Origin of the sequence: Micromonospora sp. NPDC093243, from assembly GCF_044753725.1 — a bacterium.
Classification (GTDB): domain Bacteria; phylum Actinomycetota; class Actinomycetes; order Mycobacteriales; family Micromonosporaceae; genus Micromonospora.
This window is the reverse complement of sequence record NZ_JBIVNT010000001.1, coordinates 56335-167685: the sequence shown is the minus strand read 5'-3', so window position 1 is coordinate 167685 and position 111351 is coordinate 56335. Positions and strand designations below refer to the sequence as shown.

The 111351-nt window shown below is 72.2% G+C and carries 109 protein-coding genes and 2 pseudogenes (2 of these 111 cut by a window edge); 68 read left to right on the top strand and 43 right to left on the bottom strand.

Features of this window, described 5'->3' with window-relative positions; translation table 11 throughout:
* Nucleotides 1-285 carry the 5' portion of an NUDIX hydrolase gene (locus ACIP9D_RS00845; RefSeq protein WP_350876624.1) on the bottom strand. Its footprint begins 216 nt before the window's first position, so only the first 285 of its 501 coding nucleotides appear in the window; it begins with the start codon at nucleotides 283-285; its stop codon lies off the left edge, out of view.
* Nucleotides 286-326: 41 nt separating this feature from the next.
* A complete protein-coding gene (locus ACIP9D_RS00840) occupies nucleotides 327-1685 on the bottom strand; it encodes a hypothetical protein (RefSeq protein WP_350876622.1) in 1359 nt (452 codons plus the stop codon).
* Between the two features lie 221 nt (nucleotides 1686-1906).
* Here ACIP9D_RS00840 and ACIP9D_RS00835 point away from each other — a divergent pair, with 221 nt between their 5' ends.
* Nucleotides 1907-2065, top strand: coding sequence for a hypothetical protein (locus tag ACIP9D_RS00835; RefSeq protein ID WP_350876620.1), 159 nt, complete (start codon nucleotides 1907-1909; stop codon nucleotides 2063-2065).
* Nucleotides 2055-3209, top strand: coding sequence for a helix-turn-helix domain-containing protein (locus ACIP9D_RS00830; RefSeq protein ID WP_350876618.1), 1155 nt, complete (start codon nucleotides 2055-2057; stop codon nucleotides 3207-3209). Before ACIP9D_RS00835 ends, ACIP9D_RS00830 begins: the two co-directional genes overlap by 11 nt.
* A 55-nt stretch (nucleotides 3210-3264) precedes the next feature.
* On the opposite strand, the gene ACIP9D_RS00825 is transcribed toward ACIP9D_RS00830, so the two are convergent.
* Together ACIP9D_RS00825 and ACIP9D_RS00820 are read right to left on the bottom strand one after the other, a co-directional pair.
* The gene (locus ACIP9D_RS00825) at nucleotides 3265-5313 is read right to left on the bottom strand and encodes a glycogen debranching N-terminal domain-containing protein (RefSeq protein ID WP_350876724.1); all 2049 of its coding nucleotides are present in this window, start codon (nucleotides 5311-5313) and stop codon (nucleotides 3265-3267) included.
* A 12-nt stretch (nucleotides 5314-5325) separates the two neighbouring features.
* The gene (locus ACIP9D_RS00820; protein ID WP_350876616.1) at nucleotides 5326-5679 is read right to left on the bottom strand and encodes an SCP2 sterol-binding domain-containing protein; all 354 of its coding nucleotides are present in this window, start codon (nucleotides 5677-5679) and stop codon (nucleotides 5326-5328) included.
* A gap of 131 nt (nucleotides 5680-5810) precedes the next feature.
* On the opposite strand from ACIP9D_RS00820, the gene ACIP9D_RS00815 reads away from it, so the two are divergent.
* On the top strand, nucleotides 5811-6524 hold the full coding sequence (locus ACIP9D_RS00815) for a PH domain-containing protein (protein WP_350876614.1): 714 nt from the start codon (nucleotides 5811-5813) through the stop codon (nucleotides 6522-6524).
* A gap of 92 nt (nucleotides 6525-6616) precedes the next feature.
* Here ACIP9D_RS00815 and ACIP9D_RS00810 read toward each other — a convergent pair whose 3' ends face one another.
* Both ACIP9D_RS00810 and ACIP9D_RS00805 read right to left on the bottom strand, forming a co-directional pair.
* Nucleotides 6617-7837: a sialidase family protein gene (locus tag ACIP9D_RS00810; protein ID WP_350876613.1), complete on the bottom strand. Its 1221-nt coding sequence runs from the start codon at nucleotides 7835-7837 to the stop codon at nucleotides 6617-6619.
* Nucleotides 7824-8345, bottom strand: coding sequence for an RNA polymerase sigma factor (locus ACIP9D_RS00805; RefSeq protein ID WP_400449106.1), 522 nt, complete (start codon nucleotides 8343-8345; stop codon nucleotides 7824-7826). The genes ACIP9D_RS00810 and ACIP9D_RS00805 overlap by 14 nt, the downstream gene beginning before the upstream one ends.
* A gap of 113 nt (nucleotides 8346-8458) precedes the next feature.
* Between ACIP9D_RS00805 and ACIP9D_RS00800 the strand changes: the two genes are divergently transcribed.
* Complete coding sequence (locus tag ACIP9D_RS00800) at nucleotides 8459-9763, top strand: alpha/beta fold hydrolase (RefSeq protein WP_350876609.1); 1305 nt, start codon at nucleotides 8459-8461, stop codon at nucleotides 9761-9763.
* A gap of 15 nt (nucleotides 9764-9778) precedes the next feature.
* On the opposite strand, the gene ACIP9D_RS00795 is transcribed toward ACIP9D_RS00800, so the two are convergent.
* Entirely contained in the window at nucleotides 9779-10576 is a 798-nt protein-coding gene (locus ACIP9D_RS00795) for a hypothetical protein (protein WP_350876607.1), read from the bottom strand.
* Nucleotides 10577-10951: 375 nt separating this feature from the next.
* Here ACIP9D_RS00795 and ACIP9D_RS00790 point away from each other — a divergent pair, with 375 nt between their 5' ends.
* On the top strand, nucleotides 10952-11908 hold the full coding sequence (locus tag ACIP9D_RS00790) for an SRPBCC family protein (RefSeq protein ID WP_350876605.1): 957 nt from the start codon (nucleotides 10952-10954) through the stop codon (nucleotides 11906-11908).
* A gap of 25 nt (nucleotides 11909-11933) precedes the next feature.
* Entirely contained in the window at nucleotides 11934-13106 is a 1173-nt protein-coding gene (locus ACIP9D_RS00785) for a zinc-dependent alcohol dehydrogenase (protein WP_350876604.1), read from the top strand.
* Between the two features lie 94 nt (nucleotides 13107-13200).
* On the opposite strand, the gene ACIP9D_RS00780 is transcribed toward ACIP9D_RS00785, so the two are convergent.
* Complete coding sequence (locus ACIP9D_RS00780; protein WP_350876602.1) at nucleotides 13201-14679, bottom strand: glutamate--cysteine ligase; 1479 nt, start codon at nucleotides 14677-14679, stop codon at nucleotides 13201-13203.
* A 182-nt stretch (nucleotides 14680-14861) separates the two neighbouring features.
* Between ACIP9D_RS00780 and ACIP9D_RS00775 the strand changes: the two genes are divergently transcribed.
* A complete protein-coding gene (locus ACIP9D_RS00775) occupies nucleotides 14862-15203 on the top strand; it encodes a DUF3817 domain-containing protein (RefSeq protein ID WP_350876600.1) in 342 nt (113 codons plus the stop codon).
* A gap of 89 nt (nucleotides 15204-15292) precedes the next feature.
* On the opposite strand, the gene eda is transcribed toward ACIP9D_RS00775, so the two are convergent.
* Together eda and ACIP9D_RS00765 are read right to left on the bottom strand one after the other, a co-directional pair.
* A complete protein-coding gene (gene eda / locus ACIP9D_RS00770; protein ID WP_350876598.1) occupies nucleotides 15293-16000 on the bottom strand; it encodes a bifunctional 4-hydroxy-2-oxoglutarate aldolase/2-dehydro-3-deoxy-phosphogluconate aldolase in 708 nt (235 codons plus the stop codon).
* Between the two features lie 47 nt (nucleotides 16001-16047).
* Nucleotides 16048-16596: a hypothetical protein gene (locus tag ACIP9D_RS00765; RefSeq protein ID WP_350876722.1), complete on the bottom strand. Its 549-nt coding sequence runs from the start codon at nucleotides 16594-16596 to the stop codon at nucleotides 16048-16050.
* A gap of 143 nt (nucleotides 16597-16739) precedes the next feature.
* Here ACIP9D_RS00765 and ACIP9D_RS00760 point away from each other — a divergent pair, with 143 nt between their 5' ends.
* The 4 genes from ACIP9D_RS00760 to ACIP9D_RS00745 all read left to right on the top strand — a co-directional run bounded on the left by ACIP9D_RS00760 (nucleotide 16740) and on the right by ACIP9D_RS00745 (nucleotide 22839).
* Nucleotides 16740-17864, top strand: a complete 1125-nt coding sequence (locus ACIP9D_RS00760) for a Vms1/Ankzf1 family peptidyl-tRNA hydrolase (RefSeq protein WP_350876596.1) — start codon at nucleotides 16740-16742, stop codon at nucleotides 17862-17864.
* On the top strand, nucleotides 17857-19617 hold the full coding sequence (locus ACIP9D_RS00755; protein WP_350876594.1) for a thiamine pyrophosphate-binding protein: 1761 nt from the start codon (nucleotides 17857-17859) through the stop codon (nucleotides 19615-19617). The genes ACIP9D_RS00760 and ACIP9D_RS00755 overlap by 8 nt, the downstream gene beginning before the upstream one ends.
* Before the next feature lie 458 nt (nucleotides 19618-20075).
* On the top strand, nucleotides 20076-21479 hold the full coding sequence (locus ACIP9D_RS00750; protein WP_400449320.1) for a hypothetical protein: 1404 nt from the start codon (nucleotides 20076-20078) through the stop codon (nucleotides 21477-21479).
* Between the two features lie 223 nt (nucleotides 21480-21702).
* Nucleotides 21703-22839 (top strand): SigB/SigF/SigG family RNA polymerase sigma factor, encoded by a 1137-nt coding sequence (locus ACIP9D_RS00745; RefSeq protein ID WP_350876589.1) that lies wholly within the window; start codon nucleotides 21703-21705, stop codon nucleotides 22837-22839.
* 186 nt (nucleotides 22840-23025) lie between these two features.
* Here the strand turns inward: ACIP9D_RS00745 and ctaD are convergent, their stop codons facing one another.
* From ctaD to ACIP9D_RS00720, 5 genes are all read right to left on the bottom strand, one after another.
* Nucleotides 23026-25029 carry a cytochrome c oxidase subunit I gene (gene ctaD, locus ACIP9D_RS00740; protein WP_350876587.1) on the bottom strand — a complete coding sequence of 668 codons (2004 nt, stop codon included), beginning with the start codon at nucleotides 25027-25029 and terminating at the stop codon, nucleotides 23026-23028.
* 105 nt (nucleotides 25030-25134) lie between these two features.
* Nucleotides 25135-25863 carry an STAS domain-containing protein gene (locus tag ACIP9D_RS00735; protein WP_350876585.1) on the bottom strand — a complete coding sequence of 243 codons (729 nt, stop codon included), beginning with the start codon at nucleotides 25861-25863 and terminating at the stop codon, nucleotides 25135-25137.
* A 91-nt stretch (nucleotides 25864-25954) separates the two neighbouring features.
* Complete coding sequence (locus ACIP9D_RS00730; protein WP_400449101.1) at nucleotides 25955-26407, bottom strand: DUF4383 domain-containing protein; 453 nt, start codon at nucleotides 26405-26407, stop codon at nucleotides 25955-25957.
* Nucleotides 26408-26546: 139 nt separating this feature from the next.
* A complete protein-coding gene (locus ACIP9D_RS00725; RefSeq protein ID WP_350876581.1) occupies nucleotides 26547-27704 on the bottom strand; it encodes a glycosyltransferase in 1158 nt (385 codons plus the stop codon).
* A gap of 142 nt (nucleotides 27705-27846) precedes the next feature.
* Nucleotides 27847-28830 (bottom strand): glucosyl-3-phosphoglycerate synthase, encoded by a 984-nt coding sequence (locus ACIP9D_RS00720; RefSeq protein ID WP_350876719.1) that lies wholly within the window; start codon nucleotides 28828-28830, stop codon nucleotides 27847-27849.
* 230 nt (nucleotides 28831-29060) lie between these two features.
* Here ACIP9D_RS00720 and ACIP9D_RS00715 point away from each other — a divergent pair, with 230 nt between their 5' ends.
* The 6 genes from ACIP9D_RS00715 (at nucleotide 29061) to ACIP9D_RS00690 (ending at nucleotide 36001) form a co-directional block, all read left to right on the top strand.
* Nucleotides 29061-30071 (top strand): Gfo/Idh/MocA family oxidoreductase, encoded by a 1011-nt coding sequence (locus tag ACIP9D_RS00715; RefSeq protein WP_350876579.1) that lies wholly within the window; start codon nucleotides 29061-29063, stop codon nucleotides 30069-30071.
* A complete protein-coding gene (locus tag ACIP9D_RS00710) occupies nucleotides 30064-31152 on the top strand; it encodes a zinc-binding alcohol dehydrogenase (RefSeq protein ID WP_350876576.1) in 1089 nt (362 codons plus the stop codon). The genes ACIP9D_RS00715 and ACIP9D_RS00710 overlap by 8 nt, the downstream gene beginning before the upstream one ends.
* Before the next feature lie 90 nt (nucleotides 31153-31242).
* Nucleotides 31243-33534 carry an accessory Sec system translocase SecA2 gene (gene secA2 / locus ACIP9D_RS00705; protein WP_350876574.1) on the top strand — a complete coding sequence of 764 codons (2292 nt, stop codon included), beginning with the start codon at nucleotides 31243-31245 and terminating at the stop codon, nucleotides 33532-33534.
* Nucleotides 33535-33714: 180 nt separating this feature from the next.
* The gene (locus ACIP9D_RS00700; protein ID WP_350876572.1) at nucleotides 33715-34455 is read left to right on the top strand and encodes a GAF and ANTAR domain-containing protein; all 741 of its coding nucleotides are present in this window, start codon (nucleotides 33715-33717) and stop codon (nucleotides 34453-34455) included.
* 97 nt (nucleotides 34456-34552) lie between these two features.
* Complete coding sequence (locus tag ACIP9D_RS00695) at nucleotides 34553-35053, top strand: DUF2231 domain-containing protein (RefSeq protein WP_350876570.1); 501 nt, start codon at nucleotides 34553-34555, stop codon at nucleotides 35051-35053.
* A 189-nt stretch (nucleotides 35054-35242) separates the two neighbouring features.
* Nucleotides 35243-36001 (top strand): class I SAM-dependent methyltransferase, encoded by a 759-nt coding sequence (locus tag ACIP9D_RS00690; RefSeq protein WP_350876568.1) that lies wholly within the window; start codon nucleotides 35243-35245, stop codon nucleotides 35999-36001.
* Nucleotides 36002-36007: 6 nt separating this feature from the next.
* On the opposite strand, the gene ACIP9D_RS00685 is transcribed toward ACIP9D_RS00690, so the two are convergent.
* A complete protein-coding gene (locus tag ACIP9D_RS00685; protein WP_350876566.1) occupies nucleotides 36008-36961 on the bottom strand; it encodes a DUF3500 domain-containing protein in 954 nt (317 codons plus the stop codon).
* A 40-nt stretch (nucleotides 36962-37001) separates the two neighbouring features.
* The gene (locus ACIP9D_RS00680) at nucleotides 37002-37394 is read right to left on the bottom strand and encodes an ankyrin repeat domain-containing protein (protein WP_350876565.1); all 393 of its coding nucleotides are present in this window, start codon (nucleotides 37392-37394) and stop codon (nucleotides 37002-37004) included.
* Nucleotides 37395-37454: 60 nt separating this feature from the next.
* On the opposite strand from ACIP9D_RS00680, the gene ACIP9D_RS00675 reads away from it, so the two are divergent.
* From ACIP9D_RS00675 to ACIP9D_RS00635, 9 genes are all read left to right on the top strand, one after another.
* Nucleotides 37455-37832 carry a signal peptidase I gene (locus ACIP9D_RS00675; protein WP_350876563.1) on the top strand — a complete coding sequence of 126 codons (378 nt, stop codon included), beginning with the start codon at nucleotides 37455-37457 and terminating at the stop codon, nucleotides 37830-37832.
* A gap of 107 nt (nucleotides 37833-37939) precedes the next feature.
* Entirely contained in the window at nucleotides 37940-38398 is a 459-nt protein-coding gene (locus ACIP9D_RS00670) for a cysteine dioxygenase family protein (protein WP_350876561.1), read from the top strand.
* A 98-nt stretch (nucleotides 38399-38496) separates the two neighbouring features.
* Nucleotides 38497-38985, top strand: a complete 489-nt coding sequence (locus ACIP9D_RS00665; protein WP_350876559.1) for a rhodanese-like domain-containing protein — start codon at nucleotides 38497-38499, stop codon at nucleotides 38983-38985.
* Nucleotides 38986-39036: 51 nt separating this feature from the next.
* Nucleotides 39037-39585: a winged helix-turn-helix domain-containing protein gene (locus ACIP9D_RS00660; protein WP_350876557.1), complete on the top strand. Its 549-nt coding sequence runs from the start codon at nucleotides 39037-39039 to the stop codon at nucleotides 39583-39585.
* Between the two features lie 391 nt (nucleotides 39586-39976).
* A complete protein-coding gene (locus tag ACIP9D_RS00655; protein ID WP_350876555.1) occupies nucleotides 39977-40582 on the top strand; it encodes a winged helix-turn-helix domain-containing protein in 606 nt (201 codons plus the stop codon).
* Nucleotides 40583-40642: 60 nt separating this feature from the next.
* On the top strand, nucleotides 40643-41320 hold the full coding sequence (locus tag ACIP9D_RS00650) for a uridine kinase (RefSeq protein ID WP_350876553.1): 678 nt from the start codon (nucleotides 40643-40645) through the stop codon (nucleotides 41318-41320).
* Between the two features lie 153 nt (nucleotides 41321-41473).
* Entirely contained in the window at nucleotides 41474-41872 is a 399-nt protein-coding gene (locus tag ACIP9D_RS00645) for a TraR/DksA C4-type zinc finger protein (RefSeq protein ID WP_350876551.1), read from the top strand.
* A gap of 48 nt (nucleotides 41873-41920) precedes the next feature.
* Entirely contained in the window at nucleotides 41921-42793 is an 873-nt protein-coding gene (locus ACIP9D_RS00640; RefSeq protein WP_350876549.1) for a DUF72 domain-containing protein, read from the top strand.
* 326 nt (nucleotides 42794-43119) lie between these two features.
* Nucleotides 43120-43548: a DUF2267 domain-containing protein gene (locus ACIP9D_RS00635; protein WP_350876547.1), complete on the top strand. Its 429-nt coding sequence runs from the start codon at nucleotides 43120-43122 to the stop codon at nucleotides 43546-43548.
* Nucleotides 43549-43588: 40 nt separating this feature from the next.
* On the opposite strand, the gene ACIP9D_RS00630 is transcribed toward ACIP9D_RS00635, so the two are convergent.
* Nucleotides 43589-44341, bottom strand: a complete 753-nt coding sequence (locus ACIP9D_RS00630; RefSeq protein ID WP_350876545.1) for a DUF72 domain-containing protein — start codon at nucleotides 44339-44341, stop codon at nucleotides 43589-43591.
* Between the two features lie 191 nt (nucleotides 44342-44532).
* On the opposite strand from ACIP9D_RS00630, the gene ACIP9D_RS00625 reads away from it, so the two are divergent.
* Nucleotides 44533-44823: a hypothetical protein gene (locus ACIP9D_RS00625; protein WP_350876543.1), complete on the top strand. Its 291-nt coding sequence runs from the start codon at nucleotides 44533-44535 to the stop codon at nucleotides 44821-44823.
* Nucleotides 44824-44831: 8 nt separating this feature from the next.
* A complete protein-coding gene (locus tag ACIP9D_RS00620) occupies nucleotides 44832-46106 on the top strand; it encodes a JmjC domain-containing protein (RefSeq protein WP_350876541.1) in 1275 nt (424 codons plus the stop codon).
* Nucleotides 46107-46256: 150 nt separating this feature from the next.
* Here ACIP9D_RS00620 and ACIP9D_RS00615 read toward each other — a convergent pair whose 3' ends face one another.
* The 5 genes from ACIP9D_RS00615 to ACIP9D_RS00595 form a co-directional block, all read right to left on the bottom strand.
* Nucleotides 46257-46922: a hypothetical protein gene (locus tag ACIP9D_RS00615; RefSeq protein WP_350876539.1), complete on the bottom strand. Its 666-nt coding sequence runs from the start codon at nucleotides 46920-46922 to the stop codon at nucleotides 46257-46259.
* Nucleotides 46919-49588, bottom strand: a complete 2670-nt coding sequence (locus tag ACIP9D_RS00610; protein WP_350876537.1) for an FtsK/SpoIIIE domain-containing protein — start codon at nucleotides 49586-49588, stop codon at nucleotides 46919-46921. Before ACIP9D_RS00610 ends, ACIP9D_RS00615 begins: the two co-directional genes overlap by 4 nt.
* Complete coding sequence (locus tag ACIP9D_RS00605) at nucleotides 49581-50702, bottom strand: hypothetical protein (RefSeq protein ID WP_350876535.1); 1122 nt, start codon at nucleotides 50700-50702, stop codon at nucleotides 49581-49583. Before ACIP9D_RS00605 ends, ACIP9D_RS00610 begins: the two co-directional genes overlap by 8 nt.
* Nucleotides 50703-50710: 8 nt before the next feature.
* Nucleotides 50711-50971, bottom strand: coding sequence for a hypothetical protein (locus ACIP9D_RS00600; protein WP_350876533.1), 261 nt, complete (start codon nucleotides 50969-50971; stop codon nucleotides 50711-50713).
* A 150-nt stretch (nucleotides 50972-51121) separates the two neighbouring features.
* Nucleotides 51122-51535 (bottom strand): hypothetical protein, encoded by a 414-nt coding sequence (locus ACIP9D_RS00595; RefSeq protein WP_350876531.1) that lies wholly within the window; start codon nucleotides 51533-51535, stop codon nucleotides 51122-51124.
* A 175-nt stretch (nucleotides 51536-51710) separates the two neighbouring features.
* On the opposite strand from ACIP9D_RS00595, the gene ACIP9D_RS00590 reads away from it, so the two are divergent.
* From ACIP9D_RS00590 to ACIP9D_RS00580, 3 genes are read left to right on the top strand one after another with little or no spacing between them, the layout of a single operon-like run.
* Nucleotides 51711-54266, top strand: coding sequence for an ATP-dependent Clp protease ATP-binding subunit (locus tag ACIP9D_RS00590; protein WP_350876529.1), 2556 nt, complete (start codon nucleotides 51711-51713; stop codon nucleotides 54264-54266).
* A complete protein-coding gene (locus ACIP9D_RS00585) occupies nucleotides 54263-54463 on the top strand; it encodes a hypothetical protein (protein WP_350876527.1) in 201 nt (66 codons plus the stop codon). Before ACIP9D_RS00590 ends, ACIP9D_RS00585 begins: the two co-directional genes overlap by 4 nt.
* Nucleotides 54463-54813: a DUF3140 domain-containing protein gene (locus tag ACIP9D_RS00580; protein ID WP_350876525.1), complete on the top strand. Its 351-nt coding sequence runs from the start codon at nucleotides 54463-54465 to the stop codon at nucleotides 54811-54813. Before ACIP9D_RS00585 ends, ACIP9D_RS00580 begins: the two co-directional genes overlap by 1 nt.
* Nucleotides 54814-54940: 127 nt before the next feature.
* Here ACIP9D_RS00580 and ACIP9D_RS00575 read toward each other — a convergent pair whose 3' ends face one another.
* From ACIP9D_RS00575 to ACIP9D_RS00565, 3 genes are all read right to left on the bottom strand, one after another.
* A complete protein-coding gene (locus ACIP9D_RS00575) occupies nucleotides 54941-55186 on the bottom strand; it encodes a hypothetical protein (RefSeq protein WP_350876523.1) in 246 nt (81 codons plus the stop codon).
* A 19-nt stretch (nucleotides 55187-55205) separates the two neighbouring features.
* Nucleotides 55206-56213 carry a LysR family transcriptional regulator gene (locus ACIP9D_RS00570; protein WP_350876522.1) on the bottom strand — a complete coding sequence of 336 codons (1008 nt, stop codon included), beginning with the start codon at nucleotides 56211-56213 and terminating at the stop codon, nucleotides 55206-55208.
* A 109-nt stretch (nucleotides 56214-56322) separates the two neighbouring features.
* A complete protein-coding gene (locus ACIP9D_RS00565; RefSeq protein WP_350876520.1) occupies nucleotides 56323-56922 on the bottom strand; it encodes a hemerythrin domain-containing protein in 600 nt (199 codons plus the stop codon).
* Between the two features lie 139 nt (nucleotides 56923-57061).
* Here ACIP9D_RS00565 and ACIP9D_RS00560 point away from each other — a divergent pair, with 139 nt between their 5' ends.
* The gene (locus ACIP9D_RS00560; protein ID WP_350876517.1) at nucleotides 57062-58390 is read left to right on the top strand and encodes a M20/M25/M40 family metallo-hydrolase; all 1329 of its coding nucleotides are present in this window, start codon (nucleotides 57062-57064) and stop codon (nucleotides 58388-58390) included.
* A gap of 58 nt (nucleotides 58391-58448) precedes the next feature.
* Nucleotides 58449-59102, top strand: coding sequence for a hypothetical protein (locus ACIP9D_RS00555; protein WP_350876515.1), 654 nt, complete (start codon nucleotides 58449-58451; stop codon nucleotides 59100-59102).
* Nucleotides 59103-59189: 87 nt separating this feature from the next.
* On the opposite strand, the gene ACIP9D_RS00550 is transcribed toward ACIP9D_RS00555, so the two are convergent.
* The 3 genes from ACIP9D_RS00550 to ACIP9D_RS00540 form a co-directional block, all read right to left on the bottom strand.
* Nucleotides 59190-59381, bottom strand: a complete 192-nt coding sequence (locus ACIP9D_RS00550) for a DUF5703 family protein (RefSeq protein WP_053655860.1) — start codon at nucleotides 59379-59381, stop codon at nucleotides 59190-59192.
* A gap of 98 nt (nucleotides 59382-59479) precedes the next feature.
* The gene (locus tag ACIP9D_RS00545) at nucleotides 59480-60364 is read right to left on the bottom strand and encodes an SseB family protein (protein WP_350876513.1); all 885 of its coding nucleotides are present in this window, start codon (nucleotides 60362-60364) and stop codon (nucleotides 59480-59482) included.
* A complete protein-coding gene (locus tag ACIP9D_RS00540) occupies nucleotides 60361-60780 on the bottom strand; it encodes a YbaB/EbfC family nucleoid-associated protein (RefSeq protein WP_350876510.1) in 420 nt (139 codons plus the stop codon). The genes ACIP9D_RS00545 and ACIP9D_RS00540 overlap by 4 nt, the downstream gene beginning before the upstream one ends.
* 92 nt (nucleotides 60781-60872) lie before the next feature.
* Between ACIP9D_RS00540 and ACIP9D_RS00535 the strand changes: the two genes are divergently transcribed.
* Genes ACIP9D_RS00535 through ACIP9D_RS00525 form a run of 3 tightly spaced genes read left to right on the top strand, consistent with a single transcriptional unit; the run spans nucleotide 60873 to nucleotide 63192 of the window.
* Complete coding sequence (locus ACIP9D_RS00535; RefSeq protein ID WP_350876508.1) at nucleotides 60873-61205, top strand: hypothetical protein; 333 nt, start codon at nucleotides 60873-60875, stop codon at nucleotides 61203-61205.
* A complete protein-coding gene (locus tag ACIP9D_RS00530; RefSeq protein ID WP_350876506.1) occupies nucleotides 61202-62263 on the top strand; it encodes a WXG100 family type VII secretion target in 1062 nt (353 codons plus the stop codon). The genes ACIP9D_RS00535 and ACIP9D_RS00530 overlap by 4 nt, the downstream gene beginning before the upstream one ends.
* Before the next feature lie 20 nt (nucleotides 62264-62283).
* Nucleotides 62284-63192 carry a hypothetical protein gene (locus ACIP9D_RS00525; RefSeq protein WP_350876504.1) on the top strand — a complete coding sequence of 303 codons (909 nt, stop codon included), beginning with the start codon at nucleotides 62284-62286 and terminating at the stop codon, nucleotides 63190-63192.
* A gap of 32 nt (nucleotides 63193-63224) precedes the next feature.
* Here the strand turns inward: ACIP9D_RS00525 and ACIP9D_RS00520 are convergent, their stop codons facing one another.
* Nucleotides 63225-64196 carry an aldo/keto reductase gene (locus ACIP9D_RS00520; RefSeq protein WP_350876502.1) on the bottom strand — a complete coding sequence of 324 codons (972 nt, stop codon included), beginning with the start codon at nucleotides 64194-64196 and terminating at the stop codon, nucleotides 63225-63227.
* 190 nt (nucleotides 64197-64386) lie between these two features.
* On the opposite strand from ACIP9D_RS00520, the gene ACIP9D_RS00515 reads away from it, so the two are divergent.
* Together ACIP9D_RS00515 and ACIP9D_RS00510 are read left to right on the top strand one after the other, a co-directional pair.
* A complete protein-coding gene (locus ACIP9D_RS00515; RefSeq protein ID WP_350876500.1) occupies nucleotides 64387-65439 on the top strand; it encodes an LLM class F420-dependent oxidoreductase in 1053 nt (350 codons plus the stop codon).
* Nucleotides 65436-66272 (top strand): undecaprenyl-diphosphate phosphatase, encoded by an 837-nt coding sequence (locus ACIP9D_RS00510; protein ID WP_350876498.1) that lies wholly within the window; start codon nucleotides 65436-65438, stop codon nucleotides 66270-66272. The genes ACIP9D_RS00515 and ACIP9D_RS00510 overlap by 4 nt, the downstream gene beginning before the upstream one ends.
* Before the next feature lie 67 nt (nucleotides 66273-66339).
* Here the strand turns inward: ACIP9D_RS00510 and ACIP9D_RS00505 are convergent, their stop codons facing one another.
* Nucleotides 66340-66939: a hypothetical protein gene (locus ACIP9D_RS00505; RefSeq protein WP_400449089.1), complete on the bottom strand. Its 600-nt coding sequence runs from the start codon at nucleotides 66937-66939 to the stop codon at nucleotides 66340-66342.
* 857 nt (nucleotides 66940-67796) lie between these two features.
* Between ACIP9D_RS00505 and ACIP9D_RS00500 the strand changes: the two genes are divergently transcribed.
* From ACIP9D_RS00500 to mshC, 4 genes are all read left to right on the top strand, one after another.
* The gene (locus ACIP9D_RS00500) at nucleotides 67797-68510 is read left to right on the top strand and encodes a histidine phosphatase family protein (RefSeq protein ID WP_350876995.1); all 714 of its coding nucleotides are present in this window, start codon (nucleotides 67797-67799) and stop codon (nucleotides 68508-68510) included.
* Between the two features lie 147 nt (nucleotides 68511-68657).
* Entirely contained in the window at nucleotides 68658-69242 is a 585-nt protein-coding gene (locus tag ACIP9D_RS00495; RefSeq protein WP_350876993.1) for a DUF3090 domain-containing protein, read from the top strand.
* Nucleotides 69239-70057, top strand: coding sequence for an SCO1664 family protein (locus ACIP9D_RS00490; protein ID WP_350876991.1), 819 nt, complete (start codon nucleotides 69239-69241; stop codon nucleotides 70055-70057). The genes ACIP9D_RS00495 and ACIP9D_RS00490 overlap by 4 nt, the downstream gene beginning before the upstream one ends.
* An 88-nt stretch (nucleotides 70058-70145) precedes the next feature.
* Nucleotides 70146-71384: a cysteine--1-D-myo-inosityl 2-amino-2-deoxy-alpha-D-glucopyranoside ligase gene (gene mshC, locus ACIP9D_RS00485; RefSeq protein WP_350876989.1), complete on the top strand. Its 1239-nt coding sequence runs from the start codon at nucleotides 70146-70148 to the stop codon at nucleotides 71382-71384.
* 142 nt (nucleotides 71385-71526) lie between these two features.
* Here mshC and ACIP9D_RS00480 read toward each other — a convergent pair whose 3' ends face one another.
* Both ACIP9D_RS00480 and ACIP9D_RS00475 read right to left on the bottom strand, forming a co-directional pair.
* Entirely contained in the window at nucleotides 71527-72318 is a 792-nt protein-coding gene (locus ACIP9D_RS00480; protein WP_350876987.1) for a GntR family transcriptional regulator, read from the bottom strand.
* 128 nt (nucleotides 72319-72446) lie between these two features.
* Complete coding sequence (locus tag ACIP9D_RS00475) at nucleotides 72447-73316, bottom strand: PAC2 family protein (RefSeq protein WP_350876985.1); 870 nt, start codon at nucleotides 73314-73316, stop codon at nucleotides 72447-72449.
* Between the two features lie 262 nt (nucleotides 73317-73578).
* On the opposite strand from ACIP9D_RS00475, the gene metH reads away from it, so the two are divergent.
* Nucleotides 73579-77094, top strand: coding sequence for a methionine synthase (gene metH, locus ACIP9D_RS00470; RefSeq protein ID WP_350876983.1), 3516 nt, complete (start codon nucleotides 73579-73581; stop codon nucleotides 77092-77094).
* Between the two features lie 139 nt (nucleotides 77095-77233).
* Entirely contained in the window at nucleotides 77234-78154 is a 921-nt protein-coding gene (locus ACIP9D_RS00465) for a hypothetical protein (RefSeq protein ID WP_350876981.1), read from the top strand.
* 41 nt (nucleotides 78155-78195) lie between these two features.
* Here ACIP9D_RS00465 and ACIP9D_RS00460 read toward each other — a convergent pair whose 3' ends face one another.
* A complete protein-coding gene (locus ACIP9D_RS00460; RefSeq protein ID WP_350876979.1) occupies nucleotides 78196-78909 on the bottom strand; it encodes a VOC family protein in 714 nt (237 codons plus the stop codon).
* An 898-nt stretch (nucleotides 78910-79807) separates the two neighbouring features.
* On the opposite strand from ACIP9D_RS00460, the pseudogene ACIP9D_RS00455 reads away from it, so the two are divergent.
* From ACIP9D_RS00455 to ACIP9D_RS00410, 10 genes and pseudogenes are all read left to right on the top strand, one after another.
* A pseudogene (locus ACIP9D_RS00455) lies at nucleotides 79808-80152 on the top strand (aminopeptidase P N-terminal domain-containing protein); the annotation flags it as partial.
* A 116-nt stretch (nucleotides 80153-80268) separates the two neighbouring features.
* Nucleotides 80269-81081 carry a M24 family metallopeptidase gene (locus ACIP9D_RS00450; RefSeq protein WP_350876977.1) on the top strand — a complete coding sequence of 271 codons (813 nt, stop codon included), beginning with the start codon at nucleotides 80269-80271 and terminating at the stop codon, nucleotides 81079-81081.
* Between the two features lie 32 nt (nucleotides 81082-81113).
* Complete coding sequence (locus ACIP9D_RS00445) at nucleotides 81114-82019, top strand: dihydrodipicolinate synthase family protein (RefSeq protein WP_350876975.1); 906 nt, start codon at nucleotides 81114-81116, stop codon at nucleotides 82017-82019.
* Nucleotides 82016-83017, top strand: coding sequence for a proline racemase family protein (locus ACIP9D_RS00440; RefSeq protein WP_350876973.1), 1002 nt, complete (start codon nucleotides 82016-82018; stop codon nucleotides 83015-83017). The genes ACIP9D_RS00445 and ACIP9D_RS00440 overlap by 4 nt, the downstream gene beginning before the upstream one ends.
* A complete protein-coding gene (locus ACIP9D_RS00435) occupies nucleotides 83014-83706 on the top strand; it encodes a GntR family transcriptional regulator (RefSeq protein WP_350876971.1) in 693 nt (230 codons plus the stop codon). Before ACIP9D_RS00440 ends, ACIP9D_RS00435 begins: the two co-directional genes overlap by 4 nt.
* A complete protein-coding gene (locus ACIP9D_RS00430) occupies nucleotides 83703-84860 on the top strand; it encodes an FAD-binding oxidoreductase (protein ID WP_350876969.1) in 1158 nt (385 codons plus the stop codon). Before ACIP9D_RS00435 ends, ACIP9D_RS00430 begins: the two co-directional genes overlap by 4 nt.
* Nucleotides 84857-85150, top strand: coding sequence for a (2Fe-2S)-binding protein (locus tag ACIP9D_RS00425; protein WP_350876967.1), 294 nt, complete (start codon nucleotides 84857-84859; stop codon nucleotides 85148-85150). Before ACIP9D_RS00430 ends, ACIP9D_RS00425 begins: the two co-directional genes overlap by 4 nt.
* Nucleotides 85143-86633, top strand: coding sequence for an NAD(P)/FAD-dependent oxidoreductase (locus ACIP9D_RS00420; protein WP_350876965.1), 1491 nt, complete (start codon nucleotides 85143-85145; stop codon nucleotides 86631-86633). The genes ACIP9D_RS00425 and ACIP9D_RS00420 overlap by 8 nt, the downstream gene beginning before the upstream one ends.
* On the top strand, nucleotides 86626-88155 hold the full coding sequence (locus ACIP9D_RS00415; RefSeq protein WP_350876963.1) for an aldehyde dehydrogenase (NADP(+)): 1530 nt from the start codon (nucleotides 86626-86628) through the stop codon (nucleotides 88153-88155). The genes ACIP9D_RS00420 and ACIP9D_RS00415 overlap by 8 nt, the downstream gene beginning before the upstream one ends.
* A gap of 294 nt (nucleotides 88156-88449) precedes the next feature.
* Complete coding sequence (locus ACIP9D_RS00410) at nucleotides 88450-89406, top strand: sulfotransferase (RefSeq protein ID WP_350876962.1); 957 nt, start codon at nucleotides 88450-88452, stop codon at nucleotides 89404-89406.
* 90 nt (nucleotides 89407-89496) lie between these two features.
* On the opposite strand, the gene ACIP9D_RS00405 is transcribed toward ACIP9D_RS00410, so the two are convergent.
* A complete protein-coding gene (locus ACIP9D_RS00405) occupies nucleotides 89497-90216 on the bottom strand; it encodes a VOC family protein (RefSeq protein ID WP_350876961.1) in 720 nt (239 codons plus the stop codon).
* Nucleotides 90217-90533: 317 nt separating this feature from the next.
* A complete protein-coding gene (locus ACIP9D_RS00400; protein WP_350876959.1) occupies nucleotides 90534-90968 on the bottom strand; it encodes a methyltransferase domain-containing protein in 435 nt (144 codons plus the stop codon).
* Between the two features lie 280 nt (nucleotides 90969-91248).
* Here ACIP9D_RS00400 and ACIP9D_RS00395 point away from each other — a divergent pair, with 280 nt between their 5' ends.
* Nucleotides 91249-92142 (top strand): DUF1963 domain-containing protein, encoded by an 894-nt coding sequence (locus tag ACIP9D_RS00395; RefSeq protein ID WP_350876958.1) that lies wholly within the window; start codon nucleotides 91249-91251, stop codon nucleotides 92140-92142.
* Nucleotides 92143-92445: 303 nt separating this feature from the next.
* Here the strand turns inward: ACIP9D_RS00395 and ACIP9D_RS00390 are convergent, their stop codons facing one another.
* Complete coding sequence (locus ACIP9D_RS00390; protein WP_350876957.1) at nucleotides 92446-92823, bottom strand: VOC family protein; 378 nt, start codon at nucleotides 92821-92823, stop codon at nucleotides 92446-92448.
* 1003 nt (nucleotides 92824-93826) lie between these two features.
* Here ACIP9D_RS00390 and ACIP9D_RS00385 point away from each other — a divergent pair.
* Together ACIP9D_RS00385 and ACIP9D_RS00380 are read left to right on the top strand one after the other, a co-directional pair.
* A complete protein-coding gene (locus ACIP9D_RS00385) occupies nucleotides 93827-94549 on the top strand; it encodes an alpha/beta hydrolase (RefSeq protein WP_350876955.1) in 723 nt (240 codons plus the stop codon).
* Between the two features lie 669 nt (nucleotides 94550-95218).
* On the top strand, nucleotides 95219-95941 hold the full coding sequence (locus ACIP9D_RS00380; RefSeq protein ID WP_350876953.1) for a methyltransferase domain-containing protein: 723 nt from the start codon (nucleotides 95219-95221) through the stop codon (nucleotides 95939-95941).
* A 21-nt stretch (nucleotides 95942-95962) separates the two neighbouring features.
* On the opposite strand, the gene ACIP9D_RS00375 is transcribed toward ACIP9D_RS00380, so the two are convergent.
* A complete protein-coding gene (locus ACIP9D_RS00375) occupies nucleotides 95963-96151 on the bottom strand; it encodes a hypothetical protein (protein ID WP_350876951.1) in 189 nt (62 codons plus the stop codon).
* 268 nt (nucleotides 96152-96419) lie between these two features.
* Here ACIP9D_RS00375 and ACIP9D_RS00370 point away from each other — a divergent pair, with 268 nt between their 5' ends.
* Complete coding sequence (locus ACIP9D_RS00370; RefSeq protein WP_350876949.1) at nucleotides 96420-99605, top strand: penicillin acylase family protein; 3186 nt, start codon at nucleotides 96420-96422, stop codon at nucleotides 99603-99605.
* A 124-nt stretch (nucleotides 99606-99729) separates the two neighbouring features.
* On the opposite strand, the gene ACIP9D_RS00365 is transcribed toward ACIP9D_RS00370, so the two are convergent.
* The gene (locus ACIP9D_RS00365; RefSeq protein WP_350876947.1) at nucleotides 99730-100116 is read right to left on the bottom strand and encodes a malectin domain-containing carbohydrate-binding protein; all 387 of its coding nucleotides are present in this window, start codon (nucleotides 100114-100116) and stop codon (nucleotides 99730-99732) included.
* Between ACIP9D_RS00365 and ACIP9D_RS00360 the strand changes: the two are divergent.
* A pseudogene (locus tag ACIP9D_RS00360) lies at nucleotides 100079-100264 on the top strand (IS5/IS1182 family transposase); the annotation flags it as partial. The gene ACIP9D_RS00365 and the pseudogene ACIP9D_RS00360 overlap by 38 nt on opposite strands.
* A 49-nt stretch (nucleotides 100265-100313) precedes the next feature.
* Here ACIP9D_RS00360 and ACIP9D_RS00355 read toward each other — a convergent pair.
* Nucleotides 100314-101198, bottom strand: a complete 885-nt coding sequence (locus ACIP9D_RS00355; protein ID WP_350876946.1) for an aminoglycoside phosphotransferase family protein — start codon at nucleotides 101196-101198, stop codon at nucleotides 100314-100316.
* 703 nt (nucleotides 101199-101901) lie between these two features.
* Here ACIP9D_RS00355 and mraY point away from each other — a divergent pair.
* Nucleotides 101902-103005, top strand: a complete 1104-nt coding sequence (gene mraY, locus ACIP9D_RS00350) for a phospho-N-acetylmuramoyl-pentapeptide-transferase (protein WP_350876944.1) — start codon at nucleotides 101902-101904, stop codon at nucleotides 103003-103005.
* Here the strand turns inward: mraY and ACIP9D_RS00345 are convergent.
* The gene (locus ACIP9D_RS00345; protein WP_400449079.1) at nucleotides 102975-103412 is read right to left on the bottom strand and encodes a hypothetical protein; all 438 of its coding nucleotides are present in this window, start codon (nucleotides 103410-103412) and stop codon (nucleotides 102975-102977) included. The genes mraY and ACIP9D_RS00345 overlap by 31 nt on opposite strands.
* A 145-nt stretch (nucleotides 103413-103557) precedes the next feature.
* Nucleotides 103558-104550 (bottom strand): helix-turn-helix domain-containing protein, encoded by a 993-nt coding sequence (locus tag ACIP9D_RS00340; RefSeq protein WP_350876940.1) that lies wholly within the window; start codon nucleotides 104548-104550, stop codon nucleotides 103558-103560.
* 52 nt (nucleotides 104551-104602) lie between these two features.
* Between ACIP9D_RS00340 and ACIP9D_RS00335 the strand changes: the two genes are divergently transcribed.
* Nucleotides 104603-104998, top strand: coding sequence for a cupin domain-containing protein (locus ACIP9D_RS00335; RefSeq protein ID WP_350876939.1), 396 nt, complete (start codon nucleotides 104603-104605; stop codon nucleotides 104996-104998).
* 250 nt (nucleotides 104999-105248) lie between these two features.
* Complete coding sequence (locus ACIP9D_RS00330) at nucleotides 105249-106460, top strand: hypothetical protein (RefSeq protein ID WP_350876937.1); 1212 nt, start codon at nucleotides 105249-105251, stop codon at nucleotides 106458-106460.
* A gap of 853 nt (nucleotides 106461-107313) precedes the next feature.
* Here ACIP9D_RS00330 and ACIP9D_RS00325 read toward each other — a convergent pair.
* The gene (locus ACIP9D_RS00325; protein WP_350876935.1) at nucleotides 107314-107439 is read right to left on the bottom strand and encodes a hypothetical protein; all 126 of its coding nucleotides are present in this window, start codon (nucleotides 107437-107439) and stop codon (nucleotides 107314-107316) included.
* A gap of 813 nt (nucleotides 107440-108252) precedes the next feature.
* On the opposite strand from ACIP9D_RS00325, the gene ACIP9D_RS00320 reads away from it, so the two are divergent.
* From ACIP9D_RS00320 to ACIP9D_RS00295, 6 genes are all read left to right on the top strand, one after another.
* Entirely contained in the window at nucleotides 108253-108579 is a 327-nt protein-coding gene (locus ACIP9D_RS00320) for a PadR family transcriptional regulator (protein WP_350876933.1), read from the top strand.
* Nucleotides 108576-108932, top strand: coding sequence for a DUF1048 domain-containing protein (locus tag ACIP9D_RS00315; protein ID WP_350876931.1), 357 nt, complete (start codon nucleotides 108576-108578; stop codon nucleotides 108930-108932). The genes ACIP9D_RS00320 and ACIP9D_RS00315 overlap by 4 nt, the downstream gene beginning before the upstream one ends.
* Nucleotide 108933: 1 nt before the next feature.
* A complete protein-coding gene (locus ACIP9D_RS00310) occupies nucleotides 108934-109260 on the top strand; it encodes a DUF1048 domain-containing protein (RefSeq protein WP_350876930.1) in 327 nt (108 codons plus the stop codon).
* 57 nt (nucleotides 109261-109317) lie between these two features.
* A complete protein-coding gene (locus ACIP9D_RS00305) occupies nucleotides 109318-109848 on the top strand; it encodes an EXLDI protein (RefSeq protein WP_350876928.1) in 531 nt (176 codons plus the stop codon).
* Nucleotides 109849-109973: 125 nt separating this feature from the next.
* A complete protein-coding gene (locus tag ACIP9D_RS00300; protein ID WP_350876926.1) occupies nucleotides 109974-110732 on the top strand; it encodes an ATP-binding cassette domain-containing protein in 759 nt (252 codons plus the stop codon).
* Nucleotides 110729-111351 carry the 5' portion of an ABC transporter permease gene (locus ACIP9D_RS00295; RefSeq protein WP_350876924.1) on the top strand. Its footprint extends 124 nt past the window's final position, so only the first 623 of its 747 coding nucleotides appear in the window; its start codon is at nucleotides 110729-110731; its stop codon lies off the right edge, out of view. Before ACIP9D_RS00300 ends, ACIP9D_RS00295 begins: the two co-directional genes overlap by 4 nt.

Below are 111351 nucleotides of genomic sequence, written 5' to 3'. Positions count from 1 at the left end.
GAAGCTGATGATCGCGCGTGGTCGTTGCCCGGCGGGCGGCGCCCAGTCCACGACTAGGAGGTCACCCACCACGACATCGACCCCCAACTCCTCTCGGACCTCGCGGGCGCAGGCATCATGCGGGTATTCGCCCTCGTCCACGTAGCCGCCGGGGAAAGCCCAGTGGTCGCGGTACGTGGGCTTGACGAGCAGCACGTTGCCGGCTGGGTCAGTGATGAACGCCGCGGCGGCGGCGTAGAAGGAAGCCAGGTTGGCGTACCAGATGGCGGGCTCCGTCCAGGTCACCTTGGTGACGCTAGCGGATGTGTCTCGATGCGCTTTCGCGGCTACGCGGCCGCTGGCACGGCCCTAAGGATATGCAGAACTTCGTTGACCTGGGGTAGTGCCTGCTGCGGCCTGAGGGTGGTGGTGAGTTCACGGACGCGGTGTTCGACCCGTGCGGAACGAACGTTTGCGGTGTGCTTCGCCAGCCTCCGGCCCCAGTCGCAGGCGGCATCGGCGTCCCCGGCGCGGGCATGGGTCATGGCGACGAGCGCGGTGTGCAGGGCACGTGTCCGGCTGTTCTGGTTCGCGAGATCGAGCGCGTCGGGTGCGTGCCGCAGAGCTTGCTTGTAGAGGTGCAGATCGCCCAGGCACCTCAGTGCCGCCCCGGCAAGGTGGGCCGAGGTGAAGTAGTTGATCCAACGCGGGGCAGCCCCGGGGTCCATCCGGTCGAGAGCACGTTCCGCCTGCACAAGCGCGATTTGGCAGGCGCGTCGTTCGCCAGCCTGCCCATAGGCCGTGGCGGCGGTGGCGTGCAGCCGAGCTAACACGGCAGCGGGTGCCCGCCCTGCTCCGTCTATGGCTGCTTCGGCAAGCCGCGCCGCATCCCGGGCGTGCCCCAGGTACACCGCCTGAGTGGCGAGGTTGGCCAACAGATGAGCGCCGTACAGGCGGTCGTCGGCGGCCTTCGCGAGCCGCAATGCGACGGTGGCGTGGTGTTGGGCGGTGGCGTGGTCGCCCGCGTCGTACGACATGAAGGCGAGCTGCCCGCTGAGCGTCGCGGCCGCCCGCATGAGATCACGCCCCACTTCATCCGTGTAGGTACCCCGCAGCATGAGGGCGACCTGACGTACAAGGAAGTCGGCCATGAGCGCTCGGGTGCGTGCAGACCCGCTGCCGTGGCGTCGGTCCAGATCGGTGAAGTGGTCCGCCAATGCGTACAGCGATTGAACGTCGGTCGGTGTGACTGGCTGGCGGCCGGTTCGGCTGACCGTCTTATCGGGCAGGTCATACCGCCACCCGAGCGCGGCCTGTAGGGCTTTGCCGCTGTCGAACGTCCCGCCGACCTGCGGGGTCAGATGCTTGGCCAGCCTCGTCCAAAGCTGCTCGGCGGTGTCGATCGCCCTACCGACGGACGCGGGATAGACGGATGCTCCGAGGCTGTCCGTTGTCCCGAATCCCAGCTCCGAGACGGCGACGGAGCGACCGAGTTTCCGGGCGAGTGTCTCGGCCATGGCGGCTTGAACGTGCTCGCCGGGTCGGCGTCCGCGTAGCCACCAGTAGACGCTGGCCGCGTCGTAGCGCCAGGTGCCCTGGCTGCGGCCGGCGTGATTGAGCTGGCGGGCAAAGGCGGCGTGCGCATTGCGGTAGCCCGCGGAGTGCAGCAGCGCTTCGAATGCTGCGTTCGTGACCGGCCGCGCCATGGCTGTGCCTCCAGGCATCAGACAACTACCAACAGTGACGAGCCTATTCGTTGCTTCAGTCCTATGGGGATCCGCGCAACCCCGCGCAAACCACGTCCTGAACAGCGCAATGGAGCGCATCGCATGCCATCTGGTCCGTCGGCAGACAGCCGGCTTCGCTGGTCTCGGAAGTCCCTAGGCGGCGGTGGATACCACCGTTGCACCGGTTGGCGGAGGTGGCGATGCGAGACGGCGATTCGGGAAGCCGGGGCGAACAATCTCAGGCGGCCGAGCGGGAGGCCGCCAAGCAGCGCCTGCTCGCGCAGGCCGAGGCGGAGCGCGTACCGGTGGAGGAGACCACCCGCGCGGTCCCGGACCGGCGGTGGCGGCGTGACCGGTGACGAGCTGCCGATCGGTCGCCGGGTGGCGCGCTGGCGGGTGCGGCGGCGGATGACCCAGCAGATGCTCGCCGACCGGCTGCGCAGGTCGAAGAGCTGGGTGGACAAGGTCGAGCGGGGCGTCCGCCCCCTGGACCGTTACTCGGTGATCCAGGAGCTGGCCCAGGTCCTGCGGATCGACCCGGCGGTGCTGCTCGGCCAGCATCAGACGACACGGGCCGGTTCGCTGGACGGGGTGGACGACCTCCGGGCCGCTCTGGCCCGCTACGACGGCGGGTCAGACCCGAAGCCCCCGGCCGAAGAGCTGAGAAGGCAGGTCGGGCATGCCTGGCTGACCTACCAGCACGCGCACTACCCGCAGCTGGTGCGGTTGCTGCCGGGTCTGCTCGACGCCGCCCAGGGCGCGCCGTCGGCGGAGCTGTTGGTGCAGGCGTACCGGATCACCTCGGCGGTGTTGGTGAAGCTCGGTGAGGCCGACCTCGGGTGGCTGGCTGCTGACCGGGCGATGGCCGTGGCGGGCGGCGATGCGGTGCTGGCGGTGACGGCGGCCGTGTCGGTCGGGCAGTCGCTGCGCGCGTCGGGCCGGGACCGGCTGGCGCTTGCCGCGACGACCGCCGCCGCGAGCCGCGTCGCGCCCGGGCCGCGGCGGCCGGCGGGGGAGTGGGCGGTCTGCGGGACGCTGCTGCTCCAGGCCGCCCTGGCTGCCGCCGGCTGCGGCGACCCCCGCCGCGCCGAGGAGCTGACCGACCAGGCCGCCGGCCTCGCGGCCCAGCTTCGGGGGTACGACGACGCGCACCGGACCAGCTTCGGACCGATCGCCGTCGACCTGGCCCGGGTGGTGACGGCCGCCGAGCGGGGTGATGCCGGGGAGGCGGTCCAGCGGCACGCGGCCGTGATCCGGCGGGAGGCGTGGCGGCGGCTGCCGGCCGAGTATCGGGGCGCGTACCTGGTGGACGCCGCGCGGGCGTACCTCCAGCTCGGTGACCTGCGTGGCGCGGCGCGGGCGCTGGTCGACGCGGACAGCATCGCGCCGGCCGAGGTCCGGTGCCGCCCGTCGGCGCGTACGGTGATCGCCGAGGTCGCCCGGGGCCACCCGGCGCCGGCCGGCGTGGCGCGCCTGGCGACGCTGGTCGGCCTGACCCGATGACCGGCCGGCCGCCCTGTGCGGCGGGAGATCGTGATCCCGCCGCAGGGAACGCGGATCAGCCGTGTGGCTGGTCGGGGCGGCGGCGGCCGAAGGCGTCGGCCTTGCCCCAGCGGCCGGGGATGTCCAGCAGCGCGATCCGCTCGAAGGCGGCCGGCAGCGCGGGGGCCACGGCGAGATGGTCCTCGTGCGGGTCGATGCCGAGCATGGTCCGCAGGAGCAGCATCGACGCGCCGCTGGACCACGCCTGCGGGCTGCCGGCCGTCGGGTAGCGGACCGGGTAGCGGGTGGTGTGGCGGTCGAACCCACCGAAGGCCTCCGGCAGCCGCCCCTGGAAGTAGGTGGCCGCGTAGAGGATGCCCTCGGCGATGCGGCCCGCCTCGCTGGTGAACCCGTAGCGGCGCAGGCCCCATGCGATGAACGAGTTGTCGAACGGCCACACCGTGCCGTTGTGGTAGCCGAGTGGGTTGTAGCGGGCCTGCCCCTCGGCGAGGGTGCGCACTCCCCAGCCGGAGAAGAGCGCCGGACCCATCAGGTGCTCGACGACCCGCGGCGCCCGCTCGGGCGGCACGATGCCGCTCCACAGCAGATGTCCGATGTTCGAGGAGAGGCTGTCGACGGGCGTGCCGTCGCGGTCGAGCGCGAGCGCGTAGTAGCCACGATCCTCCAGCCAGAAGTCCCGGTTGAAGCGGTCGTAGAGGGCCGCCGCCTCGCGTTCCAGCCGGTCGGCGTAGTCGGGGTCGCCCCAGACGGTACGGGCCAGCCGGGCTGCCCGGACCTTGGCGTCGTAGGCGTACCCCTGGGTCTCGCACGTGGCCCTTGGGAAGGCCGGCAGCCTGCCGTCGGCGTAGGAGATGCTGTCCCACGAGTCCTTCCAGCACTGGTTCTCCAGGCCGGTGGCGCGGTTGCGCCGCTCGTACCAGATGTAGCCGGTGGACCTCAGGTCCGCGTACTGGTCGATCCACGTCAGGGCCGCGCGGGCCTCCTGCTCCAGCTCCATCACCAGCGCCGTGTCGCCGCTCCACCGCTCGTACTCGTCGAGCAGCACCACGAACAGCGGTGAGGCGTCGACGGTGCCGTAGTAGGGGGAGTGTGGCTGCTCCTCGAACGCGGCGGACTCGCCGTAGCGCAGCTCGTGCAGGATCCGCCCGGGATCCTCCTCCAGCACGTTGTCGGTGCGGGCGCCCTGGAGCGACGCGAGGATCCGCAGTGTGGGCGGGGTCAGCGACGGGGTGACGGGCAGGGTCTGCAGGCAGGTCAACAGGCTGTCCCGCCCGAACAGGGTCATGAACCAGGGCAGTCCGGCCGCCGGTACGCTCGCGCCGCTGAGCGAGAGCGGAGCGAAGCGCAGCGCCGCCAGGTCCACCAGGCTGCGGCGGTAGACCTGCTGCAACGCGGTGTTCTCCGTGTCCAGGGTCGGGGCCGCCGCCACCCACGCCTGCACGCTCGCCGGCAGGGTCGACTCGTCCGGCCGCAGCGCCCGCAGGGCGGAGCGGAAATCGACACCGTCCGGGCGCAGCGCGCGCATGACCACCTGAACCTCGGTGGACCACTGCTCTCCGGGCCGCAGTCGGGCGGCGAACCGGAGCCCCTGCGCGTCGAACGTGGCCGGCTCAGTGGCCGTCAGGGAGACCTCGCGCCGATAGGTGGCGCGCTCGTAGCCCAGCCGCAGTTCGTTCGCGCCGACGTGGGTGTAGTGACTGCCGGCCTTGTCGTGGAGGTCGAACTTGATCTCGAAGATGTCGGCGAAGTCGGCCGCCACGTCGAGCCGCACGTCCAGCTCGACGTCCTGCTGACCGTAGTTGAAGATCGTCAACGACTCGGTGAGGTCCGGGCCGAGCCGACGGCGCCGGATCGCCGAGACGTCGGCCTGCACGTAGTCGACCGCCCCGCCCGGCACCAGGAAGAACGTGACCTCGTAGTACAGCATGTCGTCCACCGACAGCGCGTTCAACCGTTCGCCGTTGATGGTGAGCACCCAGTGGGACAGGTATCGCGTGTCGGCGGCGAAGAGCCCGACCGGGGTACTGCTCGACGACTCCACGTCACCACTGGCGTCCGACACGATGAAGGTGTTGCCGTCGAGGCACGACACGGTGCCGGGGATGTCCCTCATCGGCTACTTCCCGCCATAAGGAGCGGTCTGATCCGGCGTTCGCGGGAACAGCCGGCCGATCCGCAGCGCCAGGCCGAGGTCGCCGTCGACCAGGATCTCGCCCCGGATGATCGCGGCCAGACCGTTCACCTCACCCCGCGCCATCGCCTCCGCGACCTGGGCGGACACCCGGATGACGGTCCGGGCGTGGCCGCCGTCCCGCGTCACCCGCATGCGGCCATGATCAATATCCAGGTGCCACTGCTCCACGCGGTTGCCGTCCCGGATGTCGAACCGCACGCTCCCGGACACGTTGCTGAGCCGTTGATCCTGGCCAGCAACCGCCAACCGCTCGAAGAAGGCACTGGTCGTCGTCATCCGACCTCTCCAGGCGCTGGTAGGGGCGCCTGCCGGCTACCCGCTGGACGAAGCGGCTAACTCCGTGCCGGCGGCTGCCGGCCGAGTACCGGGGCACCTACCTGGTGGACGCCGCCGCTCACCATGGCGACATGCGTGGATGGCACCGCCCTTACTCAGTCGACCTGGCGACCGGCTCCGCGATGCTGGGGCTGGTCGGGGTGGCCGGGTTCGGCGCGTTCCTCGGGATCCTCTACGTGCGCGGGCACCTGTCGGCCCCGATGGCGGTCCTCTGCGGGGTGTGGCTGGCCGCCGCCCTCGCCGTCACGGCACGGCGGGCGGTGCTCGGCGTCTATGTCAGCGATGGTGGCCTCCGGACCCGGTCCCTTCTGCGCACGACCACGCTGCCGTGGGAGTCGGTGGCGGCGATCCGCAGCGGCACTGCCTCCATCGGGGGCCTGGACATGGGCCGTACCGCCATCGTCATCGAACGAGCCGACGGGGTCCTGATCCAGACCCCGCTGCAACGCGGGGACCTCTTCCGGCCGTTCACGTTCCGGCCGGAACTGGGGCGGCTGGCCACCTGGCCCGAGCACTACGACGAGATCCTGGCGACACTGCGGGCCCATCACCGCGACGCGCAGCGCCGCCGGCAGACGGCATCCACCACGCGGCTTCCGCTACCGGCCTCTGAGACTGGGTCGACGAGCCCGTCCGCCGGAGTCACCCGGGCCCCCGTGGCCCGCGATGGCGTCTCCGCTGACCAGCGGCGCGACATCCACACGCTGACCCGGCAACACCAGCGTGGTGCGCTCACCGACGCCGAGTTCGGCGCGGAACTGGCGAAGATCCGCGGCACCGGCTAGGTCGGGCCCGCCAGGACGCCGGGAGGCTCCCGTGGGTGTTCCCCAGCCGACGGGCCGCCGCTCGGCACCTCGCCGTCCGGCGGCGCGGCTGCTCAGGGCGCGAGCGTGAAGCGGCTCCAGCTCTTCGCGTCCGTGGTCATCAGGAAGTGGTCCGGCTCGCCGGTCGACCCGTCGTCCCGTCCGAACAGCCAGGCATAGCCGGGCGCGACGCTGACCGAGCCGACGAGCCGGCCGTACTCCCGGGCGACCGTGAACTGCCGCCCGTCGTCGCGGCTGATCAGTAGCCGCGCGGGGCCGGTGGAGTCCGTACCGCCGTTGGTGATCGCCAGCAAGGATCCGTCTGTCCCGATGGTGAGATCCCAGTGCGCCTGTGCCGGCAGGTCGGCGCCGGTGTCGGCCCAGCTCTTCCCGCCGTCGGTGGTCCGGAGCAGCCGGGGGGAGCCGTTCGTGCTCGATCCTTCGGTCAGCAGGTATCCCTCCTGGGCGTCGCGCCCGACGACCGCCAGCACCCGTACGTCGGCTTCCGTCTCCCAGGTGGTCCAGGTAGCGCCCCGGTCGATGCTGCGCGCGAGCGTCGCTCCCGGGTTGGCGGGCATCTGGTACATGGCCCAGAGCGTGCCGTCCGGGCTCGGGTAGAGGCTGCGGAGCGGACGCCACGACGGCGCCGTCCCGGTGAGCCGGTAGACGGTTCCGGCCGACGGGTCCACGGCGAGGGGCTCCTGCATCGCCCCGCAGTCGTACCCGCAGAAGACCGGCCGGGCCGTCGTGGGGAAGGCGGGGACGGCCACAGTCGCCCCAGTCGCCTCCCGCCAGTTGCGGCCGTAGTCGGTGGAGAGGCGCAGCAGGCCCGCGTCGTCGACCAGGTAGGACCGGTCGCTGAGCACAGAGAACTTGAGCAGGCTGTCGGGCGTCCCGGTGGCGCTGGCCTCGCACCTGATGCCGTGGAAGAGCGCCGAGTCCTCGTCCGACCAGCTCCGGCCGCGGTCAGCGGTCAACAAGAAGCGCAGGTCGCATCGGTCCCGCCGTACGTCGACACCGGAGTCGGGGCCGGTCAGCGTGAAGTCGCCGGAGTGTTCGGGGCGGGGCGACGGCTCTGCCGGCCCTGCCGGCCCTGCCGGCTCGGCCCGGTCCGCCCCCGCCACCAGCGGTACGACGGTCACGCCGGCCAGCACGACCAGGGCGGCCGCCACCACCACAACGACCGACCGGTGCCGGCGGGACCGGGCCGTGGAGCGCAGCTCGTCGAGGGGTGGCTGCCGGACGGCCTCGGCGAGGCGGGCGGCGTCGAATCCGGGGAACTCACGGTCGGGCATGGATCCTCCCGGTCTCCTGAGGATCGGTGACGTCGGAGTCGGCGAGCAGCGCTGCCAGGGCATGCCGGCCCCGGGAGAGCCGGGACTTCACCGTTCCGGCCGAGACACCCAACGTCGCGGCGATCTCGTCCACCGACAGGTCGACGAGGTAGTGCAGGGCCAGGGCTTGCCGCTGCCCCTCGGGCAGCCTGCGCAGCGCGGCGAGCAGGGTGAGGTGCTCAGGCGAGTGGTCGGCGACCACCGGTGGCGGGCCGATCCGACGCAGCAGCCCTTCGAACACCCGGCGCCGCCGGTACCGGCTGCGAGCCACATTCACCGCGACGCGGCGCAGCCACGCCTCCGGGTTGTCCAGCCCGGCGAAGCGCTGGGGCGCCACCAGCGCCCGGGTGAACGCCTCCTGGACCGCCTCCTGAGCCTCGCTCAGGTCGCCCGTTACCGCGTACAGCTGGACCACCAGGCGGCGGAAACAGCCGGCGTAGAGCTCGGCGATCAGATCACCGTGAGACACCGTCACCACCCTTCTCCACCACTCCCACCAACGGGCTGCGGAGAAGGTTCCGGTGGTCGGTCAGAATTCTCGTAGCCGCTCGCGCGTCGAGACATCTTCCGGGAAGGGAACCCGTGCCGACCTACCGCCATCCAGGCACCGTCATCACCGACCACACCTTCCGGGTACCGCTGGACCACGCGGATCCGGCCGGCGAGCGGATCGAGGTGTACGCCCGCGAGGTCGTGGCCGCCGGCCGGGAGCGCGAGTCGCTGCCCTGGCTGCTCTTCCTCCAGGGCGGCCCCGGCGGGCGATCGCCGCGCCCGGTGGGCCGGGACGGCTGGCTGAACCGGGCGCTGGACGACTACCGGGTGCTGTTGCTGGACCAGCGCGGCACCGGCCGTTCCACCCCCGCCGACCGACACACGCTGCCGCTGCGGGGGGACGCCGCCGCGCAGGCCGACTACCTGGCGCACTTTCGGGCCGACTCGATCGTCCGCGACTGCGAGCTGATCCGCAGGGAACTGATCGGCGAGGACGGACGGTGGAGCCTGCTCGGCCAGAGCTACGGCGGCTTCTGCACCCTGACCTACCTGTCGTACGCGCCGGAGGGCGTCCGCGAGGCCTTCGTGACCGGCGGCCTGCCCGGGCTGCGCAGCACGGCGCAGGAGGTCTACCGGGCCGCCTACCCACGGGTGCAGCGCAAGGTCGAGGCGCACTACGCCCGCTACCCGGAGGACGTCGAAGCCGTCCACGCCGTTGTGAGGCACCTGCGTGAGCGGGAGGTGTGGCTGCCCGGCGGCGGGCTGCTGACCGCCGAGGCGTTCCAGGCGCTCGGCATCACGCTGGGCACCGGCAGCGGCTCACCCGCGCTGCACTACCTGCTCGAGGACGCCTTCCTGCCCGGGATGCCCGAGCGCCGGCTCGCCGACTCGTTCCTCGCCGAGGTCCAGGGCCATCTCTCGTACGCGGGCCGCCCGCTCTACGCGCTGCTGCACGAGTCGATCTACGGCCAGCGCTCGGTGTCGCCGCGCGCCATCGGATGGGCGGCCGAGACGGTACGCGCCGAGTTCCCGCAGTTCGACGCCGACCGGGCGGAAGACCTGCCGGTGCTGCTGACCGGCGAGATGATCTATCCCTGGATGTTCGGCACCGATCCGGCGCTGGCCCCGCTGCGCGAGGTGGCGGAGCTGCTGGCGGCCCGCGAGGAGTGGCCCGACCTGTACGACCCGCGGCAACTGGCCCGCAACGAGGTGCCGGTGGCCGCCGCCGTCTACCACGACGACATGTACGTCGACACCGACGACTCGCTGGCCACCGCGCGCGCGGTGCGCGGCCTGCGCCCCTGGATCACCAATGAGTACGAGCACGACGGCCTACGGGTGAGCGAGGGTCGGGTCCTGGACCGGTTGATCAGGGTGGTCCGCGACGAGACCTGAGCACGGGCGTCGAGGTCACAGCGGTGGCGGGCACCGGTCGGGGAGCGTGACCTGCCCCGGCTGATGGGTGAAGGTCCTCATCGTGAACCACTCGTCCAGCGCGGGATCGAAGAGGTTCTGGAAGCCGAACTGCAGCACCTGCCACCACTGGCTCGGGTTCCGTTGGTCGACGTAGACATCGCCCAGGGCGATCGGGAACCGGAAGACCTCGCCCGGCTGGGTGGAGCCGCCGACGACGCCGACCCGCCAGTGGTCGACGCGGCGATCGGGCTTCCCCTGCAGGATCTCCGGTCCGACGAACCGCGCGGTCTTCAGCAGGTCGTTGAACATCTGCCGGTTGAAGAACCCCACTCGATCGCACGGGCGCGGCGGGTCCAGCGGGATGTTCGGCCACTTGTAGGTGAGCGTGTAGAGCGTGTTGCGGTAGATCAGGTTCGTGAACCAGATCGGATGCTGCGGACCCCCGGCGATCATCTGGCTGTCACCATTGCGGCCCTCCCAGGTGAAGGGCACGTCGATGCCGAGGTCGCGCACGATGTACCGGCCGGCGCCCCGGAAGTCCGTGGGCAGCAGCGGCGGGCGCGGCTCCTCCGGGCCGTGCGGCTTGCCGTGCGCCGTGCCGCCCGGCTCCTCGGAGTCGAGCGGCCCGCCGGCCGTGGTGCCGCGCGACCCGTCCGGGCCGAGCGGCCTGCTGGGCGCGGTGCCGGCGGCCGAGGTCTCGCTCGGCGGCGCGGCGGACGCGCCGGGCGCGATCAGGGCGAGGGCGACCACGCCGCTGGCGATCAGCGTGCGAAGTGCGCGGACCGGTGCCATCTGCCCTCCGTGCTCAAAGTGGCTAACGCTCGGACAATCCGGGCGTCTGGGGCGAATGTTAGGGCTCGGGTGGCAGCCCATTCGGCGCCAACTCCGCCGTCGTCACCCGGAAGCGCCGAACAATCCTCGCCTGCGCCTGCCGCCTGCGTCTCCCGCCGAACTCTCGGGAGCGCAAACGGCCGCCGCGAAGATCGCGCTGACCAGGCGGGCGGGCCCGGTCGGGCGGATGCTCGGAGCTGGCGCAGCGAAGACGGCTGGACATTCTCGGCTGAATCGGGCATGTCGTCACGCCGTACCGCATAGCGTCACGGTGGCGGCGTCCACCGCCGCGCCGCCGGTCCGCCGGCGGCCCCGCGCTGCGCGGAGGTTACCGACGTGAACCGCATCGACGGAGTGCTCCTGCCCGAACTGGATTCCCCCCTCCGGGAGCCGCTCCTGGCCCGGGCCGTGGGCTGGCTGAGCCTCGTGCTCGGGGTCGGCGCCCTCGCCGCGCCCGGTCGGCTGGCCGAACTGGCCGGCGTGGACGACTCGCCCACCGCCCGCGCCATCATCCCGGCCGTCGGCGCCCGCGAACTGGGCCACGCCGCCGGGCTGATCACCGGCCGCCGCACGGCCGGCTGGGCCTGGAGCCGGGTGGCCGGCGACGCCATGGACCTCACCCTGCTCGCCCGGGCCCTCGCGGACCGCGGCGGTGACCGGCGGAAACGCGTCGCCGCCACCACCGCCGTGATCGCCGGCATCACCGCCGTAGACGTGCTCGCCGCGCTCGCCGCCTCCCGCGCCCGCCGATCCCGGGACCGGATGATCCGCATCGACGTCGGGGTGACGGTGAACCGGTCACCGGCCGAGGCCTACCGGTTCTGGCGAGACGTGGAGAACCTTCCCCGCTTCATGTCGCACCTGGAGTCGGTGCGCGCCGAGGACCTACGCCGGTCGCACTGGACCGCCCGCGGGCCGGCCGGCCGGCTCATCGAGTGGAACGCGGAGATCCTGGACGACCAGCCGAACCGGTCGATCGCCTGGCGGTCGATGCCCGGCGCGCGGGTGCCGAACGCCGGCCGGGTCCGCTTTCAACCCGCCCCCGGCGACCGGGGCACCGAGGTCCGGGTGCAGCTCGGCTACGCGCCGCCGGCCGGCTCGCTCGGCCGGGCCGTGGCGAAGCTCTTCGGCGAGGCGCCAGAGCAGCAGGTACGCGACGACCTGCGCCGGTTCAAGCAGGTGCTGGAGACCGGGGAAGTGGTCCGCTCCGAAGGCAGCCCGGACGGGATCTCGGCGCGGCAGCAGGTCATGCAGCGCCCCGCCCAGCCGCTGCCCAACGGCCACCGGCGTTGAGCGCCGCACGGGAGGAAGGAAGACGATGAGGGCCACCGCCTGGATGGGCAAGGAGAACGTCAAGGTCGTCGACGTGCCGGACCCCAAGATCATGAACGCCCGGGACGCGATCGTACGGATCACCACGACCGCCATCTGCGGTTCCGACCTGCACCTCTACCACGGTTACATCCCCGCCATGCGCAAGGGCGACATCCTCGGCCACGAGTTCATGGGCGAGGTGGTCGAGGTCGGCCCGCAGGTGCGCAACCTGCGGGTCGGTGACCGGGTGGTGGTGCCGTTCCCGATCGCCTGCGGGCACTGCACCTCCTGCCAGCGCGGCCTCTACTCGGTCTGCGAGAACTCCAACCCGAACGCCGGCATCGCCGAGAAGATCATGGGTCACTCGCCGGCCGGCATCTTCGGCTACTCCCACCTGCTCGGGGGCTACGCCGGCGGCCAGGCCGAGTACGCCCGGGTGCCGTTCGCCGACATCGGGCCGATCAAGGTGCCCGACGAGGTGCCCGACGACCAGGCGGTGATGCTCGCCGACGTGTTCCCGACCGCCTACATGGGCGCCGAGATGTGCGACATCAGACCGGGCGACGTGATCGCGATCTGGGGCGCCGGCCCGGTCGGGCTGCTCGCCGCGGCCAGCGCCCGGATGCTCGGCGCCGAGCGGGTGATCATCATCGACCGGTACCCGTACCGGCTGGCGCTGGCCCGGGAGCACACCGGCGCGGAGACGATCAACTACGAGGACACCGACGTGCTGGACGCGCTCAACGAGCTGACCGCCGGGCGGGGCCCGGACGGGTGCATCGACGCCGTCGGCATGGAGGGGCACCACGGCAACGCGGCGATCTACGCGTACGACCGGGCCAAGCAGGCGGTCCACGCGGAGACCGAGCGGCCCTTCGCGCTGCGCCAGGCGATCCTGGCCTGCCGCAGTGGCGGGGTGGTCTCGGTGGTCGGCGCGTACGGGGGCCTGATCGACAAGTTCCCGATCGGGGCGTTCATGAACCGGTCGCTGACCATGCGCACCGGGCAGTGCCACGTGCAGCGCTACACCCGGCCGCTGCTGGAACGGATCCAGCGCGGCGACATCGACCCGAGCTTCATCGTCAGCCACCGGATGCCGCTCAAGGACGCCCCCAAGGGCTACAAGATCTTCCAGAAGAAGCAGGACGAGTGCACCAAGGTCCTGCTCACGGTGTGACGCCGGCTGCGCCCGGCCGGAGCGGCGGCGTGGTGGGTGAGCGGCCAGCCTGTCCAGGGTGGCGGGTGCCGTCGGGGGGCCTGACCCGCACCCGTCAGGGCAGCGGCCACTCGTGCACCGGGCGGTTGCTGTGCATCAGGTCCACGTAGTGCCGGACCACCTCGCTCAGCGCCGCCGGCCGGTCCAGGTGGTCGGCTGACTCCAGCCGGTGCAGCGTCTCCACCTGCCAGGTCGCGCCGTTGCGCCCGGTCAGGCAGCGCTGCTCGATGATGCCGAGCAGCCGGTCGCGCTCATGCGGGTCGAGCCCCCAGCGGTCCAGCCCGTGGTGGGCCATCGGCAGCAGCCGGCGCAGCACCAACTCGGTGACCGGCAGATAGCCGAGGCCCGGCCAGAACACCTGCGCGTCGATGCCATAGCGGGCACAGGCGTTGAAGTTCTCCTCGGCCGCACTGAACGACATCTGCGACCACAGTGGCCGGTCGGACTCGGCCAGCGCCCGGACCACCCCGAAGTAGAAGGCGCCGTTGGCGATGGTGTCCAGCACGGTCGGGCCGGCGGGCAGCACCCGGTTCTCGACCCGCAGGTGCGGACGGCCCCGCAGCACGTCGTAGACCGGCCGGTTCCACCGGTAGACGGTGCCGTTGTGCAGCCGCAGCTCGGCGAGCTTCGGCACCTCGCCGGCCGCGAGCGTCTCGGCCGGGTCCTCCGGGTCGCAGACCGGCAGCAGCGCCGGAAAATAGCGGACGTTCTCCTCGAACAGGTCGAAGACGTTGGTGATCCAGCGTTCGCCGAACCAGACCCGCGGCCGTACGCCCTGCGCCTTGATCTCCTCCGAGCGGGTGTCGGTGGCCTGCTGGAACAGCGGGATCCGGGTCTCCCGCCACAGCTCCCGGCCGAAGAAGAGCGGCGAGTTCGCGCCCAGCGCGACCTGGATGCCGGCGACGACCTGGGCCGCGTTCCAGTAGTCGGCGAACTGGGCCGGGCTCACCTGGAGGTGGAACTGGGTGCTGGTGCAGGCTGCCTCCGGCGTGATCGTGTCGGCGGTGACCGCCAGCCGCTCCACCCCGTTGATGGCGATCCGCAGATCCTCCCCGCGGGCGGCGAAGATCTGCTCGTTGAGCAGCTCGTAGCGGGGGTTGGTGGAGAGCGTGTGCGCGGTGAGGTGCTCCGGCCGCAGGGTCGGCAGGATGCCGATCATCACCATGTGCGCGCCGATCTTGCGGGCCTTCTCCTCCGCCGCGTTCAGGCTGGCCCGCACGTGCTCCTCGAACTCCGCCGTGCCGGTGCCGGTCAGCCGCCGCGGCGCGACGTTGATCTCGACGTTGAACTGGCCCAGCTCGGTCTGGAAGCTCGGGTCGGCGACGGCGGCGAGCACGTCGGCGTTGCGCATGGTCGGCTGTGACTGCTCGTCGACCAGGTTGAGCTCGATCTCCAGGCCGGTCATCGGGCGGTCCACGTCGAAGCGCGACTCACGCAGCATCTCGGCGAAGACGTCCAGGCAGCGGCGCACCTTGTCCCGGTAGCGGGCCCGATCCTCCCGGCTGAAGGTTCGCGCGCCGACTTCCTCGCCCATGGTCACCACCCCGTCACCGCTGGTCTTCCTAACCTCGCACGCCACCGTTGGCGGGGGAAGACCCGTCTGTTCCTTTCTCTACCCAGCCCGGGCCCCGGTGATCCCCGTCGCCTCCGGCGGGTCCGCGCCGGTCGGCCGACCCGATCCCGCTAGCATGGCGGCCCGAGAGGGTGGTGGTGGGGATGCGCGACAAGCTGACCGGGCTGTTCGTCGTGGCGGCGATCGCCGAGGCCTGTTCCTGGTTCGGCCTGCTCGTCGGCATGCTCGTGAAGTACGGTCCGCCCGGCAACGAGCTGGGCGTGAAGATCTTCGGCCCGATCCACGGCGGCCTCTTCGTGGCGTACCTGGTGCTGGTCCTCGCCGTCGCCCGCCGGCAGCGGTGGAGCCTGTTGGCGACCGGGGTGGCCCTGGCCTGCGCGGTGCCGCCGTTCGCCACCCTGGCCTACGAGCGGTGGGCCCGCCGCCGGGGGATGCTCGGCGCGGCACCGGCCCCGACCCGGCGCGACCCGGCCCCGGTGGGCTGACCCCGAGCGACCCGGCCGGGCGCGGGCCCGGCCCTGGTCGGCTGGGTCGGCAGTGAATGGCGCCGCCAGGGGCGGGCGTCGTGGGCCGGTCAGTCAGTCGTCGGGTCGGCGGGGCGTAGCGCCGCCGCCTCGCGGGCGAGCGCCGTCACGGTCGCCTCGTCCCGGGCCCGGACAGCGGCGGCCGGCGTGAGCCACGAACCGCCCACGCACGCGACGTTGGGCAGGGCCAGCCACTCGCCCGCGCTCGCCGCGGAGATGCCGCCGGTCGGGCAGAACGTGACGTGCGGCAGCGGTTGAGCCAGCGCCGCGAGGTAGGCGGGGCCGCCACTCGCCGCCGCCGGAAAGAACTTGACCGTGGTCAGGCCGAGCTCGGCCAGGGCCAGCATCTCGCTGACCGTGCCGGCGCCGGGCAGGAAGGGCAGTCCCGAGTCCAGGGCGGCACGGGCGAGCCGGGGAGTCGCGCCAGGGCTGACCAGGAACCGGGCCCCCGCCGCACCGGCGTCGGCGACCTGCTCCGGGGTGAGCACGGTGCCCGCGCCCACCACCATCTCCGGCACCTCGGCCGCCACCTTCCGCAGGGCGGGGAGCGCGGCGGTGGTGCGCAGGGTGATCTCCATGGTCCGGACGCCGCCGCGCAGCAGCGCCCGCGCCAGCGGAACGGCGTCGTCGGCGTGCTCCACCACCACGACCGGGATGACGGGACCGAGCCGGACCAATTCCGCGGCGGTGAGCGGGGCCGAGGGCGGCCGGCCGCCGGCCGTGGACGCCTCCGACGGGTCGACGTGGGGGATGGGCATCGCACTCCTCGGCACCGTGAACCCGAAGCGTACGACGGCGATCCCGGTCAGCGCAGCGCGGACCAGGCGGCGATGCCGAGCAGCAGCAGCGCCCCGAGCATCGCCTGGAGCAGCAGCGGCGGGCCGAGGTGCGTCCAGAGCGTCGCGGTACGCGGGGTGAGCAGCTGCCCCGTGGTGAGGTTGACGATCCGCTCGATGCGCGGCGGCAGCTCCGGATCCCGCTGCGGGCGCAGGGCGATCTGCACGTGGTCGGCCGGATGCAGCGCGCTCTGCGGCAGGTGACCGTGCAGCTCGACCTCGCACAACCGGCTCGTCGTGTCGCGCAGCCGCAACGGCGTGACCAGGTACTCCGGCCCCTTGCGCAGCTCCTTCCAGCGCCGCCGGGCACCGCCTCCGCCGCCGGGCAGCACCGAGCGCACCAGCAGCATCAGCAGCCCCGCCACGCCCGCCGCGGCGAGTACCGCGACCAGCACGGGCTGACCGACGGACACCTCCCGGGAGTAGCCGTCGAGCAACCGGACCACCCGGCCGGTGACGATGCGTTCCGTCGGATGCGCGATCCGTCGGGTATCGAGTCCGCTGTCCATGTCCACCACCGAGAGTCCTGATCCGTTCACTGATGGTATCGGCGACACGGGTTGAACGGCGTGAATGAAACCTGGTCACGCGCTCACGATCGGTCAGGTGACATCCGGGACGGCACGGGTAAGCGGGGGGCCGAGCTGGAAAGGGGTCGAGCATGCAGCTGTCCTTCCTGCGCCCGCTCTACGACCGACCCGGGCCGTGGTGCTCGGTATATCTGGACGCGTCGGCCGACACGCACGACGCCCATCCGGCGCTCGACCTGCGCTGGCGGGCACTGGAGAGTCAACTGACCGAACAGGGCGCCGACGAACCCACGCGCGCCGCGCTGGACCGGGTGATCCGTGGCCACGACCCGATCGCGGGCGACTACGGGCTCGCCGTCTTCGCCACCCGCGGACAGGTGGTGCTCACGGAGTACCTCTCCGCCCCGCCGATGCGCGATCTCGCCTCGTACGCGCAGCTGCCGCACGTGATGCCGTTGCTCGCCCAGCGCGGCGAGCAAGTGGCGTGGGTGCGGGTGCTGGCCGACCGCACCGGCGCCGACGCGATGGCGGTGAGCGCCGGCGGGGTTCCGCGCCGGGCGCACATCGTCGGGCGGGAGGAGTACCAGCTGCGTCGGGTGCAACCCGGCGGCTGGTCGCAGTCCCGCTACCAGCGGGCGGCGATGGAGGCGTGGCACCACAACGCCGGCGACGTGACCGCCGCGACGGTGGAGTTGGCCGAGAAGGTCGGCGCCGACGTGGTGGTGGTGGCCGGCGACGTACGGGCCACCGGCATGATCGCCGCGCAGATGCCGGAGCGCTGGCAGGACCTGGTGGTACGTACCGACGCTGGTTCCCGGGCCGGCGGCGCTGACCAGACGCTGCTGGACGACCTGACCGTGCAGACCATCGCCGAGGTGGCCGACCAGCGGATCAACGCCGCCCTGGACAAGTTCGGCATGCAGGAGGACGTCGGCGCGGGCTTGGACGCCGTGGTCGCCGCGCTGCAACGCAACCAGGTCGACACCATGCTGATCGTGGACGACCCGTCCGCCAACGGCGAGTTGTGGATCGGCCCGCAGCCCACCGAGATCGCCGTCGACCCGGGGCAGCTCGCCGCGATGTCGATCACCGACCCGCAGCGGGTACGGGCCGACGCGGCCTTGGTGCGGGCGCTGGTCGGCACCAACGCCGAACTGACCGTGCTCGGTGCCGACGAGGCGCCGGAGCTGGTCGACGGCGTCGGCGCGGTGCTGCGGTACGCGGACGCCAGCACCCCCGGGCGCGAAAATGGCTGAGCGCACGGTGGCCGACCTGGTGGTCGACCGGCTGCGGGCCTGGCGGGTGCCGCGGGCGTTCGGCTATCCGGGTGAGGCGATCGCCCCGGTGATCGCCGCGCTGGACCGCTCCGGCGGCGACCCGGCCTTCATCCCGGCCCGGCACGAGGAGACCGCCTCCTTCATGGCCACCGGGCACGCCAAGTTCACCGGCGGCATCGGCGTCTGCCTCGCCACCCAGGGGCCGAGCGCGGTGCAGCTGCTCAACGGCCTCTACGACGCCAAGCTGGACAGCAAGCCGGTGGTGGCGATCGTCGGCGAGGACGTCTCCGGCCCGCTCGGCGGCGCCCACCAGGAGATCGGGCTCAGCCGGCTCTTCGGCGACGTGTGCAACCAGTTCGTCCGCTACGCGCGCAGTCCGGGCCAGGTGCCGACCCTGCTCGACCAGGCGTTCCGCACCGCCGCGGCGACCCGCAGCCCGGTCTGCGTGGTGCTGCCCCGGCAGGTGCTGGATTTCGCCGTGCCCGACCTGCAACCGCACGCCGCCGGCGTCTTCACCGCCACGCCCGGCGAGCCGCTGGCCCGGGTGCTGCCGCACGAGGTGGACCTGGCCGCCGCCGCGCAGCTGCTCGGCAGCGGCCAGCGCACCGCGATCCTGGTCGGGCAGGGCGGCCGTGGCGCCGAGGACGAGATCATCGCGCTGGCCGACCGGCTCGGCGCCGGGGTGGCCACCTCGCTGCTCGGCAAGCCGGTGCTCGACGAGCGGCTGCCGTTCCACGCCGGTGTGCTCGGTGAGGTGGGCACGCCCGCCGCCGCCGAGCTGATGGGCGGCTGCGACGCGCTGCTGCTGATCGGCACCAACGACCCGTGGACCGACTACTTCCCTATGCCGGGGCAGGTCCGCACGGTGCAGATTGACATCGACGGCCGGCGGATCGGCACCCGCTACCCGGTCGACGTGCCGCTGGTCGGCGACGCCGCCGAGACCGTACGCGCGCTGCTCGACCGAGTGCCGGATCGGCCCAACCCGCAGTGGCGGGCCACCGTGGAGAACTCGGTGGACCGGTGGCGGCGGGAGGCCACCGAGCGGGCCGCCGCGCCGGCCGAGCCGGTGAACCCGCAGTTGGTGCTGCAGGAGCTGTCCGCGCGGCTGCCCCGTACCGGCGCCGTCGCGGTGGACGTCGGGTCGGTCATCTACTGGTACGCCCGCCATCTGGAGCTGCCGCCCGGGGTGAACGCGCAGCTCTGCGGCACGCTCGGCTCGATGGGCTGCGCCCTGCCGTACGCGGTCGCCGCCAAGCTCGCCGCGCCGGACCAGCCGGTCGTCGCGCTGATGGGTGACGGCGCGATGCAGCTCAACGGCCTCGCCGAGCTGATCACCGTGTCGCACCACTGGTCCGGGTGGCCCGATCCACGGCTGGTGGTGCTGGTGCTCAACAACCGGGACCACTCCGGCCTGGGCGGTGGGCGTCAGCCGGTGAGCGATCCCGCGCGGCGGCGGCCCGACGTGCCGTACGCCGGCTGGGCGCGGCTGCTCGGCCTGCACGGCGTGCGGGTGGACCGGCCCGAACTGGTCGGCGCGGCCTGGGACGAGGCGCTGGCCGCGGACCGGCCGTGCGTCCTGGAAGCGGTGGTGGACGCGGCGGTGCCGCTGTCGCCGCCGGAGCCGGCCTTCGCCGACCTGCGCGACCTCTTCGCCGACGGCGACGCCGCCCGCCGGGTACGGGAGCAGTCGGAGCGTCGGCTGACCCTGGCGGCGGAGGAGATCGTCTAGGACCGCTCGGAACTCGCCCCGGGGCACCGGGCTCCGCCTCGCCTCGCCGCGTGTGGCGGGGCGAGGCCCGCAGCCTTTGCTCTGCTTCAGTCCCGGCAACACCCGACGTCCGGTATCCGGACATCGGGTGTTCCTCGGGTGAAGCAGAGCAAAGGTGGCGGTGGGAGTTCGGGACCGTTCCCGAGTGATCACCGCCCGCGAGCCGGGTCAGATCCGGTCAACTCACCCCGTGAGCGACGGCACGACCGACGGCACGACCGGGCGGAACGGACGGGAAGTCGTCGGAGGCACGGCCGGGCCGAGCCGGGCCGGACGCCACCAACCGCCCGAGACCGGCGAAGCGCCGCCGACCTGCGGATTGGTCCCGCCGGGTGGGGGAGGGCCCGTTTGAACCGCATCGGGACGGGAAGCCGGGCCGCGTGGTGAGCGAACGAGGCAAGGTGGGGCCGGTGCACAAGGTGCACAAGGGGCTCACGGCTGACGGCGCCGGTCTGGCCGGCGACCGGGTCGTGACGGCCGGCAGCACGGCACGGGTCCTGGTCGCCGCCACGGCCCGCGCGCTGCGCGGCACCGACTGCGCCGATCTGGGGCACCCCGGGCCGGTCTCCCGGTTCCCCGGGGCCCCGGAACCGGTCCGCCGGGCGGCGGTCACCCGCGCCGCCGGGCGGGTGGCGCTCACCGTGGGGCAGACCGCCGAGGTCGACGCCGAGCGGGTGGCCCGCTGGTTCGTCGACCAGTACCCGCGCCGCGCGTACCCGGGGGCGGTGCTCGGCTCGCCACACGGCGCCGCGGCGCATCTGGCGGTCGCGCTCGGGGTGCCCTGGCTGCCCGCCGGCTTCGAGATGAGCGTGCACTGGGCCCAGGGGGCGGTGGACCGTCCCGGCGCCGCCTTGGACCACGGAGCCGCGCTCGCCGCCCGGCTGCTCGCCGGGAACGACGATCTGCACGTACGCCAGGTGCACTGCCCGGCGAGCCGGGGCGCGCTGGCCGGGGTCACGGTCGCCCTGGCGGCCCGCTGGCGGACCCTGCCGGCGGTGTACCGGCGGTTCCTGGCCGACCGGCTCGCGCCCGGCGCGCCGGTGCTGCTGCTGCGCGACGCGCGCACCTGGCCGGTGCTCGACTCCGGGCAGGGGCACAGCTTCCAGGTCGGTTGCCCGGGCAGCGGACTGGACCCGGTGGACTTCCACCCGGACAGCCACGCGCTGCGTCAGGTGCTCCGCTCCGCCGGCGGCGACGCGTCCTGCTGGGAGCCGCCGCAGGTCTCCTCGCCGTCCGGCTACGCCGAGCACGGCGTGGAGTCCGGTTTCGAACTCTCCGCCCGGGACTGGGCGGCCCGAGGCGGGCATCCGCTGCACCGGGTGCTCTTCCCCCGCCCGGAGGCGCTGAGCGCCGCCACGGCCGACCTCTACCGCCGGTGGCTGCGCTCGGCCGGTAAGACCGGCAACCGGCTGGTGGTGGAGTGCGGGCGGCTGCTCGACCCGTGGCAGGTGGTGCGCGCGGGGCTGGTGCCGTACTGGTGCGAGAACGCGACGCGGCGCAGCGTCGAAGGCGTCGAGTGGTGGCTCGCCGGTAGCGAACCGTTCAGCTCGGTGGACGTGCTGCCCGAGCCGCCGGGGGTCCGCTCGCCGGCGCTCGCCGGGCTGCCGCAGTGGCTGGCGGTGGCCGGGTTCGGCCGCCGGCGTCGGGCGCTGGACCGCACGTCGGCGCGGGGCTACCCGGTGACGTCGGTACCCACCCGCCGGGCCACCGAGGTGCTCCGGGCCCAGCCGTACGACCTGCCGACACCGCCGCCGCTGGCCGTCGCCGAGGCGCTCGCCGTGCTCCGCGACAGCGGCACCCACCAGGGGTTGCTTGTCTCTTGAGGTGAGCCCACCGAAACATCCTCGCGAACCCGGGATCCCGTGATTGAGTACCTACGGAGCGGGAACATCGCTGGCTGCGACGGCCTGACAACGCTGCGCAGTGTGGTGTCGTCGCCCGCTGGCATCCCAGTCACGTAACCCATTTCCGGCCCGGTGCGTGGCCTGACCACGCGCACGACCGGTTTCCCAATCCGGGCGGGGGACCTTCCTGAGGGAGGCGCGGATGTTCGGACAGACCACCACAAGCACGCCACCACCCACCGAACGAGGGCTTGAGGATCTCGACGCGGCCGCTCTGGCGTACGCGGCACGGATCGCCGGGCTACCGCCCGAACGGCGGCAGGAGGCCCGGGACGACCTGGTCCGCTTCGCGCTGCCGTTCGCCGGCCGGCTGGCCCGCCGGTACCGGGGGCGGGGGGAGCCGCTGGAGGATCTGGAGCAGGTGGCGCGACTGGGGCTGGTCAACGCCGTCGACCGGTACGACCCCGAACGGGGCTCGTTCACCGCGTACGCGGCGATCACCATCGTCGGGGAGATCAAGCGGCACTTCCGGGACCGCACCTGGGGGGTGCACGTGCCCCGTCGGCTGCGGGATCTGATCCTCGAGGTCGGCCAGGCCACCGCGGCGCTGACCAGTGAGCTGTCCCGGGCGCCCACGGTCGCCGAGCTGGCCAAACGGTTGGAGACGCCGGAGGAGGAGATCCTCGCCGCGCTGGAGTCGGCCGCCGGTTACAGCCCGGCCTCGCTCAACGCGCCGGTGGGCGGGGAGAGCTCGGCCGAGTTCGGCGACCTGGTCGGCGAGTCGGACAACGCGCTCGAATCCGTCGACGACCGGGTCACCGTCAGCGGTCTGCTGCACCGGCTGCCGTGGCGCGAGCGGCGGATCCTGGCCATGCGCTTCTACGGCAACCAGACCCAGGCGGAGATCGCCGCCCGGTTCGGCATCTCCCAGATGCACGTCTCGCGGCTGCTCTCCCGCGCGCTGACCTGGCTGCGCCAGGCGATGCTCGCCGACGCCCCACCACCGTGGCAGAACGGCGCCGCCGAGTCCGAGCCCGCGAAGACCCGCATCTCGGTCCGGCAGAACGGTGACCGGGTGGTGGTCGAGGTCGGTGGGGAGATCGACCGGGACGGCGCCGACCAGCTACGCCGGGCGATGCTGGAGGCGGTCACCGGCCAGCCGAGCGAGGTCGTGGTCGACCTGGTCGGCGCGGGCGGTTTCGACGCCGGCGGCATCGCCGCGCTGATGGCCGGACGGGACGCCGCGGCCCGCACCGGTGTGCCGCTGCGGCTGACCCGGGTACAGCCCGCGGTACGCCGCTCGCTCACCGCCGCCGGCCTCGCGCCGGCCCACGACTGAGCAGCACCTGCGCCACCGACCAGCGGCGGGCGGTCCAGTCCAGGCGGGACGGTCAGTCAGCCCCAGCCGCCATCGGCCCGTCCGCCCGGAGCCGAGCGACAGCGGCAGGGCCGGAACGGTCCACGGGAGCGGCAGGGCCGGCACCCAGCGGGTGCCGGCCCTGATCGCGTTCCGTGCCGGTGCTCGTCAGCTGTCCGGCCGGTCCTCACGGCTGTGCGGGTGGCGCCACCGCTGCCTCTCCGGCGGCTCGCGCCCCGCGTCGGGTGGGGTCTCCTCCGGGGCGTCGCTCTCGTCGAAGCTGGGCCGGCGGACCTCGGTCGGCTCCGGCACCTCCACCGGCCGGGCACCGGACTGCGCCGCCGGCTGGAAGTCGGCGGCCTCGCGCGGGCCGTGCGCCCCCTCGGCGGCGGGCGACTCCGGCACCTGGGTGACGTGCCGCAGCTCCTCGCGGAAATCCTGCGGCGGTTTGGTGGTGCGCTGCGGCAGGTCCCGGCCGAGGTCGGCGACGAGCGGGCCGTACTTGGCGTCGAACGCCGGGCGCTCGGAGCGGATCCGGGGCATCCGGTCGAAGTTGCGCAGCGGCGGCGGGCAGGTCGTCGCCCACTCCAGTGAGTTGCCGAACCCCCACGGGTCGTCCACGGTCACCATCGCGCCGTAGCGCCAGGACTTCCAGGCGTTGTAGATGAAGAACAGGGTGGAGATGCCGAGTACGAACGCGGCGATGGTGGAGATGGTGTTCAACGTGGTGAAGCCGTCGGTCGGCAGGTAGTCGGCGTAGCGCCGGGGCATGCCCTCGTTGCCCAACCAGTGGTGCACCAGGAAGGTGCCGTGGAAGCCGAGGAACATGGTCCAGAAGTGCACCTTGCCCAGCCGCTCGTCGAGCATCCGCCCGGTCATCTTCGGGAACCAGAAGTAGAAGCCACCGAAGAGTGCGAACACCACGGTGCCGAACACGACGTAGTGGAAGTGCGCGACGACGAAGTAGGTGTCGTGGGTGTGGAAGTCCGCCGGCGGGCTGGCGAGCAGCACCCCGGTGAGCCCACCGAGCAGGAAGGTCACCAGAAAGCCGATCGCGAACAGCATCGGCGTCTCGAAGGTGAGCTGCCCCTTCCACATCGTGCCGATCCAGTTGAAGAACTTCACCCCGGTGGGCACCGCGATGAGGTAGCTCAGGATGCTGAAGAACGGCAGCAGCACCTGACCGGTGGCGAACATGTGGTGCGCCCACACGGTCATCGACAGCACGGTGATCCCGATGGTGGCCAGCACGATCCCGGTGTAGCCGAAGATCGGCTTGCGGGCGAAGACCGGAATGATCTCGGTGATGATGCCGAAGAACGGCAGCGCGATGATGTAGACCTCGGGATGGCCGAAGAACCAGAACAGGTGCTGCCAGATCATCGGCCCGCCGGTAGCCGCGTCGTAGACGTGCGCGTTGAGCAGCCGGTCGGCCGCCAGGGCCAGCAGCGCCGCGGCGAGCAGCGGGAAGACCAGGATCACCAGCACGCTGGTGAAGAGCATGTTCCAGGTGAAGATCGGCATCCGGAACATGGTCATGCCGGGCGCGCGCAGGGTGAGGATCGTGGTGATCAGGTTGACCGCGCCCAGGATGGTGCCGAGGCCGGAGATCACCAGGCCGATCACCCACATGTTGGCGCCGACGCCGGGGGAGTGCTCGACGTCGCTGAGAGGCGCGTACGCCGTCCAGCCGAAGTCCGCCGTGCCCCCGGGCACCGCGAGCCCACCGATCACCATCAGCCCGCCGAACAGGTAGAGCCAGTAGGCGAGCGCGTTGAGCCGGGGGAAGGAGACGTCCGGCGCGCCGATCTGGATCGGCACGATGAAGTTGCCGAAGCCGAACGCCGCCGGCGTGGCGAAGAGCAGCAGCATCACCGCGCCGTGTGAGGTGAAGAGCTGGTTGTACTGCTCCGAGGAGAGGAACTGCAATCCCGGGCGGCCCAGCTCGGCGCGCATCACCATCGCTTCCAGGCCCGCCACGACGAAGAAGCCGAACGAGGTCAGCAGGTAGAGGATGCCGATCTGCTTGTGGTCGGTGGTGGCCAGGAACTTGATCAGCGAATTGCCCGGGATCGGCGTGCGCAGGGGCCCGGGGAAGCCGCCGAATCGGGCCGGCGCCAGGATCGCCGCACCCCGGTCGTGGCCAGGCTCCGTGCTAACCCGCTTGGGCATCGCTGTTCACCCCGTCCTGACGAGAAAAGGACGGGCGTGCCTACCCGACCCGGTCTCCATGTAACCAGGCCGAAGCGGAAAATTCGGTCAGTTCGGTGGTGGCGGTCAATTCGCCGGCAGCATCGCCCAGACCGCCTTGCCCTTCCCGGCCGGGACGCTGCCCCAGCGCTGGGCCAGCTCGCGCACCAGCAGTAGCCCTCGGCCGCCCTCGGCGGTCACCTCCGGGGTGGCCGCCCGGGCCGCCAGCTGGCTGCCGTCCACCACCGCCAGGTGCAGGTACGGGCGGCGCAGGGTCAGCGTGACCTCCATCGGGGTGCCGGCGTGCCGGACCACGTTGCCGACCAGCTCGCTGAGCACCACCGACGCGGGGCCGAGCGCCTCGGGCAGGTTCCACCGGGTACAGGCGTCGCCGACCAGCTCCCGGGCCCGCCGGCACGCCTCGGCGACCGGCTCCAGCCGGGCGCGCAGCCGCGGTGCGGCGGCCTCCCCGGCTTCCCGCGTCGCCTCCGCGCAGTCCCGTCGTACCGGCAGCACCCGGCACGCCGTGGTCTCGGCCAGCCAGCGGGCGGCGTCCGGTGGCGGGGCGCAGAGCACCACCGGCACGGCCGGCCACTCCTCGGCCCGACGGGCCGTGGCGGCGAAGACGGAGAGCGCCAGCTGGTCGCGGACGGTGACCCCGCCCAGGTCGACCACGAGCGCGTCGGGCTGCGCGGCCAGACAGTCGTCGAGCGTCCGGTGCACGGATCGCATCGTGCCCAGGTCCAGCGTGCCCGTGAGGTGGACGACGGTGACCGGGGATCCGTCGTGTACCTCGCAGCTGATCCGGCTCGCCATCAGGGGCGCCTCTCGCGTCTCGTCGGTGGGACTCACGAACTACCCCCGACGCCGGTCGGTCAAACGGCGGCGGCCCACCGTGGGAGGCACCTCACCCACCCCGCCGCACCCGGCTGGTCAGCAGCCCCAGGGTGATCATGCCGAGCCCGAGGCCCAGGTGCAGCCAGTTGTCGCCGTTGTTGAGCGGGAGGAAGTTCGCCCCGCTGCCGCGGTCGACGACCAGCCCGTAGAGCCAGAGCACCAGGTAGATCGCGCCGCCGCCGACCAGGTACGTCCGGGCGTTGGTGACGGTCCGGGCCATCGCCAGGCCGACCACCCCGAAGAGCAGGTGGACGAGGTTGTGGAGCACCGAGACCTGGAACGCGCCGAACAGCATGGCGCCGGAGTGGTGGCCGGCGAACCGCAGATCGCCGTAGCCGCTGGTCACCCCCGGTAGGAAGCCGAGCAGGCCGATCAGCAGGAAGAGCACGGCCACCGCGCCGGCGGCCCGGCGGACCGGCGCCTTGCCGTCGGCCGGGTTCGCCCGGGCGCGGGAGTGTGCCATCGGTCCGGCCACCACCGTCACCTCCCACCGCGGGCCCGCTCGGTCCGCCGCGGGCCGCTCGGTGGTGCGCGGCTACCCGCCATCGGCCCGGGCAAACCGCCCGGCGGGCCGGCCCCGGTGCGGGCGGCCCGCCGGCGGTTCAGGCGACCTGCAGGCGTCCGGTGGCGGCGAGCTGCCGTACCCGCTCGTAGAGCCCCACGTAGCGCTCGGCCATCACCGCCGGGGTGAACCGTTCGGCAGCCTCCCGGCGGCACTCGTCCGCATCGAGCAGACCCGCCGCCAGCACCAGGTCGCCCAACTCCTCCTCGTCGGTGGTGAGCAGGCCGGTGCGGCCGTGCTCGATCAACTCGGGCAGGCAGCCCCGGGCGATCGCCACCACCGGGGTGCCCAGGGCCAGCGACTCGACCACGGCGGTGCCGCCGGGCTCCTCCCAGCGCAGCGGGAACAGCGACGCGCGGGCTCCGGCGAGCAGGTCGTCCCGCTCCTGCCCGGCGACGGTGCCCACCCAACGGACCAGGTCCCCGTCCACGTACGGCGCCACCTCGTCGTAGAAGAAGCGCACGTCCGGGTTCTGTCGCGCCTCGTCACCGGCGGCGGCGAGGTCCTCCGGGCGGTGGTAGGGGCCGACCGGGCCGGCCAGCACCAGGGGGAAGCCCACCTGCCGCGCCAACCGCGCGCCGAGGTCCTGCCCCTTGCCGGGATTGATCCGGCCCAGCACCAGCAGGTAGTCGCCCTTCTCCGCACGGGGGCGCCGGTCGGCGTCGACGGCGAGCGGAGTGGAGAGGTGCACGTGACCGACCGAGTGGTCGCGCAGCGCCTGTGGCGCGCGGGCCAACTGGGAGGCCGAGACGCCGTTGACCCGGACCCGGTCGCCGCCGTCGAGATTGCCGTACAGCGCGGGGTGCTTGGCGAGGTCCCAGTGCAGGGTGTGCAGCACCGGCGGAGCGTCCGGACCCATCGCGGCGAGGGTGGCCAGCCCGACCGCCTCGACGTGGTCGTGCACGAGGTCGATGTCGTCGCGGGTCTGCAGTTGCCGGACCACCCCGCCCAGGTGCGCCTGGGAGATGCCGCAGACCTGGTTGTAGGGACGTTGCAGTGCGGCGAACTGGCCGTCGGGGAAGACCGTCACCAGCTCGTCGGCCGGCAGCGTGCTGCTGCCCACCGAGGCGAGCACCACCCGGACGCCGAGGCGGCGCAGCTCCGGCACCAGCGTCGCGATCACGTTCTCGATGCCGCCGTAGCCGGGCGGCGGCACGGAGAGCCACGGGCCGGCGTTCATCAGGACGGTGAGGCTCATCGGCTCAGGCCCTTCACTGTGGCGGCTTCGCCGGCCAGTGGTGGGAGAAGCCCGCAGCGGCGCGGCCCCCCGCTCGTGCCGCCACTGCGCCTCGCTCCGTGGCGACGCGAGGCGCCACGCTGCTGTGTCATGCTCCGCTCGCTCACGCCGCGGCCATCCGCCGGCGCGGCACCTGGTGCCGCAGCTCCGCCAGGGGCGGGCGCTCCTCGATGGACACGTCGCTGACCACGATCTCCCGCTCCAGGTTGGGCAGAGCCTCGGAACCGCCGCGGCGGAACTGGGTCAACAAAGAGGTCGGGACGGTGCCGGGAGCCGCCCACCCGCGCCGCTGCAACCGCGACCAGGCGGTGAGCATGATCTGCGCGGACATCCGGCCGAGCGCCGCGGTGTCCTGGTGGCGGTGCTTGCGCTCGCCGAGGTCCACCTGGGCCAGCGCGTCGAGCCCCACCAGCTCCAGCAGGTCGATGAGCATCGCCGTCTCCACCCCGTACCCGGAGACGAAGGGCACCCGGGCCAGCACCTCCCGGCGGCCGGCGTACTCGCCGGCGAGGGGCTGGACGAAGCCGGCCAGCTCCGGCCAGAACAGGTTGAGCAGCGGACGGGCCATCAGCTCGGTGACCCGGCCCCCGCCGTCCTGCTCCACGCCGGCCGTGCCGACCAGCGGTCGGTGATAGAAGCCCTTGACGAAGTCGACTGACGGGTCGGTCAGCAGCGGGCCGAGCAACCCGGTCACGAAGTGCGGACGGAACTCGCGCAGGTCGGCGTCGACGAAGGCCACCACGTCGCCCTCGGCGGCGGCCAGCCCCGCCCAGAGCGCGTCGCCCTTGCCGGTCAGCCGGGGCAGCCCGCGGGTCATCGCGTCCTGGCTGACCACCTCGGCTCCGGCGGCCCGGGCCACCCGTGCGGTCCGGTCGGTGGACCGCGAGTCCACCACGATCAGCTCATCGACCAGGGCGACCCGGTCCATCAGGTGCTCGCGGATCGTCGACACGATCGCGCCGACCGTCGCCTCTTCGTTGTGCGCCGGAAGCACCACGCTGACCCGGCTCTCGCCCTTGGCCCGGACCAGCCGCCGAGGCGTCCAATCCGCGGCGGAGGTCGTCCGATATGTCGCCCACGCCTCCACCACCGGTGAGACGGTCGATTCTGTATCCCGCACGGGCACACCCCCAGATCGTGGCGGAAAACGCGAACTCGGATTTCCCACTGCCGACCTCGCGCTAACCGGATCATGCCTAACAGCTGGATCACGACGGTCCCACCACCGCGTTCCCGGCCCGTGAACGTTTGGTTGCGCCGCTGTGGGGGGAGTGCTTGCGTCGAAACGTGAAGCCGGGGGCGGAGAGGGCTGGTCGGATGCGCAAGTGCCGAGTGGGACTGGTAGGGGCCGGCGGGGTGGCGCAACGCCACGCCCGCGTGCTGGCCGGCTTCGACGACACCGAACTGGTCGGGGTGACCGACGTCCGGCCCGAGGCGGCCGCCGCGCTGGCCGCCGCGCACGACACCCGGACGTTCACCGACGTCGACGAGCTGCTCACGGCCGCGCCGGACGCCGTCTACGTCTGCGTGCCGCCGTTCGCGCACGGCCCGGTGGAGGAGACCGTCGTCGCCGCAGGCGTGCCGATGTTCGTGGAGAAGCCGGTCGCGGTGGACCTGGTCACCGCCGAACGCATCGCCGACCTGGTCGCCCGGCGCGGGCTGCTCACCGCGGTCGGCCACCACTGGCGGTACCTGCCGGTGGTGGAGCAGGCCCGCGAGCTGCTGGCCGGGCGTCCGATCCGGATGGTCAGCGGCGCCTGGCTGGACAAGGTGCCGCCGGTCGATTGGTGGTCACGGCGGGAGCGCTCCGGCGGCCCGGTGGTGGAGCAGGCCGCCCACGTGCTGGACCTGATCCGGGTGCTGGCGGGCGAGGCGACCGAGGTGACCGCGTACGGCGACGGCACCCCGCCCCCGGTCGACGGGGCCGACATCGACTCGGTCACCGCCGCCACCGTGCGCTTCGCCGGCGGCGCGGTCGGCACGCTGAGCGCGGCCTGCGTACTGGGCTGGAAGCACCGGGCCGGGCTGGAGATCCTGGCCGACGGGCTGGCTCTCACCCTGACCGAGGACGGCCTGCTGGTCTGCGACGCCGAGGGGGAGCGCCGGCTTCCGGCCGACCCGGAGGCGGCCCGGGTGGCGGTGGACCGGGCGTTCGTCGACGCGGTACGCGGCGTCGGCGACGACATCCGGGTGCCGTACGCCGAGGCGCTGGCCACCCACCGGTTCGCCCTCGCGGTGGCCGACTCGGCCCGCACCGGCCGGACCGTACGGCTCGGCGCACCGCGCGAGGCGGCGGTCGGCGTCACCGGGGTGACCGTCGATGCGTGACCGGGTGGTGGTGGTCGACGGGCCGGGCCGGGTGGCGCTGGTCGAGCAGGACGCCGCACCGGTGCGCCCGGGCACCTTCCGGGTGCAGACGCTGTTCAGCGGGGTCTCCGCCGGCACCGAGCTGAGCTATGTCAAGGGCACCAACCCCTACCTCAACGTCACCTGGGACGCCGACCTCGGCCTGTTCCGGCCCGGCGCGGCGAGTACCCCCTACCCTGTGACCCGGCTCGGCTACATGCAGGTGGGGCGGGTGGTGGAGAGCGCCACCCCGGCGGTCGCGGAGGGCACCGTGGGCGCGATGACCTACGGCCACCGCACCGGCTGGGTGGCCGACCCGGTCGCCGAGCGGTTCGTCCCGCTCCCGGACGACCTGGACCCGCTGCTCGGGGTCTACGTCGCGCACATGGGGCCGATCTGCGCCAACGGGCTGCTGCACGCAGCCGCCGACCTGCACGGCACCGACGTCCGGTCGCTCGGCGACGGGGTGCGCGGGCGCCGGGTCGCGGTGGTCGGCAGCGGGGTGGTGGCGCTGCTCACCGCGCTCTTCGCCCGGCGCCACGGTGCGGCCTCGGTGGTGGTGCTCGACCCCACCCCGCAGCGCCGCCAGGTCGCCGAGGCGCTCGGCCTGGAGACCCTCGACCCGGACGCGGACGACCCGGCGGTGGTGCTCAAGACCCGGTGGGCGCACCTGGCCGGCGACCGGGGCGCGGACGTGGTGTTCCAGTGCCGCGGGCAGGCCTGGGCGCTGCGGCTGGCGCTGCGGCTGCTCCGGCCGCAGGGCACGGTGATCGACCTCGCCTTCTACCAGGCGGGCGCCGACGAGGTCCGGTTCGGCGAGGAGTTCCACCACAACGGGCTCTCGCTGCGCTGCGCCCAGATCGGCCGGGTGCCGCGTGGGCTCGCTCCCACCTGGGACCGCGAGCGGCTCTCGGCCGAGACGATCGACCTGCTGCGGGCGTACGGGGATGTGATCCGCAAGCACCTGGTCTCGGCGGTGGTGCCCTTCGCGGAGGCGCCGGCCCTGCTCACCGACCTCGCCGAGCGGCGCCGGCAGGAACTGCAGGTCGTCCTGACCGTCTGAGCAGCCGATCATGGCCGCCGACCCGCCCGGGCCGACATGCCGCCCGGGCGGGACGCGGAACGCGGCCAAGTTCGCGTACCGTTGCCGCTCATGGGTGTGTCGCAACGGATGAAGAGCAGGTTCCGGCGGTTCCTCCAGCGCCCGGGGACGACGGTGGACCTCGCCCCACTGGAGAAGCTGCTGCCGGCGATCGAGGCGCGCGAGGACGAGCTCGCCGCGCTCGACGACGTCGAGCTCACCGAGGCCGCGGGCAAGGCTGAAGGCTACGAGGAGATCTGCGCCCTCGGCCGGGAGGCCGCCCGGCGCGGGCTCGACCAGCGGCCGTACGACGTGCAGCTGCTCGGCGCGATGGCGCTGCTCTCCGGCAAGGTCGCCGAGATGGCCACCGGTGAGGGCAAGACGCTCACCGCCGCCGTCGCCGCCTACGGGCACGTCCGGTTGGGCAACGGTCCGGTGCACGTGCTCACCGTCAACGACTACCTGGCCCGCCGCGACGCCCAGTGGATGGAGCCGGTCTACACCCTGCTCGGCCTCAGCGTCGGCTGGGTCAACGAGGCGTCCACCCCGCAGGAGCGCCGCGACGCCTACGCCTGTGACGTCACCTACGTCTCGGTCAGCGAGGCCGGCTTCGACTTCCTCCGCGACCAGCTGGTCACGGAGATCGAGGACCGGGTGCAGCCGCCGCTGCGCACGGCGATCGTCGACGAGGCCGACTCGATCCTGATCGACGAGGCCCGGGTGCCGATGGTGCTGGCCGGGGCGGTGCCCGGCGAGCAGGACCCGGTGCACGCCGCCGCCGCCCAGGTGCGCGGGCTGCGCCGGGGCAAGCACTACACGGTGGCCGAGGACGGCCGCAGCGTGGCCTTCACCTCGGCCGGCCTGGCCGCCGTCGAGGCCAAGCTCGGCATCGACCTCTACGACGAGGAGCACGTCGAGCAGCTCTCCGCGGTCAACGTGGCACTGCACGCGCACGCCCTGCTGCACCGTGACGTGGACTACATCGTCCGGGACGGGTCGGTCGAGTTGATCGACGAGATGCGCGGCCGGGTGGCCCAGCGCCGCCGCTGGCCCGACGGGCTCCAGGCCGCGGTCGAGGCCAAGGAGGGCCTGGACGCCACCGCCGAGGGCGAGGTGCTGGGCACCGTCGCCGTGCAGGCGTACATCGGGCTCTACCCCAAGCTCTGCGGGATGACCGCGACCGCGGTGCTCGTCGGCGACCAGCTGCGCGAGTTCTTCGGCCTCGAGGTGGCGGTGATCCCGCCGAACACCCCGTGCGTCCGCGAGGACGAGCCCGACCGGATCTACGCCACCCGGGCGGAGAAGGAGGAGGCGCTGATCGACGAGATCAAGCGCTGCCACTCCGCCGGGCGGCCGGTGCTGGTCGGCACCCTGGACGTCAAGGAGTCCGAGGGGCTGGCCGCCGGCCTGCACGCGGCCGGGGTGCCGTGCGCGGTGCTCAACGCCAAGAACGACGACGAGGAAGCCGCGATCATCGCCGAGGCCGGCGCGTACGGCGCGGTGACCGTCTCGACCCAGATGGCGGGCCGGGGCGTCGACATCCGGCTCGGCGGCAGCGACCAGGCCGATCGGGATCGGGTGGCCGAGCTGGGCGGGCTCTACGTGATCGGCAGCGGCCGGCACGACAGCCGTCGGGTCGACGACCAGCTGCGCGGCCGGGCCGGCCGGCAGGGCGACCCGGGTGGCTCGGTCTTCTTCGTCAGCCTGGAGGACGACCTGGTCGTCCGGCACGCCGCCGACGCGGTGCCGCCGTCGCCGCGGATGAACGCCGACGGCCTGGTGACCGACGAGCAGGTCGACTACGCCGTGGAGCACGCCCAGCGGGTCGCCGAGGGCGTCAACCACGAGATCCACCGCAACACCTGGCGCTACAGCGTGGTGATCGAGCAGCAGCGCAAGGCGCTCGCCGAGCGGCGGGAGCGGCTGCTCACCAGCGACGTGGCCGCGCTGATGCTGCTCGACAAGGAGCCGGAGAAGGCCGGCGAGATGGACGAGGATCTGCTCGCCCGGGTCGCCCGCTCGATCGCGCTCTTCCACCTCGACCGGCTGTGGGCCGCGCACCTGGCCGAGCTGTCGGAGGTACGGGAGGGCGTGCACCTGCGCGCGTTGGGCCGGCTGGACCCGCTGGACGAGTTCCACCGGGCCGCGGTGCCGGCCTTCAACGAGCTGGTCCCGGAGATCGAGGCGCGGACCATCGCAACCTTCAACGAGACCGAATTTGACGAGGACTGGGAGCCGGACGAGGCGAAGCTGGTACGGCCCACCGCGACCTGGACCTACCTGGTGCACGACAACCCGTTCGGCTCCGAGCTCGACCGGCTGATCGCCTCGGTCGGGCGGCGGCTCACCGGCGCCTCCCGCTGACGCGTACGGGTGCCCTTCCGGGTCGCTCCACCGGAAGGGCCCCCGTTTACGCCCGTTTCGACCCATGTTCCCGGGGGTAGTAGGGCGGGTCCGAAGACTCGGGAGAGAGCAGACGATGACACAGGTGATGGCATCGGTGGGGCGTGCCGTGGCACGCGTGGGGGCCGGGACCGTGCGCCGGTGAACCTGGACACGCAACAGCCGACGGTGCCGACCGTCGGTGTGCTGGAGACCGCCGCGCTGCTGCGGGAGCTGACCGCCGGGCTGATCGCCGTGACCGATTTCGATGAGGCGCTGACCGCGCTGGTCCGGATCAGCCGGGACGCGGTGGCGGGGGTGAGCTGGTGCGGTTTCACCGTCCTGCGGGCCGGTCAGCCGGCCGGCGGGGCGGCCTCCGACCATCGGCTGGCCGGCCTGGACGACCCGCAGCACGGTCCCGACTCGCCGGCGATGGACGCCATCCGCCGGCGCGAGATGGTGCTGTCGGAGAACCTCGGCCGGGAACGGCGCTGGCCCGACTGGACCTCCCGCGCGACCGACCTCGGGGTGCACGGGGTGATCTCCGCCCCGCTCGACGTCGACGACCACGTGATCGGGGCGATCAACCTGTACGCGGGCACCGCCGACGTGCTCACCACCCAGCACCAACTCACCGCGATGCTCCTCGCCGAGCACGCCGGCCTGCTGCTCGCCGCCGTGCGGGGCCGCGCCCGCCAGTTGGAGGTGGCCGGCGAGTGGGACGCCGCGCTGCTGCACGACGGGGTGGTCGGGCAGGCCGTCGGGGTGATCATGACGCAACGCGGCTGTCCGGCCGAGGAGGCACTGGAGGTGCTGCGCAGCGCCGCGTCGTCGCTCGACATCCCGCTGCGCGAGGTGGCCCAGCGGCTGGTCCGGACGGTCTCCCGCGCCCGGGAGAGCTGACCGGGTCGGTCGGTTTCCGCCTCGCGTGTCGTTTCGTCCCGGGTGTGCCCGGGTAGCACTCTGGACTCAGACGCTGAGCTGACCAGGGGAGGGAACGATGCAGAGCCGGCTGCGGGTCCAGGGGCACCCCATCCAACCGATGCTGGTGACGTTCCCGTACGGGCTCTTCGTCAGCGCGGTCGTCTTCGATCTCACCGACGTGCTGGGCGGGCCGGCGTTCCTCGGCGAGGTCGGCTACTGGACGGCGGTGGCCGCCCTGATCGCGGCGGGACTCACCGCGATGGCCGGGATGATCGACCTGTGGGACGTGCCCGGCGACAGAACCCGGCGCACCGCGATCGCCTTCAACCTGGTGAACCTGGCGATGGCCGGGCTGTTCCTGGTCGCCTGCCTGATCCGGGCCGACGCACCGCAGCGCGGCGCGTCGATCGTCCTGCTCCTCACCGAACTGGTCGCGCTGGCCGTCGGTGGGGTGGGCGTACGGCTCGGCGCGCGGCTGATGCGCCGGTTCGACAAGGGCCGCAGCGAGGCGACCACCTTCGACGCCCTGGGCGGCGTCACCGCCTCGACGGCGGAGATCGTTCCGCCCCGCCCCTGACCGCAGCCTCCGGCCGGCCGTCCCGCAGCCGCCGACCGGCCGCCCGGGGGTGAAGATCGACACCGGATCCGCGACATGGCGGCCTCCCCGCGCCCGGGACACCGCCATGTCGCCGACCTGGAGTTGATCGAGTTCCGGTCGGGCAATTTCGTTTGCCGGTAGGGGAAGACGGCCGGCAGGCTCACCCGGGTGCACACCGATCCGGAGTTCGAGAAACTGATCGCCGAGGGGGCCGCGGCCCCGGTCGAGGGCTGGGCCTTCGACTGGCTCGCCGGCCGGGCCACCGAGGAGCGCCCGGCCTGGGGGTACGCCCGGATGGTCGCGGCCCGGATGGCGGAAGCCGACGCGGCCCTCGACGTGGACACCGGCGGCGGCGAGGTGCTCGCCGAGGTGCCCCGGGCGCCGCGGCTGCTGGTGGCCACCGAGGGCTGGCCGCCGAACGTGCCGGTCGCCCGGCAGACGCTGGGTCCGCTCGGCGCGACCGTGGTCGCGGTCGCCCCGGACGCCGAGCTGCCGTTCCGGGACGCGTCCTTCGACCTGGTGGTCAGCCGGCACCCGGTCCGCACCGACTGGGTGCAGACCGCGCGGGTGCTCCGGCCCGGCGGCGCCTTCCTCTCCCAGCAGATCGGGGCCGGCACCGTACGGGAGCTGAGCGAGGCGATCCTCGGCCCGCTGCCCCCGCCCACCTCGCGGCACACCGCGCAGGCGGTGGCCGCCGCCCGGGCCGCCGGGCTGACCGTGATCGACGTGCGGGAGGCGACGCTGCGCACCGTCTTCCACGACGTCGCCGCCGTGGTGTGGTTCCTGCGCAAGGTGGTCTGGACGGTCCCCGGCTTCACCGTCGAGCGGTACCGCCCCCAGTTGCTCGCCCTGCACCGGCGGATCCGGTCCGAGGGCCCCTTCGTCGCCCACGCCCGCCGCTTCCTGATCGAAGCCCGCCGCCCCTGACCGGGGTCAGGGGTGGGGAGTGATGGTGTGGTGGGCGGCGAGGACGTCCTGGCCGAAGTCGCTGGCCGGGCGGCGCAGCACCGTGTGCGCGTGGTTGCCGTCGTCGGCGGTGTTGTCGTACTCGATCAGCAGGTCGTCGCCCTGGATCCGGTAGTAGTGCCGCTGCCCGGGACTCATCGGGCCGGCCCAGGCGAAGTGCAGCTCGCGGCTGTCCAGCCGCTTCGCCTCGCGGATCGCCAGCTCCGGCGGGAGCCGGTCCAGATAGAGCGCGACCACCTGGTCGAGCAGCGCCCGCCCGGTGGGGCCGAGTCGGTCCGCCGGAACGCCGAGCGGCTCCAGCGGCCCGTCCACCCGCGGTCGGGTGGCGCTGATGATGTCGCCGGGCGCCTCGTCGTCGATGATCGCGGCTGCCCGCCCGATCGGCCCGATCGCGTCCAGCAGCGCCCGGCCCAGGTCCTCCTCGATGCCGAGCGGGCGGGAGACCGGCCGGCCACCGTGCCGGACCGCGGCCGGGTTGGCGCCGAAGAAGATCGGCGCGGGGGAGACCTGGTCGTCCACCACCGTCATGCTGACCGACAGGTGATGCCCCTCCAGCCGCCACGCCCAACGGTCGTCACGCTCCGGATCGCCGAAGACCGCCACCCAGTAGTCGCCGCTGTGCCGGCCCTGGCGCCACCCCTCGGCCCGGTCCAGCACCTCCTCCAGGGCGACGATCGCCATCGCCTGGGCGTACGCCGCCGGGCTCAGCGCGGTCGCCAGCAGCCGGTGCGCGGCCTTGCGCCCGACCACGTCCAGGTCGGCGAGGCAGACACCGGGCCGGGGCCGCGGCCGGTACTCCAGCCAACGGCGGGCCGCCTCGTCGTCGAAGCGGTACGCGGCGCGGGCGCGCGCCGGCTCGTCGAGCGCGGCCAGCAGCGCGCCGCCGGCCGTACGCATCTGCTCAGGTAGCGGATCTTCCACCGCCCCTGTATACCGTGCCCGGCAGCAGGCCCGTCGGAGGTCACCCGGCGCGCAGCAGCTCCACCATCGGCGGCAGGTCGAAGAAGCGGGCGGTGTCCATCGCCGACGGAGCGCCGTGATTTGGGTCGGCGCCGGCGGCGAGCAGTGCCCGTACCGCCTCGGAGCTGCTGCGGAAGACCGCCGCGGCCAGCGCGGTCTGCCCCCGGTCGTTGATCCGGCTGTGGTCGGCGCCCCGGTCCAGCAACGCGGCCACGGTCTCCGGGTGCGCGTGGTAGGCGGCCAGGATCAGCAGCGTGTCGCCCTTGTCGTTGGTCAGGTTCACCGGAAGCCCGGCGTCCAGGTGCCCGGACAGCTCCTCGGTGGACCCGGCCCGGGCCAGGTCGAACATCCGGTGCGCGAAGGCCAGGGTCTCGGCGTCGAGTTCGTCGCTCACCGGTCCAGGTTAGGTCTCCCGCCGACTGGTACGGTCCTCGGCCGGCGGATGGGGAGGGCGATGAGCGAGACGGTGTACGTGGGCAACGCGGGCGTCGACGGCGCGGCGGACGCGGGCTGGCTGCTCGGGCACTTCGTCCCGCCCGGGGACGTGCGACACAGCACCGACGTCGAGGTCAAGTGGGGGGTGCATCCGGCAGGGGAGGCCCGCGCCCGGTGGGCCACCGGTGAGCGGCGCATCGCCCTGCTCGTGCTGATCAGCGGGCGCTTCCGGGTCGAGCTGCCGGACCGCACGGTGGTGCTCGGCGCGCCCGGCGACTACGTGGTGTGGGGTCGTGGCGTCGACCACAGCTGGTACGCCGAGCGGGAGTCGGTGGTGCTCACCGTGCGCTGGCCGTCCGTGCCGGGCTACCGGGTGGAGCCGCCGGTACGCCGCTGACCGGGCCGAGCACGGACCGAGTCCCGGCATCTGGGAATACCTACTAAACCTATAGGGTTTGCCGCCTAGAGTGGGATGACCGTACCGCCCGACCCGCGAGGAACGTCATGAACCGCAACGCCCCGCAGCCCGACCTGCTCGCCGTCGCCGCGAGGTGGGCGGCGGACCCGGCCGGCTGGCCCGTGCCGCTGCGCTTCGACCCCGCCGAGCGCTGGTACGGGCGGCTCGCCGCCGCAGTCGACCACGAGGTGTGGGCGTTGAGCTGGCTGCCCGGCCAGGGCACCGACCTGCACGACCACGGCGGCTCGTCCGGCGCGTTCCTGGTCGTCGCCGGGGCGCTCACCGAGGAGACGGTCAGCGCGGGCCGGCTGCGCCCGCGGCGGCTCGCCGCCGGTGCCGGCCGCCGCTTCGGCGCCCGACACGTGCACCTGGTCGCCAACCGCGGCGACGAGCCGGCGGTCAGCGTGCACGTCTACCGGCCGGCGCTGCGCCGGATGACCCGCTACCAGCTCACCGACGGCCGGCTGCGGGTCGCCGAGGTGGCCGAGGCCGGCGTCGCCTGGTGAGCACAACCCGCCGACCCGCGCCGAGCAGCGTCGCGGCGCCGACCGGCACGCCGCCCAGCACCGGGTCGCCGACCCGTCGTCATCGGAAGGAACCGAGAATGCGCCAGTCCCGCGCCACCCGCTGTCCGGCCCCGGTGCCCCCACCGGGTTCCCGGGGAATCGACGAGATTCTCACCGCCGCCCGGGACCGGCTCGACCGGCTCGATCCGGAGCAGGCGCATCTGGCGTACCGGTCGGGCGCGCTGCTGGTCGACATCCGGCCGGCTGCCCAGCGGGCCGCGCACGGCACGGTGCCGGGCTCGCTCGCGGTGGAGCGCAACGTGCTGGAGTGGCGCTTCGACCCGCGCTGCCCGGCCCGGCTGCCCCAGGCGGTCGGCTACGACCTGCCCGTGGTGGTCCTCTGCCAGGAGGGTTACACCTCCTCGCTGGCCGCCGCGGCGCTGCAGGACCTCGGGCTGCACCGGGCCACCGACGTCGTCGGTGGGTTCGTCGCGTGGCGGATCGCCGGCCTGCCCGCCTTCGGCCCCACCCCGCTGCCCCCGTCCCCGCTCGCGCCCCCGGTGACCGCCGGCCGGGCGCTCCACTGACCGCCACGCGCCACCCGGCGTGGCGGGCGTACCGCCGTCACAGGAGGCACCATGTCCGTCGTCGCCATCTCGCCACGGCCGCATTCGGCGGTCCGCGCCGTCCGCAGCGCGCCGGCCCGCGCCAGCTCGACCCTCACCCTCACGGTCGACCTCGCGCCAGGCCCGCTCACGCCGGGGCTGGTCCGGCTGCTCGACCTGATCGGCGAACTCGCCGAGTCGGGGGAGGGCCGGCTGCGCGCCGACGACCTCGCCCCGGCCGGGCCGCGGGCCGTCCCGGACCCGCCGGCCGCCGACCCGGACGAGGTCCACATCCTCGCCGGCTCCCGGGTGGTGCGCCAGGGCGACCGGGAGATCCCGCTGACCCGCATCGAGTACGACCTGTTGCTGTTCCTGGCCGAGCGGCCTCGACGGGTGTTCACCCGGTTGCAACTGTTGGCCAACGTCTGGGGCTACGAGCACGCGGTGGCCCGCACCGTCGACGTGCACGTGCGCCGGCTGCGCGCCAAGGTCGGCGTCGACACCCCGGTGGTGACGACCGTCTACGGCGTCGGTTACCGGCTCGCCGACGAGGCCCGGATCGCCGTCGACCGGACCCGCTGACCGGCGGCTCCGCTCCCTTCGCCGACGCGGCGCACCCATATCCCCGGTTGCGCCGCGTCGTCCTGTCGGCGGGTGCGTGTCCCGCCACCGTGACGTGCCGGGTCCATCTGGGAGCGTGCCCGGCTAAGGCGAACGCGATTCACTTGCGACGGTGCGTGCGGGCCGACACCGAATGTGAACCGGGTAGGCACCCCCCGTATCGGGTCATCTCGGCGGCTCTGCTGTAATCATCAGACCTCGTACGCAGAGCGAGCATCCGGCTCCGATGCGTTCGTCAATTGTCACATTCATGCAACGCAGCCGCCCCTTGACCCTCGCACGGGCGCCGGGAAGCATCGATGAAGCGGCGTCCCGGGCCGTGGGGAGATACCCGGACCAGCCAAGGAGGACCATGTCGGTCAGCCCCGCCTCGTCGCGCGCCGGATGGCATACGTCCCAACCCGCGGTTCCCGGTCGACCCCCGGGCGGCCAGCGCCGCCCGGCGAACACGGTCGCGCCCGTGCTCACCGTGACGCTGTCCATCCCCCTCGCCGCCGAGGAGTCGCTGACCCCGCCGGCCCGCCGGCTGCTGGAGGCCGCCCGGGAGCTCCTCGAACGCGGCGAGGGCGTGATCTCCAGCAACGTCCCGCTGGAGCGTCGGCCCGAGTCACTGCCGGCCAACCGTGCCCCCACCCGGCCACTCGCCGCGACCATCCCGGCCCTGCACATCCTCGCCTCGTCCCGATCCGTGCTGCGCGACGGTGAACCGCTGCCGCTCACCCGGCTCGAGTTCGACCTGCTGCTGCACCTGGTCGCTCACCCCCGCCGGGTCTTCACCCGGCTGCAACTGCTCAACGCCGTCTGGGGCTACGAGCACGCCGGCGTCCGCACGGTCGACGTGCACGTGCGCCGACTGCGCGGCAAGGTCGGGGTGGACGTACCGCTGGTCACCACGGTCTACGGCGTCGGCTATCGGCTCGCCGACGACGCCCGGGTCACCATCGACCGCAACGGCTGACCCGGCTCGGCGCCGCCGCCCGCCGCGCCACCGGCGGCCGGCGCGCGGCAGGATGGGTCGGTGCGCATCCGTCCCATCTCGCCCGAGCGGCTCGTCGCCGAGCTGACCGACCGGCTGACCGACCGGTTGGCCGAGCAGGACGCCCACGCCGGGCCCGCCGCCGACACGGCCCCGCGCCGACTCCGGGTCGGGGTGGACGGGCCGGCCGCCGCCCGACCGGACGAGCTGGCCGCCGCCCTGATCGACCCGCTGCGCGCCCGCGGCCACCCCGCCCTGCACGTGCGGGCCGAGGACTTCCTGCGCCCGGCCTCGGTGCGCCTGGAGCTGGGCCGGACCAACCCGGACGCGTACTACGAGGGGTGGGTGGACGAGGTCGGACTGCGCCGGGAGGTGCTCGACCCGACCGGTCCGGGTGGCTCCGGGCGGGTACTGCCCTCGCTCTGGGACGCCGCGGCCGACCGGGCCAGCCGAGCCGGCTACGTCGAGCTGCCGCCCGGCGGGGTGGTGCTGGTCAGCGGGGCGCTGCTGCTCGGTGGTGGGCTGCCCTTCGACGTCACCGTCCACCTCGCGCTCTCCCCGGCGGCCCTGCGGCGGCGGACCGACCCGGAGCAGAGCTGGACGCTGCCGGCGTTCGACCGCTACGCCGAGGAGGTCGCGCCGGCCTCGTTCGCCGACGTGGTGGTGCGCTACGACGACCCCCGCCATCCCGCTGTCGTGGAGCCGCCCGCGGGCGCCTGATGTCCCCGAAATCGCCGGTTTGGTCGACGGATCCGGTGGGTAATCGCCCGGCTCACAGAGCACGGGTGATCGCCCGTGCACCGGACGCGACCGTAACCGGGGCCAGGGGCCGCCGGGCCGCCGGTTGACAGACGCCAGGAAAGGCAGGCAGCGATGCTCGTCCATGACACGGTCGGTACGGGCCGTTCCCAGACGGAGACCGCCCAGATCCGTCAGTCGCTCCAGGCGCGCTACGACGAGCTGTCCGCGGAGTACGAGCAGGCGGTGCTGCAGAGCCAGGTGCTGCGGCTGGTCGAGGTCGGCGACACCGCCGGCGACGACCAGGCCGACAGCGGCACGAAGACCGCCGAGCGGGACACCGCGCAGTCCCTGCTGCGCACCATCCTCGACCGCCGGGCCCAGTACGAGCACGCGCTGGGCCGGCTCGAGGAGGGCACCTACGGCTTCTGCGAGGGCTGCTCCGCACCGATCCCGGTCGAACGGCTGGAGATCTTCCCCTCCGCCACGACCTGCGTGTCGTGCAAGCAGACCCGGGAACGTCGGGCGGCCTGACGAGCGTCAGCGGTTGCCGGTCGGTCCGGAGCGCGGTGGACTTCACCCATGGGTGAGATCAAGGTGGGCACCGCGTCCTGGACCGACCGGACCCTGTTGGACTCCGGCTGGTATCCGCAGACGGCCGACACGCCGGAGAAGCGCCTGGCGTACTACGCCAGGAAGTTCCCGCTGGTCGAGGTGGACGCCACCTACTACTCGCCACCCGCCGAGCGGACCGCCCAGCTCTGGGCCGAGCGCACGCCGGCCGGCTTCACCTTCAACATCAAGGCGTTCAGCCTGCTCACCGGGCACCCGACCCGGGTCAGCGCGATCTACAAGGATCTGCGTCCGCAGACCGACAAGCGCAACGTCTACCCCGACGACCTGCCCGCGCAGGCGTACGAGGACGTGTGGACGCGCTTCCTCTCCGCGCTCGACCCGCTGGTGGCGGCGGGCAAGCTCGGCGCCCTGCTGTTCCAGTTCCCGCCCTGGTTCACCATCAAGCGGGACAACAAGCAGTACCTGCTCGAGGTGGCCCGGCGCTGCGCCCCGCTGCGGCCGGTCTACGAGTTCCGGCACGCCTCGTGGTTCGACGGGGACAACGCCGACGAGACGCTCGACTTCCTGCGTACCCACGAGTTGCCGTTCGTCTGCGTGGACATGCCGCAGGGCCATCGCTCCTCGGTGCCGCCGGTGCTGGCCGCCACCGCGGACCTCGCGGTGGTCCGCTTCCACGGCCACAGCGACAAGTGGACCAGCAAGGACATCCACGAGAAGTTCGGCTACCGCTACGCGGACCGGGAGCTGCGGGACTGGGCGCCGAAGCTGCGCGAGCTGGCCGACTCCACCCAGCAGACGCACGTGCTGATGAACAACTGCTACCGGGACTACGCGCAGACCAACGCCGCCACCCTCGCCGGGCTGCTCGGCGCCGACTGATCCGACCTCACCCGAGAAGGGTGAGGCCGGATCACCCGCCCGGCGGGCAGAGTGGCGGTGCGTGCGGTCGGCGTCGTCGACCCGGCCCGGGCGGCACCGCAATCGGTCGCCGGCACGCACCACGAGGAGGTGACCGGGAATGACGGCTCGGATGGTGACGGACCCCCGACGGGGCGCCGTCCTGCACGTGGTCGGCGGCTCCGGAGACACCAGGCGCGCTCCGCGGAGCGGCCGACGGGGCCCGATCCGCGCGCGACCCGGCCCGGTGGGGCCGCCGCGCCGCGACGACGACCGACGCTGGGATACCGAGGAACGGGGGTGGGAAGATGGCTGAGCAGTTGATCTCGGCGTTCGAGTCCTCGCTGGACAAGACGAACCTGATCCTGAAGGACATCGAGAGCGCCTACGGCTGGCCCAAGGAGCAGCGCAACCAGTCCTACGCGGCGCTGCGGACCGTGCTGCACCTGCTGCGCGACCGGCTGCCGGTGCAGGAGAGCGTCGAGTTCGCCCAGCAGTTGCCGGTGCTGGTGCGGGGCATCTACTTCGACGGGTGGAGCCCGTCGGACGTGCCGATCAAGCTCAACCGTGACGACTTCCTCTACGAGGTCCGGCAGGGCTTCCCGTACGACGTGGAGGGCGGCATGGAGCAGGTCGTGCAGGTGGTGCTGGACACCCTGCGCCGGCACATCACCCAGGGCGAGTGGCAGGACGTCAAGGACACCATGCCGAAGGACCTGGCCCGGATGATGCCGTGACACCCTCCGGCCCGCCCCGGCGCAGGGGCGGGCCGGGCGCTCACTCCGCCGGGACCCGGCTCACCGGGTGCCCGGCGCGGCGCGCCAGGCCGGCGAAGGCGACCGCGTCCACGATGGCCGCGCCCCCCGGGTCGTTGTTGAAGTAGACGTACGCCGGCGCGTCGCCGAACGTGTCGGCGAGCCGCCGGACCCACGAGGCGAGCGCCGCGCGCCCGTAGCGCGGGTGCGGCCGGGCCCGCCCCTCGTGCAGCCGCAGGTAGCCGAAGTCGGTGGTGCGCCACAGCGGCGCGACCGGACGGCCGAGCCGGTCGGCCCAGACCAGCGCCGCCCGGCGCCGCTCCAGCAGCGCCCGGGTCGCCGGCGTCCACCACGACGGGTGGCGGGGCTCCACCGCCACCCGCACCTCGGCCGGGAAGAGGCGCAGCGTGGCGTCCAGCGCCGCCAGGTCGGCGGGCAGGTTGGGCGGCAGTTGCAGCAGCACCGGACCGAGCCGGTCGCCCAGCGCCGTGGCCCGGCCCAGGAAGCGGCTCACCGGCTCGGCCGGGTCGCGCAGCCGCTTGATGTGGGTCAGGTAGCGGCTCATCTTCACCGCCACGCAGAAGTCGTCGGGGGTCCGCGCCCGCCACGCGGCGAAGGTGTCCCGCTCCGGCAGCCGGTAGAAGGCGTTGTTCACCTCCACCGTCGCGAACCGCTCGGCGAAGTGCTCCAGCCAGAGTCGCTGCGGCACCGCCGCGGGATAGAACCGCTCCCGCCAGTCGCGGTACTGCCAGCCCGAGGTGCCCACGAGGATCATCGGCTCCATCCTGACACCGCCGGCGCGGCGCCGCTGGGTGGCCGGCCGCCGAGCAGCGCGGCGGCGGACCGGCGAACCGCCCGTGCCGGCCGGTCGGGGCGTCTACGGTGTGGTTAGAGGAGATCGCGCGTGGGGTACCACCCGCTGCACACGGACCCCGGCGCACGGCGGGGCGGCACAAGGGAGCACCGATGGCACTCAGCGACGACGACATGACCACCAGCGGCGCCGGTGGCGCCGAGGGCCCGGCCGACGGAGGGGCGACCCCGGGTCAGCGCGACGGCGGCGCCGACGGCGGCGCGGACCAGGGCGCCGAGCGCGGCATGGACCAGGGCGCCGACCAGGGCGCGGAGGGTCCGGCCGACGGCGGTGCGACGCCGGGCAAGCAGGATGGTGGCGCCGACGGCGGTGCCGAGGGGCCGGCCGACGGCGGTGCGACGCCGGGCAAGCAGGACGGCGGCGCCGACGGCAGCGCCGGGTAACGAGCGCCGTGACGCACAACGACCCGCCGGGTGGCCACGGCCGCCCGGCGGTCCCGTCCGTTCCCGCGGCGGCCGCGCTGGCCCGCTGCGTCAGCGTCGAGCCGGCGAAGTTCGCCGCGGCGTACTGGGGGCAGACCCCGTTGTTGTCCCGCGCCGACGAGCTGCCCGACCCGGCCGGTTTCGCCGACCTGTTCAGCCCGGCTGACGCCGACGAACTGCTCAGCCGCCGCGGCCTGCGCACCCCGTTCCTGCGGATCGCCAAGGACGGAGAGCTGGTTCCCGCCGGGCGGTGGACCGGCGGTGGTGGCGCCGGCGCCGAGATCGCCGACCAGGTCCTCGACGAGCGGGTACTGGAGCAGTACGCGGGCGGGGCGACCCTGGTGCTGCAGGGTCTGCACCGCACCTGGCCGGCGCTGATCGACTTCGCCCGCGACCTGGGCCTGGCACTCGGCCAGCCGTTGCAGGTCAACGCCTACCTGACCCCGCCGGGCAACCAGGGCTTCGCCACCCACTACGACACCCACGACGTGTTCGTGCTCCAGGTGGACGGTCGCAAGCACTGGCGCATCCACCCTCCGGTGCTGCCCGACCCGCTGGAGCGGCAGCCCTGGGGTGGCCGGGCCGACGAGATCACCGCCACCGCGCAGGGGCCGGCCGCGCTCGACGTGGTCCTCGCCCCCGGCGACGCGCTCTACCTGCCCCGCGGCTGGCTGCACAGCGCGCAGGCGCAGGAGACGAGTTCGCTGCACCTGACCGTGGGCATCCGGGCGTTGACCCGCTACGCGCTCGTGGAGGAGTTGCTGGCACTCGCCGCCGAGGACCGCCGGCTGCGGGCCAGCCTGCCGTTCGGCACCGACGTCGCCGACCCGGACGCCATCGAGCCGGAACTCACCGAGACCGTCGAGGCGCTGCGCGACTGGCTACTGCGGGCCGACCCGGTCGCGGTGGCGGCCCGGCTGCGGCAGCGGGCCTGGCCGGCGTCGCGGCCGGCGCCGATCCGCCCGCTCGCCCAGGCGGCGGCGCTGACCGCCCTGGACGCCGACGCCCGCCTGAGCCCGCGAGCCGGGCTGCGCTGGCAGCTCGTCCCGGACGGCTCGGACCGGGTCGGGCTGCGCCTGCCGGACCGGACGATCACCCTGCCCGCGCAGTGCGAGCCGGCGGTGCGGGCCCTGCTCGCCGGCCCGGTCACCCGCGTCGGCGACCTGCCCGGCCTGCCCGACGACGCCGACCGGCTGGTGCTGGCCCGCCGGCTGCTGCGCGAGGCGGTCATCGTCCCGGCCTGAGCCCGCCGTCGATCATGCAGTCGTGGTGCCAGCCTCATCCACTTGTGCACCTTTCGTCACCCACCACAACTGCATGATCGACGGCCGGCACTGCCCCGGGGGTCGGCGGGGACCGCAGCATCCCGGAGGCGCGGACGACGCGGGCCGGGGTCAGCGGCCGAGCACCAGCAGCAGCGCCGTGGTCAGCAGCCCGGCCGCCAGCACCACGGTGATCGGGCGTGGGCCGAGCACGGCGTGTCGCCGGTCGGCCAGCACCTTGGCCGGTACCAGGCCCACCAGCGGGCCGAGCAGCGTCACCACCAGCGCCAGCACGGGCATTCCGACGGCCAGGTCACCGCCGTAGCCGACCCCGGCCGCCCGGGCGCCCACCCCGAGGCCGTAGGCCAGGGCGGCCCCGCCCACCCCGCAGAGCGCGAGCATCGGGTTGACCGACCCGGGCAGCTCACCCGGTTGCCTGGTCCGGTTCAGCAGCTCCCGCACCCCGGCGAGCAGCAGCACCGGATCGCCGTCGGCGCCGAGAGCCGGCGCGGGTGGACCGGCCAGCCGCCGCCCGGCCGCGCCGAGCCGGGCGCGCAGCTGCTGCCACAGGTGTGTCACCTCCGCGTCCACCCGCTCCTGCAGCTCACGGGCGGCGGTCAGCTCGCGCTCGGCGTCGCGGACCTGCTCGGCGGCCTCGGCGACGGCCCGGTCCGCGGCGGCGCACTGCCGCTCGTGCCAGTTGCGCGCCTCGTCCCGCTGGGCGTGCACCCGGGCGGTCAGGTCGGCCAGCCGCCGCACCTGGGCCGCGTACGTCTCACTGGTCACCGGTTGGTTCATCGGGCCGGTCCATAGGGGATGATCACCTGGCCGGTGCGGTGCACCGCCCGGTCGAAGAAGAGCCCGCGCCACGGCCGGGGATACCAGTCCGGCCCGCCAGGGCCCGGATAGAGCGAGGAGCCCAGCTCCCCACCGTGCGCGTCGAGCGCCACCCACGCCCCGATCTGGTCCGTGCGCGCGGCCGGCCCGCCCAGGTCGGCGCGCATCCGGGCCACGCCCCGCCACCAGGCCAGCACGTGGGTCCGCCGTTCCGGGCCGTCGTGCAGGATCCGGCGCAGCTGCTCCAGCCCGCTGCGCCGCCCGGCCGGCGCAGCCAGCGAGCCGGCCGCCGCGTCCACCGCGAAGAGCAGCAGGTAGTGCGGGTGGCCCGAGGCGGTGAGGCCCTCCGCAGTCTCGGCCATCAGCTCGGGCACGGTCTCCTCGTCGTACCAGGCGGCGTCGTCGGCGAGGTCTTCGTAGAGGGCGCGGGCGACCGGATCGGCGTCGGGGTCGAGGCAGGCGATGGAGAACCGGGCGGTGCCCGGACGGTGTTGGCGCGCGAGCGACCGGGCCGCCGCGTCGAGCACCGCGCACGCCTCGTCAACCCGGGTGCCGAGCACGGCCAGGTTGCGCCCCGGCGCACGGGGCAGCCGCAGCGCCGCCGAGCGGGCCTGCACGTCGATGATCTCGCCGAGCAGCGCGACCGGTCCCCGCTGCGTCCCGTCCCCCGGCCGCAGCGCGCGGAAGTCCGGGGCGTCGGCCAGTCGGGGAATGGCGTCGCCGTCGAAGAGCCGGGCCGGCGCGGCGTCCTGCGGGCGCATCCGCCACAGCCGGTGCTGCAGGCCGCTCCAGGTCTCCCAGTCGCTGGCCGACGGGATCCGGGCCACCTCGTTCCCCTCGGGCAGCCCCGACTCGGCGTTGACCACGGCGTGCCAGCGGGGCAGCGACTGGGCCGCGTCGTTGCGCTCGGCCAGGATCCGCAGTGCCTTCGGCAGCGCGATGCGTAGGGTGAACTGGGCGACCAGGGCGGGCCGCCCCCACAGTGCCTCGATGCCCCGCACGTCCTGGGAGGCGAGCACCAGGTGGATGCCCTGCGAGCGGCCGCGGCGGGCCAGGTCCTCCAGCAGGTCGGCGGCCTCGCGGGCGACCACGTCCCGGCCGGCGAGCAGCATCTGGAACTCGTCGACCACCGCGACGATCCGTGGCCAGCGCCCGGTCGGGTCCACCGCGCGCAGCTCGGCCAGCTTGGTGACCTCGTGCTTCTTGGCCGCGTCGGCCCGCCGGCGCAGCTCCTCGGCGAGGAAGCGCAGCAACGCCAGCCCGAACTCCCGGTCGGTGTTGACGTTGATGCCGACCAGCCGCATGTGTGGCAGCCAGCTCGGATCCCGTCGGCCCTGCGCGAACCGGGCGAAGGAGACCCCCTCCTTGAAGTCCAGCAGATAGAACTCCAGCTCGGCGGGGGAGTAGCGGGCGGCCAGCGCACCGATCCACGCGAAGATCAGGTTGGTCTTGCCGGTCCCGGACGGGCCACCGATCAGCGCGTGCGGCGGGTAGTCGCCCAGCGTCAGCCGCACCGGCCGGCCGTGCGGCCCCTCCCCGATCGGGGCGGTGAGCGCGGTGGACGAGTCCTCCTGCCACATCTGCTCCGGCGGTGGCAGCAGGTCGGTGAACGGGGTCGGCGGGGGGCCGGCGTTGACCCGGGCCGCCACGTCTCGGCACGTCTCGGTGACCAGCGTGGCCGGTGGCGGCGGATCCAGCCGGACGGGCAGCCCCGGCGGCCCGCCGATGCGCGCGCCGTCCGGCTCGGCCACCACCCGGGTGATCGTCGGGTCGTCGGGCAGCGGCACGCCGCGGACGACCAGGTGGACCCCGCAGGCCGCGCCGGTGCGTACCACCCGGTCGAGTTGTCCCCGCTCGTGTCGGGACAGCTCGTCGCCGCCGAGCAGCACGGCGACCCGCCACGGCTCGGGGCGGCGACCGGTCGCCGCGGCCAGCTCGCGCAGCGAGGCGTGCTCGCCGGCCAGCACGGTCTCGTTGATCCGGCGGATCTGCTCCACCAGGTCGTCGAGGAGTCGGCCCAGCCCGCCGGGGCCGACGAAGGTGAGCAGCCCGGCGGTGCCCAGCGGGGCGAACCCGGCCAGCCCGCCGCCCAGGTGCTCCGGGTCGTACCCGATCAGCCGGACCGCACCCGGGTCGGCCCGGCCGAGAGCGCGTAGCAGCAGCGCGGACAGCACTGCGTCGCCGCCGTCCCGGTCGTCGCCGGTGAGGTGGACGTGCCCCGCGTCGAGCAGCGGCACCAGCGCCGGCACCGGTTCGGCGCCGGCGATCCGGACCGCGCCGATCCGCAGCGCGCCGGGCGGCTCGCCACGGCCGGCGGGCGTGGGCCGCCACCCTGGCCAATTCTCGCTGGCCGCGCCCGGCGCCTCCCGCCGCGCGGCGTCGGCGGCCCGACGGGCCAGCTCTGCGATCCGGGCGGCGTGCCGGGCGTCGATCTCGGCGAGCCGGCGGTCCCGTTCCGCGCCGACCCGCTCCGGCACCGCCGTCGCGGCCCGGCGTACCCGGGCGAGCCGCTCCTGTCCGGCGGTCAGCTCGGCCTGCGCGGCGGAGAGCCGGGTCCGGCTCGCGCCGAGCGCCTCGGCGAGGGTGTCCCGGACCCGGGTGACCAGCTGGGCGCGCCGGTCAGCCATCGGAGCCCCGACGTCGGGGTGCGTCGTGCCACGGACCCGAGCGCGGCGGCACCCGGCCGCCGGTCCCGGCCGGCTCGCCAGGCCACGACCGCACGCTCGCCGCCGCACCGGGTGCGGCGCTGGTGCGCCCCGATGGGCGGGCAGCGGGCCCGCGCGGTGGCGTCCGGCCCGCGCTGGTGGCGTCCTGACCGGCCGGCGGGCGTCGTTCGCCCGTGCGTCCCGGCGTGCTGCCGTCCGCGTCGGCCCGGCCCGCGTCCGCCGTGCTCGACCGGCCGGCGTCGGCGGGGAGGTCCCGGCCGAGGCGGGCCAGCAGCACGCCGGTCAGCACTCCGGCGCTGACCGCGGAGTCCGCGGCGTGCGCCGGCTCCCCGGAGCGTCGTGGTGGGGGCATCCGGCAGACCCGGGTCAGCAGGGTGTCGAGCACCGGCGCCGGCAGCCCGGGCAGCAGGTCGCGGACCCGGCCGTCCAGCTCGCCGCGCAGCTTGCCCAGGTCGTCGGCCCGGGGTGGGTGCCCGAGCAGCTCGCCGGCCAGGTCGCGCAGCAGCGGCGGGGCGAGCGCGGCCAGCCCCAGCCCGACGTCGGCGTGCGCCCGGCGCAGCTCGGTACGGAGCCGGTCACGGTCCCCGGCGCGTACCCCGCGGACCACCCGGCGCAGCAGCTCCGCGGAGTCGCCGATCCGCTCGTCCGGCTCGTCGGCGTCTTCGGGTCCGCCGGTCAGCTCGGCCACCCGCACCGACCACCAGCGGCGTAGCCGCACCTGTTCAGCCGGTTCGGCCGCTACGGCGACGGGGGCGGCGTCGCGGGGCGCGTCGTGCCGCGGTTTTTGCTCCTGCGGCCGGGCTGCCGCCGGCCCGCCCCCGCCGGCCAGCCCGAGCGCGGCGAGGTAGGCCGCGAGCTGCTCCTGGGCCAGCCGTAGCGCGTAGCCGGCGGTCTCGGCGTGCTCGGTCGCGGCGGAGAGTTCCGGCACCCCCATCGGGTTGGCCGATTCCTGCCGCACCCAGCGCAGCCGCTCGCTGGCCAGCCCGAACTTCTCCAGTGCCTGCCCGAGCAGGTCGAGCGGCAGCTCCTCGGCGGCGGCGCGGACCTGCGCGCCGACATCCTCGACAATGGACACGGCGGGCTCTACAGGGCCGCGACGTAGAGCTGCGCCTGCTCGACGGCGACCAGGGTGGCGGCGAGGCACTCCTCCAGCTCCTGGCTGGCCTGGGTCAACGAGGCCTGGGCCGCCTCGACCGTCTCGTGGCCGCTGCCCTCGAGCGCGCCGGCGAGTGTCTGCTGCGCCTCGGCCAACCTCTCACCGGCTGCCTGGACGGCGCTCTGGCCGTCGCCGATCTGTTGCAGTGCAACGTCGATGGCTGCCTTGAGCTCGGCGACGCTCGCCACGGGGGGTACCTCCTGGGGGCGGGGAGGCCTTCATTAGAGCCTATTCGGGGCGCGGGAGAACATCCGCCCTGTCAGTGTTCCTGCCCCGCTGACCGCTTGTCACCACGAAGCGCCGGGAGTCCGATTGGCGGGACCGCGGGTCGGGGCCGCTCAGCTGCGCGCCGTGGCGTCCGGGCCCGTCATCGCGTCACGCAGCCAGCGCGGGCCGTACACCTCGGCGCCCCGGGCGGTGACGCGTTCGCGCAGCTCACGGTCGGCGGTGACGACCACCACCCGGCGGCGCTCCGGCGCCGCGCCGACCAGCTCGACCATGGTGTCGTCGCCGGAGCCCGGGGCCGCGACCACCTCGACCCCCGGCACGGCCGGCACGTCCCGGGCCGCGCCCTCGACCACGAGCACCACCTCGAGCGGAGGCGGCAGCTGCGGTGGCAGCCCGGCGGCGGCCACCCCGGTCAGCGAGTCGCGCAGCCGGGCGGTCGCTCCGGCCCGGTCCCGCCACCACCCGTTCGGGCGGGATCCGACCACGTTCGCGGCGTCCACGATCAACAGCGGCGGTACGTCCATGGCCTCAGCCTGCCACCGCGACCGCTGGTACGCCTGCTGCTGGGCTATCCCGGCGGGTCGCGACGGGCCGGATGGAGGTCCGGTTCCGCGCCGGTGCCCTGCGCCGCGCGGCGTTTGTCGCGCCGACCGCCGGGTAGCCCCTGCCGACCGTGCCGCTCGCAACTGCGGAGGAGACATGATGGGACCCGGCGAGTTCGGCTCCGACCCGTGGGACGAGTTCCTGGCCCGGTACTTCGGCCGGGGTGAGGGTGGGCGCCGACCGGCGCACCGGGTCGACATCACCCGGCTGATGACCGCCGACGCGCGGGAGATGCTGGCCGACGCCGCCCGGCGCGCGGCGCAGCGGCAGAGCAGCGACCTGGACACCGACCATCTGCTCTGGGCGGCGCTGCAACGTGAACCGCTGCGCGACCTGGTCCGGCGGGCCGGCGCCGACCCGGACACGCTGCTCAACGCGCTCGGCGGGCGGGGTGACGGCGCCCCCCGTGGCGAGGTGCCGCCGAACCTGTCGCTCACCCCGGCGGCGAAGCGGGCCCTGCTCGACGCCCATCAGCTCTCCCGCGCGATGGGCGCGAACTACATCGGCCCCGAGCACATCCTGATGGCGCTGCCGCTGAACCCGGAGTCGCCGGCCGGGCGGATGCTCGCCGCCGGGCGAATCCAGCCGGAGTCGTTGCAGGCCGCCAACGCCGAGCGCGGCCCGATGACCGGGCCGAGGCCGGACCGGGGCACCCCGACCCTCGACCAGTACGGCCAGGACCTCACCGACCTGGCCCGCAACGACCAGATCGACCCGGTGATCGGCCGGGCCGACGAGATCGAGCAGGCGGTGGAGATCCTCTCCCGGCGTACCAAGAACAACCCGGTGCTGATCGGCGAGGCCGGCGTCGGCAAGACCGCCATCGTGGAGGGGCTGGCCGAGCGGATCTGCGACGGCGACGTGCCGCAGACCCTGCTCGGCAAGCGGGTGGTCCAGCTCGACCTGGCCGGCCTGGTGGCCGGCACCCGCTACCGCGGCGACTTCGAGGAGCGGCTGAAGAAGGTGATCGACGAGATCCGGGCGCACCGGGAAGAGCTGATCATCTTCCTGGACGAGATCCACACGCTGGTCGGGGCGGGCGGGGCGGGCAGCGAGGGCGGCATGGACGCGAGCAACATGCTCAAGCCGGCGCTGGCCCGCGGTGAGCTGCGGGTGATCGGCGCGACCACGCTGGACGAGTACCGCAAGAGCATCGAGAAGGACGCTGCCCTGGCCCGCCGGTTCCAGCCGGTGCTGGTGCCCGAGCCCAGCGTGGACGACACCATCGCCATCCTGCGCGGGCTGCGTGACCGGTACGAGGCGCACCACCAGGTGCGTTTCACCGACGAGGCGCTTGTCGCCGCGGCCGAGCTCTCCGACCGCTACGTCACCGACCGGTTCCTGCCGGACAAGGCGATCGACCTGATCGACCAGGCCGGCGCCCGGGTCCGGTTGCGTACCCGAACCCCGGCCGCCGACGTGCGTGACCTGGAGCGTCAGCTCGACGAGGTCCGTCGGGACAAGGAGCAGGCGGTCGCCGACGAGCAGTACGAGCGGGCGTCGACGCTGCGCGACCGGATCGGCGAGTTGGAGGAGCAGGTACGTCGGGCGCACGGCGAGGACGGCGACACCTCGCAGGTCCCCGAGGTCGGTCAGGAGGAGATCGCCGAGGTGGTCTCCCGGGCCACCGGCATCCCGGTCGCCCAGCTCACCGAGGAGGAGCGGGACCGGCTGCTGCGCCTGGAGGGGCACCTGCACGAGCGGGTGGTCGGGCAGGACGACGCGGTGACCGCGGTCGCCGAGGCGGTCCGGCGCTCCCGGGCCGGGCTCGCCGACCCCGAGCGGCCGATGGGTAGCTTCCTGTTCCTCGGCCCGACCGGTGTCGGCAAGACCGAGCTGGCCCGGGCCCTGGCCGAGGCGCTCTTCGGCGAGGCGGACCGGATGGTCCGGGTGGACATGAGCGAGTTCCAGGAGCGGCACACGGTCAGCCGGCTGGTCGGGGCGCCACCCGGGTACGTCGGCTACGAGGAGGCCGGTCAGCTCACCGAGGCGGTGCGCCGCCGCCCGTACGCGGTGGTGCTGCTGGACGAGATCGAGAAGGCGCACCCTGACGTGTTCAACATCCTGCTCCAGGTGCTCGACGACGGCCGGCTCACCGACAGTCAGGGCCGGACGGTGAACTTCAAGAACACCGTCCTGATCATGACCAGCAACCTGGGTTCGGAGTTGATCACCGGTGCCCAGCGCTCGGTCGGCTTCGGCGCCGGCGAGCCCGGCAGCGCCCAGGAGAGCGACGAGTTGCGCGAGCGGCTGATGCGCCGGCTGCAGGAGAACTTCCGGCCGGAGTTCCTCAACCGCATCGACGAGGTGATCATCTTCCGTCGGCTGGAGGCCGAGCAGCTGCGCCAGATCACCGAGCTGATGCTGGAGGAGACCCGACGCCGGCTGCACGCCCAGGACATCCAGGTCGAGGTCACCACGGCGGCCATCGACTGGCTCGCCGAGCACGGCTACCAGCCGGAGTTCGGCGCCCGCCCGCTGCGCCGCGTGATCCAGCGCGAGGTGGACAACCGATTGTCCCGGATGCTGCTGGAGTCGCAGATCTCCCCGAGCCAGCGGGTGACCGTGGACGTCAGCGAGGGCGCGCTGACCTTCCAGGTGGGGGCGGGGGAACGCGGCTACACCGCCGCCACCACGACACACCCGCGATGAGCCGGACGCAGGCGCCCGAGCCCGAGAAGCCCCGGGAACCGGCGGAGTCCACCCAGGAGGACGAGCACCCCGAGCCGATCCAGGCCCGCCCGACTGCCAACCCCGCCCGGGTGCGGATGCCGGCGGAGGGGCTGAGCCGGAAGAAGGACGAGGAGGACCCGGAGGCGTCCGGGCCGCCACCGGAAGAGGAGGCCTGATGGTACGCGAGCAGCGGCTCGAACCCGAGGTTGCGGTGCTCTGGGATGACTTCCACGCCCAGGTCAACGTCCCGTCCGAGCAGCTGCGCCAGTGGCTGCTGACCCGCGGCTCCGGCGAGGAGTCGTTCGGCGCGGACCCGGATCTGGGCCTGCCCGAGCCGGGCCGGCAGATCCTGGCGGTGCTGCGCAAGCGCAAGGTGGACCTCACCCCGGAGGACATCGAGGTGATGCGGGACGCCATCGACCGGATCCAGTCCCTGTTGGACGCCAAGCCGTCGCGCGGCAACGCCGACGACGAGTGGCGCCACTCCCTGCTCGACCTAGGCCACGACGTCCTGGTCGAACGCTGACGGCCGCCCCGGCCGCGCCGGCCCGCGCGCCGGGCCGCGCGTCGATCATGAAGTTGTTGTCACGGCGCCCGGCGTGTCGTGACAACAACTTCATGATCAACGCGCGGTGGGTGGGGTGGGGGTTCGGTCAGGTGCCCTGGTCGGACTCGAGGCTGCCGAGGGTCAGGCCGGCGGCGTCGGCGGCCGCCTCCCGGTCGGCGCGCTGCTGCTCCTCGCGGGTGAGCAGGTTGGCGTACTCGGTGATGTCCGCCGCCCCGGGCACCTCGGGCAGCCGGCGCAGGAAGGACTCCACGTCCTGGGCGGCGGCGGTGTGTGCCGCGGCCGCCCGGCGCAGCAGTTCGCGGTCGTCGGCAGCGGGATACAGGTCGGTCATGTGGCCGTGATACCCGTCGTCAGGCGGTTCGCACCCCACCGGCCCCGGCGACCGGGCCGGCCGCCGTGGGCCGGCGGACCCCGAAGCCGGGGTTGCGGGTCAGCCAGGCCAGGTAGCCCGGGTGCGGAACGAGCGAATCGGTGTACGCCGCTTTCGCCGTCTCCAGCACCAGTTCGGCGACCGGGCCGGCGGGGGAGTCCGGGTGCCAGCCGAACATCAGCCGCCAGCGCAGCGGCACCCCGGCCAGCCGCCGGGTGACCAGCCCGGTAACCGGACGGAAGGTGGCCTGGCAGAGCGCGATCGCCTCGCCGGCGTCCACCAGGTCGACGCAGCCGCGCACGTCGGTCTCGTACACCTTGCGCGGGGTGAAGCCGGCGCGGGCGCAGGCGGCGGCGAAGCAGTCGCCGAAGCAGCCGTCACCCGGCGCCGCCACCCACTGCTCGTGACGCAGGTCGACCAGGTGCACCTCCTCCCGGTCGGCCATCGGATGGCTCTCCGGTAGCAGCACCAGCACCGGGTCGACCGCCACCTCCCGCCAGCTGAGCCCGAACTCGGCCGACGGACTGGAGTCGCCGCAGACCCCGGTGAGCACGAAGTCCAGCCGCCCCCCGACGACCAACTGCGCCAGCTCGTCCACCGACCACGAGGCGTAGGTGGTGATCTGCGCCTGCGGCTGCTCGGCGGCGAGCCGGTGCACCAGCCGGCCGAGGATGGGGCTGTTCACCCCGCCGAACCGGTAGCGCCGGGGCGTGTCCCCGGCCCCGGCCAGCCGCGCGGCCTCGTCCTGCAGCCCCTTCATCGCCGGCAGCAGCACCCGGGCCCGGGCGAGCACCAGCTCGCCGAGCGCGGTCGGCCGGGCGCCGCGCCGGTCCCGCTCGAACAGCGGGCCGCCGAGTGTGCGTTCGATGCGCTGGAGCTGGGCGGTGAGCGCCGGCTGGGCGAGGCCGAGCGTCGACGCCGCCTTGGTCACGCTGCCCGTCTCGGCGATCGCGCAGACGACCCGCAGGTGTCGCAGCTCCAGGTTCATACGGTGACGGTAGGACCCCACCCGGTGCTGCGGAAGGGCCCGGACGGATCGGTGACGATGGATGACCGTCGCCGGGCGGCCGGTGCCGCCGCCCGCCCGGGCGCCGACGTCAACCTCGTGGCGGCTCCGGCAGGTCGGCCAGGTACGTGGGCCGTCCGGTCACCACGTCCCGGACCTTGTCCACCACCCCGACCGCCGGTTCCACGATCCGGTTCCACGGCGGGGTGGCCGGGGTCGCCGGGTGCGGCCGGGTCGGCGCCGCCTCCTCGGCGATCTCCAGCCGGTTGCCCAGCCGGATCAGCTCCTCCTCGGTGGCCACCGCGCGCAGCGCCGCGACCAGCGCGCCCACCCCCTCGACGTGCCGGCGGACCCGCTCGGCCACCTCGTCGAGCCCGTCGTCGCCGAGCGCCTTCAACGCGGTCAGCAGGGCGGCGTCGGCGTCGATCTCCTTCTCGACCCGCTCGACCGCCTCGGGCACCGCCGCCCGCACGGCCGGCAGCAGGTACTGCTCCTCGGCGGAGAGGTGCCGGGACAGCGCCGCGGTCAGCACCGGCAGGCCCTCCTGCGGGGTGGTGCCGGGCCCGGTCAGCTGCCCGAGCAGCTCCAGCAGCTGCCGGTGCTCCGAGTCGACGATGTCGGCGATGCTGCGACCACCGGGCCGGTAGCCCTCGTCGGGGGCGGGCGGCAGTGGCGGCAGGGGAACGGTCATGGTGCCCTCCTCGGCTGGCGGGCGGTGCGAGACGGGGGAACGTACGGTCGCCCGGCGCGGTACCCCCGACGGCGCGCCGCGAAACCGCGAAGCGGGCCGGGGCGACCTGCCCGGACACCGCTGCTGGTATGAAGAAGCGATGACGACCGACCCCGCCTCCGCCCGACCCGAACCGACCGACGAGGTCGTCGACCTCTGCCGTGACCTGCTGCGGATCGACACCACCAACACCGGCGACAACGACACCAGCGCCGGTGAACGCCGCGCGGCCGAGTACGTGGCGGAGAAGCTCGCCGAGGTGGGCGTCACGGCCGAGATCCACGAGTCCGCACCGGGCCGCGCCAACGTGGTGGCCCGGATCGCCGGCACCGATCCCGGCCGGGGCGCGCTGCTGGTGCACGGCCACCTGGATGTCGTGCCGGCCGACGCCGACGAGTGGTCGGTGCACCCGTTCTCCGGCGAGATCCGCGACGGCTACCTCTGGGGCCGGGGCGCCATCGACATGAAGGACTTCGACGCGATGGTGCTGGCCGTGCTGCGGCACTGGCAGCGCACCGGGGTGCGCCCGCAGCGCGACATCGTGCTCGCGTACACCGCCGACGAGGAGGCCGGCAGTGACTACGGCGCGCACTTCCTGGTCGAGCGGCACCGTGACCTCTTCGACGGCTGCACGGAGGCGATCGGCGAGGTGGGCGGCTTCTCCTACTCGATCAACGACTCCCAGCGGCTCTACCTGATCGAGACCGCCGAGAAGGGGCTGGACTGGCTGCGGCTGCACGCCAAGGGCCGCCCGGGGCACGGCTCGATGGTGCACGACGACAACGCGGTCACCGCCCTGGCCGAGGCGGTGGCCCGCATCGGCCGGCACCGCTTCCCGGTGGTGGTCACCCCGACCGTGCGGGCCTTCCTCGAGGAGGTCTCCGACCTGCTCGGTGTCGAGCTCGACCCGGAGGACCCGGAGACCGCCATCGCCAAGCTCGGCCCGATCGCCAACATCATCGGCGCGACGATCCGCAACACCGCCAACCCGACCCGGCTGACCGCCGGCTACAAGGACAACGTCATCCCCGGGCGGGCCACCGCCACCATCGACTGCCGCAGCCTGCCCGGGCAGTCCGAGCTGCTCGAGCAGCAGCTGCGCGAGCTGATCGGGCCGGACATCGCGATCGAGTACATCCAGCGCCAGCCGGCGCTGGAGACGACCTTCGACGGCGACCTGGTCGAGGCGATGTCGGCCGCGCTGCGCGCCGAGGACCCGGGCGCCCGCCCGGTGCCGTACATGCTCTCCGGCGGCACCGACGCCAAGGCCTTCTCCCAGCTCGGCATCCGCTGCTTCGGGTTCGCGCCGCTGCGGCTGCCCGCCGATCTGAACTTCTCCGCCCTGTTCCACGGCATCGACGAGCGGGTTCCGGTCGACGGACTACAGTTCGGCGTGCGGGTTCTCGACCGGTTCCTCCGCACCTGCTAGCCCGTGTCCGGTAGCCACATCCGGCACGCAACTCCCCATCGTGAAGGGACACCCTCCCATGACCGACCAGCACGGTGAGCTGGACGCCGCCCTCGAGCGGGTGATCGACGCGGCTCGCCGCCACCTGGCCGCCGTACGTGCCGCGCAGGGCCGCATCGACGACGACGACGTGTGGCAGGCGTACGTGGCGTTGAACAACGCGTCCTACGCCTACGACGAGCAACTCCTGGACGCCTTCGGCGAGGTCACCCCCTGGGACGTGGACTCGATCGACCCGGACGAGGCCGACGAGCGCTTCGGCGGGGCGGAGGGCGCTGAGGCCGGCGACCCGCACCCGCGGGTGATCTCGGTCCGGCAACGTCGGGACTACCGGGTGCCCAGCGTCTCGGCGCTGATCCGGGTCGCCGAGGCCGCCCGCCGCGAGGGCACCCCCGAGGACGACGAGCCGGCGCCCGTGGAGGGCGTCGGTGAGGCGGTGCTGGAGCTGCTGCAGAACGGCGACGGCTCGCTCGGCGCGCTGGACATCCCGGAGCTGGAGCCGCTGGACGGGGTGGTCATGGTCAGCGAGGTCGGCACCCCGGTCGACCTGGAGTCGTTCGATGACGACGACCCGGTCGGGCCGTTCCAGCCGGCCGTGGACGACCGCCTGGTCGGCCGGCTCGACGAGCACCCGTTCCTCGACCTGGACGAGGAGCACGACCACGCCCACTAGGCGGTGACGCCCCGGGGCCCGGCCGTGCGCGGCACGGCCCCGGGGCGCGGGCGTGGCCCCCGGGCGTACGCCCCGGGACGGGCCTGGTCAGTACGACAGGCCAGGCTGCGGCTGGTTGACCCGCCGACGGCGCAGCACCACCTGCCGCGTGCCGTCCCGGAACAGCCGCACCCGGGCCAACTCCCAACCGGAGAACTCCGCCTGGATCGCCAGCTGCGCCGCGGCGGTCAGCCGGTCGACGTTCGGCGGGAGCCGCAGCGGCGCGTATTCGTAGTCCATGAGCCCTATGCTGCCCAGCCCAGCGGCCGTTCGCCACCCCGAGCGGGGTGACCGACGCCGCCACCCGGGTGGTTCCTGCCGCCCTGGTCGCCGGTGCCCTACTCGGGTGGCGGGTTCGCGGCGAGCAGGGCGGTCAGCGTCGGCGCGGCCAGCGCGACGGCCCGGGCGCTGCCCGGATCCACCGCCAGCCCCCAGGAGGCGTCCGGCCAGTCCGCGAGCAGCTCGGCGCAGGGCAGCGCGACGAACGGCACACCGTCCCCGGCGAAGGCGGCCAGCGCCTGCGGGGAGGTGAAGACCGGCAGCAGCGGGGCGCCGGTGGCGTCGCCGACCACCGTCCAGGGGAAGTCGTGCTCCGGCGACGGTTCCCCGGCGAGCGGGACGCAGACCGTGGCGCCGGCCAGCATCCCGAGATAGCCGGGCAGGTCCTGCCGCTCGGCGGCCGCGGCGAGCAGCCGCACGATCGCCGGTTCGCCCGCCGGACTTATCGGGGCGGGCGCCGTCGCCACGGACCCGGAGGCCGGGCCCGTCGGGGCGGGCGCCGTCGCCACAGACCCGGAGGCCGGGCCCGTCGGGGCGGGCGCCGTCGCCGGGGTCGGGCCGGTCTCGGCCGCCGCGCGGGGAGCGGGCACCGGCGGTGGCGAGGGGTGGCCGACGGGCGGCACGGGTCGGCAGGAGAGCGCGCCCGGGTCGGCGGTCAGCACCTCGGCCGCGGTGCGGGTGACGAACGCGCTGAGCCAGTCCAGCCGTTCCGGGCTGCGCGTCGTCTCGTACCACCAGCCGGCCCCGTCGGTCGGGCGGCGCCAGCCGAGCGCGGCCAGGCGTGCCTCGTCGTAGCCCGGGCAGAGCGCCCGGACCACCTCGCGGCGCACCAGCAGCCGTATCGCGCGCGGACCGGCGGCGAGCTCCAGGTCGGTGTCGCGGTCACAGCGGGCGAGGGTGTCACGCAGCCGCGCGGTGATCTCCGGCCAGGTCGGTGGGGTCATGCCGGCGAGCCGGGCAGGCGGCCGTCGAGGCGCCCGAGCCGGCCGATGGTCTCCTCCAGGCGGCCCATCGCGGAGAAGTCGCCGGGCGTGCCGAACAGCTCGCCCAGCCCGGCGCCGAGCTGGGCGTCCAGCCCCTCGGTGCGCTCCTCGACCTGCTCGGCGGCGACCGAGCGGGCCTTGCCGTACGCCTCGAGCACCAGTTCCGCCAACCCCTCGGTGCCGGCGCGCAGCGCGCTCGGCGCGAAGCTCAGGCCGGTGAGCACGCCGGTGGCGTCGACGGTCACGGAGACGAGGCCGCTCTCGTCGGTCGCGGTGGCGGACAGTTCGGTCAGGTCGTCGCGAAGGCCGGCGAAGCGCCGTTCGATGTCGGCGATCCGCCCGGCGAGCGCGTCGAACGCGGACAGCGGGTCAGCCATGAGATCCTCCCCCGTGGACGGTGGCACCGGGGTGGTGCCCGGTGGCCGATGAATCGTATCGTCGGTGCGCCGGACACACGGGGGAGGAAGGCATGCCGCCTGACATCGAGGTCGACGTGCACGCGGTGCGTCGACTGGAGACAGCCGCCAAGCAGGTCGCCAGCTCGCTTGCCGCGCTGGAGAGCCAGATCGCCTCCGCCGGCGACGTGCCGTCGGGCGCCTTCGGCCACCTGCCGTTCGCCAGCGACATGCTGCGCGACAAGTACGCCGAGCAGGTCACCGGCGGCCAGGAGCTGTTCCGTTCCGCGCACGACGCGTTCCAGCGGGTCGCCCTCGCGCTCGGCGACACGGTGCAGATGTACGAGCTCAACGAGCAGGACATCGACGCCGGCTTCAAGGCCATCCAGTCGAGGATGCCGGGATGAGCGGGCCCGCCGGCAGCGCCGTCCAGCTGTGGAACGGCCTCGACAACGCGCTCTCCGGGGTGCAGGACGCGGTCGACAGCGTCTGCCGCACCCTGGCCTGGCCGCTGATCCAGCTCGTCGACATGGTCGACGGCGAGCCCGCCGCCCTGCGCGCCAAGGCCGCGGAGTGGGACGCGCTGGCCGCGCAGGTGCGTGACCTGGCGCAGGGGCACCGCGGCGTCCGGCTGGCCGCGCAGGCCGGGTGGCGCTCGCCCGCCGGTGAGGCGTACGGCCAGCGGCTCGCCGAGGTGGAGCAGCAGCTGCTCGACCTCGCCGCGCAGTTCACCGCGACCGCCGAATACCTGCGCGGCGTCGCCGACGGCCTGCAGATGGTGCACGACGTGCTCGTCGACCTCTGCGTCGAGTTCGTGAACTTCCTGCTGGTCACGCTGGTGACCGCGCTGCTCATGGCGCCGTTCACCGCCGGCGCCTCCTGGGCCGCCGGCGTGGGGCTGGCGGTGACCCGGGGCATGATCGCGGTGACCCGGGCGCTGAAGGTCATCCGCCCGCTCGCCACCCACCTGCAGAAGGTGATCAGGCTGCTCCAGCGGGTGCTGCTCTACCTGCGCAAGCTGCGCAGCCACCTCGACAAGCTGGTCGACAAGCAGAAGGCGCTGCGCAAGGGCGCGAAGTACGCCGACAAGCGGCGCGCCGCCGGCAAGGCCGACAAGTGGTACCACAAGGTCACCGACCCAACGAAGGGCACCTACAAGCTGGGCAAGTCGGGTTCGCCGTTCGACATGAGCACCCTCGACCGGGCCGGCGCGCTGCGGGCACACGGTCTCACCGACGGCGCTCGGGTGATCGCCCGCGACTGGGCCACCAACCTGCCGTGGAACGTGCCGAACTCCGTCGTGCACGGCGTCACCTGGGGCACCGTGGCGCTCACCTCCGGCCTCTCCGTGCCCGGCGCGGACCTGGTCGGCGACCAGATCGGCGAGAAGGTGCAGGACGGCGCCGACTGGATCGACCAGAATGTCTTCGGGCAGCCGCCGGCCGAACAGCCCACGGGCCGGTAGCCCGGTCGAGGAGGTAGCGCGTGACGTCAGGGGATCGGGGTCGGCTCGGTCGGTTCGCCGACGCGGTGCGCGGCGGTGCCCGAGCGGCCCGCGACAAGGCCCGCGAGCTGCGCGACGAGTTCCGCACCAGCGACGAGCCCGAGCGCGCCCTCGTCGCGCCGCTGCTGAGCGGTCAGGAGCTGCGCTACGTCGGGCTGGCCCCGGTCCGGGCGCCCGAGAACCACCGGGCGGGCAGCCAGTTGGCCGACCGGATGGCCGACGAGATGGCCGAGGCGCTCGATCCTCGGGCGCTGTTCGGGCTGCTCAACATCGTCAACCCGGTGGTCTGGGTGGACGCGGTGATGACGCCGGTGCGGCTGGCCGCCGGGGTGCTGCTGCTGCCCGGCAAGGCCGCCGCCCTCGCCGCCGGGCTGCCCGAGGAAGCGCCGCCGCAGTCCGGCCCACCGCACCAGCCGGTGCAGCGGGAGCCGTTGCCCCTGACCGAGGAGCAGGAGGCGTTCCGGGCGCTCTTCCGGCTCAGCCGGTACCGCCCGCTGGCCGACCAGCTCGCCGAGATCGCCTACCGCCGCCGCTACGTCTTCAGCGGCGACCTCGCCACCCTCGCCGGCAGCCTGCTGCTCTTCCTGGAGCGCTACAGCGGCACGCCGCTGGCGGTGACCGACACCCACCTGTACCTGCTGCGGATGGGGCGCCGGCCCGACGAGGGCCGCCCCGACCGGCGCCAGCCACGGGTGCTGTGGAGCGTGCCGCGCAGCCGGGTGCTCCGGGTCGACTCCGAGCGCGGCACGGCGGGGCTGGTGCAGTTCCCGTCCACCATCTTCTTCGACGACGGCTCATGGATCCGGATCGTCAACCCGGCGCTGCGCGACGACCAGTCCCGCTTCCTGACCGCGATCCGTGAGCTTCCCGGGCAGCGGCCGACGCCCTGACCCGGCCGAGCGCTCCGGCGGCGCCCGGCGGGTCAGCTGTCGCGCTCGGGGTAGCCGACCGGCACCGACGACACGTCGTCCAGCGCGGTGGTGATCTCCTCGGGCAGTGTCATCCGCTCCACCTGGAGCGCACCGAGCAGCTGACCGACCGTGCGGGCGCCCAGGATCGGCGCGGTCACCCCGGGCCGGTCCCGGATCCAGGCCAGCGCCACCTCCGTCGGCGAGACGCCGAGCCCACCGGCGGCGGTGGCCACCGCCTCCACGATGCTGGAGCAGCGGGGCTCCAGGTAGGTGGCGACGAACCGCTCGAAGTGCGGCGACGCGGCCCGGGAGTCCGCCGGGCGGCCGTGCCGGTACTTGCCGGTGAGCACCCCCCGACCGAGCGGCGACCACGGCAGCACGCCCAACCCGAGCGCGTCGCAGGCGGGCAGCACCTCCCGCTCCACGCCCCGCTCCAGCAACGAGTACTCGACCTGCGCGGCCACCACCGGCGCCCGGCCCGGCCACGCGGTCTGCCAGGCCGCCGCCCGCGCGGTCTGCCAGCCGGAGAAGTTCGACACCCCGACGTAGCGGACCCGACCGCTGGCCACCGCGTGGTCCAGCGCGCCCAGGGTCTCCTCCAGCGGAGTGTCCGGGTCGTAGCCGTGCACCTGGAACAGGTCGACGTGGTCGGTGCCGAGCCGGCGCAGGGACGCGTCCAGCGTCCGCAGCAGGTGCCCCCGGGAGCCGTCCCGGCGCCGTCCGCTGCCCGGCCGCAGCCCCGCCTTGGTGGCGATGAGCAGCTCGTCGCGGGGGACCAGGCTGCCGAGCAGCGACCCGATCACCGACTCGGCGTCACCGTCGCCGTAGACGTCGGCCGTGTCGATCAGGTTGCCGCCCGCGTCGAGGTAACTCTTCAGCTGGGCGGCCGCATCGTCGGCGTCGGTGTCCCGGCCCCAGGTCATGGTGCCGAGCGCGAGCCGCGAAACCGCCAGCCCGCTTCGGCCGAGCGGTCGCTGTTGCATGGGTGAACCTTATTTCGAACCTGCCGCAACCGATATCCTCGCTCCCGTCATGTTGCTCGGCTTCTGCCGGTGTTCCTGCCGCCCGGCCGCCGGAACCGCACCTCGCAGCCTTGCGGGTGAGCCGGTGATCGAGCCGACCGCCCGCATTGCGTAACCTGATGCGACCTGTGGTGCGGATGGGGGAGGACCAGTGCGACTCGGGCTCAGCCTCGGATACCAGACAGCGTGGAGCACGCCGGCCGACCACCTGGCCCTGGCCCAGGAGGCGGATCGGCTCGGCTACTCGGTGGTGTGGGCGGCGGAGGCGTACGGCTCCGACTCGCCCAGCATGCTCGCCTGGATGGCCGGTCAGACCGAGCGGATCGACGTGGGCAGCGCGGTGATGCAGATCCCCGGCCGCACCCCGGCGATGACCGCGATGACAGCGGCGACCATCGACGCCCTCTCCGGCGGCCGGTTCCGGCTCGGCCTGGGCGTCTCCGGCCCGCAGGTCTCCGAAGGCTGGCACGGTGTGCGCTTCGGCAAGCCGCTCGCGCGGACCCGCGAGTTCGTGGACATCGTGAAGCTCGCGATCGCCCGCAAGGAGGTCGCGTACGACGGCGAGTTCTACACCCTGCCGCTGCCCGACGGGCCGGGCAAGGCGCTGCGGTTGGGCTTCCACCCACCCCGCGAGCACATCCCGATCTACCTGGCCGCGGTCGGCCCGAAGAACCTCGAGCTGGCCGGTGAGATCGCCGACGGCTGGCTGGCCGTCTTCTACGCCCCGGAGTTCGCCCAGGAGCAGCTCGACGCGGTCCGCGCCGGGCGGGCCCGGGCCGGCAAGGAGCTGGCCGGCTTCGACGTGGTGCCCTCGGTGCCGGTGGTGGTCGGCGACGACGTGGCCACCTGCGCCGAGCTGGTCCGCTGGTACGCCGCGCTCTACGTCGGCGGGATGGGCAGCCGGCAGCAGAACTTCTACAACCAGCTGGCCACCCGGATGGGCTACGGCGACGCCGCCAAGGAGGTCCAGGACCTCTACCTGGCCAAGCGGCAACGTGACGCGGCCGCCGCGGTGCCGATGGAGTTCATCGACCGCACCTCGCTGCTCGGCCCGAAGGAGCGCATCGCCGAGCGGATGAGGGAGTACGCCGCCGCCGGCGTCACCACGCTGTCGGTGACCCTGTTCGTGGCGGACCGGGACAGCGGCGTGCAGACCCTGCGTACCGTCGCCGAGGCGCTGGAGCTCTCCGGAGTCGGCGAGTGACCTGGGTCGAGGCCATCGTCCTGGGCATCGTCCAGGGGCTCACGGAATTCCTGCCGGTCAGCTCGTCCGGGCACCTGCGGATCACGTCGGCGATCTTCTTCGGCCGCGACGCCGGCGCGTCGTTCACCGCGGTGACCCAGCTGGGCACCGAGGCGGCGGTGCTCATCTACTTCGCCAAGGACATCTGGCGGATCACCCGTACCTGGCTGCTCGGGCTGCGCGACCGTTCGGTGCGCTCCAGCCTGGACTACCGGATGGGCTGGTACGTCATCGTCGGCACCATCCCGATCGGCGCGTTCGGTTTCCTGTTCAAGGACCAGATCAAGACCGCCGGGCGCAACCTCTGGCTGGTGGCCACCACGCTGATCGTCTTCGCCTTCGTGCTGGCCTTCGCCGAGTACTGGGGTCGGCAGACCCGCACCCTGGAGAACTTCCGGATGCGCGACGGCGTGGTGATGGGCTTCGCCCAGGCCATGGCGCTGGTGCCCGGGGTGTCCCGGTCCGGCGGCACGCTCACCGCAGGCCTGCTGCTCAACCTGACCCGGGAGGCGGCGGCTCGGTACTCGTTCCTGCTGGCCATCCCGGCGGTGGTGCTCTCCGGGGTGTTCAGCCTCGGCGACGTCTTCGAGCCGTCCGCGCCGGGCACCGCGGCCCCGACCGTCGCCATGCTGATCGTGGCCACGCTCATCGCGTTCGGCATCGGGTACGCGGCCATCGCCTGGCTGCTGCGCTACGTCGCCCACCACACCCTGTACGTCTTCGTGCTCTACCGGGTGGCGCTGGGCACTCTGGTCCTCGCCTTGCTGATGACCGGCACGATCTCCGCCACCTGACCGCCAGCGAACACGCCGCTGGCCGGCACCCGTGTCAGGGTGCCGGCCAGCGGTCAGATCGTGCTTGTCAGCTGTTCCAGTGCTGGGCGACGAGGTCGGCGGCCTGCTGTTCCCACTGGGCGTAGGCGTCCGGGTAGGCCGACACCTGCACCGTCTGCGCGGCGTCGGTCAGCGGCATGTCCTGCCACCCGTCGACCTGCTTGAGACCCTTTTGGAACGCCATCGTCGAGTAGACGGGGTCGGTGATCTGCTCCGGGGTGCCCCAACCGCTGGAGGGGCGCTGCTGGAACAGGCCCAGCGAGTCGTGGTCATTCATGTCGCCGAGGTGGCCGAGGTTCTCCAGCTTCGACTCCTGCAGGCTGGTGGCGATCGAGATGACCGCGGCCCGCTCGTCCAGACCCGACTTCTTCGTCGCCGCGATGATCGCCTTGACGTTGGTGGTCTGCTCGTCGTTGAGGTCGATACGCGACTGGGTGCCCTGGGTGCCGTGCGGGATCAGCTTGGCGGTGTCCACACCCGGCTTGTCGACCTGCACCACCGCTACGGCGGTGGGCTTGGCGTCCACGACCGGCGCGGCGGCGTGGGCGGCGACGGGGCCGGCGAAGATCCCACCGGCGAAAGCCAGACCAGCAACACTCAGAACGCTCTTACGCATGATCGTGTTCATCGGGAAGCTCCAATTCGGGGGTAGACACCCACACCACCGACGGGGGTCGGCATACGTGCGCGGGTGTGCGGCACCTCGACAAGGCGCTCGTGGATCAAGGGGGAAAGTCTTCCGGCCGGGCCACACGTCAGGGGCTCATCGACCAAGGGGATCCGACGCGGGGGGCTTACGGCGTCGGGTCCAGGTGTAACGACCGGCGGCCCACCATCATTCCGGGGTTGGGCCACCGTCGGCGACCGGATGGACCGGCCGGCGAGCGGGGCTGCTACCTCGGCCGTCGGGGGTATTCAACGACGCCGGGCTGCCCACCATTCCGGCGCCGGGATGCCTCCGGTCACACCCCAAATCGCCCAGACGCGCCCAGGTGGCACGGGTCGCAACGGGCCTCGGGCTGCCGCAGGAGGCATGCATGGCGGCTCGGCGCCAGCCCTCGCAGATTGCGCCCCGGAAACCGGACAATCAGCCACACGGCACCGACCGGTCTCGGCCTGTCCCGCACGCGTCCGGGGGCGCGAGCACGCCGATATGGTCCGGGCCGGGGCCGGCCCGCCGAGCCCATGCCAGCGCCAGTACCGGCGACCGACCCGGGATCACTGAAGTCGGGGTGACGAAGCCACCGGGACACGCCGACATCACTGAGCCCGAGTTGGTCAAACCCGACGGACCCGCCCGATCGACTCCAGATAGCCCATGGCAGTACCCACCCAGCCCGGACACCGCCATGTCGGGCGAGACGGAACGGACCATGGCGAGGTCCGACCCCGGGGACCTCCGTCGGGCCCGGACAGGGCCGGCAGCGCGTGCAATGCGTACGCTCGGCGAGCGCGGCCGGTCGGGGCGGTCGGCGAGGTCATAGGGTGGTCCCCGTGGCGACCCTTCTGCTTCTGCGACACGGCCGGACGACCGCGAACGCCGACGGCGGCCTAGCCGGTCGGCAACCGGTCGAGCTGGACGAGACCGGTAGGTCGCAGGCCGCCGCGGTGGGTGAGCGGCTGCGCGGCCTGCCGCTGGCCGCGGTGGTGACCAGCCCGTTGATCCGGTGCCGGCAGACGCTGGAGCTGGCGCTGCCCGACGCGACCCCGGCCGTCGAGGAGGGGCTGATCGAGTGCGGCTACGGCAGCTGGGAGGGGCAACCGCTGAAGAAGCTGGCCAAGGAGCCGCTCTGGCCGGTGGTCCAGCAACACCCCAGTGCCGCGGTCTTCCCGCAGGGGGAGGCGATGGCCGCGATGGCGGCCCGCGCGGTGGCGGCGGTGCGCTCCTGGGACGCCCGGGTCACCGCCGAGCACGGGCCCGAGGCGGTCTGGCTGGCCTGCAGCCACGGCGATGTGATCAAGGCCATCGTGGCCGACGCGCTCGGCGTACACCTGGATCTCTTCCAGCGGATCGTCGCGGACCCGGCATCGGTGACCGCGATCCGCTACACCCCGCTGCGACCGTTCCTGGTCCGGCTCAACGACACCGGCGGCGACCTGGCCGGTCTGGTCCCGGCGCCGCGCAAGCGCCGCCGGCGGACCCCCCGGCCGACCGACTCGGACGCCGCGGTGGGCGGCGGCGCCGGTGCGGCCCACTGAACCCCGCGGGCGGCGCCGAGCCGACCCCGAGGCCGGCGGGGTCGCCACGCCCGACCGGGTCCGGCGGTACGGCGGGCGCGCCGGCCGGGCGGCGATTCGGGTCGGTGGGGTGCGCGACGCCATGACGGGCCGGATAGGGTCGTGGGTATGACCCACCAGGTGCACGCCTTCGAGCCGCCGGAGCGGTTCGTCGCCGGGACCGTCGGGCCGCCGGGGGAGCGCACGTTCTTCCTCCAGGCGCGCGGCGGCGGCCGGCTGGTCAGCGTCGCGCTGGAGAAGGTCCAGGTGTCCCTGCTCGCCGAGAAGCTCGAGGAGCTGCTCACCGAGGCGCAGCGCCGCTTCGGGGTCGATCTGCCCGAGGCGCCCGCCGTGATCGGCGACAACGAGCCGCTGGACACGCCGGTCGACGAGGAGTTCCGGGTCGGCACCCTCGGGCTGGCCTTCGACGTCGACAGCGCCACCGTGGTGATCGAGGCGATCGCCGCCGGGGAGGCGGAGGCCGAGGTCGAGCTGGGCGAATCCGACGACGACGATGACGACGATGACGACGACGAGGAGCCGGACGAGGACCTCGACCGGCTGCGGGTCCGGCTCACCCCGCAGGCGACCCGCGAGTTCATCGAGCGGGCCCGGCGAGTGGTCAACGCCGGTCGACCGCCCTGCCCGCTCTGCGGCCAACCGCTGGATCCCGCCGGGCACCTCTGCCCGCGGCACAACGGTTACCACCGGTGACGTCGTCCGGCATCCAGCCCCGACAGGACGGCAGCGCCGCACTCCGGCTGCTGCGTGACGGCGAGCTCGCCCTGGAGGGCCGGCTGGTCGACGCGTCGAACACCACCCTGCGCGGGGTGCTGACCCTGGACGACCTCAGCGCCCGCTGCGTCTACAAGCCGGTGCGGGGCGAACGCCCGCTCTGGGACTTCCCCGACGGCACCCTCGCCGGCCGGGAGGTCTCGGCCTACCTGGTCTCCCGGGCCTCCGGCTGGGATCTGGTGCCGCCGACGGTGCTGCGCGACGGCCCGTTCGGGCCGGGGTCGTGCCAGCTCTGGATCGACGAGCCGGAGGAGGCCGAGCCGCTGGTCGGGTTCGTACCGGCCGACGAGCTGCCGCCACGCTGGTTCCCGATCGCGGCCGCCCGCGACGACGACGGCACCCCGTACGCGCTGGCCCACGCCGACGATCCTCGGCTGGCCCGGCTCGCGGTCCTCGACGCCGTGATCAACAATGCCGACCGCAAGGGTGGGCACGTGCTCGTCGGGCCGGACGACCGGATCTACGGCGTCGACCACGGGGTGAGCTTCCACGTCGAGGGCAAGCTGCGCACGGTGCTCTGGGGCTGGGCCGGCCGGCAGCTGCCGCCGGACGCGACGCAGATGCTCGACGCGCTCGCCGGCCAGGTCACCGGCCCGCTCGGCGCCGAACTCGACGACCATCTGACGATCAGCGAGATCGCCGAGCTGGCCGCCCGGATCGACCGGCTGCGCGACACCGGCCGGTTCCCGTTGCCGTCGGAGGACTGGCCGGCGGTGCCCTGGCCGCCGATGTGAGCTGAGCGGGCCCGCCTCGACCTGCTGTCATGTTGATCACCTGTGGGGGCGGCCGCCCGGCCCCGGCCGGCTGGTTAGGCTGGCGGTCATGGAAGCGTGGACGGGACACGAGGTGCCGCGGCTGCCGGGTAGCGGCCGGCCGCTGGAGTTGTACGACTCGGCGCGGCAGGGCGTGCACCCGAGCGATCCGACGGACGTGGCGCGGATGTACGTCTGCGGCATCACCCCGTACGACGCGACCCACCTCGGCCACGCCGCCACCATGATTACCTTCGATCTGGTGCAGCGGATGTGGCGGGACGCCGGGCGTCCGGTCCGCTACGTGCAGAACGTCACCGACATCGACGACCCGCTGCTGGAGCGGGCCGCCCGCGACGGCGAGGACTGGGTGGTCCTGGCGATGCGCGAGACGGCGCTGTTCCGCGAGGACATGGAGGCGCTGCGGATCATCCCGCCGGAGCACTACGTGGGCGCCGTCGAGTCGATCCCGGATATCGCCGACAAGGTCCAGCTGCTGCTCAAGGACGGCGCCGCCTACCGCCTCGACGACGGCACCGGCGACGTCTACTACGACATCTCCGCCACGCCTCGCTTCGGCTACGAGTCGAACCTGAGCCGGGAGGAGATGCTGAAGATCTTCCCGGAGCGCGGCGGTGACCCGGACCGGGCCGGCAAGCGCGACCCGCTCGACCCTCTGCTCTGGCGCGGCACCCGCGAGGGTGAGCCGTCCTGGCCGGGCGGCGACCTCGGGCCGGGTCGCCCGGGCTGGCACATCGAGTGCGCGGTGATCGCGCTGAACCTGCTGGGCAACCAGATCGACGTGCAGGGCGGCGGCAACGACCTGCTCTTCCCGCACCACGAGGCGTCCGCGGCGCACGCCGAGCGGCTGACCGGCGAGGCGCCGTTCGCCCGGCACTACGTGCACGCCGGCATGATCGGGCTGGACGGCGAGAAGATGTCGAAGTCCCGGGGCAACCTGGTCTTCGTCTCCCGGCTGCGGGCCGACCGGGTCGACCCGATGGCGGTCCGGTTGGCGCTGCTGACCGGGCACTACCGCAGCGACCGCACCTGGACCGACGAGTTGCTGAGCGCGGCGCAGGAGCGGCTGGACCGCTGGCGGCGGGCCGCCGCCGCGCCCGCCGGGCCGTCCGGGGCCGAGCTGCTGGCCGGCGTACGTGACCGGCTCGCCGACGACCTGGACAGCCCGGGCGCCCTGGCGGTGGCCGACGCCTGGGCCGAGCAGGCCCTCGCCGGCACCGGCGACGACTCCACCGCCCCCGCCCTCTTCGCGAAGACGGTAGACGCCCTCCTCGGCATCCGCCTCTAACCCCCAGCCCCAGTCCCAGCCCCGCCCCCACCCCTGTCCCGGGTCGATCATGCAGTTGTGGTGCCTCGCAAAAGGCACGGTGGTGGGCGATCCGCCCACCACAACTGCATGATCGCGGGGGCGGGGGCGGGCGGGGTGGGGGTCAGCCGAGGACTAGGCCGGGGTCGGGTTCCGGGTCGGCGGCCGGGGCCGGGATCTTGTACTCCTCGGTGAGGGTGGTCATCGGGCCGGGCCAGGTGGCCTGGGCGACCTCGATCGGTTTGTGGGCGCCGTCGTAGGCGACGTGCAGCAGGTGCAGCACGGGGGTGTCCGGGCGGATCTGCAGCGTCTCCGCCTCCTCCCGGCTGGGCTGGCGGGCGCTGATCGTGTCGGTCGCCGAGACGTACCGGCGGCCGGTGGCCTCCTCGGCCTCCTGGTAGAGCGGCCGGCCGAACGCCTCGGCCCGCTCCAGGGTGGTGCCGGCGGTGTCGGCGGGCAGGAACCAGGAGGCGCCCACCTCGACGGGGGAGTCCTCGGTGCGGACCAGGTGCCGCCGGCAGAGCAGGTCGGTGCCGTCGGCCACGCCGAACGCGTCGGCCACCTCCGCCGGGGCCGGGGCCCGGCCGACGGAGACGAGCTGCTGCCGGTATCGGGCGGCCAGGTCGGTGTGGTAGCCGCGGAAGCCGCCGTAGCGCCCACGGGAGAGCCGGTTGAGCCGCCGCCGGGTGCCGCGGACGTACGTACCGGAGCCCGGCTTGGTGATGAGGATGCCCTCGACCCGCAGCTGGTCGACGGCGCGCTGCACGGTCTGCTTCGCCACGCCGAACATCTCGGCGATGGCCGGGATGGACGGCAGCCGCTCGCCCGGCCCCCAGTCGCCGCGCCGCACCTGGGCCTTGAGCTGCGCGGCGATCTGCCGGTGCGGGAACTCGGCAGCGCCCGGATTGATCTGCATGCCCGCCTCCTTGATCACATCTAGGTTCCTAGGATGCCCTAGAGGGTGTGTCGGCGCCACCCGAACACGCACACGAAAAGGCCGGGCCCGGACATCCGTCCGGGCCCGGCCGAGGCAGGGGAGAGGCGCTACCAGGAACCGGCGGTCGGGCCGGCCGACCCGCCACGGCGGCGCAGGTACTTCTCGAACTCCTGAGCGATCTCGTCACCGGTCAGCGGGGTGATGCCCGCGTCGCCGACCCGTTCCTCCAGCTCGCGGACGTACTCGCCGAGCTCCGCGTCCTGCTCGGCGGCGCTGCGCACCCGCTGCTCCCACTCGGCGGCCTCCTCGGCCAGGTCGGCCATCGGCACCGGCAGATCCAGCACCTCCTCGACCCGGTGCAGCAGCGCCAGGGTGGCCTTGGGGCAGGGCGGGTTGTTGGCGTAGTGCGGCACGTGCACCCAGAAGGAGACGGCGTCGACCTCGGCGCGGCTGCAGGCGTCGTGCAGCACGCCGACGATGCCGGTCGGGCCGTCGTAGCGGGTGGGGGTGAGCTGGTAGCGCTCGGCGGCCTGCGCGTCGGAGGCGCTGCCGCTGATCGGCAGCGGCCGGGTGTAGGGCACGTCGGCCAGCAACGCGCCGAGCAGCACCACCCGCTCGACCTCCAGGCTGTGGCAGATCTCCAGCACCTGCTCGCAGAAGGTGCGCCACCGCATGCTCGGCTCGATGCCGCGGATCAGCACCACGTCGCGTTCGGTGCCCTCGGGGCTGGCCACCATGAAGCGGGTGGTCGGCCACTCGACCCGGCGGGTCTCGCCCTCGGCCATGGTGATGGTCGGACGGCTGACCTGGAAGTCGTAGAAGTCCTCCGGGTCGAGCTCGGTGACCTGCCGGGCCTGCCAGACCTGCTCCAGGTGCTCGACGGCGGCGGTGGACGCGTCCGCGGCGTCGTTCCAGCCCTCGAACGCGGCGATGGCCACCGGGGAACGCAGCACCGGCAGCCCGTCGAACTCGGTCACGCCGTCACCTCACCCTGCTCGTGGCGGGCGGCGGCGGGGTCGAGCCCGGTCGTCCGCCCCTGGTGCACGGTGGCGTCCCTGTTCTCCTTCACGTCCGTCAGCCTACGTGCCGGGCCGGGATGCGGCCCGTCGGCCGCGCCGTTCAGACGCCCGGACAACCGGGGCACCGACGGCGCAACCGGACAACGTGATCCCGCTGACACAATGTGGGACGCCGGGCGGGAGGCGGTCGCTGCGGCCAAGGTCGCACTAACCTGAAGCCGTGCGGACTTCGTTGCTCGACGTGCTGGCCGATCGGATCCTCATCGCCGACGGGGCGATGGGCACCATGTTGCAGGCCGCCGACCTGACTCTCGACGACTTCGACGGGTTGGAGGGCTGCAACGAGATCCTCAACGTCACCCGCCCCGACGTGGTGCGCGGCGTGCACGACGCCTACCTGGCCGCCGGCGCGGACTGCGTGGAGACCAACACCTTCGGCGCCAACCTGGCCAACCTCGGCGAGTACGACATCCCGCACCGCATCCGGGAGCTCTCCGAGGCGGGCGCCCGGATCGCCCGGGAGGCCGCCGACGCAGCCGCCACGACGCAGCGGCCCCGGTTCGTGCTCGGCTCCATCGGGCCGGGCACCAAGCTGCCCACCCTGGGCCACGCCGCCTACGCCACCCTTCGCGACGCCTACCAGGAGAACGCCGCCGGCCTGATCGTCGGCGGGACGGACGCGCTGATCATCGAGACCTGCCAGGACCTGCTCCAGGTCAAGGCGGCGGTGGTCGGGTCGAAGCGGGCGATGGCCGAGCTGGGTCAGTCGGTGCCGATCATCTGCCACGTCGCCGTCGAGACCACCGGCACCATGCTGGTGGGCAGCGAGATCGGCGCGGCGCTGGCGGCCATCGAGCCGCTCGGGGTCGACCTGATCGGGCTGAACTGCTCGACCGGCCCGGCGGAGATGAGCGAGCACCTGCGCTACCTGTCGCAGCACTCCCGGATCCCGCTGTCGGTGATGCCCAACGCCGGCCTGCCCGTGCTGACCGCGGACGGGGCCTACTTCCCGCTCACCCCGGTCGAGTTGGCCGACGCGCTGGAGCGGTTCATCACCGAGTACGGCGTGGGCCTGGTCGGCGGCTGTTGCGGCACCACCCCCGAGCACATCCAGGTGCTGGCCGAGCGACTGCACGGGGTCACCGCGGCGGCGCGTGAGCCGCGGCACGAGGCCGGCGTCTCGTCGGTCTACCACCCGGTGCCGTTCGCCCAGGACGCCTCGGTGCTGATGGTGGGGGAGCGGACCAACGCCAACGGCTCCAAGGCGTTCCGCGAGGCCATGCTCGCCGAGGACTGGCGGGCCTGCGTCGAGATCGCCCGCAGCCAGGCGCGCGACGGCTCGCACCTGCTCGACCTGTGCGTCGACTACGTCGGCCGCGACGGCACCCTCGACATGCGGGAGCTGGCCGGCCGGTTCGCCACCGCGTCGACGCTGCCGATCATGCTGGACTCCACCGAGCCCGCGGTGGTCGAGGCCGGGCTGGAGATGCTCGGCGGCCGGTGCGTGGTCAACTCGGTGAACTTCGAGGACGGCGACGGCCCCGACTCCCGCTACGCCCGGGTGATGCCGGTGGTCAAGGAGCACGGCGCGGCGGTGGTGGCGCTGCTCATCGACGAGGAGGGCCAGGCCCGGACCAAGGACTGGAAGGTCCGCGTCGCGGCCCGGTTGATCGACGACCTGACCGGCCGGTGGGGGCTTGACCGCTCCGACATCCTGATCGACGCGCTGACCTTCCCGATCGCGACCGGCCAGGAGGAGACCCGCCGCGACGGCATCGAGACGATCGAGGCGATTCGGGAGATCGCGCGGCGCTACCCGGGGGTCAACTTCACCCTCGGCATCTCGAACGTGTCGTTCGGGCTGAACCCGGCGGCCCGCCAGGTGCTCAACTCGGTCTTCCTGCACGAGTGCGTGCAGGCCGGCCTGACCTCGGCGATCGTGCACGCCAGCAAGATCCTGCCGATGTCGAAGATCCCCGACGAGCAGCGGGAGGCGGCCCTCGACCTGGTCTACGACCGGCGCCGCGAGGGCTACGACCCGGTGCAGCACTTCATCGAGATCTTCGAGGGGGTCGACGCCGCGTCGGCGCGGGCCGGCCGGGCCGAGGAGTTGGCCGCGCTGCCGCTGGACGAGCGGCTCAAGCGGCGGATCATCGACGGCGAGCGCAACGGCCTGGAGGCCGACCTCGACGCGGCAATGGCCGGGGGTCGCAGCCCGTTGTCGATCATCAACGACATCCTGCTCGACGGGATGAAGGTGGTCGGTGAGCTGTTCGGCTCCGGGCAGATGCAGCTGCCGTTCGTGCTCCAGTCCGCCGAGGTGATGAAGACCGCGGTGGCCTACCTGGAGCCGCACATGGAGACCGCGGAGGACGGCGGCAAGGGTCGTATCGTCCTGGCCACTGTGCGCGGCGACGTGCACGACATCGGCAAGAACCTGGTCGACATCATCCTGTCCAACAACGGCTACGAGGTGGTGAACATCGGCATCAAGCAGCCGATCAACGCCATCCTGGAGGCCGCCGAGGAGCACCGCGCCGACGCGATCGGGATGTCCGGCCTGCTGGTCAAGAGCACGGTCATCATGAAGGAGAACCTCGCCGAGATGGCCTCGCGCGGGGTCGCGGAGCGCTGGCCGGTGCTGCTGGGCGGCGCGGCGCTGACCCGGGCGTACGTCGAGGACGACCTGCGGTCGATGTTCCCCGGGCAGGTGCACTACGCGCGCGACGCGTTCGAGGGACTGTCGCTGATGGACCGGGTGATGACCGCCAAGCGCGGCGGCGCGCCGGTGGTCGACCCGGAGCGGGAGGCGGCGCTGGCGGCCCGGCGGGCGCGGCGCGAGCGGCAGCGGGCGGTGGTCACCGAATCGTTGCCGGAGCTGCACGACTCCTCCGTCCGCTCGGACGTGGCCGGTGACGTGGAGGTGCCCACCCCGCCGTTCTTCGGCACGCGGGTGGTCAAGGGCGTGCCGCTGGCCGACTACGCGGCGCTGCTGGACGAGCGGGCCACCTTCCTCGGGCAGTGGGGTCTGCGCGGCTCCCGGGGCGGTCAGGGACCGTCCTACGAGGAGCTGGTGGAGACCGAGGGCCGGCCGCGGCTGCGCTACTGGCTGGACCGGCTGATCTCCGACCAGGTGCTCGAGGCGGCCGTGGTCTACGGCTACTTCCCCGCCTACAGCGAGGGCAACGACCTGGTGGTGCTGGACGAGAACGGGCACACCGAGCGGGCCCGGTTCTCCTTCCCCCGGCAGCGGCAGGAGCGCCGGCTGTGCCTGGCCGACTTCTTCCGCCCGCGCGGCGAGCAGCTGGACGTGGTGGCGTTGCAGCTGGTCACCGTCGGCCAGCCGGTCAGCGAGTACGCGGCGAAGCTCTTCGCCCGCAACGAGTACCGCGACTACCTGGAGGTGCACGGGCTCTCCGTGCAGCTCACCGAGGCCCTCGCGGAGTACTGGCACCGGCGGATCCGCGCCGAGCTGACCCTGCCCGGCGGCCGTACGATCGCGCAGGACGACCCGGCGGACCTGGCCGGCCTGCTGCGCAACGACTACCGGGGCTGCCGGTACGCGTTCGGCTACCCGGCCTGCCCCGATCTGGAGGACCGGGCGAAGATCGTGGATCTGCTCGGGTCGGAGCGGATCGGGGTGGAGCTGTCCGAGGAGTTCCAGCTGATGCCGGAGCAGGCCACCGACGCCATCGTGGTCCACCACCCGGAGGCGAGCTACTTCAACGCCAAGTGATCACCGCGGGTGCCCTGACCTTCACCGCAACCCCCTCTGACGGCCGCTGGACCATGATCATGCCGTCTCCGGACCATCACCGGCTCCGTTGCTGGAGCTGCTACAGGTGCGGGTCGGTGGCTATGGGACAGTCCTGAGTGTGCGGTTGGATGAGCTGCCGGACTGGTTGCCGGCTTGGTGTCTTGACCATCTGGGCGGCTATCCCGCCGGTGTGCTGTTCCAGTCGCGACAGGTCTCGATGGTGTTCGGTCTGCGGTTGGTCGGTGGCAGGGACGTCGTGGTCAAGGCGCGCGCCGACGGCGGCCGGGCCTCGGCGTGTGTCGCGGCACAGGCCCGGCTGGCCGAGCGCGGGTTTGTGTGTGCCCGGCCGCTCACGCCGGTGGTCGATGTCGGTGCACTGGCCGTGCACGCCGAGGAGTTCCGCCCCGGAGGCGAGGTGTTGCACGGGGACTGCCCGGACATTGCTGTGCGCTGCGCGGAGGTGTTCGCCCGGCTGATGGGCGAACTTGCCGGCGTGCGCGTCGCGCCGCCGCTGCCGAATCCGCCCTGGGTACGGTGGGACCACACCGATTCCGGGGTGTGGCCCGCGATCGACTTTCTCGACAGCCGGGACCAGAGTGTCGTGTCCGCGCGCATTGTCGAGACGGCTGAGCGGGCCCGGGGGCGGCTGCTGGCCGCCGGCTTGCCGTGCGTGCTCGGCCACGCCGACTTCGAGGCGCAGAACCTGCGGTGGCATGGCTGGCAGGTGTGGGCGGTGCACGACTGGGACAGCCTGGCGTGGCAGCCGGAGGCGGCGCTGGTGGGAGCGGCGAGCGGGTCGTTCGCCAGTTCCGGGCCGCCCACGCTGGCGCCGATCGAAAGCTCCGAGGCGTTCCTGGTGGCTTATCAACACATTCGCCGGCGCCTGTTCACGGCCGTCGAACTGGAGATCGCATGGGCGGCCAGCTTGTGGATGGCTGCGTACAACGCCCGGGAGATGGCACTGTGCGGTGGCACCCCGGCGGGCGCCGAAGCGCTGCGGGCGCAGGCAGCCGAACGCCTCCGCCGGGCTAATGCGTAGCTACTAAACCAGCACATGCACGACAGTCGGCGAGGATTGCCCTAGCAGATCAGGCAGAACGGGTGGCCGGCCGGGTCGGTGAAGACCCTGAACCGCTCGCCGCCGACATCAATACGGGACGCGCCCAACTCCAGTGCCCGGGCCTCGCCGGCGTCGAGGTCGTCGACAAGTAGGTCGAGGTGGGCCTGCTGCGGGTACGCCGGGTCCGGCCACCGGGGCGGGTTGTAGTCGCTGATCCGCTGAAACATCACGTTCTTGCCGCCAGCGGAGATGAGCGCGCCCTCAGGCCCGTCGTAGGTGACGTGCATGCCGGTGAGGTCGGCGTAGAAGCGGGCCAGGGCTGACGCGTCGGCAGCGTCGAAGGTCACCGCAAACAGGGTCATCACCGGGCCGACGCCGTCGGCCTGGCACAGGTCGAACGGGTGACCGGCCGGGTCAGCCAGCGTGATCCAGGTCGGCCCGTCCGCCAGTCGCGTCGCGCCAAGGGCCACCGCCCGTCCGGCCGCCGTCTCGGGATCGTCGACTTGCAGGTCGAGGTGGACCTGCTGCGGGTGCTCTTGCCCGGGCCACCGTGGCGCGACGTGGTCCGGTGCGCGCTGGAACTCGATCTCCTGGCCGTCCGGAGTCCGGATGCCGAACCGGTCGGAATCGCTCCGGACGATGTCCCAACCGGTCAGCTCGGCGTAGAACGAACCGACCTTCTCGATGTCCGCCGCGTCGAATATGGCGAGGTCCAGGCGAGCTGTCACGGTCATGACCGCATCCTGCCTCAGCCCTGCGACAAGAAGGGCGCGCGACGCCGCTGCCGCTTGGATCGACCGGGAGGCCCTGCGGGTGCTTAGGGCGGCCAACGAGCTGGAGTCCCTACCGCCCGAGTGGTCGCCGCTGGCGCCGGTCGCGGTCGTTGAGCTGGAAGAACAGCCGCTTCATCCACCAGCCGGGAGAGTGTCGCTGCACGCCGATCGGCACGCCGCGCACCTCCTCGGTAAGCGATCGGCTATGGCTAATCGGCGGCTTATTAGCGGATTAAGTCCGCCATAACCGGCGCCCGAGTGTCAGTCGGCGCCGATACTGTTCACCGCGCGGAAGGTCGGGGTCCGAGGGACTTCTGCACCCGGCCGCCCGAGGCAGTGGAACGCCGAGGGCAACGACCCCGGGCCTTCCGTCCAAACCTCGGTCCGCGTCCGGGTCGCGGCCCGCTGCCGGCGCCGCCCGTTTCCTCCACAACGGGCGGCGCCCGGCCTTTACCGGATCCGTTTCGCGGCGTACGCCTTACGCCGGCGCGGCTTCACGGCGGCGGCGATCGGGTCTTGGCACGTGAGCTGTTCAGGCCTAGGGTCAGTGCAATGCCACACGTTACTAGTGGTGCTAATTGCGCGGAGCAACCCTATTCGTCCGCGCACCATCAGGCGGGCGGCGTGCGCAGCGCAGCGGGACGTGGTCCCGGTTTGCGGCGGTACGCGCATCACCGGCACGCGGGCGTCCGCGAGGACGACCGGGTCTTCGCTCGGCTGACCGAGTTGGTCCGCGAGGTGGGCGGCGGTGTCACCGAGGCCTGGGGACCCGACCGGGACCCGTCCGGCCAGGAAGGAGTTCCCGTTGCGTGACGGCAGGCCGCCGAAGCTGTCCGAGATCGCGTCGTTCACGGCGTACATGAACACGGGCTGGGGTGTTTCCGACCGCACCCCGCCGGTCGTGCCGGGCGCCGCCGAGGCGGCCGCCGATCACCGGGCCCGGCTGGCCGAGGCGCTTCCCGGCCGGACCATCGTGCTGGCGTCGGGGCAGGCCCCCGTGCGCAGCAACGACACGACGTACGACTTCCGTCCGGACAGCGACTTCTTCTGGCTGACCGGCTGCGCCGTCGAGAACGCCGCCGTGGTGCTGCGCGGCGCTGCCGCCACGCTCTATCTGCCGCCCCCCGCCCGACCTGGCGACCCCGGTTTCTTCACCGATGCCCGCCACGGTGAGCTGTGGGTCGGTGCGGCGCCCGCGCCGGCCGACTGGGCGCGGGCGCTGGGCATCGACGTCCGGCCGCTCGCGGAGCTCACCGAGGAGGTGACCCGCGACGATGAGGTTGGGCGGACCCTCGCTGAGCTGCGCATGTACAAGGACGAGTGGGAGATCGGGCAGCTCCGGGAGGCGGTGGACCGCACGGTCGAGGGTTTCGCCGCGGTTGCCCGGGAGATCCCGACCGCGGTGGCGGGCCCGGAGAGCGGTGGCTGCAGGGCACCTTCGACCGGTACGCCCGGGCGTACGGCAACGGCCCCGGCTACACCACGATCGTCGGCAGCGGCCGGCACGCGCCCACCCTGCACTGGGTGCGCTGTGACGGCCCGGTGCTGCCCGACGAGGTGCTCCTGCTCGACATGGGCGTCGAGGTCAGGAGCCATTACACGGCCGACGTCACCCGCACGCTGCCCGCGTCCGGGCGGTTCTCTCCCGTCCAGCGGCAGGTGCACGACCTGGTGGAGCAGGCCCACCGGGCGGGGCTGGCGGCGGTCGGCCCGGGCAGCCGGTTCACCGACTTCCACCATGCCGCGATGGAGGTGATCGCGCGGGGGCTGGCGGATTGGGGCCTGTTGCCCGTCTCGGTGGACGAGGCGCTGTCCGACACCGGGCAGCAGCACCGGCGCTATCTGGTGTGCGGCATCGGCCATCATCTGGGGCTGGACGTGCACGACTGCGGACGTGCCTCGGAGGAGGCGTACCAGGGTGCGGTGATGGCGCCCGGCATGGTGCTCACGGTCGAGCCCGGGCTGTACTTCCACGCACACGACCTGACCGTGCCTCCCGAGCTGCGCGGGATCGGCGTGCGCATCGAGGATGACCTCCTGGTCACGCCGGACGGCGTGGAGGTGCTGTCCCGCGCGTTGCCGATCGAGGCCGACGGTCTGGAGAAGTGGATGGCAGCCACCCGATCCATGTGACATTGCACTACCCGATCGCCCGAGGAGCCAGGATGACCACCTCCGCACAGCCATGGCGCGGCGTACACGTCGCGACGGCGCTTCCCCTGCACGATGACCTCTCCGTCGACTACGACGCCTACGCCGAGCACGTCCGGTTCCTCGCGGCCGCCGGCTGCGACGGGGTGACGCCCAACGGCTCGCTCGGCGAGTACCAGACGCTGACCGGCGAGGAGCGGGCGCGCGTCGTCGAGACGGCCGTCCAGGCCGCCCCCGCCGGATTCGGCGTCATGCCCGGCGTCGCCGCGTACGGCGCGCTCGAGGCCCGCCGCTGGGCCGAGCAGGCCGCCGCGGCCGGAGCCACCTCCGTACTCCTGCTGCCGCCGAACGCCTACCGCGCCGACCGCCGGGCGGTCGTTGCCCACTACCGCGAGGTCGCGCGGGCCGGACTGCCGGTCGTCGCCTACAACAACCCGATCGACACCAAGGTCGACCTGACTCCCGCGCTGCTCGCCGAGCTGTTCGGAGAGGGTCTGGTCGTCGGTGTGAAGGAGTTCACCGGCGACGTCCGCCGGGCCTACGAGATCAGCGAGCTGGCGCCCGGCCTGGACCTCCTGGTCGGCGCCGATGACGTGCTGCTCGAACTGGGCGTCGCCGGGGCCGTCGGCTGGATCGCCGGCTACCCGAACGCGATCCCGGAGAGCACCGTGGAGCTTTACCGGCTGGTCACCTCCGGCGACCCCGCCGACATCGCCAAGGCGGTGCCGATCTACCGCGACCTGCACCCCCTGCTGCGCTGGGACTCCCGGACCGAGTTCGTCCAGGCGATCAAGCTGTCGATGGACGTCTGCGGCCGCGCGGGCGGAGCCTGTCGTCCACCGCGCCTGCCGCTGCCGGACGAGGTGGCGGCCAGGATCACCGGCGACACCGAAGCCGTCCTGGCCAAGGGGTACAAGTGAGGTCCCGCCGCACGTTCCACGCCGTCGACTCGCACACCGAGGGCATGCCCACCCGGGTCGTTGTCGGCGGCATGGGGACGATTCCCGGGGCCACCATGGCCGAGCGCCGGCTCTGGTTCATGCAGCACAGCGACGACATCCGCACGTTGCTGATGTACGAGCCGCGCGGTCACGCCGCGATGAGCGGGGCGATCCTGCAGCCGCCGACGCGTCCCGACGCGGACTACGGCGTGCTGTTCATCGAGGTCTCCGGGCTGCTGCCGATGTGCGGCCACGGCACGATCGGGGTCGCCACGGTCCTCGTCGAGACCGGGATGGTGCCCGTCGTCGAGCCGGTGACCACGATCCGGCTCGACACCCCCGCCGGGCTGGTCGTCGCGTCCGTGAACGTGAGGAACGGCGTGGCCGAGTCGGTCACCATCCAGAACGTCCCGTCGTTCGTGCACGCGCTGGACCGGAAGCTCGAGGTGCCGGGCTTCGGCCAGGTCGGCTACGACATGGCGTTCGGCGGGAACTTCTACGCGATCGTCGAGCTTGCGGATCTGGGACTGCCCTTCGACCGCTCCCGCGCCGGCGACCTGCTGGCCGCCGGTCTGGCGATCATGGATGCGGTGAACGAGCAGGACCGGCCGGTTCACCCCGAGCGCGACGACATCAACGGCTGCCACCACGTCTATCTGAAGGCCCCCGGCTCGACGGCCCAGTTGTCGCGGCACGCCATGGCCATCCACCCCGGCTGGTTCGACCGATCGCCGTGCGGCACGGGTACGAGCGCGCGCATGGCGCAGCTGCACGCGCGGGGCGAGCTGGGCATCGGCGAAGATTTCGTCAACGAGTCGTTCATCGGCACCCGCTTCACCGGGCGGCTGCTCGGTGAGACCACGGTCGGGTCGCACCCGGCGGTGCTGCCGTCGATCACCGGCCGGGCGTGGGTCACCGCCACCGCACAGTTCCACCTCGATCCCACGGATCCGTTTCCCGCGGGGTTCCTGCTGTGAGTCCGACGCCCGTGCCGGATCTGCCCGGCATCGGTCGCCGGGAGAACCTGCGCGACCGGATCCGGGAGGCCCTGCGCGCCGGGATCATCTCCGGCAAGCTGGAGCCCGGCGTGGTCTACTCGGCTCCGGCGTTGGGCGCGCAGCTCGGCGTCTCGGCGACGCCGGTGCGGGAGGCCATGCTCGACCTGGTGAAGGCAGGCCTGGTCGTCGCCCACCCGAACAAGGGCTTCCGGATCACGGAGATGTCCGAGGAGGACCTCGACAATCTGGCCGCCGTGCGGCTGCTCATCGAGCCGCCCACCGTGCGCGACGCCGTGGCGGTGATCCCGAAGGAGGACTTTCTCGAGCTGCGGGCCCGCGCGCAGGCCATCGTGGACGCGGCGGAGAGCGGCAACCTGCTCGGCTACATCGAGGCCGACCACGTGTTCCATCTGACTCTGCTCGCCTACAGCGGCAACCGCTTCCTGGTGGATGTCGTGTCCGACCTGCGCTCGCGGACCCGGCTGCTCGGGCTGACCCCGCTGCTGGAGAGCGGCAGGCTGGGCAGCTCGGCTGCCGAACACCACGAACTCCTGGACTTCGTCGAAGCCCGCGACGCGTCCGGGGCCGAGCTGCTGATGCGCCGCCACATCGGCCACGTACGGGGCCTGTGGGCCGGCGGCGCCGAGCGAAGCGCAGCGGTGAGATGAGCGTGGACCTCGTGGTCGTCGGGGCGGGCGTGGTGGGTGCGGCCAGCGCGTACTTCTCGGCCCTGGCGGGGCTGCGGGTGCTCGTCGTCGAACGCGGCGCGATCGCCGGCGGCACCTCCAGCGCGGGCGAGGGCAACCTGCTGGTGTCCGACAAGGAGGCCGGCCCCGAACTCGACCTGGCGCTGTACTCGCAGCGGATCTGGCGCGAGGACCTGGCGGAACACGGCGACCTGTGGGAGTTCGAGTCCAAGGGCGGCCTGGTCGTCGCGGCGTCGGAGCAGAGCCTCGCCTCGCTGCGCGCGCTCACCGTGCACCAGCGCCGGTGCGGGGTCGAGGTCCGCGACGTCGCGCCGGGCGAGTTGCGCGACTACGAGTCGCACCTGTCCCCGGGACTCGCCGGAGGCGCCCACTATCCGCAGGACGCCCAGGTCCAGCCGATGCTTCTCGCGGCCCACCTGCTGCGGCTGGCCCGCGAGCACGGGGCCGAGGTGCGTACGAACACCGAGGTGACGGGCTTCCTGCGCGCCGGCGACCGGGTGAGCGGCGTGCGAACCCCCGGCGGCGACATCCCCGCCGGCGCGGTGCTCAACGCCGCCGGCACGTGGGCCGGCGCGGTCGCGGGCCTCGCCGGGGTATCCGTCCCCGTGCTGCCCCGGCGCGGCTTCATCCTGGTCACCCAGCCGATGCCACCGCGCACGATCCGCCACAAGGTGTACGCCGCCGAGTACGTCGGTGACGTGGCCAGCTCCGACGCGGCCCTGCAGACCTCACCGGTCGTCGAGGGAACCGCCGGCGGCACCATCCTCATCGGCGCGTCGCGCGAGCGCGTCGGCTTCGACCGGACCGTGTCCGTCACCGCGATCAGCACGCTCGCGGCCAAGGCGATCGCGCTGTTCCCGATGCTGCGGCAGGTCCGTGCGATGCGCACCTATTTCGGCTTCCGCCCGTACTGCCCCGATCACCTACCCGTTCTCGGTCCCGACCCGCGTGCGCCCGGCCTGTGGCACGCGTGCGGCCACGAGGGCGCCGGCATCGGCCTGTCCGCCGGGACCGGCAAGCTGATCGCCCAGGCGCTCCTAGGGCAGCGGACCGAGCTCGACCTCACGCCGTTCGCCCCGGACCGGTTCGCCGACGCCGAGGAGGCGGCCCGATGACCCACCGGTTGACCTTCCGCGGCACCGAGGTTGCGGCCGAGCCGGGCCAGAGCGTCGCCGCCGCACTGGTCGCCGCCGGCATTCTCGGCTGGCGCACCACCCGCCGGGGCGGCAGACCCCGGGGACTTTTCTGCGGCATCGGCGTCTGCTTCGACTGCCTGCTCACCGTCGACGGCGTCCCCGACCAGCGCGCCTGCCTGGTCACGGCCGCGGACGGCATGACCCTCGGCGACGACGCCGACTCACAGGATCCCGGCTCACCGGGGAAAGGCGGTGCCGCCCGTGCATGACGTCGCCGTGGTCGGCGCCGGCCCGGCCGGCCTCGCGGCCGCCGTCGAGGCGGCCGAGGCCGGGCTCGCCGTCGCCCTGCTCGACACCGCCGGGCAGCCCGGCGGACAGTACTGGCGGCACTACGACGAGACCCACGACCGCCCCGCCGATCGCGTCGGCCACCACGGCTGGCCGGTCTTCACCGGCCTGCGCAACCGCCTGGACGCCCTGCGCGCCGCCGGTCGGATCCGCTACCTCCCCGGCCATCAGGTCTGGCTCATCACCCGGGACGAGGGCGGCGCGTTCACCCTCCGGATGACGGCCACCGCCTCCACCTGCGCCGGCAGTGGCATCGACCGGAGCCTCCCCGCGCGGGCGCTGATCCTGTGCCCGGGAGGCTACGACCGGCAACTGCCCGTCCCCGGGTGGGACCTGCCCGGTGTGATGACCGCCGGGGGAGTACAGGCCCTACTCAAGGGGCATCGCACCACCGCCGGGCGGCGCGCGGTCGTCGCCGGCACCGGCCCGTTCCTGCTGCCCGTGGCCACCGGCCTCGCGCGGGCCGGCGTGACCGTCGCGGCCGTCGTCGAGGCCAACGCAACGCTCGGGTGGCTGCGCGACCCCGTCGGCGCGATGTCCGCGGCGGGCAAGGCCGTCGAGGCACTGCAGTACGCGGCGCTGATGGCCCGACACCGCATCCCGTACCGGACGAGGACCGTGGTCCGTGAGATCCTCGGTACCGACCGCGTCGAGGCGGTCCGGACCGTCCGGGTGGACACCGCCGGCCGCCCCGCCGGACCGGAGCAGGAGATCGCCGCCGACCTCGTGGCGCTCGGCTGGGGCTTCACCCCCTCGCTCGAACTGCCGCTCATGCTCGGCGCCGAGACGGTGCAGGACACCGACGGGTCCCTCGTCGTGGCCGTCGACGCCCGTCAGCGCAGCAGCGTCGGCGGGCTGTACGTCGCCGGCGAGGCGACCGGGGTAGGCGGGGCGACCCTGGCCGTCCACGAGGGACGGCTGAGCGCGCTCGCCCTCGCCGCCGCACTGGGCCGCCCGGCCGATCCGGCCGCGACGAGGCGGTTGCGCGGCGCCGTGCGGCGGGGGCGGCGGTTCGCCGCCGCCATGCAACGGACCTACCCGGTGCCGGGCGCGTGGCCGCAGTGGCTGTCGGAGACGACGCTGGTGTGCCGCTGCGAGGAGGTCTCCTACGGCGACCTGCGCCGGGCGTACCACGACCTCGGCGCGCAGGACGCGCGCACGCTGAAGATGCTGGCCCGGCCGGGAATGGGCTGGTGCCAGGGACGCGTGTGCGGCTTCGCCACCGCCGCGATCGCGGCCCGGCTGAGCGGACGTGCGACCACGGCCGACGACTTGAGACCGCTGGCCACCCGCAGCCTCGCCGTGCCGGTGCCCCTCGGCGAACTCGCCGACCTGGCCGACGACACGACGCCCGCCGAGACGCTGCAACACCCGACGAGAGAACGAGGACGAGACGGTGAGTGACGTACTGAGCATCGATCCGCGTACCGGACAGACGCGGGCCCGCGTCGCGACGGAGTCGACGGCGGCGGACGTGGACCGGGCGGTGCGCGCGGCCGCCGCGGCCGGCGCGGCACTCCGCGACCACGCCGCGCGGGCGGACCTGCTGCGCACGGCCGCCGCCCTCCTGCAGAAGAGCGGCGAGGAGATCGTGGCGACCGCCGACGCGGAGACGGCGCTCGGCAGCGTACGGCTCACCGGCGAACTGGCCCGCACGTGCTACCAGCTCTGCGTGTTCGCGGACGTGGTGGACGCCGGCGCGTACCTCGACGTGATCATCGACCACGCCGACCCGCAGGCGCAGCCCGCGCCCCGGCCCGACCTGCGACGCTACAAGGTGCCGCTCGGCGTGGTCGCGGTCTTCGCGGCCAGCAACTTTCCGCTGGCCTTCAGCGTGGCGGGCGGTGACACCGCGAGCGCCCTGGCCGCCGGATGCCCGGTCGTGGTCAAGGCGCACCCCGATCATCCGGCCACCTCCGCCCTGTGCGCCCGGATCCTGCGCTCGGCGGCGGTCGAGGTCGGGCTGCCCGAGGACGTCGTCGGCCTGGTCCATGGCTTCGACGCGGGTCCGGAACTCGTACGCCACCCGTTGACGGCGGCGGTCGGGTTCACCGGCTCGGTGCGCGGCGGCCGCGCGCTGTTCGACATCGCAGCCGCCCGGCCGCGGCCGATCCCGTTCCACGGCGAACTGGGCAGCCTCAACCCCGTGGTGGTGACCGCCCGGGCGGCCGAGACCAGGGCGCAGGAGATCGCGGCGGGACTCGCCGCCTCGTACACCCAGGGTCTGGGCCAGTTCTGCGTCAAGCCCGGCCTCGTCCTGCTCCCCGAGGGACCGGCGGGCGACGCGGTCGTCGGGGCGGTCGTCACGGCGGCGGTCCCGTCCGGGCCGTTGCTCGACCCGCGTATGCGCACGGCGTTCCTCGACGGCGTCCGCTCCCGCGTCGCCCTCCCCGGCGTAACGCAGCCGTTGGCAGCGGGGGAGGCCGGCGACGACGGGACGCCGCTGGCCGTACGGCCGGGTGTGTTGACGGTCGCGGCGGCGCGGCTCGCCGAGGGCGGGCCCTACGGGGAGCTGTTGGAGGAGTGCTTCGGACCGGTCACCGTGCTGGTCCGCTACGGCTCGACGGCCGAGCGGGACGCGCTGCTCGCCGGCCTGCCGGGCAACCTCACGGCGAACGTGCACCTGGCCGCCGACGAGCGGGACGGCGCAGCGGCGGAACTGGTCACCGCGCTGAGCGCGATCGCGGGACGGGTCGTCGTGGACGGCTGGCCCACGGGGGTGACGGTTTCCCCGGCCATGCAGCACGGCGGGCCCTACCCCGCCTCGACGAGCGGCTCGACCTCGGTGGGAAGCACCGCGATCGAGCGTTGGCTGCGCCCGGTCTGCTACCAGAGCACCCCGGACCCGCTGCTGCCCCCGGAGCTGCGGGAAGCCAACCCGCTCGGCCTGCCCCGCGTGGTCGATGGCGTGCACACGGCGCGGTAGACCGGCGTCCGGCCGAACGCGCCGTTATTGGCAGGTATGGCCTGCTGCTGTCACGGGTGGAGCTGCTCGAGGTTATGCCCGCAGCTAGCGGTCGCTATGGAACAGCCGACGGTGGCTGCCGTCAGCGCGAGGCCGGCACCGACGCCGAGGGCTGCCGCGCCCTTGGTGGACAGTCCAGTTCGCCACACGAACACGGCCGTCACTGCAGCGGCCAGGTGGTAGGGGCCGTTGCGGACGGGCCACGTCCGGATTATGGCTTGCACAGGCGTCGGGCTGAGAGCTTGACTGCTCGCCATGTGTTTCCCCCCACCGATCTTCGTTGCGGGTACGGGTCGTTCGGGAACGTCACGGATCGCCGACATCATCGGCGAACATCCGCTGATCCATCGGATTCCCATGGAGACCCGGTTTCTCATCGACCCGGGTGGCCTGCGGGACCTGGCCGACGCGCTCACCGATCGATACGACCCCACCGTCGGTGAGGACGCCCTGCACCGGCTGAGCGACTTGCTCACCGTACGAGTGCCCGGCCGGCGCGACGATCGCGGCAAAACCGTTCCCGAGCTGGTCGGCGAGCGGCGCTACCGGGACGCGGTGCAACAACTATGGCCGCAGTTGATCGCGTGCACATACGATGAGGCTGCGCCGGCGGAAGGCTTCGGCAACGCCGACCGGCCTGCCGGGCCGTTCGAGCCGCTGAGCCGCCGGCGGGTACTTCCCAGGTATTTCAGCGACCGGGGCGAACTGCTCGAAATCTTGCGGGGCCTGATCGACACCATGTTCGGCGGAGCAGCCGCCGACGCGGGCAAGCCGACCTGGTGCGAGAAGACACCGTTCAATCTGCTGTGCATGGAGTTCCTCTGGGAACTGGTCCCCGAAGCGACAATCGTGCACATCAAGCGTCACCCGGTCTCAGTGCTCGCATCCCACCTGGCCCAGCCATGGGCACCGTCCACCGTCGACGGCGCGCTGGCCTACCTCAAGCCGGTCTACCACCGATGGCTCACCTGGAAGAACACGGTCGACCTGACGGGCAGGCGATACATCGAGGTAAAAGCAGAAGATCTCGCGGCCGACTGGCCCGGGCAGCGCCGCGCCCTGTTCGAACGGCTCGGCGTCGACGACTTCGCCACCCCCTCAACGTTTCTGTCGCACAAGCTGACCAACCGCAACGACCAATTCGACGACGAGACCCGCGCGTTCATCGAAGACGCACTCGGCAAGGCCATCCCGGCGATGGGATATGAGTGACGGCTCTGGGCTCTCCACCTTGACGACGCCGCGTCACGCCCCTCGAACGCCCGGTAGACGCTGCTTCAGCCGAACCGCGTCGCAGGTGAGTCACCGCAGTGCTGTTGCGAGCTCGGCGGCGTTGTCGAACGCGGGTGCCGCCCTCTCGGATTCGTCCTCCCTGAGCGTGACGGACTGGGCGCGGGCCAGCATCTCGGCCGCAGTCTTTGGATCGTGCAGCACCATCGCGAGTTCGGCGCGGTAGACCAGGACCTCTACCTGCTCGACCGGGTCGTCGTCGGCTTGCGGGCGGGCCAAGGCGCTGTCGAGGATCCGAACGGCCTGTCCGACGCTTCCCCTGGAATCGGCCTGCACGACAGCATTCGCTAGGGCCTTGGCCAGCCGCCCGGCAGGCGTGGTGGCCGGCATGGGCGCGGTGGCGGCGTGCCGAAAGACGCGGATCCAGTTGCCGCCCGGGTCGATGACGCTGAACCCGCCCAACCCGTCGGCGTTCTTCCGCGCCCTGGGCCGGGTCATCCGCGGCGTTCCGGACACCAGTACCTTGCCGTACGCGGCGCGCATGCCGGCTGCGAATGCCCGGTGTAGTCCCTCGATGTCCGCGGTGAGTACGAGACAGGAGCCATAGGACTGCTCCGGGTCGAACCCGGGAATCTCGAAGAACTGTAGATGCAGGTCTTCCCGCTGCACCCCCACACACGCGTTGGGCTTGCGCTGCTTGTACGTGGTGCGGAAACCGAGAACTCCGTAGAAGGTCTCGATGTCGTCAATGGATGCGCACGGCAGCAGGGGAACGGTCACCTCGTTGGTCATGACTCCTTCCTAAGCGTCGCAGGGTCTCCATCGCACATGGAAACAGCCGATCATCGCCTTCGGCCATCCGATCGGCCGATGACCCAGAACCCAACGCCACGAGCCGAGCCATCGGCGGTGCCTTCCTGCCATACGGCTCATCAAGATCAGGCCCGGATCCGCCGCTGATCGCGCGTTGGCCGCGCCCGGCGCGGTGCGCCGTCATGCCGATGACAGTGTGTGTCGGTGTTGCCTTGGACGCATACGCGTCCAGGGCGTCGATGTAGCGCCGGTCAACTGGGGCAGCGAGGCTCGACCGCCGCGCCCCTTCGTTCGGCTCAAGGCCGCGGGATGCGTAGCTCACGAAGCGGATCGCCGCCGTCGATGAAGAGCCGAGCGTCTGCCTTGGTCGCCCCGGCGACATGGTGCAACACCCGCTGACCAGCCTCGGGGTGGCGCCCGTCGAGGGCGCCAACGCGGACGGCGAACACGATCTCGTATGGCTCTTCCTGGGTCTGCAGGACGAAGTCTTCGGCCGCAACGTGGCGGACACTCATGCGGCCGGACCTGATCTCGTCCACTGCGGCGGCCTCTGCCTGGGCGATCGCAGTGGCAGACCGGTCGATGGCCAAGATGTGGCCGGTGGTGAGTCGGGCCGCGACCGCTCGTGCGGCCGCCCCGGGCCCGCATCCGATTTCGAGGACGCGGGAGTGCGGCTGAAGGGGAAGCGCGTTCACGATCGCGGCAAGGCGATGCGACAGAGATCCCGGCACAGCCATAAGGGTAATTGACGACTCGCATACGGGTGCGCGGCAGCAAACACGATGATCGCGCGTCTATTCCCTCGCAGCCTTCTCTGCTGCCTCATGCAGTGTTCGAGGCGTCCGCATCTGGCAATGCGCGCGTTACGCAATGTCACGGCGTGCCGGTCGTCAAGTGCGGATCTGCCGAGATGTGCGCACCCGATCACGGCGGCAGCGATGGCGACGACAGCGCGTGCGGGCCGTGGGGCACCCGGTTACCGGGCTCGCCCTCGTGGCACCATGTTGCGCTATGGATCATCAGGGGCAGCTTCGTCGTGCAGCGCTCGCGTTGGGCATCCCGGACGACGAGGTCAGCCGGTTCATCCAGCACCTCCGTTTGTCGATCCGGTTGAGCGGAGGATCCAGCGGTGTTCCGGTCGGGCAGTTCGGTGGGTTGCCCCGGCTGCCGGTGGGCGTGGACTGGCCGTCCGACGGGGTCAGTCCGTTGCCGTTCATCTTCTCGGTCGACTGTGCGGCGCTGCCAAGAGTCGACGGCCTCGGCCTGCCGGCAGACGGCTCGCTGCTGTTCTTCCTGAACCACGAGCAGGCCGCTGCCACCGGGGAGCGGAGGTACGGGCGAGTCGTGTATGTGCCGGCCGGCACCGATACCGAGGTGGCGGCAGGATCCACCGACCACGCGTTCGTCGACAAGCAGTACGACCTCGGCGCCACGCTGCGCGCGGAGTTCCCCGATTGGTTCGGGGCGGACGAGGACGAGGACGACGAGGACGAGGACGAGGACGACCTGTCGCCCTTCCAGCAGCAGTTGGCCCGTGACCTCGAGCGTGACCTGCCGCACCTTGACGAACTCTGTGCTCTGGCCAACGATCTCTGGCCGCCTGACAGCGGGTACGCCAGCGCCTATATCGGCGGGTATGCCGACGAGGAGGTAATCAAGAGTATTGCGGAGCAGACCCTCGCGTGGCGCGAGAAGACCGGCGAGATCGTCATCCCGGTCGCGAAATGGTATTCCCATGTGGAGAAGGAGACGCACCGGCTGACGACTGAATGGGTGTCGCTCGCCCGCTTTCCCGTAGAAAACGAGTTCTATTACCGGAGTGACGGGAGTTTCGTGATCCGTCACGACGACCTGGCCGCTGGTCGGCTGGACGAGGCGCTTTCCGTGGCTGAGTTGATCCCATAGAGCACCGGCCGCCGGATACGGCCACGATCTGCGTTGCCGGCGATGCCGACGTCAGATGCTGGGCATCCGCTATTGCCGATGAGCGTGTACGGTCGCGCCGGTGTGACGGAACGCCGCCGATGGCCACGGGGGTGCTCTACCGGTTAGGTGGGCTGCGTGTCCCACCAGCGTGGAAGATCGACGCCCGGCGCTTCCGGGTTGGTGAAATGGAACGGCACAACGACATGCTGGGCGACAGCCTGCCCCTGCTCACTTGTGCGGGTGCCGACAACACCGCGCGGGCTATCGCCGCCAGAGTTTTCGTCAGACCATCGGGGCTTCCCAGGTGGTCAGGCAGAAGGGGTGGCCGGCCGGGTCAGCGTAGACGAAGCATTGTTTGCTATTGGGCTGGAAGTCGTATTTCGTTGCGCCGGCGGCGAGCACGCGAGCCTCGGCGGCGTCTCGGTCCTCGACCATGAAGTCAAGGTGCATCATGATCGACGAGGTGGGGTCGGGCCAGGTAGGGGGCGTGTATCCAGGCACGGTCTGGAAGTTGAGGCGCCCGGCCGGGCTCTGCACGCATGCCCATTCTTCGCCGATCTGCGTCATCGCCCCGCCCGTGATGTCGGCGTAGAACTCCGCCAAGCGGATGGCGTCCGAACTGTCCAGGGTGACTGCGCTGAGCCGTATCTTGTCGGACATGTCGCCTTCTTCTGGTCCAGGCCGCCAGTAGCCCACTGCCAGCATTGGCATGACGGATAGCACCTTATCGAAGTCGACAGAACCGGCACTCGAAGGTGCCTTCTCGCGAGCTCTCCCGGCGGACCACGGACCGATCGTCCGTCGCACGGCGGCTCACCGAGCACCTGACACGAAGAATCCACCGCATCCAGTGCGCTGTTCTGCCGCAGACTGAGCGCTACCCACCGTGACCGTCCTCATCAAGCGGGATTCGCGCAGTGCTCCTGGACCGGACACCGCGGGGGCCGCAAGCCACCATCGGCAGCCGGCAGACGTGCACGCACCGCGACGGCTCGTGGGCCCGCCGGGCTGACGCACTGCGACAGTGGCGATCGTCCGCCGCTCGACCTGGTTGTTCCTGGGGGCTGCGTGCTGGTTTGTGTTCGTCAAGGGCCTCGTCGGCAGGCTGCAGGCCCCGCTGCCGTTCTCGGCCCTCCTCGGCGCCGGCGCCGGCGACCCCCGAAGCCTCGTCATCTGCGGCTGGTGGCCCGTCGTCGGCAACCCGCGTCGGATGTCTCGACCTGGCCCGTCGGGGCATCCCAGCGGCTCTGGTACGAGTTGTGGGGGCCGATCGAACCTGGCCAGGGCTGGCTGTGTGCCTTGCGACGTTGAGTCGACCAGAGTGCGCAGTCACCATCTGCACTGGTTGACCGTTTGGCCGACATCGGGCGTGCAGGAGGTGGACCTTTCGTCGACCGCGCGACGGTATGAAGTGTCGAGGCTGAGCCGCCGAGCGCCAGCATGGCGAGCGGAAGGACAAGCCCTCTTCGCATTCCAGATCGCGCCCGGCGCTTCAGGCATGCCCCTAGTGTGGAAGGTGCGCGTCGAACAAGGTGCTAGGCCAATGCGAAGGCAATGGCCTCTGCCAAGGGCGCGCCTACGTCCCTGACGGGTGTCCGAGTAATCCGTGCACCCTCGGGCAGAAGGCGCTCCGGCTTGCGGCCGATGTATTACGGGGGAGTCAATGAGCGACACAACCGATGTGACCGTGGCCTTCGTCCATGGAGCTTTCGCCGATAGCACGAGCTGGAGTGCGGTGATCAAACGGCTGCAGAGCGCCGGCGTGCGCACGATTGCGATCTCCAACCCCCTTCGCGGGCTCAACGAGGACGCCGCGTACGTGGCCAGCGCCCTGAAACAGACACCGGGGCGGGTACTCGCCGTCGGTCACTCCTACGGAGGCGCCGTCATCACCAACGCCGTTCCCAACGTCGACAATGTCGTCGGCCTGGTCTACGTTGCCGCCTTCGCTCCTGACGAGGGCGAGACCCTCATGGACATTGAAGGCAACTCCAAGGACAGCGTGCTTACGTCCGCTCTGCTTCAACCGACCTACCCGACGGCGCAGGGCACCGAGGTCGAGTTCCGTATTGATCCGGCCAAGTTTCATGACGCGTTCGCCGGCGATATCCCTGAATCTGACGCCGCGGTCATGGCGGCGACCCAGCGCCACGTCTCCTCGCTGGGCTTTGTCACGCCTTCTGGGCCGCCCGCGTGGAAGAACCTGCCGGTTTGGGCGGTCGTAGCCACCGGGGACAAGGCCGCCGGCAGCGATGCCGTCCGTTCAATGGCCCAGCGGGCCAAGGCCACCATCACCGAGGTCGACGGCTCTCATGTGATCATGATCAGCCAGCCGCAGGTCGTCGCCGACGTCATCGGGCAGGCTCTCACGACACTGACACAGTGAACCTGCCCATGTCCTCACGCTGGCCGTGCCCAGCCGGAGCCGGGCCGATTTGAGCGGTCGCCTGTCCTGGATGATCACCAGAAATGTGCATAAGCCCCGCATGCGGGCAAGGTCATTAGGTAGGTGCAATACTTCCCCGCGTCGTCGCCGACCTGCCCGACGTAGCGGAGCCTCGCCGCGTCCCGCGCCGCCGACCCGGCGCGGTGAGCTTCCCGCACTGGCTGTGGGCACCGTGGCTGCGTCGGTGCCGGACGGCACCAGGCCCACCTCGCTGTCGACGTAACGGTCGGCGCGGTCGTGCTCGTCGTGCCGCCGGAGAGGATGGCCGGCGGTTCGTCGCACTTCCTGCCCGGCGATCCGGTCTTCGCCGCCAAGGCCAACGATTGGACCTCTACCTGTGGGCGCCGACGGCGGCCCGCGATGCCCGACCCTGTCCTGACTGGCCGCCGGGTACGGCGGCGCCGGGGTGATGCCTGATGACGGAAGCCCTCGCGTGTGGGGACGACCTGGACGTGCTGGGTGGGCAGGGACAGCCGGGCGAAGGCCCCGGGCGTGAAGGCCGGCATGCCCGGCGGTCCTCGCTCGGATCGGCCGGTCGGAGCCTGCGGTATGCCGACACTGGCCATCGCGTAGAAGGGCCCCGCGGGCGCGGGCAGGTACCCTTGGTCGGTGTTTTCGCCTCAGGGTCCGTCTCTGCGTGAACTCTGCATCCAGGCGATGTCCTCGGTCGAGCGCGGCTATGACCTGCTGGCTCCGAAGTTTGACCACACGCCGTTTCGCACGCCGGACAGCTATCTCGGCGCGAGCGCCGACGCGCTGTCCAAACTCGGGCCGTTCGACCATGGGCTGGACGTGTGCTGCGGTACCGGCGCGGGCATGGTGGTTCTCAAGTCCGTCTGCCAAGGAGGCATGACGGGCGTGGACTTCAGCGCTGGCATGCTCGCGCAGGCGCGCAGCGCTCACCCGGACGCCACGTGGGTTCAGGCCGATGCTCGGGCCCTGCCATTCACTGAGTACTTCGACCTCGCCGTCAGCTTCGGAGCGCTCGGGCACTTCCTGCCCACCGAGCGGCCGGCGCTGTTCGAGGGGGTGTACCGCGGGCTGCGGCCCGGCGGGCTCTTCGCCCTGCCGATCGGCGCACCGCCGCCCCTGGCCTCGGTCTCGCACTTGGCCACGCTCGGATTCGACCTGGCCATGCGGGTACGCAATGCCGTATGGCGACCGCCGTTCGTCATGTACTACCGCACCAGCCCGCTGTCCGCAGTCCGCGAAGACCTGATAACGGCCGGCTTCACCGTGACGGCCATCGACTTGACCGTCCTGGGGCAGCGCCGGGACGGCAGCCCACGGTGCCGGCTCATCCTTGCGCGTAAGCCGGCAGACCCTCAGTGATGCCCGACTCGCGCATCGGGGTCATCGGAGCCAGATGATGGCCGCGACGCACGGTGCACGCCCGGACCGGCAATCTGGCCCGTCTCGGTCGTGGCCTGCCACGAACTTGCCCGCCAACGCGGTGACAACCTTGGTTAGCTCCACGGCGTAGTCGCCGTTCGCCTCGGCGATCTTGAACAGCCACTGGCTGATGAACTTCGACTTGAGCACAGCCTCATCGACAGCAGCCTTCTACTAGAGAGTCGCCCGAGCCACTTGCGCCGTTCCCGTTCCCGATGGCGAAAGACGGCGAAACGTCGGCATTGGCGCGTGGTGAACGACGGGTATCCCCGACGGCGGTCCTGCGCCGATCATTGCCCGGAGATAGATATGAGTCACTCTCACCTCTGGGTGGAACGCCCGGGCGCGGAGGGCGAGACGTCGGCACCGGAAGCCGGGCGTACCGAACGGCCCGACTCCGCGTCCCCGGAGGATCGCCATGCCCCGTCCCACTCTCCGTGCCCGGCTCGCGGCGCTCACCGCCGCCACCCTGACCGCGAGCGTCCTGACGGTGACCCCGCCGTCACCGGCTCTGGCCGCCAGCATGTTCGCCGCCAACGACTACTGCCTCGGCCAGTGCGCCGACATCCTGCCCCCCGGGCAGAACGGCAACGCCACGCTGGTCGCCATCCTGGCCCACCAAGCGCTCGGCACCCGCCCGGCGCACTCCAGCGACCAGCTCGACGAGTACGCGAACCTGGTCTACAACTACGCCGGCCTGACCGACGAGCAGATCGCCCACTTCTACAACGACGCCTCGTTCGGCGTCCCGGCCGCGCAGGTCGAGAGCACCGTCTCGCCGCGCGCGGACGTCACCATCGTGCGGGACAAGGCCACCGGCGTCCCGCACGTCACCGGCACCACCCGCGCCGGCACGATGTTCGGTGCCGGCTACGCCGGGGCCCAGGACCGGCTCTGGGTGATGGACCTGCTGCGGCACGCCGGTCGAGGCACGCTCACCTCGTTCGCCGGCGGCGCGCCGGGCAACCGTGAGCTGGAGCAGAGCATCTGGGCCAACTCGCCCTACTCGGAGGCGGACCTCCAGGCGCAGGTGGACGCGCTGCGCCTCAAGGGCGCCCGGGGCCAGCAGCTCTACACCGACGTGGTCGACTACATCGCCGGCATCAACGCCTACATCGACAAGTCGATCGCCGAGGACAACTACCCGGGTGAGTACGTGCTCGCGGGCGCCGGCAAGCCGACGCACTTCACCATGACCGACCTCATCGCCACCGCCGGCGTCGTCGGCGGGCTCTTCGGCGGAGGCGGCGGCAGCGAGATCCAGTCCGCGCTGGTCCGGGTGGCGGCCCGGGCCAAGTACGGCGTTACCGAGGGCGACCGGGTGTGGGCGGCGTTCCGGTCGCAGAACGATCCGGAGACCGTGCTCACCCTGCACGACGGGCAGAGCTTCCCGTACGGGGCGACGCCGCCCGGCGCGACCAGCGCGGTGCTCCCCGACGCCGGCTCGGTGGTCGCCGAACCCCTCGCCCACGACGCCAGCGGCGGGGCCGCCGCCCGCACCGGCACCAGCGCCGCCACCCAGGGGCTGCTCGGCGGCCTGTCCAACCTGCGCGCGCATGGCATGTCCAACGCGGTCGTGGTCTCCGGAGGGCACACCACCACCGGCAACCCGGTTGCCGTGTTCGGGCCGCAGACCGGCTACTTCGCGCCGCAGTTGCTGATGCTGCAGGAGTTGCAGGGGCCGGGCATCAGCGCTCGCGGCGCCGCGTTCGCCGGGCTCAACCTCTACGTGCTGCTCGGCCGGGGCCAGGACTACGCGTGGAGCGCGACCTCCGCCTCCCAGGACCTCACCGACACGTACGCGGTGCCGCTGTGCACCACCGACGGCAGCGCCCCGACGCTGCGCACCAACCGCTATCTCTACCACGGGCAGTGCCTCGCCATGGAGGCGCTGGAGCAGCGCAACTCCTGGTCGCCGACGCTGGCCGACTCCACCCCGGCCGGCTCGTACACGCTGCGCGCGCTGCGCACCAAGTACGGGCTGGTGGCCTACCGAGGCCTGGTGAACGGGCAACCGACCGCGTTCACCAAGCTGCGCTCGACCTATCGGCACGAGGCTGACTCGGCGATCGGCTTCCAGGCCTACAACGACCCGTCGGCGATGGGCAGCGCGGCGGCCTTCCAGGCGTCCGCGGCCAATGTCGGGTACGCGTTCAACTGGTTCTACGTCAACTCGACCGAGGCGGCGTACTTCAACTCCGGCTCGAACCCGGTCCGTCCGGCCGCCGCCGACCCGAACCTGCCCACGAAGGCCGAGCCGGCGTACGAGTGGGCCGGCTGGAACCCGGACACCAACGACGCCACCTACCTTCCGGTGTCGGCGCATCCGCAGTCGGTCAACCAGGACTACTACGTCAGCTGGAACAACAAGCAGGCGCGGGACTTCGGGGCGGCGGACGGCAATTTCAGCTTCGGCTCCGTACACCGGGGCCAGCTGCTCGACGGCCCGGTGCGCGCCGCGATCGCCCAGCGCAAGCTCGGCCGCGCCGACGTCGTCAAGATCATGGCGGACGCGGCGGTGACCGACCTGCGCGGCCAGCAGGTTCTCGGCGACCTGCTGCGGGTGCTGGACAGCACGCCGGTCACGGATCCGGCGCTGGCCGACGCGGTGGGCAAGCTGCGGGCCTGGCAGCAGGCCGGAGCCCGCCGGGTGGAAACGTCCCCCGGCTCCAAGGTCTACCAGCACGCCGACGCGATCCGGATCTTCGACGCCTGGTGGCCGCTGCTGGCCTCGGCGCAGTTCCGTCCCGGCCTCGGGCCGGACCTCTACGCCGCGCTGGTCGACGCCCTCGAGGTGAACGAGGCGCCGTCGGGCGGCCAGAACGGCGGGCGCGGCGGTGCCGCGAGCTGGGCGTTGCAGGGGCAGGCACACAAGGGCTCGTCGTTCCAGTACGGCTGGTGGGGCTACGTCGACAAGGACCTGCGCACCGTGCTCGGCGACCCCGTCGCCGGCGGGCTGGGCCGCGCGTACTGCGGCAACGGCAACCTCGGCGCGTGCCGGCAGTCCCTGCTCGACACGCTCGGTCAGGCCGCGGCGGTGTCGGCCACCACGGTCTACCCGGGCGACAAGTCCTGCGGGGCCGGCGACCAGTGGTGCGCCGACTCGATCGCCCAGTCCGGGCTGGGCGGCATCACCCACCCGCTGATCGCCTGGCAGAACCGCCCCACCTACCAGCAGGTCGTCTCGTTCCCGGCGCGCCGGGGTGACGACGTCGCCAACCTGGCGCAGGGTCGTCCGACCACCGCGTCGAGCACCCAGTTCCTGACCAGCCACACCCCGGACAAGGCGGTCGACGGCAGTCTCGGCAGCCGGTGGGCCAGCAGCTACAACGACAACCAGTGGATCCGGGTCGACCTCGGCGCGGCCCGCAGTGTCAGCCGGGTGGTGCTGCGCTGGGAGGCCGCGTACGGCACCTCGTATCGGGTCGAGGTCTCCGGCGACGGCAGTTCCTGGACGCCGGTGTTCAGCACCACCACCGGCAACGGCGGCGTCGACAACGTGACCTTCGCCCCGGTCACCGCCCGCTATGTGCGGGTGTACGGGGTCAAGCGGGCCACCTCGTACGGGTTCTCGCTCTACGAATTCGAGGCGTACGGAAGGTGACCTCGCCTGGAGGGGGCGGCGGGTCCTACTCGCCGGCCCCTCCGGTAAATCGGTAGTCGTGGTCAGAGCCTCCACGGCGGCCCGTGGCGGCTCTGACCACTGCTTGGCGGATTGGTCGGCTATCTCATAGGCGCGGGTCCTGCTGGACCTTGGTCAGCGCACCGACCTTCGCCTGCACGTCGTGGTCGTGGAGCACGGCTTTGCCGTCGACCAGCACATCGAAGGCACGCTTGCCGGCCTTGACCTTGTCGATCTCCGCGAAGTCGAGGGCGATCCGGTACGTCCCGGCGGGGGCGTTCTTGAACACGTAGCTGAACGTCTCGCCGGTGCGCTGGGTGCGCAACAGCGCGTCGTCCTCGGTGCCGGCGATGTCGGCCCTGGTGGCACGCGCCTTGCCGCCGACGTAGCCCCACGGCCGCGAGCCGAGTTGCTGGTCGGGCGACCAGACGAAGCCGTCGGCACCGACGTGCCCGCTGTCCAGCCGAACCCTGAACCACCTGGCCGACCTCATCCGAGCGCACCGTAACCAGTATCGATCCCGGCGGCGGCGACTCGGTCCGGGCCGGGCCGACAGGCACTGCGAGCCCCTGGCCCGCCTGCGCGACGGTGACCCCTAAACCCGGCTCGCCGTCGGGTTCGAGATCGGTGTCGCCACCGCCTAGCGCTACATGCAGGAAGCGATCATGCAGCTCGCAGCGGCACCGCAGGTCAATCGTGGCGGTGACGCACGATGTAGTCGATGTAGCGGATCGTGTCCTCGCGGTCGTCCTTGCTGATCGAATCCCACAGGTCCGCCAGCCAGTAGAGCGAGCCCGACAGCATCCAGGCCCACCCGCGCACCCAGGTCGCCTCGTCGAACCCGAGCGCCTCCCGATAGACGGCCCGCGCACGGGCATCGAACAGGCTCCAGCCCGGCCGCACCTCGACCGCCGGATCGCCGCGGCCGAGACCGCCGAAGTCGATCACCCCGGTGAGCCTGCCCCGGTCGACCAGCAGGTTGCCTTCCAGGAGGTCACCGTGCAGCCATACCGGCGGTCCGGACCACTCGTCTGCCGCCATCGCCTCGTCCCACGCCGCGGTCACCGCCCGCCCGTCGATCCGGTCGCCCAGCGCCGAGATCGACCGGCGGGTCAGCTCGTCCCGCTGCGCCAGAGGTACGCCGCGCTGAATCCCCTCCTTGACCGGCCCGCCCATCGGGTCGATCGCGACCATCGCGCGCACGAAGCCGGCGAGGTCGACGGCGAGGTCGACGAGGTCCTGCCCGGCTTCCGGATTGCGCCCGTCCAGCCACGGGACGACCGTCCACGGCCACGGATAGTCCCCGCCCGGCCGGCCGACCGCGACCGGCACCGGCACCGGCACCGGAAGATGCGGCGCCAGCCGTGGCAGCCAGGTCACGTCGGTCGCCACCTGGTCGACCGCCCACTGCGCCCGCGGTAACCGTGCCGTCAGGGAATCACCCAGCCGGAACAGCGCGTTGTCGGTGCCGTTCAGCGGCTGCGGGACAATCGGCAGGTCCGACCATTCGGGGAACTGCTCGTCGATCAGGGCGCGTACCTGCTCGGCAGCGACGACGATCTCTCCAGGGCGCATCGGTGCGACCGTAGCCGCCGGCCTGTCGGTAAACCGCAGCGGCTCGCCGCCAGTTCCGGATCGGGAGTGCAGTCGGGTCGATCAGCTCGCTCACGGCGGGCTCCGGGTCCAGGCGACCGAGCGGTTCGAGGAGCACGGCAAGGCGGTCGCAGGAGGTATTCCACGCCGTCGCCCCGGTACTGCGGCCTGGCCTTTCCGTCGAGACTCCTCGGTATCCGGACCAACCTCCACACCTGCTGGTGTTCGAGGACGCCGGAGCACGCGGCGCAAGATAGCCACCGGCAGGAGCCACGAGCCCACGGCGCCCGGCCGGCAACAGCCCGGTCACGAGCCCGGCATCGGGGGAGCCACCCTGAACGCCATGACGCTCGGCCGCGTACCGCTCCTAGACAAGTTGCATCGCGGACCACAGTCGACAAGGAACCGCGTCGCTTGGGCGATCTCCGCCGCTTCGGGCACAGGTTGAACGTCGGGCCCGGCGCTGCAAGATCGTCGTCGGATTCGTGTGGGCGAGTTACGAACCACGGCGCTGTGAGGTCCAGGGCTGCTCCGCTCGCCGTCGGATGGCAAGCTCGTGTCTCGTGATGATCGATGATTTCGGTGGGGACTATCTGCACGGCCAGCTCGGGTCGATACGTCAGGCGGTGATCTGGAGACTCGGTGGGGACGCCGTGAGAGATTCGGATCTCGTGGAGGTTCGCCCGTGAGGGCGGTCATCGTCGCGGCCGCGGTCGCGTTCATCATCTCCCTGTTCGGCACGCCGGTGGCGATTCGCGTCTTCACCGCGCTCAAGGCCGGGCAGCCGATCCGATCCATCGGGCTCGCCAGCAACCAGGGTAAGAAGGGCACGCCCACGATGGGCGGCGTCGTGTTCATCGTGGCGACCGTGCTCGCGTACGTGGCCGGGCATCTCGCCCTGACCACCCTGCCTGAGCGGCAGATCGCGCAGGAGGGGCCGACCATGACGGCCCTGGTGCTGCTCGGGCTGTTCGTCTTCTGCGGCGCGGTCGGCTTCTTCGACGACTTCCTCAAGGTGCGCCGGCGCAACTCCGACGGGCTGTCCGCCAAAGGCAAGCTGCTCGGCCAGGCGATCGTCGGCGGCGGGTTCGGCGTCGCCGCGCTCTACGTGCCGAGCACCGGCGGCCAGACCGTGGCCAGTGAGCACATCTCGCTCATCCGCGACATCAATTGGCTGAATGTCGGCAAGGTCGGCGCGGTGATCGTGATCGTCTTCGTGATCATGGCGATGTCGAACGGCGTGAACCTCACCGACGGCCTCGACGGCCTGGCCACCGGTGCGTCGATCCTGGTGCTCGGCGCGTACGCGCTGATCGGCTTCTGGCAGTACCGGCACTGGTGCGCCGACGACGCGTACGATCGCGTGAACGAATACTGCTACCAGGTCCGGGATCCCCTGGAGATCGCCATGATCGCGGCGGCGGCGGCCGGTGCCTGCGTGGGCTTCCTGTGGTGGAACACGTCCCCGGCGCGGATCTTCATGGGTGACGTGGGCTCGCTCGGGCTCGGCGCCCTGATCGGCGGGCTCGCGGTGGCAACCCGCACGACGCTGCTTTCGGTCATGATCGGCGGACTCTTCGTCATCATCACGACGACCTGGGTGATCCAGATCGTCTCGTTCCGCACCACCGGTAGACGTGTCTTCCGGATGGTGCCGTTGCACCACCATTTCGAGTTGGCCGGCTGGAGCGAGGTCAATATCGTGGTCCGGTTCTGGATCGTGGCCGGTGTCTGCGTGGCGGTCGGCCTGGGCCTGTTCTACTCGGATTTCTTGGCGGTCGTTGGATAAAAGCCACACGACAAGCCGGTGTCGTGCCACCGACGGTGATCCGCCGGGTAGCCGTTTCCCCACCGGGGTGGGATCGGCCGTCCAAGCTGGAGTCCGGTCACGATTTCCCCGGCCTCGGCGAGGTCCTCTGCGCGGAACTCGCCGCTGCGCGCCGCCGTCCAGAAGTCGTCGGCATCCGCGGTCACGCCGTGAGGGAATGTCAGCTCCATCTCGATCTGGACGGTATCCGCGAGGTCGAGATCGAGATCCTCCTCGCCCGACGGTTCGCCCGGCGCACCGTCGTGCCATTCAACGGCAGGGATGGAGAAACGCCGGGCCAGCAGTCCCGGCGTCCAGCCACTCCACCTCGCCCTCCCACCGGTCGAAGAGACCGTCCAAGGGGACTGCGAGGAACGCCCGGAAGGCACGCCAGGCAAGGTTCACGTCCTGGTTGCGATCAGGATCGCTGCCCTCCGCCGCCACCAGCCGGCGCAGTTCCCTAGATCCGTCACGCCACGAGAACCGTCATGGCGGTATTTGATCATCTACATCCCAAGATCGGCAGGACACGGCCTAGACCGCTCCGAGGCCGAACCGGCGCCGGTACTGCGAGGGAGCCAGCCCCGTCTCACGGCGCATCAACGTGCGCAGGTTTGCGGTGGTGCCGACGCCGCTGTTTCGCGCGACCACTTCGAGGCGTGACTCACCCTGCTCGATCAGCCGACACGCCAGGTTGAGGCGCTCCCGAGTGAGCCAGGCCAGCGGTGTTGTGCCCAATTGCGCTTGAAAGCGGCGGTGCAGCGTCGCAGGGCTGACCGAGGCGTGCCTCGCCAGGTCAGCCACGCTCAGCGGCGCGTCGAGCCGCTGCTGGGCCCATGCCAAGGTGGGCGCGAGGGACTCGTCGGGAATGTCGAGCACGGGGCGCTCGATGAACTGCCGCTGACCGCCGTTGCGGTGTGCCGCGAAGACCAGCCGTCGACTGACCGAGTTGGCGATCTGCACGCCGTGGTCTCGGCGGACGATGTGCAGCCCGAGGTCAAGGGCGGCCGCGCTGCCCGCAGCGGTGAGGATGTCGCCGTCGTCCACGAACAGTACGTTCTCTTCGAGCCGGACGGCGGGGAACCGGTCCCGGAACGTGTCCGCCCACTGCCAGTGCGCGGTCGCCCGGCGCCCGTCGAGCACGCCGGCCTCGGCGAGGGTGAAAGCGCCGCTGCAGAAGCCGACCAGCCTCGCACCGCGTGCGTGCGCCCGCCGGATGGCATCGAGTACGGCGGGGCGGCGGGGCACGTCGGTGTCGGGCCGGTTAGGGACGATCAAGGTGTCTGCCGAGTCAGCCGCCTCCAAACCGCTGACCCCGGTCAAGGTGAAGAAGCCGTCGCGCATCAGCGTGCGCGGCGCGGGCGAGCAGAGGCGAAAGTCGTACAGATCGCGGCCGACCTCAGGCCGACGCAGGCCGAAGACCTCGGTTGCGCAGCCGAGCTCGAAAGGGTTCGAGTTCTCATCAACGATCACGACGACGCGGTGGAGCTGCGTCGACGAGACTGGCTGCGAGGATTCTTGCGACACGTGCGATTTATAGCACTCACACAGGCCGTGACCAAGAGGCAAGGATTCACTCATGAGCCATGAGCCCATCACCCTCAGTGCCGCCCTGGCCTCCTTCGACACGCTGTGGAGCCCCCGTATCGTCACCCGCGTCAATGACTACGACGTGCGCGTCGCCAAGGTCGCGGGCGAGCACATCTGGCACGTCCACGACGACACCGACGAGTTCTTCCTGGTGCTCGACGGGGAGTTGAACATCGCCTTGCGTGAGCCAACTGGGGAACGCACGGTCCGGCTTACGCAGGGTGCGGTCTTTACCGTCCCGCGGGGCACACAACACAAGCCGTACGCGCCCGCCGGCGCGGCAATCCTGATGTTCGAGCCGGCAGGAACACCGACAGTCGGCGACCGCCACGACGAGATCCCCGACCATATCGACGCGACGACCGGGCATCCACTCGACTCCTGAGCGCCGGGCATCGCCGCCGTGCTCGCGCAAGCGTTCGAATCCTGCGGCGCGGCTGTGGTGAGAAAGGGTGGGGTGGTGGCGTACCAGCCGGGCGGCAACCGCGGGCCGGTGGGAACGATCAGCGCATGCCCGCCCTGCTGCCCGCAGTGAAGGCGGGTCTGCACCAACCATCCCATGTTCGACAACCGTCACGACTTTGCCGGGACCCTGGGGTGCCCCTGGTGAGCTCACCACGTGAAGAATGCGGCGGGTGGGACTTGATCTGGAAAGCATCGACTGGGCCTCGTTGGCGCACGCGTACGGAAGTGCCGAGGACGTGCCTGGCCTCATTCGTGATCTGCGGTCATCCGACCCCGAGGTCCGTAGCGCGGCAATGTACGAGCTTTACGGCAACATCTACCACCAGGGGACCCGGTACGAGGCCAGCGCATACGCGGTCCCGTTCCTGCTGGAGTTGCTGGCCGACCCCGCCACACCCGCCCGGCACGAGGTCATTCAGCTGCTTTCCTGCCTCGCTGTCGGTTACACGCCTTACGACCTACCCGCCAGCGGCTTCCCCATCGCCGAAATCCGCAACGAGGTGGCCCACGTCCCCGAGGAGACCTGGCGCCGCTGGTCGCAAGCGATGAAGGCTTGGTACGAAGTCGTTAGTACCGGGCAGAGGCAGCCGCTTCCGCTCACTGAGCCCGAGCGGCGCCTGTTCGAGACCCGGCACGCGCTCGCCGCATACGATGCCGTCCGGGCCGGCGTCCCGCTGTTGTTGGCATGCCTGGCTGACCCAGACGCCGAGGTGGTCGGGGAGGCGATCCATGCCTTGGCCTGGTTCTCGGAGGAGATGACGTCGATCCGCCCCCGAATACTCGAAATCGCCTCCGACGACCGGCGCCCGGCGCAGATAGTGGGAGCGGCGCTGATCGCGTTAGGACTGGTCGGCGGTGCGTTGACGCAGCCTGTAGCGGACCTGCTCGACAGGAACCTTGCAGGCACAGATCCCGACTTGAGATGGGCGGCTGCTGTGGCGTGGGCGCAGCTGGCCGGTGAAGAGGTGCCGGACTCGGCAATAGCCGAGCTACGCGGATGGGCCGCCATTCGCCAACAGAACACCGGGCAGACAATCTGGTTTGCCAGCCCCAGCTACGTGGCACTCGAAGTGCTCGACGCCTTCGCCGCGCCGGCGGCCGAGGAGGTACGGTCGGACCTCGTTGCGGCGGTGCTCGCCGAGCAACCCACGTCGAACTGGCACAAGCATTTCAACGTGGTGCTGGGGTGCGCGTTTCCGCAGATGGAATCGGATCACGGCCGCGGCTTCCAGGAACTGACGGCGGCGCAGCGGGCGGTGGTCGCGTGGCTCGTCGATAACCCGCATGTGTTCGGGTCTTCGGGGCCTCAAGGCCCACTCCGCCAACACGGCCTGCCGACGACTCACGAGGCGCTACGCGCTTACGCCGGCCTGGACAGGTAACAACGCCACCCGCTCGGCGTCAGGGGCGCTGCGCGTCGGCACGCCGATGGCCTACGGCCACCCTCGGCCCCGAGCGGACGCCGCAGTCTTGGCACCTGTCCGGGGGATGGAGGCAGAGTGGCGTTCGGCCCGGCGGGGCCCAGTCTTTACCAGTCTGGCTCGTGGATGGCCTCTTCGAGGGCCATGACCGTGCTGTAGAAGGTGGTGTTGGGCCAGGGTGGTCGCTCGGCCGCGCGTTTCCAGGTGAGGTGGACGCGCGCCCAGCCCCCAGAGGCCAGTTCCACAACGACGTCGTCTGAGGCCCCGGACCTCCCGATGACCGCGACGGGTTGGTTGTGTAGGGGGTGCCCGGCGGCCACCTCGGTCAGAAGTTCGGCGTTCAGTGCTTCCCGTTGTTGGTGTTCGGTTGGGCCACCTCGGCGTAGGTCCCACCACGGGTCGGCAAAGACGGGCTGTTCGTCCACAGGATCATCGTCGCGTAGCTCGCGGAGGTTCGGACTCGCGGCCTCGAACCAGCGCTTGGCGGAACGTCACGCGTCATCTGAAGCCAGGGGAAAAGATGACCAGCACGACGTAGATCGGCAGGTTGGACGCGTTGAGGACCTGCGCTGCCCACTTCTGGACGGGCTTCGTCGCGGCGGCGCTCAACGAAGCGAGTCGCCGTCGACAGCGGGTGCAGCGTGCTCACCGGGCAGCCCGGGTTGTACGGCGGCCTCGCCGGCGGCGGGCCCATCATCCCGTTCTGACCTGCCCGGGTGTTGCCGCGGGTACGAACCGCCCCGACACGCTTTCTCGCAGTAATTGGCAGCGCGCCCCGCTGGCGCCCGACCGTCCCGCGGGCCGGGTCACGCTCTCACTGATAGCGCCTGCCGGGCCTTGTCGCCTTGCCCGGCTTGGTGATCACGTTGTTCCTGCCGCGGCGGGTCACCATGATCTGCCGCGCTTTCTTCTTCAACCCTGTCAGGATCTTGCCCTTCATCGCGGGCTCCCTTCTCGCGCACGTCGGATCACCCGTGGCGATGCTCGCGTACCCGACGGTCGAGGCGTCATTCCCGCCTGAACCGACCTCTGCGTGGCACAGCCACAGCGAACCCCGGCACCTCAAGGTGCCGGGGCTTCGCTGTGCCCACTGTCCAGAGCGTGATGATCACCGCGCTGATGAACAGGAACGCGATATGCCAGGACTGGTCGAGGGCGTACGTGCAGGGCCCAGCGACGGGCTAGGCCCCGCATCCTGGAGTTTCAGGCACTCAACCCAGCCCATGACGACGACCCCGGCGACGACGACGAACACCATCGAAGGGCGCTCAACTGCACCCGATCCTGCCTGCGGCTTCTTGTTCACGCAGGTCAGGGTCGGTGCAGCGACCCTGTTTCCCACGGAGTGCTCAACAACTTTGACCAGACGGCAACTGCTGTCTATCTGGCCTGGTGGGGGAGTGCGAGCAGGTCAAGCGGTAACGACCGGGCTGGGGCGGCTCGGCCCTGCGTTGGGGGCAGACTGGGTGCAGCCCGGCTAAGTGGTCACCGCAGCGAAGAGGTCACGCGGCCGTCGCCGAGCTTCGCTGCGGTGCATTCGACGGACATCGACGAGCGGCGTTCCGGCCGCCCGTCATGAGCGCGCTGGCTGGTCGCCGTCGGCGGGGCCCTGCGCCACAGCGTCGAACGCCGCAACTGGCTCTGACCTCCGGCCGGTACTCGGCACTACCGCATACCGGTATCCGGTGTTACTGTGTACCGGTACCTGGTAGCACGAGGTACCGAGATGTCGCCGGAGAGGAGAGGGGGTGCGATGGAAGATCTGACGGAGATGCTCAAGGGCACGCTCGAGGGGTGCGTGCTCGAGATCATCGGCCGCGAGGAGACGTACGGGTGGGCCATCACCCGCCGGCTGAACGACCTCGGCTTCGTCGACGTCATCGACGGGACGGTATACACCATCCTGCTGCGGCTGGAGAGGAACGGTCTTGTCGACGTGACGAAGCGACCGTCCGAAGTGGGCCCGCCGCGCAAGTTCTACACGCTCAACGATGCCGGCCGCGACGAACTCGCGACGTTCTGGACGAAATGGCAGTACGTCTCATCACGCATCGACAAGCTGAAGGAGGGCGGAAGATGAACTTCTGGGAGACCATCACCGGCAGCGATCTCACCAGAGATTGGAAGGCGTTCGAGGCGCGGGCGCAGGCATTGCCGGCCGATTATCACGCGGCGTGGAACCAAATGGTGGGTCAGCTTTTCGCCTATGGGGACTTCACCGGTCGCAACCTGACGCCGATCGCCGACGCCGCCCTGGGGCTGCTCGAGGAGGCGTCGGCTGACGGCCAGAGCGTCCAGGAGGTGCTCGGTGACGACATCCCCGGCTTCTGCGCGGCGCTGGCTGGTGGGTCGGGAGCCGGGACCTTTCGCGATCGCTGGCGCGAGCAGTTGAACAAGACCGTCGCACGCAAACTGGGCCGGCTGGGAGGCTGACGTGGGCATCCAGGACATCATCGAGGGCAAGAGGCAGTGGCGGGCGCACATGGCTCGGGTCAAGGCACTCCCTCCGGACTACCAAATCGTCTACAAGGAGATGCAGAGATACCTGTTCAAGGTCGGACCCGTCGACCTGGCGGACGGAAACCTGCTCGCCGGGATCGTCGACTTCTTCGAGGAGGGCGTCACGGCCGGCAAAGGAGTGCTGGAACTCATCGGCAGCGACGTCGCCGCCTTCGCCGACGATCTGATCAAGGACACGCCCACCTACGCGGACGTTTATCAGGACTCCATCGGTAGGAATTCCGGCGCTGACCAGCGGTAGGGTCTGCCTCCGTCGCCGCTCATTGTCTATACGTATAGGTGTGCGTATAGTCGAGTCATGCCCAACAAAACGATCTACGTGTCCGACGACGACCTGCCGCTGTTCCAGCGGGCCCAGGAACTCGCCGGCGGCACCCTGTCGGCGGCCATCGCCTCCGCGCTGCGCCGCTACGTCGAGATCGAGCAGGGACGGCAACAGGGATTCGACGAGGTCATCGTGCGAGTCGGCCCCGGGCTCGGCCGCAGACAGCGCTTCTCCGGCATGCTGCTGGCCGAGCTGGAGCTGACCGGCAACGAGCGCGACGAGACCTATCGGGTCTACCGCACCCGCACCGACAAGTACGTGGTCCACCTCGAACGTTCCGAGGCGCACGTGAACACCGGACCGAACGCCGAGAAGTACCGCACCGGCTGGCGTGCCTGGGTCGGCGACTGGAGTGCCAACCAGTCCTGGACGCGCATCCCCGCCGACTCGAACCTGCGCATCGCCGACGACCTCGACGCGCTGCGCGAGATCATTCCGGCCCAGCTGTACGAACTGGTTCTCGACGCCGTTGACGAGCCGACCATCGAGGACCTCGACATCTGATCCACCCCTGACGGACCGCGGACGAGCCACCGGCTCGCCCGGCGATCACACACGTCCCAACATCACGGACGAGCCCACAGCGGCCGCCCGGCGATGACCCACGCCCAGCCCAAGGAAGGCGACACATGACAACAGAGAGTCCGGCGATCCGGGTGAGCGGGTTGCAGAAGTCCTACAAAGACGTGCAGGTGCTCAAGGGCGTCGACCTCGAGGTTGCGCGAGGCAGCATCTTCGCGCTGCTCGGCTCCAACGGCGCCGGCAAGACCACCATCGTGCGCATCCTGTCCACGCTGCTCAAGCCGGACGGCGGCACGGCCAGCGTCAACGGCTTCGACGTCGCCGCCGAGCAAGTGCGGGTGCGCGAGTCGATCAGCCTGACCGGCCAGTTCGCCGCGGTCGACGAGATCCTCACCGGCCGGGAGAACCTGGTCCTGGTCGGCCGGCTGCGACGGGTCGGCAATCCCCGCACGATCGCCGACGACCTGCTCGAACGGTTCGGCCTGGCCGACGCAGGCGGCCGGCGGGTGGCGACCTACTCCGGTGGCATGCGACGCCGGCTCGACATCGCTATGAGCCTGATCGGCGACCCGCCGATCATCTTCCTCGACGAGCCGACCACCGGCCTCGACCCGGAGGGCCGCCTCGAGGTGTGGGGAGTGATCCAGAAGCTCGCGCACAGCGGCACGACCATCCTGCTGACCACGCAGTACCTGGACGAGGCCGAGAAGCTCGCCGACCGGATCGCCATCCTGCACGACGGCACCATCATCGTCTCCGGCACCCTCGCACAGCTGCGAGAACTGCTGCCACCGGCCAAGGTGGAGTACATCGAACGGCAACCGACCCTCGAAGAGATCTTCCTCGCGATTGTGGGCAAACGATGAACGACGTCACGATCATGCTCGGCCGCTCGATCAAACACGTGACCCGCAGCATGGACACCATCATCACGGTCACGATCATGCCCATCGCGTTCCTGCTGCTGTTCAGATACGTGTTCGGTGGCGCCATCCAGTCGGGCAGCGGCAACTACACCAACTATCTGATGCCCGGCGTCCTGCTGATCGCGATCGCCAGCGGCATCTCGTACACGGCGTTCCGGCTCTTCACGGACATGAAGAGCGGCATCTTCGAACGGTTCCACTCGATGCCGATCGCCCGGTCGTCGGTGCTGTGGGGGCACGTGCTGACCTCGCTGGTGTCCAACGCCATCTCGGTCGTGGTCATCATGCTGGTCGGGCTGGTGATGGGCTTCCGCTCGTCGGCCGGGATCCTCGCCTGGCTCGCCGTAGCCGGGATCCTCGCCCTGTTCACTCTCGCCCTGACCTGGCTGGCCGTGATCCCGGGCCTGACCGCGTCCACCCCCGACGGCGCGAGCGCCTTCTCCTACCCGCTGGTGTTCCTGCCATTCGTCAGCTCGGCCTTCGTCCCGACCGGCACGATGCCCGGCCCGGTACGCGCCTTCGCCGAGAACCAGCCGGTCACCGCGATCGTCAACGCCAT

Coding starts and splice junctions, on each gene's coding strand:
- ACIP9D_RS00840 (WP_350876622.1), bottom strand. CDS start 1,685: ATGGCGCGGCCGGTCACGAACGCAGCATTCGAAGCGCTGCTGCACTCC.
- ACIP9D_RS00780 (WP_350876602.1), bottom strand. CDS start 14,679: ATGGGCGAGGAAGTCGGCGCGCGAACCTTCAGCCGGGAGGATCGGGCC.
- ctaD (WP_350876587.1), bottom strand. CDS start 25,029: ATGCCCAAGCGGGTTAGCACGGAGCCTGGCCACGACCGGGGTGCGGCG.
- ACIP9D_RS00335 (WP_350876939.1), top strand. CDS start 104,603: ATGAGCCATGAGCCCATCACCCTCAGTGCCGCCCTGGCCTCCTTCGAC.
- ACIP9D_RS00670 (WP_350876561.1), top strand. CDS start 37,940: ATGAACCGCAACGCCCCGCAGCCCGACCTGCTCGCCGTCGCCGCGAGG.
- ACIP9D_RS00535 (WP_350876508.1), top strand. CDS start 60,873: ATGCCGCCTGACATCGAGGTCGACGTGCACGCGGTGCGTCGACTGGAG.
- ACIP9D_RS00820 (WP_350876616.1), bottom strand. CDS start 5,679: ATGACGACGACCAGTGCCTTCTTCGAGCGGTTGGCGGTTGCTGGCCAG.
- ACIP9D_RS00315 (WP_350876931.1), top strand. CDS start 108,576: ATGAACTTCTGGGAGACCATCACCGGCAGCGATCTCACCAGAGATTGG.
- ACIP9D_RS00365 (WP_350876947.1), bottom strand. CDS start 100,116: ATGAGGTCGGCCAGGTGGTTCAGGGTTCGGCTGGACAGCGGGCACGTC.
- secA2 (WP_350876574.1), top strand. CDS start 31,243: ATGGGTGTGTCGCAACGGATGAAGAGCAGGTTCCGGCGGTTCCTCCAG.
- ACIP9D_RS00625 (WP_350876543.1), top strand. CDS start 44,533: ATGGCACTCAGCGACGACGACATGACCACCAGCGGCGCCGGTGGCGCC.
- ACIP9D_RS00735 (WP_350876585.1), bottom strand. CDS start 25,863: ATGGCGAGCCGGATCAGCTGCGAGGTACACGACGGATCCCCGGTCACC.
- ACIP9D_RS00795 (WP_350876607.1), bottom strand. CDS start 10,576: ATGGCACCGGTCCGCGCACTTCGCACGCTGATCGCCAGCGGCGTGGTC.
- ACIP9D_RS00595 (WP_350876531.1), bottom strand. CDS start 51,535: ATGGACGTACCGCCGCTGTTGATCGTGGACGCCGCGAACGTGGTCGGA.
- ACIP9D_RS00635 (WP_350876547.1), top strand. CDS start 43,120: ATGGCTGAGCAGTTGATCTCGGCGTTCGAGTCCTCGCTGGACAAGACG.
- mshC (WP_350876989.1), top strand. CDS start 70,146: ATGGAAGCGTGGACGGGACACGAGGTGCCGCGGCTGCCGGGTAGCGGC.
- ACIP9D_RS00755 (WP_350876594.1), top strand. CDS start 17,857: ATGGCTGAGCGCACGGTGGCCGACCTGGTGGTCGACCGGCTGCGGGCC.
- ACIP9D_RS00760 (WP_350876596.1), top strand. CDS start 16,740: ATGCAGCTGTCCTTCCTGCGCCCGCTCTACGACCGACCCGGGCCGTGG.
- ACIP9D_RS00355 (WP_350876946.1), bottom strand. CDS start 101,198: ATGCGCCCTGGAGAGATCGTCGTCGCTGCCGAGCAGGTACGCGCCCTG.
- ACIP9D_RS00710 (WP_350876576.1), top strand. CDS start 30,064: ATGCGTGACCGGGTGGTGGTGGTCGACGGGCCGGGCCGGGTGGCGCTG.
- ACIP9D_RS00405 (WP_350876961.1), bottom strand. CDS start 90,216: ATGACCAACGAGGTGACCGTTCCCCTGCTGCCGTGCGCATCCATTGAC.
- ACIP9D_RS00570 (WP_350876522.1), bottom strand. CDS start 56,213: ATGAACCTGGAGCTGCGACACCTGCGGGTCGTCTGCGCGATCGCCGAG.
- ACIP9D_RS00785 (WP_350876604.1), top strand. CDS start 11,934: ATGAGGGCCACCGCCTGGATGGGCAAGGAGAACGTCAAGGTCGTCGAC.
- ACIP9D_RS00640 (WP_350876549.1), top strand. CDS start 41,921: ATGGGTGAGATCAAGGTGGGCACCGCGTCCTGGACCGACCGGACCCTG.
- ACIP9D_RS00590 (WP_350876529.1), top strand. CDS start 51,711: ATGATGGGACCCGGCGAGTTCGGCTCCGACCCGTGGGACGAGTTCCTG.
- ACIP9D_RS00555 (WP_350876515.1), top strand. CDS start 58,449: ATGACCGACCAGCACGGTGAGCTGGACGCCGCCCTCGAGCGGGTGATC.
- ACIP9D_RS00460 (WP_350876979.1), bottom strand. CDS start 78,909: ATGACCGTGACAGCTCGCCTGGACCTCGCCATATTCGACGCGGCGGAC.
- ACIP9D_RS00370 (WP_350876949.1), top strand. CDS start 96,420: ATGCCCCGTCCCACTCTCCGTGCCCGGCTCGCGGCGCTCACCGCCGCC.
- ACIP9D_RS00300 (WP_350876926.1), top strand. CDS start 109,974: ATGACAACAGAGAGTCCGGCGATCCGGGTGAGCGGGTTGCAGAAGTCC.
- ACIP9D_RS00445 (WP_350876975.1), top strand. CDS start 81,114: ATGACCACCTCCGCACAGCCATGGCGCGGCGTACACGTCGCGACGGCG.
- ACIP9D_RS00425 (WP_350876967.1), top strand. CDS start 84,857: ATGACCCACCGGTTGACCTTCCGCGGCACCGAGGTTGCGGCCGAGCCG.
- ACIP9D_RS00395 (WP_350876958.1), top strand. CDS start 91,249: ATGGATCATCAGGGGCAGCTTCGTCGTGCAGCGCTCGCGTTGGGCATC.
- ACIP9D_RS00505 (WP_400449089.1), bottom strand. CDS start 66,939: ATGAACACGATCATGCGTAAGAGCGTTCTGAGTGTTGCTGGTCTGGCT.
- ACIP9D_RS00540 (WP_350876510.1), bottom strand. CDS start 60,780: ATGGCTGACCCGCTGTCCGCGTTCGACGCGCTCGCCGGGCGGATCGCC.
- ACIP9D_RS00495 (WP_350876993.1), top strand. CDS start 68,658: ATGACCCACCAGGTGCACGCCTTCGAGCCGCCGGAGCGGTTCGTCGCC.
- ACIP9D_RS00695 (WP_350876570.1), top strand. CDS start 34,553: ATGCAGAGCCGGCTGCGGGTCCAGGGGCACCCCATCCAACCGATGCTG.
- ACIP9D_RS00775 (WP_350876600.1), top strand. CDS start 14,862: ATGCGCGACAAGCTGACCGGGCTGTTCGTCGTGGCGGCGATCGCCGAG.
- ACIP9D_RS00730 (WP_400449101.1), bottom strand. CDS start 26,407: ATGGCACACTCCCGCGCCCGGGCGAACCCGGCCGACGGCAAGGCGCCG.
- ACIP9D_RS00545 (WP_350876513.1), bottom strand. CDS start 60,364: ATGACCCCACCGACCTGGCCGGAGATCACCGCGCGGCTGCGTGACACC.
- ACIP9D_RS00430 (WP_350876969.1), top strand. CDS start 83,703: ATGAGCGTGGACCTCGTGGTCGTCGGGGCGGGCGTGGTGGGTGCGGCC.
- ACIP9D_RS00580 (WP_350876525.1), top strand. CDS start 54,463: ATGGTACGCGAGCAGCGGCTCGAACCCGAGGTTGCGGTGCTCTGGGAT.
- ACIP9D_RS00565 (WP_350876520.1), bottom strand. CDS start 56,922: ATGACCGTTCCCCTGCCGCCACTGCCGCCCGCCCCCGACGAGGGCTAC.
- ACIP9D_RS00835 (WP_350876620.1), top strand. CDS start 1,907: ATGCGAGACGGCGATTCGGGAAGCCGGGGCGAACAATCTCAGGCGGCC.
- ACIP9D_RS00660 (WP_350876557.1), top strand. CDS start 39,037: ATGTCCGTCGTCGCCATCTCGCCACGGCCGCATTCGGCGGTCCGCGCC.
- ACIP9D_RS00530 (WP_350876506.1), top strand. CDS start 61,202: ATGAGCGGGCCCGCCGGCAGCGCCGTCCAGCTGTGGAACGGCCTCGAC.
- ACIP9D_RS00390 (WP_350876957.1), bottom strand. CDS start 92,823: ATGTCCGACAAGATACGGCTCAGCGCAGTCACCCTGGACAGTTCGGAC.
- eda (WP_350876598.1), bottom strand. CDS start 16,000: ATGCCCATCCCCCACGTCGACCCGTCGGAGGCGTCCACGGCCGGCGGC.
- ACIP9D_RS00715 (WP_350876579.1), top strand. CDS start 29,061: ATGCGCAAGTGCCGAGTGGGACTGGTAGGGGCCGGCGGGGTGGCGCAA.
- ACIP9D_RS00745 (WP_350876589.1), top strand. CDS start 21,703: ATGTTCGGACAGACCACCACAAGCACGCCACCACCCACCGAACGAGGG.
- ACIP9D_RS00655 (WP_350876555.1), top strand. CDS start 39,977: ATGTCGGTCAGCCCCGCCTCGTCGCGCGCCGGATGGCATACGTCCCAA.
- ACIP9D_RS00320 (WP_350876933.1), top strand. CDS start 108,253: ATGGAAGATCTGACGGAGATGCTCAAGGGCACGCTCGAGGGGTGCGTG.
- ACIP9D_RS00480 (WP_350876987.1), bottom strand. CDS start 72,318: ATGCAGATCAATCCGGGCGCTGCCGAGTTCCCGCACCGGCAGATCGCC.
- ACIP9D_RS00520 (WP_350876502.1), bottom strand. CDS start 64,196: ATGCAACAGCGACCGCTCGGCCGAAGCGGGCTGGCGGTTTCGCGGCTC.
- ACIP9D_RS00560 (WP_350876517.1), top strand. CDS start 57,062: ATGACGACCGACCCCGCCTCCGCCCGACCCGAACCGACCGACGAGGTC.
- ACIP9D_RS00585 (WP_350876527.1), top strand. CDS start 54,263: ATGAGCCGGACGCAGGCGCCCGAGCCCGAGAAGCCCCGGGAACCGGCG.
- ACIP9D_RS00645 (WP_350876551.1), top strand. CDS start 41,474: ATGCTCGTCCATGACACGGTCGGTACGGGCCGTTCCCAGACGGAGACC.
- ACIP9D_RS00550 (WP_053655860.1), bottom strand. CDS start 59,381: ATGGACTACGAATACGCGCCGCTGCGGCTCCCGCCGAACGTCGACCGG.
- ACIP9D_RS00305 (WP_350876928.1), top strand. CDS start 109,318: ATGCCCAACAAAACGATCTACGTGTCCGACGACGACCTGCCGCTGTTC.
- ACIP9D_RS00810 (WP_350876613.1), bottom strand. CDS start 7,837: ATGCCCGACCGTGAGTTCCCCGGATTCGACGCCGCCCGCCTCGCCGAG.
- ACIP9D_RS00675 (WP_350876563.1), top strand. CDS start 37,455: ATGAGCGAGACGGTGTACGTGGGCAACGCGGGCGTCGACGGCGCGGCG.
- ACIP9D_RS00615 (WP_350876539.1), bottom strand. CDS start 46,922: ATGAACCAACCGGTGACCAGTGAGACGTACGCGGCCCAGGTGCGGCGG.
- ACIP9D_RS00385 (WP_350876955.1), top strand. CDS start 93,827: ATGAGCGACACAACCGATGTGACCGTGGCCTTCGTCCATGGAGCTTTC.
- ACIP9D_RS00575 (WP_350876523.1), bottom strand. CDS start 55,186: ATGACCGACCTGTATCCCGCTGCCGACGACCGCGAACTGCTGCGCCGG.
- ACIP9D_RS00610 (WP_350876537.1), bottom strand. CDS start 49,588: ATGGCTGACCGGCGCGCCCAGCTGGTCACCCGGGTCCGGGACACCCTC.
- ACIP9D_RS00725 (WP_350876581.1), bottom strand. CDS start 27,704: ATGAGCCTCACCGTCCTGATGAACGCCGGCCCGTGGCTCTCCGTGCCG.
- ACIP9D_RS00410 (WP_350876962.1), top strand. CDS start 88,450: ATGTGTTTCCCCCCACCGATCTTCGTTGCGGGTACGGGTCGTTCGGGA.
- ACIP9D_RS00815 (WP_350876614.1), top strand. CDS start 5,811: ATGCGTGGATGGCACCGCCCTTACTCAGTCGACCTGGCGACCGGCTCC.
- ACIP9D_RS00630 (WP_350876545.1), bottom strand. CDS start 44,341: ATGATCCTCGTGGGCACCTCGGGCTGGCAGTACCGCGACTGGCGGGAG.
- ACIP9D_RS00665 (WP_350876559.1), top strand. CDS start 38,497: ATGCGCCAGTCCCGCGCCACCCGCTGTCCGGCCCCGGTGCCCCCACCG.
- ACIP9D_RS00325 (WP_350876935.1), bottom strand. CDS start 107,439: ATGAAGGGCAAGATCCTGACAGGGTTGAAGAAGAAAGCGCGGCAGATC.